This window comes from Paracoccus salsus (assembly GCF_021556615.1).
GTDB classification, from domain to species: domain Bacteria; phylum Pseudomonadota; class Alphaproteobacteria; order Rhodobacterales; family Rhodobacteraceae; genus Paracoccus; species Paracoccus salsus.
The window spans coordinates 227,092-326,221 of record NZ_JAKGGD010000004.1 but is presented as its reverse complement, the minus strand read 5'-3'; the positions used below and the strand labels follow the sequence as shown (position 1 = coordinate 326,221).

89 protein-coding genes and 1 pseudogene are annotated in these 99,130 nt (G+C 66.0%); 39 read left to right on the top strand and 51 right to left on the bottom strand.

Features of this window, described 5'->3' with window-relative positions; all coding sequences use genetic code 11:
* Positions 1-377 precede the first annotated feature (377 nt).
* From L1965_RS10760 to L1965_RS10740, 5 genes are all read right to left on the bottom strand, one after another.
* Positions 378-1,025, bottom strand: a complete 648-nt coding sequence (locus tag L1965_RS10760; protein WP_235756431.1) for a class I SAM-dependent methyltransferase — start codon at positions 1,023-1,025, stop codon at positions 378-380.
* 374 nt (positions 1,026-1,399) lie between these two features.
* Complete coding sequence (modC, locus tag L1965_RS10755) at positions 1,400-2,512, bottom strand: molybdenum ABC transporter ATP-binding protein (protein WP_235756430.1); 1,113 nt, start codon at positions 2,510-2,512, stop codon at positions 1,400-1,402.
* Positions 2,512-3,180 carry a molybdate ABC transporter permease subunit gene (modB, locus tag L1965_RS10750; RefSeq protein WP_235756429.1) on the bottom strand — a complete coding sequence of 223 codons (669 nt, stop codon included), beginning with the start codon at positions 3,178-3,180 and terminating at the stop codon, positions 2,512-2,514. Before modB ends, modC begins: the two co-directional genes overlap by 1 nt.
* 4 nt (positions 3,181-3,184) lie before the next feature.
* A complete protein-coding gene (gene modA, locus L1965_RS10745; RefSeq protein ID WP_235756428.1) occupies positions 3,185-3,976 on the bottom strand; it encodes a molybdate ABC transporter substrate-binding protein in 792 nt (263 codons plus the stop codon).
* Positions 3,977-4,042: 66 nt separating this feature from the next.
* Complete coding sequence (locus L1965_RS10740) at positions 4,043-4,423, bottom strand: winged helix-turn-helix domain-containing protein (protein ID WP_235756427.1); 381 nt, start codon at positions 4,421-4,423, stop codon at positions 4,043-4,045.
* A gap of 702 nt (positions 4,424-5,125) precedes the next feature.
* On the opposite strand from L1965_RS10740, the gene L1965_RS10735 reads away from it, so the two are divergent.
* Positions 5,126-7,798: a cation-translocating P-type ATPase gene (locus L1965_RS10735; RefSeq protein WP_235756426.1), complete on the top strand. Its 2,673-nt coding sequence runs from the start codon at positions 5,126-5,128 to the stop codon at positions 7,796-7,798.
* 35 nt (positions 7,799-7,833) lie between these two features.
* Here the strand turns inward: L1965_RS10735 and L1965_RS10730 are convergent, their stop codons facing one another.
* From L1965_RS10730 to L1965_RS10705, 7 genes are all read right to left on the bottom strand, one after another.
* Complete coding sequence (locus L1965_RS10730; RefSeq protein WP_235756425.1) at positions 7,834-8,775, bottom strand: hypothetical protein; 942 nt, start codon at positions 8,773-8,775, stop codon at positions 7,834-7,836.
* 254 nt (positions 8,776-9,029) lie between these two features.
* On the bottom strand, positions 9,030-9,548 hold the full coding sequence (locus tag L1965_RS10725) for a GNAT family N-acetyltransferase (RefSeq protein WP_235756424.1): 519 nt from the start codon (positions 9,546-9,548) through the stop codon (positions 9,030-9,032).
* 490 nt (positions 9,549-10,038) lie between these two features.
* Entirely contained in the window at positions 10,039-10,467 is a 429-nt protein-coding gene (locus tag L1965_RS10720) for a thioredoxin domain-containing protein (protein WP_235756423.1), read from the bottom strand.
* A gap of 95 nt (positions 10,468-10,562) precedes the next feature.
* A complete protein-coding gene (locus L1965_RS10715) occupies positions 10,563-13,784 on the bottom strand; it encodes an efflux RND transporter permease subunit (RefSeq protein WP_235756422.1) in 3,222 nt (1,073 codons plus the stop codon).
* Positions 13,777-14,751: an efflux RND transporter periplasmic adaptor subunit gene (locus L1965_RS10710; protein ID WP_439332081.1), complete on the bottom strand. Its 975-nt coding sequence runs from the start codon at positions 14,749-14,751 to the stop codon at positions 13,777-13,779. Before L1965_RS10710 ends, L1965_RS10715 begins: the two co-directional genes overlap by 8 nt.
* A 63-nt stretch (positions 14,752-14,814) precedes the next feature.
* On the bottom strand, positions 14,815-14,940 hold the full coding sequence (locus tag L1965_RS16055; RefSeq protein ID WP_277882962.1) for a hypothetical protein: 126 nt from the start codon (positions 14,938-14,940) through the stop codon (positions 14,815-14,817).
* A gap of 72 nt (positions 14,941-15,012) precedes the next feature.
* Entirely contained in the window at positions 15,013-15,285 is a 273-nt protein-coding gene (locus L1965_RS10705; RefSeq protein ID WP_235756420.1) for a hypothetical protein, read from the bottom strand.
* 451 nt (positions 15,286-15,736) lie between these two features.
* Between L1965_RS10705 and L1965_RS10700 the strand changes: the two are divergent.
* Positions 15,737-16,268 (top strand): annotated as a pseudogene (locus L1965_RS10700) (transposase); the annotation flags it as partial.
* A gap of 298 nt (positions 16,269-16,566) precedes the next feature.
* Here L1965_RS10700 and L1965_RS10695 read toward each other — a convergent pair.
* From L1965_RS10695 to rplU, 3 genes are all read right to left on the bottom strand, one after another.
* Complete coding sequence (locus L1965_RS10695) at positions 16,567-17,118, bottom strand: GNAT family N-acetyltransferase (protein ID WP_439332076.1); 552 nt, start codon at positions 17,116-17,118, stop codon at positions 16,567-16,569.
* 125 nt (positions 17,119-17,243) lie between these two features.
* Complete coding sequence (gene rpmA, locus L1965_RS10690) at positions 17,244-17,516, bottom strand: 50S ribosomal protein L27 (protein ID WP_235756419.1); 273 nt, start codon at positions 17,514-17,516, stop codon at positions 17,244-17,246.
* A gap of 12 nt (positions 17,517-17,528) precedes the next feature.
* Positions 17,529-17,933 (bottom strand): 50S ribosomal protein L21, encoded by a 405-nt coding sequence (rplU, locus tag L1965_RS10685; RefSeq protein WP_235756418.1) that lies wholly within the window; start codon positions 17,931-17,933, stop codon positions 17,529-17,531.
* 281 nt (positions 17,934-18,214) lie between these two features.
* Here rplU and L1965_RS10680 point away from each other — a divergent pair, with 281 nt between their 5' ends.
* Complete coding sequence (locus tag L1965_RS10680) at positions 18,215-19,189, top strand: zinc-binding metallopeptidase family protein (protein WP_235756417.1); 975 nt, start codon at positions 18,215-18,217, stop codon at positions 19,187-19,189.
* A gap of 26 nt (positions 19,190-19,215) precedes the next feature.
* On the opposite strand, the gene L1965_RS10675 is transcribed toward L1965_RS10680, so the two are convergent.
* Positions 19,216-21,030, bottom strand: a complete 1,815-nt coding sequence (locus L1965_RS10675; protein ID WP_235756416.1) for an ABC-F family ATP-binding cassette domain-containing protein — start codon at positions 21,028-21,030, stop codon at positions 19,216-19,218.
* Between the two features lie 128 nt (positions 21,031-21,158).
* Between L1965_RS10675 and L1965_RS10670 the strand changes: the two genes are divergently transcribed.
* The gene (locus L1965_RS10670) at positions 21,159-22,157 is read left to right on the top strand and encodes an extracellular solute-binding protein (RefSeq protein ID WP_235756415.1); all 999 of its coding nucleotides are present in this window, start codon (positions 21,159-21,161) and stop codon (positions 22,155-22,157) included.
* Between the two features lie 151 nt (positions 22,158-22,308).
* Positions 22,309-23,247, top strand: a complete 939-nt coding sequence (locus L1965_RS10665; protein WP_235756414.1) for a nucleoside hydrolase — start codon at positions 22,309-22,311, stop codon at positions 23,245-23,247.
* On the opposite strand, the gene L1965_RS10660 is transcribed toward L1965_RS10665, so the two are convergent.
* The 7 genes from L1965_RS10660 to frr form a co-directional block, all read right to left on the bottom strand.
* The gene (locus L1965_RS10660; RefSeq protein WP_235756413.1) at positions 23,244-23,978 is read right to left on the bottom strand and encodes an OmpH/Skp family outer membrane protein; all 735 of its coding nucleotides are present in this window, start codon (positions 23,976-23,978) and stop codon (positions 23,244-23,246) included. The genes L1965_RS10665 and L1965_RS10660 overlap by 4 nt on opposite strands.
* Positions 23,978-26,278, bottom strand: coding sequence for an outer membrane protein assembly factor BamA (bamA, locus tag L1965_RS10655; protein WP_235756412.1), 2,301 nt, complete (start codon positions 26,276-26,278; stop codon positions 23,978-23,980). The genes L1965_RS10660 and bamA overlap by 1 nt, the downstream gene beginning before the upstream one ends.
* Before the next feature lie 101 nt (positions 26,279-26,379).
* Positions 26,380-27,711 carry an RIP metalloprotease RseP gene (gene rseP / locus L1965_RS10650; protein WP_235756411.1) on the bottom strand — a complete coding sequence of 444 codons (1,332 nt, stop codon included), beginning with the start codon at positions 27,709-27,711 and terminating at the stop codon, positions 26,380-26,382.
* The gene (gene dxr / locus L1965_RS10645; RefSeq protein ID WP_235756410.1) at positions 27,699-28,865 is read right to left on the bottom strand and encodes a 1-deoxy-D-xylulose-5-phosphate reductoisomerase; all 1,167 of its coding nucleotides are present in this window, start codon (positions 28,863-28,865) and stop codon (positions 27,699-27,701) included. Before dxr ends, rseP begins: the two co-directional genes overlap by 13 nt.
* Positions 28,866-28,868: 3 nt before the next feature.
* The gene (locus L1965_RS10640) at positions 28,869-29,720 is read right to left on the bottom strand and encodes a phosphatidate cytidylyltransferase (RefSeq protein ID WP_235756409.1); all 852 of its coding nucleotides are present in this window, start codon (positions 29,718-29,720) and stop codon (positions 28,869-28,871) included.
* Positions 29,717-30,451: a polyprenyl diphosphate synthase gene (uppS, locus tag L1965_RS10635; protein ID WP_235756408.1), complete on the bottom strand. Its 735-nt coding sequence runs from the start codon at positions 30,449-30,451 to the stop codon at positions 29,717-29,719. The genes L1965_RS10640 and uppS overlap by 4 nt, the downstream gene beginning before the upstream one ends.
* A gap of 8 nt (positions 30,452-30,459) precedes the next feature.
* Entirely contained in the window at positions 30,460-31,023 is a 564-nt protein-coding gene (gene frr, locus L1965_RS10630; RefSeq protein WP_235756407.1) for a ribosome recycling factor, read from the bottom strand.
* Positions 31,024-31,391: 368 nt separating this feature from the next.
* On the opposite strand from frr, the gene L1965_RS10625 reads away from it, so the two are divergent.
* Entirely contained in the window at positions 31,392-32,066 is a 675-nt protein-coding gene (locus L1965_RS10625; RefSeq protein ID WP_235756406.1) for a GNAT family N-acetyltransferase, read from the top strand.
* 47 nt (positions 32,067-32,113) lie between these two features.
* Here the strand turns inward: L1965_RS10625 and L1965_RS10620 are convergent, their stop codons facing one another.
* Both L1965_RS10620 and pyrH read right to left on the bottom strand, forming a co-directional pair.
* A complete protein-coding gene (locus L1965_RS10620; RefSeq protein ID WP_235756405.1) occupies positions 32,114-32,932 on the bottom strand; it encodes an ion transporter in 819 nt (272 codons plus the stop codon).
* Between the two features lie 7 nt (positions 32,933-32,939).
* The gene (pyrH, locus tag L1965_RS10615) at positions 32,940-33,674 is read right to left on the bottom strand and encodes a UMP kinase (protein ID WP_235756404.1); all 735 of its coding nucleotides are present in this window, start codon (positions 33,672-33,674) and stop codon (positions 32,940-32,942) included.
* Between the two features lie 89 nt (positions 33,675-33,763).
* Here pyrH and miaA point away from each other — a divergent pair, with 89 nt between their 5' ends.
* Together miaA and L1965_RS10605 are read left to right on the top strand one after the other, a co-directional pair.
* Positions 33,764-34,648, top strand: coding sequence for a tRNA (adenosine(37)-N6)-dimethylallyltransferase MiaA (miaA, locus tag L1965_RS10610; protein ID WP_235756403.1), 885 nt, complete (start codon positions 33,764-33,766; stop codon positions 34,646-34,648).
* A gap of 326 nt (positions 34,649-34,974) precedes the next feature.
* The gene (locus tag L1965_RS10605) at positions 34,975-35,775 is read left to right on the top strand and encodes a helix-turn-helix transcriptional regulator (protein WP_235756402.1); all 801 of its coding nucleotides are present in this window, start codon (positions 34,975-34,977) and stop codon (positions 35,773-35,775) included.
* Here the strand turns inward: L1965_RS10605 and L1965_RS10600 are convergent.
* Both L1965_RS10600 and L1965_RS10595 read right to left on the bottom strand, forming a co-directional pair.
* On the bottom strand, positions 35,763-36,518 hold the full coding sequence (locus tag L1965_RS10600; protein WP_235756401.1) for an RlmE family RNA methyltransferase: 756 nt from the start codon (positions 36,516-36,518) through the stop codon (positions 35,763-35,765). The two genes, L1965_RS10605 and L1965_RS10600, sit on opposite strands and share 13 nt — an antisense overlap.
* Before the next feature lies 1 nt (position 36,519).
* Complete coding sequence (locus L1965_RS10595; RefSeq protein ID WP_235756400.1) at positions 36,520-37,641, bottom strand: Ppx/GppA phosphatase family protein; 1,122 nt, start codon at positions 37,639-37,641, stop codon at positions 36,520-36,522.
* Positions 37,642-37,855: 214 nt separating this feature from the next.
* Here L1965_RS10595 and L1965_RS10590 point away from each other — a divergent pair, with 214 nt between their 5' ends.
* Complete coding sequence (locus L1965_RS10590; RefSeq protein WP_235756399.1) at positions 37,856-38,140, top strand: virulence factor; 285 nt, start codon at positions 37,856-37,858, stop codon at positions 38,138-38,140.
* Between the two features lie 222 nt (positions 38,141-38,362).
* A complete protein-coding gene (locus L1965_RS10585; RefSeq protein ID WP_235756398.1) occupies positions 38,363-39,328 on the top strand; it encodes a methyltetrahydrofolate cobalamin methyltransferase in 966 nt (321 codons plus the stop codon).
* A gap of 174 nt (positions 39,329-39,502) precedes the next feature.
* On the opposite strand, the gene L1965_RS10580 is transcribed toward L1965_RS10585, so the two are convergent.
* The 3 genes from L1965_RS10580 to L1965_RS10570 form a co-directional block, all read right to left on the bottom strand.
* Positions 39,503-41,260, bottom strand: a complete 1,758-nt coding sequence (locus L1965_RS10580) for a SulP family inorganic anion transporter (protein WP_235756397.1) — start codon at positions 41,258-41,260, stop codon at positions 39,503-39,505.
* A gap of 16 nt (positions 41,261-41,276) precedes the next feature.
* Positions 41,277-42,953: a bifunctional protein tyrosine phosphatase family protein/NAD(P)/FAD-dependent oxidoreductase gene (locus L1965_RS10575; RefSeq protein WP_235756396.1), complete on the bottom strand. Its 1,677-nt coding sequence runs from the start codon at positions 42,951-42,953 to the stop codon at positions 41,277-41,279.
* A gap of 86 nt (positions 42,954-43,039) precedes the next feature.
* Positions 43,040-43,924: an MBL fold metallo-hydrolase gene (locus L1965_RS10570; RefSeq protein WP_235756395.1), complete on the bottom strand. Its 885-nt coding sequence runs from the start codon at positions 43,922-43,924 to the stop codon at positions 43,040-43,042.
* A gap of 236 nt (positions 43,925-44,160) precedes the next feature.
* Between L1965_RS10570 and L1965_RS10565 the strand changes: the two genes are divergently transcribed.
* A complete protein-coding gene (locus L1965_RS10565) occupies positions 44,161-45,612 on the top strand; it encodes a TrkH family potassium uptake protein (protein ID WP_235756394.1) in 1,452 nt (483 codons plus the stop codon).
* A gap of 224 nt (positions 45,613-45,836) precedes the next feature.
* On the opposite strand, the gene L1965_RS10560 is transcribed toward L1965_RS10565, so the two are convergent.
* The gene (locus L1965_RS10560; RefSeq protein ID WP_235756393.1) at positions 45,837-47,204 is read right to left on the bottom strand and encodes a peptidoglycan-binding domain-containing protein; all 1,368 of its coding nucleotides are present in this window, start codon (positions 47,202-47,204) and stop codon (positions 45,837-45,839) included.
* 119 nt (positions 47,205-47,323) lie between these two features.
* On the opposite strand from L1965_RS10560, the gene L1965_RS10555 reads away from it, so the two are divergent.
* From L1965_RS10555 to glyS, 3 genes are read left to right on the top strand one after another with little or no spacing between them, the layout of a single operon-like run.
* Positions 47,324-48,247, top strand: a complete 924-nt coding sequence (locus L1965_RS10555) for a glycine--tRNA ligase subunit alpha (RefSeq protein ID WP_235756392.1) — start codon at positions 47,324-47,326, stop codon at positions 48,245-48,247.
* Entirely contained in the window at positions 48,244-48,723 is a 480-nt protein-coding gene (locus L1965_RS10550) for a DUF6446 family protein (RefSeq protein WP_235756391.1), read from the top strand. Before L1965_RS10555 ends, L1965_RS10550 begins: the two co-directional genes overlap by 4 nt.
* The gene (gene glyS, locus L1965_RS10545; protein WP_235756390.1) at positions 48,723-51,074 is read left to right on the top strand and encodes a glycine--tRNA ligase subunit beta; all 2,352 of its coding nucleotides are present in this window, start codon (positions 48,723-48,725) and stop codon (positions 51,072-51,074) included. The genes L1965_RS10550 and glyS overlap by 1 nt, the downstream gene beginning before the upstream one ends.
* A 106-nt stretch (positions 51,075-51,180) precedes the next feature.
* Here the strand turns inward: glyS and L1965_RS10540 are convergent, their stop codons facing one another.
* The 13 genes from L1965_RS10540 to L1965_RS10480 are packed head-to-tail and all read right to left on the bottom strand — an operon-like array spanning position 51,181 to position 59,679.
* Complete coding sequence (locus tag L1965_RS10540; protein ID WP_235756389.1) at positions 51,181-51,960, bottom strand: succinate dehydrogenase iron-sulfur subunit; 780 nt, start codon at positions 51,958-51,960, stop codon at positions 51,181-51,183.
* A 12-nt stretch (positions 51,961-51,972) separates the two neighbouring features.
* Positions 51,973-52,818: a hypothetical protein gene (locus tag L1965_RS10535; protein WP_235756388.1), complete on the bottom strand. Its 846-nt coding sequence runs from the start codon at positions 52,816-52,818 to the stop codon at positions 51,973-51,975.
* 5 nt (positions 52,819-52,823) lie between these two features.
* The gene (locus L1965_RS10530) at positions 52,824-53,144 is read right to left on the bottom strand and encodes a hypothetical protein (protein ID WP_235756387.1); all 321 of its coding nucleotides are present in this window, start codon (positions 53,142-53,144) and stop codon (positions 52,824-52,826) included.
* 4 nt (positions 53,145-53,148) lie between these two features.
* The gene (locus tag L1965_RS10525) at positions 53,149-53,523 is read right to left on the bottom strand and encodes a hypothetical protein (RefSeq protein WP_235756386.1); all 375 of its coding nucleotides are present in this window, start codon (positions 53,521-53,523) and stop codon (positions 53,149-53,151) included.
* Positions 53,523-55,325, bottom strand: a complete 1,803-nt coding sequence (sdhA, locus tag L1965_RS10520; RefSeq protein WP_235756385.1) for a succinate dehydrogenase flavoprotein subunit — start codon at positions 55,323-55,325, stop codon at positions 53,523-53,525. The genes L1965_RS10525 and sdhA overlap by 1 nt, the downstream gene beginning before the upstream one ends.
* Before the next feature lie 7 nt (positions 55,326-55,332).
* Positions 55,333-55,719 carry a succinate dehydrogenase, hydrophobic membrane anchor protein gene (locus L1965_RS10515; protein ID WP_235756384.1) on the bottom strand — a complete coding sequence of 129 codons (387 nt, stop codon included), beginning with the start codon at positions 55,717-55,719 and terminating at the stop codon, positions 55,333-55,335.
* 15 nt (positions 55,720-55,734) lie between these two features.
* Complete coding sequence (gene sdhC, locus L1965_RS10510; protein ID WP_235756383.1) at positions 55,735-56,127, bottom strand: succinate dehydrogenase, cytochrome b556 subunit; 393 nt, start codon at positions 56,125-56,127, stop codon at positions 55,735-55,737.
* Positions 56,128-56,149: 22 nt separating this feature from the next.
* Positions 56,150-56,416, bottom strand: coding sequence for a hypothetical protein (locus L1965_RS10505; RefSeq protein ID WP_235756382.1), 267 nt, complete (start codon positions 56,414-56,416; stop codon positions 56,150-56,152).
* Positions 56,413-56,976: a P-loop NTPase family protein gene (locus L1965_RS10500; protein WP_235756381.1), complete on the bottom strand. Its 564-nt coding sequence runs from the start codon at positions 56,974-56,976 to the stop codon at positions 56,413-56,415. Before L1965_RS10500 ends, L1965_RS10505 begins: the two co-directional genes overlap by 4 nt.
* Positions 56,977-56,980: 4 nt before the next feature.
* A complete protein-coding gene (locus L1965_RS10495) occupies positions 56,981-58,015 on the bottom strand; it encodes a MaoC family dehydratase (RefSeq protein ID WP_235756380.1) in 1,035 nt (344 codons plus the stop codon).
* A gap of 9 nt (positions 58,016-58,024) precedes the next feature.
* Positions 58,025-58,231 (bottom strand): DUF1737 domain-containing protein, encoded by a 207-nt coding sequence (locus L1965_RS10490; protein WP_235756379.1) that lies wholly within the window; start codon positions 58,229-58,231, stop codon positions 58,025-58,027.
* Between the two features lie 2 nt (positions 58,232-58,233).
* The gene (locus L1965_RS10485; protein WP_235756378.1) at positions 58,234-58,785 is read right to left on the bottom strand and encodes an NnrU family protein; all 552 of its coding nucleotides are present in this window, start codon (positions 58,783-58,785) and stop codon (positions 58,234-58,236) included.
* Between the two features lie 42 nt (positions 58,786-58,827).
* Positions 58,828-59,679 carry an HpcH/HpaI aldolase/citrate lyase family protein gene (locus tag L1965_RS10480; protein ID WP_235756377.1) on the bottom strand — a complete coding sequence of 284 codons (852 nt, stop codon included), beginning with the start codon at positions 59,677-59,679 and terminating at the stop codon, positions 58,828-58,830.
* Positions 59,680-59,961: 282 nt separating this feature from the next.
* Here L1965_RS10480 and mdh point away from each other — a divergent pair, with 282 nt between their 5' ends.
* The 11 genes from mdh (at position 59,962) to L1965_RS10425 (ending at position 72,264) form a co-directional block, all read left to right on the top strand.
* Entirely contained in the window at positions 59,962-60,924 is a 963-nt protein-coding gene (gene mdh / locus L1965_RS10475) for a malate dehydrogenase (RefSeq protein WP_235756376.1), read from the top strand.
* 338 nt (positions 60,925-61,262) lie between these two features.
* Positions 61,263-62,456: an ADP-forming succinate--CoA ligase subunit beta gene (gene sucC, locus L1965_RS10470; RefSeq protein ID WP_235756375.1), complete on the top strand. Its 1,194-nt coding sequence runs from the start codon at positions 61,263-61,265 to the stop codon at positions 62,454-62,456.
* Positions 62,457-62,460: 4 nt separating this feature from the next.
* A complete protein-coding gene (sucD, locus tag L1965_RS10465) occupies positions 62,461-63,345 on the top strand; it encodes a succinate--CoA ligase subunit alpha (protein WP_235756374.1) in 885 nt (294 codons plus the stop codon).
* Positions 63,346-63,466: 121 nt separating this feature from the next.
* Complete coding sequence (locus L1965_RS10460) at positions 63,467-63,814, top strand: hypothetical protein (RefSeq protein WP_235756373.1); 348 nt, start codon at positions 63,467-63,469, stop codon at positions 63,812-63,814.
* A 13-nt stretch (positions 63,815-63,827) separates the two neighbouring features.
* On the top strand, positions 63,828-64,331 hold the full coding sequence (locus L1965_RS10455; protein ID WP_235756372.1) for a hypothetical protein: 504 nt from the start codon (positions 63,828-63,830) through the stop codon (positions 64,329-64,331).
* A 116-nt stretch (positions 64,332-64,447) separates the two neighbouring features.
* Complete coding sequence (locus L1965_RS10450) at positions 64,448-67,414, top strand: 2-oxoglutarate dehydrogenase E1 component (RefSeq protein WP_235756371.1); 2,967 nt, start codon at positions 64,448-64,450, stop codon at positions 67,412-67,414.
* Between the two features lie 4 nt (positions 67,415-67,418).
* The gene (gene odhB / locus L1965_RS10445) at positions 67,419-69,044 is read left to right on the top strand and encodes a 2-oxoglutarate dehydrogenase complex dihydrolipoyllysine-residue succinyltransferase (RefSeq protein WP_235756370.1); all 1,626 of its coding nucleotides are present in this window, start codon (positions 67,419-67,421) and stop codon (positions 69,042-69,044) included.
* A gap of 554 nt (positions 69,045-69,598) precedes the next feature.
* A complete protein-coding gene (locus L1965_RS10440; RefSeq protein ID WP_235756369.1) occupies positions 69,599-69,853 on the top strand; it encodes a hypothetical protein in 255 nt (84 codons plus the stop codon).
* Between the two features lie 2 nt (positions 69,854-69,855).
* Positions 69,856-70,245 carry an MAPEG family protein gene (locus L1965_RS10435; RefSeq protein ID WP_235756368.1) on the top strand — a complete coding sequence of 130 codons (390 nt, stop codon included), beginning with the start codon at positions 69,856-69,858 and terminating at the stop codon, positions 70,243-70,245.
* Positions 70,246-70,328: 83 nt separating this feature from the next.
* A complete protein-coding gene (lpdA, locus tag L1965_RS10430) occupies positions 70,329-71,717 on the top strand; it encodes a dihydrolipoyl dehydrogenase (protein ID WP_235756367.1) in 1,389 nt (462 codons plus the stop codon).
* A gap of 73 nt (positions 71,718-71,790) precedes the next feature.
* Entirely contained in the window at positions 71,791-72,264 is a 474-nt protein-coding gene (locus tag L1965_RS10425) for a transglycosylase SLT domain-containing protein (protein WP_439332080.1), read from the top strand.
* On the opposite strand, the gene L1965_RS10420 is transcribed toward L1965_RS10425, so the two are convergent.
* Together L1965_RS10420 and L1965_RS10415 are read right to left on the bottom strand one after the other, a co-directional pair.
* The gene (locus L1965_RS10420; protein WP_235756365.1) at positions 72,261-74,288 is read right to left on the bottom strand and encodes an ASKHA domain-containing protein; all 2,028 of its coding nucleotides are present in this window, start codon (positions 74,286-74,288) and stop codon (positions 72,261-72,263) included. The two genes, L1965_RS10425 and L1965_RS10420, sit on opposite strands and share 4 nt — an antisense overlap.
* Positions 74,289-74,516: 228 nt before the next feature.
* Positions 74,517-75,443 carry a class I fructose-bisphosphate aldolase gene (locus L1965_RS10415; RefSeq protein ID WP_235756364.1) on the bottom strand — a complete coding sequence of 309 codons (927 nt, stop codon included), beginning with the start codon at positions 75,441-75,443 and terminating at the stop codon, positions 74,517-74,519.
* A 215-nt stretch (positions 75,444-75,658) separates the two neighbouring features.
* Here L1965_RS10415 and L1965_RS10410 point away from each other — a divergent pair, with 215 nt between their 5' ends.
* Positions 75,659-76,156, top strand: coding sequence for a hypothetical protein (locus tag L1965_RS10410; RefSeq protein WP_235756363.1), 498 nt, complete (start codon positions 75,659-75,661; stop codon positions 76,154-76,156).
* 72 nt (positions 76,157-76,228) lie between these two features.
* Here L1965_RS10410 and L1965_RS10405 read toward each other — a convergent pair whose 3' ends face one another.
* Positions 76,229-77,422: a phosphoglycerate kinase gene (locus L1965_RS10405; RefSeq protein ID WP_235756362.1), complete on the bottom strand. Its 1,194-nt coding sequence runs from the start codon at positions 77,420-77,422 to the stop codon at positions 76,229-76,231.
* A 178-nt stretch (positions 77,423-77,600) separates the two neighbouring features.
* Between L1965_RS10405 and L1965_RS10400 the strand changes: the two genes are divergently transcribed.
* The 7 genes from L1965_RS10400 to glmM all read left to right on the top strand — a co-directional run bounded on the left by L1965_RS10400 (position 77,601) and on the right by glmM (position 85,517).
* Positions 77,601-78,107, top strand: coding sequence for a peptidylprolyl isomerase (locus tag L1965_RS10400; protein WP_235756361.1), 507 nt, complete (start codon positions 77,601-77,603; stop codon positions 78,105-78,107).
* Positions 78,100-78,699, top strand: coding sequence for a peptidylprolyl isomerase (locus tag L1965_RS10395; protein ID WP_235756360.1), 600 nt, complete (start codon positions 78,100-78,102; stop codon positions 78,697-78,699). The genes L1965_RS10400 and L1965_RS10395 overlap by 8 nt, the downstream gene beginning before the upstream one ends.
* A gap of 100 nt (positions 78,700-78,799) precedes the next feature.
* The gene (locus L1965_RS10390) at positions 78,800-81,346 is read left to right on the top strand and encodes a putative PEP-binding protein (RefSeq protein ID WP_439332075.1); all 2,547 of its coding nucleotides are present in this window, start codon (positions 78,800-78,802) and stop codon (positions 81,344-81,346) included.
* A 299-nt stretch (positions 81,347-81,645) separates the two neighbouring features.
* On the top strand, positions 81,646-82,284 hold the full coding sequence (locus tag L1965_RS10385; protein ID WP_235756359.1) for a cell wall hydrolase: 639 nt from the start codon (positions 81,646-81,648) through the stop codon (positions 82,282-82,284).
* Positions 82,285-82,345: 61 nt separating this feature from the next.
* A complete protein-coding gene (locus L1965_RS10380) occupies positions 82,346-83,143 on the top strand; it encodes a dihydroneopterin aldolase (protein WP_235756358.1) in 798 nt (265 codons plus the stop codon).
* Between the two features lie 41 nt (positions 83,144-83,184).
* A complete protein-coding gene (folP, locus tag L1965_RS10375; RefSeq protein WP_235756357.1) occupies positions 83,185-84,177 on the top strand; it encodes a dihydropteroate synthase in 993 nt (330 codons plus the stop codon).
* Complete coding sequence (gene glmM / locus L1965_RS10370; protein ID WP_235756356.1) at positions 84,174-85,517, top strand: phosphoglucosamine mutase; 1,344 nt, start codon at positions 84,174-84,176, stop codon at positions 85,515-85,517. Before folP ends, glmM begins: the two co-directional genes overlap by 4 nt.
* 109 nt (positions 85,518-85,626) lie before the next feature.
* Here glmM and L1965_RS10365 read toward each other — a convergent pair whose 3' ends face one another.
* The gene (locus L1965_RS10365; RefSeq protein ID WP_235756355.1) at positions 85,627-86,760 is read right to left on the bottom strand and encodes an FAD-dependent monooxygenase; all 1,134 of its coding nucleotides are present in this window, start codon (positions 86,758-86,760) and stop codon (positions 85,627-85,629) included.
* Between the two features lie 165 nt (positions 86,761-86,925).
* The gene (gene dksA / locus L1965_RS10360) at positions 86,926-87,348 is read right to left on the bottom strand and encodes an RNA polymerase-binding protein DksA (protein ID WP_235756354.1); all 423 of its coding nucleotides are present in this window, start codon (positions 87,346-87,348) and stop codon (positions 86,926-86,928) included.
* A gap of 183 nt (positions 87,349-87,531) precedes the next feature.
* On the opposite strand from dksA, the gene L1965_RS10355 reads away from it, so the two are divergent.
* A complete protein-coding gene (locus L1965_RS10355; protein WP_235756353.1) occupies positions 87,532-88,374 on the top strand; it encodes an AAA family ATPase in 843 nt (280 codons plus the stop codon).
* A gap of 111 nt (positions 88,375-88,485) precedes the next feature.
* Positions 88,486-89,772 (top strand): O-acetylhomoserine aminocarboxypropyltransferase/cysteine synthase family protein, encoded by a 1,287-nt coding sequence (locus L1965_RS10350; protein ID WP_235756352.1) that lies wholly within the window; start codon positions 88,486-88,488, stop codon positions 89,770-89,772.
* 80 nt (positions 89,773-89,852) lie between these two features.
* Here the strand turns inward: L1965_RS10350 and L1965_RS10345 are convergent, their stop codons facing one another.
* On the bottom strand, positions 89,853-90,830 hold the full coding sequence (locus L1965_RS10345) for an SIMPL domain-containing protein (protein ID WP_235756351.1): 978 nt from the start codon (positions 90,828-90,830) through the stop codon (positions 89,853-89,855).
* Between the two features lie 191 nt (positions 90,831-91,021).
* On the opposite strand from L1965_RS10345, the gene L1965_RS10340 reads away from it, so the two are divergent.
* A complete protein-coding gene (locus L1965_RS10340) occupies positions 91,022-93,964 on the top strand; it encodes a hypothetical protein (protein ID WP_235756350.1) in 2,943 nt (980 codons plus the stop codon).
* On the top strand, positions 93,964-95,895 hold the full coding sequence (locus L1965_RS10335; protein WP_235756349.1) for a monovalent cation:proton antiporter-2 (CPA2) family protein: 1,932 nt from the start codon (positions 93,964-93,966) through the stop codon (positions 95,893-95,895). Before L1965_RS10340 ends, L1965_RS10335 begins: the two co-directional genes overlap by 1 nt.
* 20 nt (positions 95,896-95,915) lie before the next feature.
* Here L1965_RS10335 and L1965_RS10330 read toward each other — a convergent pair whose 3' ends face one another.
* On the bottom strand, positions 95,916-96,929 hold the full coding sequence (locus L1965_RS10330; protein WP_235756348.1) for a TraB/GumN family protein: 1,014 nt from the start codon (positions 96,927-96,929) through the stop codon (positions 95,916-95,918).
* Between the two features lie 192 nt (positions 96,930-97,121).
* Here L1965_RS10330 and groES point away from each other — a divergent pair, with 192 nt between their 5' ends.
* The gene (gene groES / locus L1965_RS10325; RefSeq protein WP_235756347.1) at positions 97,122-97,409 is read left to right on the top strand and encodes a co-chaperone GroES; all 288 of its coding nucleotides are present in this window, start codon (positions 97,122-97,124) and stop codon (positions 97,407-97,409) included.
* A gap of 44 nt (positions 97,410-97,453) precedes the next feature.
* Complete coding sequence (gene groL / locus L1965_RS10320) at positions 97,454-99,100, top strand: chaperonin GroEL (protein WP_235756346.1); 1,647 nt, start codon at positions 97,454-97,456, stop codon at positions 99,098-99,100.
* Positions 99,101-99,130: the final 30 nt, after the last annotated feature.

Below are 99,130 nucleotides of genomic sequence, written 5' to 3'. Positions count from 1 at the left end.
TGGCCACCCTTGGGGTTGAACAGGCTCTGGATGTCGTCGAGGGCGGCTTTGGTGTTCGGCTTGGCCATGGGAAATCTCCTTCCGGGGGATCATGTGTCGCGTTCGTTCTGACCCATCATATAATGCTGCACCGCAGCATTGCAACCGCCGCAGTGCAGAAAAATTACCGGAAGCCGATCGGGGCAAGATGGCGCCGCGGACGCGCCAGATCCGCGCGCGCGGCGAGCATCCTTGCTTTCAAGCGAACTTCCCCGTCCCGGCAGGAAATTCCGATCAGGCCGTGCGCCAGCGCGCCCCGGTTTCGCGGCCGCGTCACGGGATCGCTTGTCCGATTGTCGCGCAGCGCGCCTGGCCGGGGCGGCAGAGCCTGACGGGTTTCAGGAATGCGTTTCCAGCTTGCGAAAGACCGAGATCTGCAGATTCTGGATATGGCCGCCTGGGGTCTGGTGGGCGTGGCGCAGTGCATGAACGGGAACCAGCCGCCCGGGTATCAGCCGTTCCATCTTCGCGGCCAATGTTTCAGGCGAGTATCGCTGCACAGGCAGGTTCGAGCACCTGTCGGGCCCGGTAAGATCGAATGTGGCGATGACTGCCACCCCGCCGGGGCGCAGGCTTTTGTCCAGCCTGTCAAGATAGCGCTGCTGGTCGTCCGGATCGGTCAGAAAATGGAACACGGCCCGATCATGCCAGACGTCATAGGTCCTGTCGGGCGTCCACGCGCACAGGTCCGCGACAATGAAATCGACCTGTGACGCGCGCGCGCCAAGCCGCGCTTGCGTGATCGCCAGCGCTTCGGCCGAGAGGTCCAGCACGCTGATCGCACCCGGTTCTTCATCCAGGACAAGGTCGACCAGCCGCGACGCACCGCCGCCGACGTCGATCAAGGCGCCATGTGGCGGCAGATGCTGGCGCACGAGCGCCAGTGACATCTCGGGCATGTCTTCGAACCAGGTCAGTCTTGCCTCGTCCCGCGACGCGTAGACAGAGTTCCAGTGACGAGAGAGATCCATTGCGTCCTGTTTCACGGCCACAAGCCTAACAGAAAGCCGATGGCAAGCCTATCCGCGTTGATTCATGTCGGCGCGGTCGGGTCCGGAGGATGATCCGGCGGTGCCTTCGGCCAGTGCCCGACAAAGGCGATGACGCAAGACGCGTCGGACCAACCAGATCGGGATGCGCCCGAGGCCGGTCTTCGGGATCGGGGGCCTGCGGACCACAACCAACGCATCCCGGCGCGCCGACGGCGACGCAGCGCGGACCCAGCGGCAGGACCGTCGCGTGCCACACACACCTTGCACAAGCGCCAGCTCGCACGCGGGGCGGCCCAAATCGCGGCGGCCCGGGGTGCAGGATGATGGCGGCGCGGTCCGGGCCGATGGTGCCGTCGCGGTGCGGAGGGTCACGGCATGGACGGTGCCGTTCCGGGCGGATGAAGGCGGGCACGGGCGACATGGTCGCGCGCGACCGACATGGTCTTGAGGATCGCGTGAACCGAGTCGCCCGGTTGCAGGCTCAACTGCTCGGCGGCGCGGCGCGTGATGCGGGCGACGATCTCGTCGCGGCCCACCGCGACATGCACGATCACGCCCGGCCCCGCGCCCGGGACGATCCGAGCGACGCGACCTTCGAGGATGTTCTGCGCCGACAACCCCTCGGGCCGGGTGCGCGCCAGGATCACCTCATGCGCCATGATGCGGACCCGCACGCGGGTTCCCGGCGCAGCGTCGACCGTGGGCAGGAAAAGCGAGCCGGTCGCCACCTCCAGGCGGCTCAACCCGTCGGGAAGTTGCTCGGCCAGCGTCGCGGGCAACAGGGCCGCCAGCTCACGGACACCCATCGCGCGGAGCGCGTCGGGGTCCGCCATCACCTCGGCCGTCGTGCCCGAGCCGATCATCTGACCCTTCTCGATCACCACCATGCGGTCGGCCAGCAGTTGCGCCTCGTTCACGTCATGCGTGACCAGCACGACCGGCATGGAGAGATGCGCGCGCAGCGCGATGATCTCGGCATGAAGCCGCTCGCGCGTGGCGCGGTCCACCGCCGAGAACGGCTCGTCAAGCAAAAGCGCCTGCGGTCTGCGGGCCAGGGCGCGCGCCACCGCGACGCGCTGCTGCTGCCCGCCCGACAGCTGTGCGGGCTTGCGATCGGCAAGCCCGTGCAGGTTCACAAGATCCAGAAGGCGCGTGGCCTCGACACGGTCCGGTATGTCCATCGCCGCAATCACATTCCGTGCGGCGGTCATGTGCGGGAACAGCGCATAGTTCTGGAAGACGATGCCGACGCGGCGGCGGTGCGGAGGCAGGTTCACGCCGATGCTGGTGTCAAGCCAGGATGTGCCACCCACCGTCACCCGCGCCCGATCGGGACGCCAGAGCCCGGCGATGCTGCGCAAGATCGTGGTCTTGCCCGATCCCGAATGCCCGACCAGCGCCAGAAGCTCGCCTGCCTCGACCCGGAAGGCCACGTCGAGCGGGATCGGTTCGCGGGCCCGTGCCATCACCTCGAGCGCCATCAGGACAGCTTCCGACCGACGCGCGCCGACAACCAGAAGGTCAACGAGATGGTGAACAGCGATATCGCCACCAGCACCGCCGACATGATCGCCGCGGATCGACCGTCGAAGGCCTGCACGCGGTCATAGATCGCGATGGCGATGGTCCTGGTCTCGCCGGGAATCGAACCGCCGACCATCAGCACGATGCCGAACTCTCCCAGAGTATGCGCGAAGGTCAGCACCATGGCCGTCATCAGCCCCGGCCAGGCCAGTGGCAGTTCGACCTTCCACAAACTCGCCAGCGGCGACATCCCACAGCATGCTGCGGCGTCACGGATATCGGCGGCGACCGACTCGAAGCCGCGCTGCGCGGGCTGGATGGCGAAGGGCAGGTTGAAGATGACCGAGGCGACCACAAGGCCCTGGAAGCTGAACACCAGCTGCTGCCCGAAGAGGCCTTGCCACAGATCGCCGGCCGGCGAATTGCGACCGAAGGCCACCAGAAGATAGAAGCCGAACACCGTGGGCGGCAGCACCAATGGCAGCATCACCAGCGCCTCGACCAGCCCCTTGCCCCGGAACCGGCGGTAGGCGAGACATCGGCCCGCCAGCACCGAAACCGGCAGCAGGATGACGACCGTCCACCCCGCCAGCCGCAAAGACAGGAACAATGCCGTCCAGTCCATGCGGTTAATCTTCCTCGGGTAGGACGAAGCCGTAACGCTGCATGATCTCGCGCGCCGCCGGCGTCTTGACATAGGCATAGAAAGCCTGCGCGACCTTGCCCGCACCGCCCAGCAGCGCCATGCGCTGGCGCAGCGGTTCATGCCAGTCCTCGGGGATCAGTGCGAAGCTGCCCCGCGGCCCGACCGCAGGAGCCAGGGCCAGCGAATAGGCAATGATCCCGCCCTCGGCATTGTTCGACAGCGCGAATTGCGCGGCCTGACTGACGTTCTCGCCCTGCACCAGAAAGGGTTGCAGATCGTCCCAGATTCCCTTGGTGATCAGCGCCTCGCGCGCGCGCATCCCGTAGGGCGCATGATCCGGGTTGGCGATCGCAAATCGGGTGATTTGTCCTGCGGCGAGCATATCGGCCAGAGTGTCAAGCCTGGGGTCCGGCGTCAGGGTCGATCCGTCCGGCACCATGATGACGATCCGTCCTTCGGCGTAAGGATCGCCTTCGTCCAGCGTGAACCCATCGGCGTGCAGTTCGGCGATGAACTGTTCGTCGGCAGCCATGAAAATCTGGAACGGCGCGCCTTCGCGGATCTGGCGCGCAAAATTGCCGGTCGAGCCGAAGGTCAGCCGCAGTTCGTTCCCGGTTTCGGCCCTGAATGCCTCGGCGATCTCGGTCAGGGCGAACTGGAGGTCCGAGGCCGCGGCAACGATCGGGATGTCGTCCTGCGCGGATGCACAGCTCGTGCCAAGGGCGAAGGCTGCGACAAGGGCGAGAAGCGAACGCCGGGCGACGGAAACAGGCATGGGGACCCCCGCTATCTGATATGGTCCGCCGAACATATCGACGGAAACTCGCCGCGGGCACAAGCGTTATTTTCCTTGCGGGACATCCCTCAACAGATCGCACAGCGCGTCCAGTCGCGATTTTCCGGCCTCGACGGCCTCGCGCTCGAAGGCCCGGTACAGCGACAGCACCATGCGCCCGTTATCCGTCAGAACGGCCCCGCCCCCGCCCGGGCCTCCGCGCGTGCTTTCCACGAGCGGATCCCGGAACATGGCGTTCAACGTGCCGACCAGTTCCCATGCGCGCTTGTAGCTCATTCCCATTTCGCGGCCAGCCGCGGCGATGGAACCGGTCGCGGCAATCCGCTCCAGCAGTTCCGCCTTCCCCGGCCCGACCATCCGGCCTTCGCCAAAGACGATGCGGAAGCGCAAGCGGGGCTGTGGCGGCCGTTGTGGTCGTGATGTCATATCGCGTGATATGCAGGAAACCGTTGGACGATCAAGTCCCAGCCCGGATCGCCGGTTGCCAACCCGTTTCATGCGCGCACATGTTCATGCGCGCTGTTGTGTGACACGGATATCTGCAGGACACGCCATCCGTGCCGCCACGGGCCCCGGCCATCCACTGAAAACCCTGTAGTCGTTGGCTCCATCGCAGTTCTTCGCGGGTTGCCGCGGCTGTTCACGATGGTGGCCGCCACGCGGATCATGGACGGGGTGTGACGCGGGCAGAGCGCCGGGAGTGCAGCCTCATTGCCGGACCGAATACCTTCCAAGAGGGCCATTTCGTCTCTATGTTCCTGACGCATGAAGATCCCCGTGATCGTTGCTCGTTTCTGCAAGGGAAGGTCGATACGCGTCCGGTCTGCTGCGCGCCACGCGTTGATTCGAGCTGACTTGCGGATGGCCGTCGCGATTCCATTCTTCATGTCGGCCGTTTCGCCCGGCGGGAATCCTATCGGGGAGTTTCGGTGATTGAACAGCCGGCCGAAACGCTTCATCTTCCAGGCGTATCGGCATGACGGATGCCGTCCGGGGCTCGGCCTCGGGCTGGGCTCACCGGAATGCCATGCGCTGTGCCGAACCGGATAGGATCTTGAGCATTACCGACTGCGACGTCTCCCTTCACAAGGCGGTCTGCCGCGGCCGGGTCCACGCCGGAGGAGTTTCATGACCAAACAGCATGTCCGCAGCGTCGAGCAAACGCTCGACGATCTGTCCGTCGACCCCAAGCAGGGCCTTGATGAGGCAGAAGTCCGGCGGCGGCGCAGGGAACACGGACCCAATCGGCTTGGTGCGGCGGAACAGGCCAGTCCATGGAGGATCCTCGCCGACCAGTTCAGAAACCTCGTCATCTTCATCCTTGCCGCCGCAGCGATCCTGTCCTTCGCGATGGGCGAGATCGTGCAGATGGCTGCGATCCTGGCGGCCATCGTGATCAATGCCGCCATCGGCTTCGTTACGGAATGGAAGGCCGTCCGGTCAATGGAGGCGCTGCGCAGCCTCGGCACCGTGCAGGCGCGAGTGAAACGGGACGGGACGAGTGCGACCGTCGATTCCGAGAACCTCGTGCCCGGGGATGTGGTGCTGCTCGATGCCGGAGATGTCGTGACGGCCGATCTGCGGCTGATCGAGGCGAACGGGCTGACCTGCGACGAATCCTCGCTGACAGGCGAATCGGTGCCGGTGACCAAGACCACGGAGGCGGTAGAGGCCGACGCGCCGCTGGCCGAACGCAGCTCGATGGCCTTCAAGGGCACCGCGGTCACGGGCGGCAGCGCCGCCGGCGTGGTGGTGGCCACCGGCATGCGGACCGAACTTGGCGGCATCGCGCGCATGACCTCGGAGGCCAGCGAAGAGGTGACGCCGCTCGAGAAGCGGCTGGACCGACTGGCGCGCAATCTGATCGTGGTCACGCTGATCGTGGCGGCGGTGGTCGCGGCCCTCGGCTGGCTGGGCGGCAAGGACCTCGTGTTCATGCTCGAGACGGCGGTGGCGCTCGCGGTGGCCGCCGTCCCCGAGGGCCTGCCTATCGTGGCGACCGTGGCTCTGGCGCGTGGCATGTGGCGCATGGCGCACCGCAACGCGCTGGTCGAGCGGCTGGCCGCGGTCGAGACTCTGGGCTCGACCAGCGTGATCTTCGCCGACAAGACCGGAACGCTGACGCAGAACCGGATGCGCGTGGCGCGGCTGGCGCTGCCCGGGCAGGACCAAGAGGTGCCCTGGGACGAGGACAAGCGTCCGGAGAAGCCCTCGCCCCTGGCGTGCCGGCTGCTGGAGGTCGCCGCGCTGTGCAACAATGCCGCACTGGAGCAAAAGGATGGCGGCGACGGCGAGCACCCCGCCGGCACCGGCGACCCGATGGAGATCGCGCTTCTGCATGCCGCCGCGGGCGCCGGCCTCACCCGGGACCGCCTGCTCGACAAGCAGCCCGAAGAGCGCGAGGAAAGCTTCGACGCCGAGACCAAGATGATGGCAACGTTTCACCGCGCCGAAGGCGGTTGGCGCGTCGCGGTCAAGGGCGCGCCGGAGGCGGTGCTGGAGGTCGCCACGCAGGTCGCGACCGAAGAGGGTGCGGCCGAGGCGCTGTCCGACGCGGCCCGCAAGGACTGGGATGCGCGGGTCGAGACGCTGGCCGCCGAAGGCTACCGCGTGCTCGCATTCGCCGAACGGCAGGCCGACAGCACCGAGGCCGATCCCTACGAGGGCCTCACCCTGCTCGGCCTCGTGGGGCTGGAGGATCCGCCCCGCGACGACGTTGCCGATGCCATCGAACGGTGCCGCAGAGCCGGCATTCGCGTCATCATGGTCACGGGCGACCAGCCGGTGACGGCTGCCGCCATCGCCGCACAGGTCGGGCTTGCCAAGGAACCGAAGGCGACAGTGGGCCGCGATCTTCCGAAGCTGGGTGACGGGGCGGACGCGGATGTTCATGAAGGGCTTCGCGACAATGACGTCTTCGCTCGCGTCTCGCCGGAACAGAAGCTCGACCTGATCCGCCTCTGGCAGGAGGCCGGCGCGGTGGTCGCGATGACCGGTGACGGCGTGAACGACGCGCCGGCGCTGAAGAAGGCCGACGTGGGTATCGCCATGGGCCAGCGCGGCACTGACGTCGCCCGAGAGGCGGCGGACATCGTTCTGAAGGACGATGCCTTCCCCACGATCGTGATGGCGATCGAACAGGGACGCACGATATTCGAGAACATCCGGAGGTTCATCGTCTACCTGCTCTCCGGCAATCTTGGCCAGGTTCTGGCCGTCGGGCTTTGTGCCGTGATGGGCGCGCCCCTTCCGCTTCTGCCGCTTCAGATCCTCTATATCAATCTCGTGCTCGACGTGTTCCCGGCTCTGGCACTCGGCGTCGGCGAAAGCGCCGAGGGCATCATGGATCGCAAACCCCGCGACCCGAATGAGCCCGTTCTGACACGAGCACACTGGATCGCGACCGTCCTCTGGGGCGCGCTGATTGCGGCGTCGGTCACGACGGTATTCTTTGTCGCGCTGGCACAGGGCATGAGCCAGGACGCGGCGGTGACGATCGGCTTTCTGAGCTTCGCGCTGGCGCGGCTCTGGCATGTCTTCAACATGCGCGATGCGGGGACCGGGCTTTTCGCCAACGAGGTCACGCGCAACCGCTGGGTCTGGTATGCGATCGGCACGTGCCTTGCCTTGACCGCAGCCGCCGCATGGCTACCCGGCCTGAGCACTGTTCTCGACGTGGTTGCGCTGGATGCTTCCGGATGGTTGCTGGTTCTGAGCGGCAGTCTGGTGCCCCTGCTCGTCGGCCAGGCGGCGCTCAGCCTTTGGCACCTCTCGTCCCGACGCGAGCCCAAGGAGCCATGAGCCGTGCCATGGCTCTCGCTGCGCCTCATCCCGCGTCACGGCGCAGATGGGATGGGTGCCGCCCTCTCCAGACGGCCTTGCAGCCTGCCACGCTTCTCCGCGTTTATGGCGCATTCAAAAAGGTGAGACGTTTCAGACGAATAATAAAGCCACTCACCTCTGACGGCGATGACCTCGCCCTTGTCGCTAATCACGCGCGCCGTGTTACCGCCCAGGCGCAACAAATCTCCGATCTGCGTGAAGCCGCCGGTTCCATCGAGGAACAAGTGCCCCGGGGTTACGCAGAGTGGATCACGATTATCTGAAAAACTAAGGCAAATGAAACAGTCCGTCACGTTCTCATAGATGCGCGCTACTCGTCCAGAAACGAGAGGGGCGCGTCCATCGTCATAATCGCTCGCGAAACAGGAGACGATGGTGCCGATTGCGATATTTTCAATAGGCAAACGCAAACTGGTAGGCGTCTGAATTTCTGTTCCAGAAGCGAAACACACTGGATCGAAAAAGTCATCAACAACCGACTGATCTATCACCAAGTTCTTATTTGCGATAGCCTCTTTTATTACAGCAACCAGATCAGGCGTAGTGGTCAAACCAGAGTATTTTTGTTGTTCAGGATAAATTGCCTCCAAATCAGCGACCGCTTGCGCCAAGGCTGGAGAAACCCAATCCCCAGTAAGCGCCGCCTTTGAAAGCTCACTTTGGACTGCATCAATCGCATCCGCAATATCTGCTGCGTTCGTTCCGATTTGCGTCTGAGCCAGGTCAACCGCCTTCCCTGTGGCAGCGCCGGCGGCAAGAGTTTTAGCTATGGTAGCAAAACCGAGATAACCAGCGAAAGTGCCGAAAAGACCGGTAACCCCAATCGCTGCGTTCGTAACATTTTTCCCTGTTGATTCTATAGTTCTGTATTCAGACTCCTTGGCTTGCGCGAGATCTGTCACCGTTGAGATATCAGTATAATCTGTGAAGTTCATTTACTTCTTCCTGAAACAATCGTAAAAAATGGCCGCAAGAGCTGCCATAAAAACAGACAGAAACATCATCACATCGCTCAGGGCCTCATCATCTAAAAGTTCCGGCACTAGGGGCGCCAAAACTCTGGACGGCACTCCCCATAAGTACTCCGCAAAAAAAATAGAGGTGCCCACCAACAGAATGGTTCCTCTTATGAGATTCTCTTTTCTCAACATTTTCCTCAATCTCACGATATCTCACCGCGCCATGAAAGTTAGCTACGAGTATTTAAAATAAAAGCATAACTTCCACCAATTGTAGCGTATCCCAGTCGCTTAGCGAGCCGATGCGTTCTCTCCAATTTGATACCGGATGTTACGTGAAACAAAATCTCCGATGCGCCACGTGCGCGCGCCCAGCTCTTTACCCTGTTAAGGAGTCCCAAGGCCGCCCTTCCACCAGCAAGTCTTTGCCGTTCCTCACGGGAAACGTTGATATTGTGGATCGTTGCGATAAGCACATCCGTGCCGATGTGGTACTCACCCAAAGTGCAGTACGCAAAGCCAACCGGCACATAACCACGCGCTGCAATAAAGATCCCGTGTCTCTTGTCGTCTTTCAGCGCCAACCCGGCTATTTTCGCCACTTTGTCCGCGCTGAAAGGAATGTAGGAGAACCTGCTTTCCCTATGCGCCTCGCGCGCAAGCTCAAGAAAGGCCGGGATATCTGCGTGCTGGGTAACGACCCTGAAACTCAGAGTGCCTCGCGGAACGCGAGCATCGAACTCATTCACAAAGGTACTCCACACCGGCTACATTGTCGCCACGTATCCGTTCTGTAATCAAAGTCAAATGAAAGGTTTGCTCACCCGGAGTAGTATCCCCTCGCGACGCTGCGCTGGATTGTTTTTCTAACAATCTCAATGGGGTGAGCAGAGTGATCTTCTGTAGCGATGTTGACGCCCAGGTGCTGCGGCGTCTTGTGGATGTTCCATATGGGTACACCCGCAGGTTACGAACCGCTGTGACAGAAAAAGATGTCACAAATGAGTGGCCTAGCGATCATTGTGACAGTATCAGTATAGAAACCACCCTCGTGTTACAGATTGCCATGCCCCGGATAGGTTACGCTCGCCTCAGCTCTTCGAGCCAGGATCTTGAGATCCAGACGACCAGGCCGAAAGCGGCCGGCTGCGAGATTGTCCGCATGGCCTGACAGCAAAGGGGAAAGAGGGGCCATGCCTCAAGCGCGAGTTGTGCGGCAACGCCCCCTGGAGGCCAGGTTCAGCCCAGACCCGTGGCCCATTCGACGATTTGCGCCGATGAAATCGCGCCGGCCTGCCGTTTGATCTCCCGCCCGCCGCGAAAACCGATCAGCAATGGAATTCCGCGAATGCCGTATTGCGCGCCGGCCTGGGGAAAGGCCTCGGTGTCCAGCTTTGCAAAGCGGGCGCGGCCCTTGAGTTCCCTGGAGGCTTTGGCAAATTCGGGCGCCATCATCTTGCACGGTCCGCACCATGCCGCCCAGAAGTCCACCACCAGCGGGAGGTCGTCGATCCGCGCGGCTTTCTCGAGAATATCACAAGAGATTTCAGTGGGTGTGCCTGTAATCAAACCGGCTCCGCAGGTTCCGCATCTGGGGCTTGCGCCCAATTTTGCCTCCGGCACGCGGTTGCCCTGACCGCAGGTAAGGCAGGCAAGTTTCACGCTCATGTCATTCTCCTGACAGTCTGTCACAGTTGCCGATGACGTGGCACGGTCGGTTCCGTATCGGGATGTCCGCGTCACCGCCGGTCATTTCGCCACATTCAGGTCTTGAGCACCCGGTAGATCGCCGGGATCACCAGCACGGTGAGAAGCGTCGAGGAAAGCAATCCGAACAGCAACGAGATCGCGAGACCCTGGAAAATCGGGTCGGTCAAGATCACCACGGCTCCGATCATCGCGGCGATGGCTGTCAGCAGGATCGGCTTGAACCGGATGGCGCCCGCCTCGATCAGGATCTCGACCGGGGTCTTGCCAGTCGTGTCGGCATGGCGGATGAAATCGACCAGCAGGATCGAGTTGCGCACGATTATTCCGGCGAGGGCGATAAAGCCGATCATCGAAGTGGCCGAGAACGGCGCGCCGAACAGCCAGTGCCCCGCGACGATGCCGATAAAGGTCAGCGGGATCGGCGTCAGGATCACCAGGGGCAGCCGGAAGGATCCGAACTGTGCGACCACAAGGATGTAGATCGCAAGCAGCGCGACGCCAAAGGCCGCCCCCATGTCGCGGAACGTGACATAGGTGACCTCCCATTCGCCATCCCAGAGCAGCGTAATCACGGCTTCGTCCTCGGGCTGGCCGTGAAGGCTGATCACGGGTTTGGTGCCCGCCGCCCAGTCCATCGCGTCGAGCGCCCTGCCCACGGCGATCATGCCGTAGAGCGGTGCCTCGAAGGTCCCGGCCATCTCGCCCGTGACCATTTCGGCGTCGCGTCCATTGTGACGGAATACCGGGAACGACGCGCGCTCTTCCGCCACCCGGATCACATCGCCCAGTTCGACGACGCCGCGCGCGCCCGGCAGGACATTGGCGGGGATCGGAGTGGACAGGAACCGTTCGTCCAGCACCTGATCGCCCCTGTCCCGTGCGATGCGGATCGGGATCGGCGGGCGCCCTTCGCCGCGATGCGAATAGCCGACCGTCCGCCCGCCGTTCAGGATCGCGAGCGTGTCGAGGACATCGCTTTCCTCGACGCCGAAGAACTCTAGATCGTCGGTGCTGATCGTGGCGCGTAACCGGCGGGGCTGCGTGCCAAAGCTGTCATCCACATCGACGACAAAGGGCACCTGTTCGAACGCCTCGCGCACCTTCGTGGCTGCGGCGCGCCGGGCGTCGGCGTCGGGGCCGTAGATCTCGGCCAGCAAGGTGGCGAGCACCGGGGGACCGGGCGGTGGTTCGACGGTTTTCAGACTGGTGCCGGCGGGCAGAGGCAAGGCGGCCAGCCGGTTGCGGAGATCCAGAGCGATGTCGTGGCTGGGCCGGTCACGCTCGGCCTTTGGCGACAGGGTGACCTGCACCTCGCCCAGATTGGGCTGCCGGCGCAGATAGCTGTGCCGCACCAGCCCGTTGAAGTTGAACGGGGCGGCGGTGCCGGCATGGGTCTGGACCGACACGGCCTCGGGCAGTTGCAGGACCGTGCGGGCCACATCCTGCGCCACGCGGTCGGTGGTCTCGACCGCCGCACCCTCGGGCAGGTCGATGACCACCGAAAGCTCGGACTTGTTGTCGAAGGGCAGCAGCTTGACGGTTACATCCTGCGTGTAAAGCAGCCCGAGCGAGCCGAACGACAGCGCCGTCGTGACCAACAGGAACACCGCGCTGCGGGCCTTGCTGGCCAGCAGGGGCCGCGCGACGCGGGAGTAGATCCGGCCCAGGGCGCCGCCGGGATGGCCGTTGTCGGTCTCGTCATGAGCATGTGCGGACATCGATGCGCGGCCCGCCACCTTGACCATCAGCCATGGCGTGATGATCACGGCCACAAAGAAGGAAAAGATCATCGCCGCGCTGGCGTTCGCCGGGATCGGGCTCATGTAGGGGGCCATCAGCCCCGACACGAACAGCATCGGCAGCAGGGCCGCGACGACGGTCAGGGTCGCGATGATCGTGGGGTTGCCGACCTCTGCCACCGCCTCGACCGCGCCGGTCATGCGGCTGCGGCCATCCTTCATCGCCCAGTGGCGCGCGATGTTCTCGATCACCACAATCGCATCATCCACCAGAATGCCGATGGAAAAGATCAGCGCGAAGAGCGACACGCGGTTCAGCGTATATCCCATGATCCACGCGGCAAAGAGCGTCAGCAGGATCGTGACCGGGATGACGATCGCCACCACGATCGCCTCGCGCCAGCCGATGGAGAGCCAGACCAGCGCGACGATGGACAAGGTGGCAAGGCCGAGATGGAACAGCAGTTCGTTGGCCTTTTCGTTGGCGGTTTCGCCGTAGTCCCGCGTAACGATCACGGCGACGGTTTCGGGGATCAGGCTGCCTTCCAGTGCCTCGACCTTGTGCAGGATCGCCTCGGCGACGACCACCGCATTGGCACCGGCCCGCTTGGCCACGGCCAGGGTAACGGCGGGCGTGCGGGTGACCGTGCCATCTTCGGCGCGGCTGACATTGGCGACGATCACGTCCGAGCTGTCGGAGACAAAGCTGACATGCGCCACGTCGGCAACGTAGACCGGACGCCCGTCGCGGGTGGTCAGCAGCAGGTTGCCGATTTCGGCCGGGTCCACGAGGGTTTCGCCCACCACGAGGTCGATCTGATCGCCATCACTGCGCACCTGACCGGTGTTCTGCGACCGGTTGGCATTGGCCACCTTGGCCTCAAGCTGTTGCAGGGTGACACCATACAGCGCCAGTCGCTCGGGGTCGGGTGCGACGCGAATGCGTTCGGGAACCTCGCCCACCAGATAGGTCAGCCCGACATCCTCGGTCTTGGTCACCTGCGTGCGCAGTTCGCGGGCGATGCGGGTCAGATCATTGGCGCTGATCCCCGCCCCCTCCGGTTTGGGCGCCAGCGTCAGCGACACGATGGCCACATCGTCGATGCCATGCCCGACGATCAGCGGCTCGGGGATGCCGACCGGGATACGGTCCAGATTGCCACGAATCTTGTCATGCACCCGCAGGACGGCGGCGTCCGAGGATGTCCCGACCCTGAAGCGCACGGTGACCAGCACGCTGTCGTCACGGCTCGAGGAATAGACATGCTCGACCCCGGCGATCCCCTTGACGATCCCCTCCAGCGGTTCGGTGACCAGCTTGACCGCATCCTCGGCCCGCAGGCCCGGGGCCTGCACGTGGATATCCACAAGCGGGACCGAAATCTGCGGCTCTTCCTCGCGCGGCAGGGCACCGAGCGCGACCAGTCCCATCGCAAGGGCTGCAAGGATGAACAGCGGCGTGAGCGACGAGGCGATGAAGGCCCGCGTCAGGCGCCCGGCGATGCCGAGATTGCCGGTTTCCGGCGCCTTACTCATGATCGCCCACCACCTGGTCACCGGCGACGAGCCCCGAGAGCACCTCGATCATTGCAGCCCCGCCCACGGTCTGGCGCTGGCCCAGCAAGACCGTGCGCAGGACCGGACCGTCCGCCCCTGCAAGCTCGACAAAATCGAGCCCTGTTCGGGTCAGCACAGCCGTCTCCGGCACCATCAGCACCATGCGGGTGTCGACCGGCAGGCGCACCAGCACCCGCGCGTTGATAAAGCTTTCAGGCAGGTCCGACACCTCGACATCCGCGATCACCCGCCCGTTTTCGATCAGCGGATAGATCCGCGCCAACGTGCCCCTGGCCGGACCTGTGGCGGTTTCGATTTCGATCGCCGCGCCCTCCGTCAGGAACGCGGCATGGCGTTCCGGCACCGCGATCCGCAGGAAAATCCCGCCGCCGCCGATGGTCGCCACCGCCTCTCCGGGCAGGACGACGGCCCCCGCCGCGACCGGAACGGTCAGCACGCGGCCTGCGATGGGCGCCAGAACAGATCCCTCAAGCGCCTGCTGTTCCACAACCCTGCGGTCCGCGACGACCGCGGCGATCTGGCCCTTCAGCACATCAACCTGAGTGCGCAGCGCATCCAGTCTCTGCGCCGTGGTCACACCGCGCGACAGCAGATCCTCGCCCCGCGACAATTCGCTCTGGGCATTGTCGAGCTGGGCCGAAAGCGCCTGCGCCTGCGCGTCGATGGCGGCAAGCTGGTAGTCGATCTTGGCATCGACGACCTGCGCCAGAACCTGCCCCGCCTCCACCACATCACCTTCGCTGATGTCGAGCGACACGAGTGTGCCACCCAGCCTCGCGCGGGCCGGGATCTGGCTGCGCGCCTCGATCCGGCCATAGACCGCCTTCCATTCGGTGACCGGCACCGGGGCCAGTGTGAAGTCTTCGGCCAACGCAGTCCGCGGCAGGGAAATGGCCAGGGCGAGGAGGCACAGCAGGATGCGCATGATCATGTCACTCCGTGGAAAGCGAGAGGGGAAGCGTGGAAGCAGAGATGGCGCGCCGCGTGGTCAAAACGCGGGTCCGGGCCGGACCTCCAGCGCCTTGAACAGCATGGTCGCCGGGCAGAGCCCGGTAAAGGCCGCCTGGATCTGGTTCACGCTTGCGAAGACCGGCAGCCAGATGAAATGGGGCAAGACCCACAGCGTTGGCGCCAGAGGACAACAGCACCACGAAGCCTGCGACGGCCTTCATCATGCGATCACGTGTCATTTCAGCTCTCCTTGCCGATCCGGTCGCCCGTCGGCCGCGCGGTGCGCTTCCCTGCGGCGCCGTGGTGTCCCCGACCCCATCGCGTTCCGGATGCCCGGCAGAGGGTCCCGAGGTGAAAGGGTCATCGGCCCCAGGTCGCGAATCTTGGCATCGCGCAGCGCCTTGCCGACGATGAAGACGAATTCATAGGCCGGGCCAAGGCAGGACGCCCCCTGCACGGCGGCGATCAGCGCGTCCGCCGCCGGCTGTGCTTGCAGCGCATGATCCACATGGCAGACCCACTCGCTCAGCGGGATGGAGGTTGATGTTGCGCTTGGCAGGAACCGTTTCGGGGTCGCCTTCGACGTCTGCCCTGGTCCGCCAGCCCACGCCTGCCCGAGGGTTCGAGGGCACGAAACGAAACCCTGTGCGGTTCGTGACGACCGCAACGGCGTGATCCGCACCAGGCGCGCCACATATGGCACAGGCGAAGCTTGTGCCGCCGCATCCCGCGCCAGGTACCACCCCATACTCCATTTCACGTTCCTTCGACATATCGGCCCGGGCGAGAGCGAAGCGGCAGATCTCGCCCGCACGGCCGCGGCAGATTGACGAAAGATTAGCCGACCGTATGCGCGGCGACGTTGATTTGCGTCAATGTCGAAGCGTTGCTGTATCGACCGTATCGCATGGCACGCTCCGGGCCGACTTGATTGACGGGGCAGCGGTAGAAGCGGACAGCTGCCTCTGGCCGGCCCGGACGGGCCCGTGCCGGACTTCAGCAGCTTGAGCCGACGCCGAAAGACCTGGACGGTGAAGATCCCCAAGCGCGGCTCGAAGGGTCCCCTGCACCTTCTGATCCCTCTCGGGAGATTCTGGCGCAATGGCCTGCCGGGCCGTGGCCGGCACCGGCATCCAGGCCGAGGGCGAAGGCGAGTGGAACGCCCGCAAGCATGGCGGCACGAAGCGCCGACTGTGGCGCGAATTCCGCCTTGGCGTCAACGAACAGAGGCTGGAAATCCCGGCCGTCGCGATCACCGGAAGCCGCGTCGATGACGCGCCAATGCTGCCCGAAACACCGGACCCGATCCCCGCCGACGGGAAGACCGGATCGGTGACCGCGCACGGCGCCTCCGATACGCTCTGGCGGATTGATGCGGTGATGCGGCCGCGGACCGTGGCGCACACGCGTTCGGACATTCCTTCGGAGCCATGGCAGCCACGCAAGAACGCCAAACCATGGAAGCCATCGCACGCCGGGGCGATCGCCAGGTTGCGGAATGCCGTGTCCTGAAGGTGCGTGCCCCCGCAGAGGCCAGCGGTCGGCACTGGTTCATCCTGTCCGCAGAGCGCGGTCTGCTCGCACCCGACAACGCGATCAAGCCCGATGGGGGGGGCTGAATGACCTGTCAGTCCCTGACCGGCGAGGACGTCTTCGCCGCGCGGTGCAGGCCGTTCTCATCCTGCGCGACCCCTTGCCCGGACGATTTTGCGCGGGTCGAACGTGGAAAGCCAGAAAATCCTGCTTCCGGCGCAGACCCTCTCGGCCGACGGCACCCGCAACCGGGCAATCAGGCCATCTTGCGCAGATAGGTCCAGGTGGGCACGCGGGCACCACGCGCAACGCACCAGCTTTCGGCATCGCCAAGATAGGCAAACCCGCAATTGGTCAGGACGCGGGCAGAGCCGGGATTGTCCTGGAACGCTTCGGCGAAAAGCGTCCGCGACCGGTGCGGGTTGGCCGCCACCAGCGCCGCGACGGCTTCGGTCGCGAATCCGGTGTTCCAGAAGCCCGCTCCGATCCAGAAGCCCAATTCGGACTGGTCGCCCTCCATGTGCGTCAGGGATATCACGCCCAGCAGTTCTGCCAGCCTGTTGCCCGAGCCGTCGATGGCCCAGACATCCTCGGTCCTGTCTGGCGACATGGCACGCAGGACGAACCCCTCGGCCGCACCGGGTGGCAGAGGATGCGGGATCGCGCGCGTCCCTTCTGCAACGCGACGATCCGACGTGTAGTGGGCGATCATGCCCGCGTCAGAGGGGCGCAGGGGACGCAACACGAAGCGTTCCGTTTCGATGACAGGCTGGTTCGGGACGACGCCATCGGGTCTCAGGTCATCCAAACGCGTTCCCTCCCGCATCGGTGCAGACATCACCATTTTCCCTCCCCGGAAAACAGATCCTCGACATGATCCGGGGGACCGGCTTTCGCCGATCCCCCCACTAACATCGAAATGTTAATTCCAGGTTACTCGGCGGCTTCGAGGCTCGCAGGGGTCACCGAAATGAAGGTGCGCCCCTTCAGGCCCTTCCTGAAGCTCACATGACCGTCGGTCAGCGCGAACAGGGTATGATCCTTGCCCATGCCGACATTCAAGCCCGGCCACCATTTGGTGCCGCGCTGGCGCACGATGATGTTGCCGGCGACGGCTTCCTGCCCGCCGTAGAGTTTCACGCCGAGACGGCGGCCGGCCGAATCGCGACCGTTGCGGGACGAACCGCCTGCCTTCTTGTGTGCCATGGGTCAGTCTCCTTACGCTTCGACGGCGTCGTTCGCCGGTTTCTTGACCTTCGCCGCGGGCTCGTCCTTGGTGCGCGCACCAACAGCGGCCTTCACGCCTGTCTTGTCCGCACCCTTGTCAAGCACATCCGTGACACGCAGCAGGGTCAGTTGCTGGCGATGGCCGCGGGTCCGCTGCGAGCTGTGCTTGCGGCGGCGCTTGACATAGGTGATGACCTTGTCGGCCTTGATCTGGTCGATCACCTCGGCCTGCACGCAGGCGTCGGACACAAGAGGCGCGCCCAGAGTCGAGCCGACCATCAGAATCTCATTGAACTGGACCTTGTCGCCAGCCGCAGCATTCAGCTTTTCAACGCGCAGGACGTCACCCGCCTGCACCTTGTACTGCTTGCCGCCCGTCTTCAGAACCGCGAACATCGTTTCGTTTCCTTCATCTTCGCGTCCTGCGGCCCCGGCAAACCGGCGTTCACGGGAGGGGTACCCCCGCCTTCGGACAGCGCATCCCGACAATCGGGATGTCATTAAAATTAACGCACCGGCCAAGGGCAATTGCCCGGCCGGTCGCGTGCATATGGCGGATTCGCCCCTGCAAGTCAAGAACAGCTGTTGCATTCCGGCCCGTCCGCGCTAGTTGGGCGCTGGCGCGGAACCGTGCCCGCGACCGGAAATTCCCTGTCGCAACCGTCAAGGAACCTGTCATGCAGAGCTTTACCTGCCCCGCCTGCCATGCGCGCGTCTATTTCGACAATCTGTTCTGCGCCTGCGGCGCCCTGCTCTACTACGAACCCGAGGCACAGGCGATGTGGAATCAGGCCGCGCCCTGTTCGAACCGCGACAGCATCCAGTGCAACTGGGCCGCAGTCCCCGACGCGGCGCTGTGCCGATCCTGTCGGATGTCCGACATGCTGCCCGCGCTGAATGTCGGTGACAACCAGCGGCTTCTGGCGCGGGCCGAACGGGCCAAGCGCTGGGTGCTTGCGAATCTGGCGAACTGGCAGTGGTTCACCGACGCCGACCCCGGCGCCCGACCGCGCTTCCTGATGCTGTCCGAGCATACCGGCGGCCAGCGCGCGGCGCAGATCGTCATGGGCCATGCCGGCGGCCAGATCACCATCAACGTGACCGAGGCCGACCAGCTGATCCGCCTCCAGCGCCAGCACCAGCTTGGCGAACAATACCGGTCCATGGTCGGCCATTTCCGCCACGAACTGGCACATTTCCTGTTCGACCGTCTCACCCTGGCCGACGGGTTCTCGGACGCCTTCCGCGCATTGTTCGGCGACGAGCGCGCCGATTATGCAGCGGCTTTGCAGAGCCACTATGAAAATCCGGCCGCACCGGGCGAGGATCACATCACCGCGTACGCGACCGCGCACCCGCATGAGGACTGGGCCGAAACGGTCGCGCATCTGCTGCACATGGTCGATTTCACCGACAGTTTCGTCAGCGCCGGGCTGGACATGAAGACCCTGCCGGCGGATTACGCGCCCTATGCGGATGACGATGCCGACCATCTGCTGAGCATTGCGGCCGAAGTCGCCATCGCGATCAACGACATCAACCGGGCGCTGGACAACACCGATCTCTACCCTTTCGTGTTGACGCCGGCGATCCGGGAAAAGATGTGCTTTGCGCATGGCTGGCTGAAGCGTCACGCCGCCCGCGGCGCCTGACATGTGTCCCGGGCGCGCGCGCCGGGTCAGCCCGCCTTCTCTTCCAGCGTCAGCCACTCGTGTTCCGCGGCGTGCAGCGCGGCCTGGCGTTCGCTCAGTGCTTCGGTCGCCTTGCGGAACCTCGCTGGCGCCGTCTGGAAAAGTTCCGGATCCGACAGGAATTCCGACAGCTTCGCGATCTCGGCTTCCAGCCGGGCGATGATAGCGGGCAATTCCTGCAACCGGTGCCGCTGAGTGAAGCTCAGCCCGCCGCTGGCGTTTCCGGACGGTTCGGCCGCCCGCGGCACGGAAGCGGGTTTCGCCGGGGCGTTTGCGATGGCCGCTGGCCCGTCCGTGCCACGCTGCGCGCGATAATCGGACCATCCGCCGGCATAGATGACGGCATGGCCATCCCCCTCCATCGCCACGGTCGTGTCTGCGACCCGGTCGATGAAGTCGCGATCATGGCTGACAAGCAGCACGGTGCCGTCGTATTCGCCCAGGATATCCTGCAGCAGGTCCAGCGTTTCCACGTCCAGATCGTTGGTCGGTTCGTCCAGGACCAGCAGGTTCGAGGACCGCGCCATCAGCCGCGCAAGCAGCAGCCGGGCCTTCTCGCCGCCCGACAGGCTGCGAACCGGCGCGCGCGCCTGCGATTCGTCGAACAGGAAGTCCTTGAGATAGCCGACGACATGCTTTGGCTGTCCGCGAACCATCACCTGATCGGCCCGCCCCGACACCCGCATTTCGGGATCTGCGGTCAGCGAATCCCACAGCGTCTGATCGGGGCTCAGTGCCGCGCGAGCCTGGTCGAAGACGGCGATTTCCAGGTTTGTGCCCAAAGTCACCGTGCCCTCGTCCGGCGCCACCTCGCCCGTCAGCATCCTGATCAGCGTCGTCTTGCCGGCGCCGTTGGGGCCGACAAAGGCGATCCTGTCGCCGCGCTGGATCTGCAGATCGAACGGTTTCAGGATCGTGCGATCGCCGAAGGTCTTCGAGATGCCCTTGGCTTCGATCACCCGCTTGCCCGATTGCGGCGCCGATGCCAGCGCCATTGCCGCCGTGCCCTGGCGGCGGATCTGCGAGGCCCGTTCGGCCCGCAACGCCGCCAATGCGCGGACCCGGCCCTGGTTGCGCTTGCGGCGGGCGCTGATGCCTTCGACCGCCCACCGGCCTTCGGCCTTGATCTTGCGGTTCAGCTTGTGGCGGGCATCGTCTTCGGCCGACCAGACGGCTTCGCGCCAGTCCTCGAACGCCTCGAAGCCCTTTTCCTGCCGTCGGACCTGTCCCCGATCGATCCACAGCGTCGCACGGGTCAGGCGGCGCAGGAAGGCGCGGTCATGGCTGATCAGCACATACGCCGCGCGCGTCTGGTTCAGGTGATCTTCCAGCCAGCCGATCGCCTGAATGTCCAGATGGTTCGTCGGCTCGTCCAGCAGCATCAGTTCGGGCGCCTGGGCCAGAAGGCGTGCCAACGCAGCGCGCCGGCGTTCCCCGCCCGAGGCCGTCGCCACCGGGCAGTCGGGGTCGAATTTCAGCCCCTCTGCGGCCATTTCGACGCGGTAGAATTCGGCTTCGGGCAGCCCGTCGCGGGCGAATTCGCCCAGAGTTCGGAAATCCGACAGGTCCGGGTCCTGCTCCATGTAGCCGGCATGCGCGCCGGCCGTCAGCACCACCTCGCCGCGATCGGCCTCGACCAGGCCCGCCATGACCTTCATCAGCGTCGACTTGCCCGATCCGTTGCGACCGACCAGCGCCACGCGGTCGCCCTGCTGGACGGTCAGCGAAAGATCCTGGAAAATCGGATCGCCGCCGAAGGTCAGCGAGATATCGGTGAGTTGCAGAAGAGGTGCGCGTGCCATGTGGGCGCCCTATCGCGCCATTCGGTGGCGGTCAATCGCCCCCGGTACCCGATTTTTTCTGTCGGGTATTGACGCAGCCCTGGGACGCTGGCAAAACCTCCGGGCAATTCTGACAAAAGGAGTCAACGATGCGCAGCCTGATCCTTGCCGCACTGCTGGGCGGAACCGCCCTGCCGGCGCTTGCCGACGAAGTTAACATCTATTCGCACCGGCAGCCCGAGTTGCTGAAGCCGCTGACCGACGCCTTCACCGAGGCGACCGGCATCACCGTCAATACGGCCTTCGTGGACAAGGGCATGGTCGAGCGCCTGCGGGCCGAGGGCGATCGTTCTCCGGCCGATCTGGTGATGACGGTGGATGTCGCGCGGCTGGGCGAGGTCAAGGATGCGGGCGTGCTGCAGCCGGTCGAGGACGAGGCGCTGTCGGTCATCCCCCAGAACCTGCGCGACGCCGACAACCAATGGTTCGGCCTGACAACCCGCGCCAGGATCGTCTATGCCAGCAAGGATCGTGTCGGCGATGGCGAGGTGACGACATACGAGGATCTGGCCGACCCGAAATGGAAGGGTCGGATCTGCACCCGTCCGTTTACCAACGACTACAACGTCGCCCTGGCCGCCGCCTATCTGGCCCATCACGGTGCCGAGAAGACGCGCGCCTGGCTGGAGGGCGTGAAGGCCAACCTGGCCAAGCAGCCCGAGGGCAACGACCGTGGTCAGGTCAAGTCGATCTGGGCCGGGGAATGCGACATCAGTCTCGGCAACACCTATTACATGGGCCAGATGCTTGCCGATGAAGAGCAGAAGGCCTGGGCGGACGCCGTCCGGATCGAGTTCCCCAGCTTCGAGGACGGCGGCACGCATGTGAACGTGTCGGGTGTGGCGATGACCAGGGCCGCCCCGAACCGCGACGCGGCATTGCAGCTGATGCAGTTCCTCGTCAGCGACGAAGCCCAGCGCATCTACGCCGAGACCAATCACGAATTCCCGGTCCTGGACCATGTCGCGCGGTCCGAACTTGTTCAGGGCTGGGGCGCGTTCACGCCCGACGATGTGTCGCTCAACAAGATCTCGGAACTGCGCCCCGATGCGCTGACGCTGATCGAAGAGGTCGATTTCGACGGCTAACCGCACAGATCGCCGCGCCCGCGGCGGGGCGCGGCCTTCCGCACGGATGCGCGTGCCATGATGAGCCGGCACGAAAGGCGGCGCAGGTTTTGGACTTGCGCCGCTTTTCGTGCCGGATCAGAACGGGGCCGGACAACGGGGGGGGGGAGGCATGGCACGCAAGATCATCATCGACACCGACCCGGGACAGGACGACGCGGTGGCCATCCTGCTGGCGCTGGCCAGCCCGGAATTGCGGGTTCTGGGGATAACCGCGGTGGCGGGCAACGTGCCGCTGGCGCTGACGCAACTGAACGCGCGCAAGATCGTCGAACTGGCGGGCCGGACCGATGTGCCGGTCTTTGCGGGCTGCGACTCGCCGCTGGCGCGCGGCCTTGTGACGGCGGAACATGTCCACGGCAAGACCGGGCTTGACGGTATCGACCTGCCGGATCCGACGCTGGCGTTGCAGGCACGGCATGGCGTCGACTTCATCATCGACACGCTGCGTGGCGAACCTGCCGGGACGGTCACGCTGGTTCCCATCGGTCCGCTGACGAATATCGCATCCGCCTTCCGGCGTGCCCCCGATATCGTCGGACGCGTCGAGCGTATCGTGCTGATGGGCGGCGCCTATTTCGAGGTCGGCAACATCACGCCCGCCGCCGAGTTCAATATCCATGTCGATCCCGAGGCCGCGAAGATCGTCTTTGCCGCCGGCGTCCCGCTGGTGGTCCTGCCGCTGGACGCGACCCACAAGGCGCTGACCTCGCGAGGCTGGGTCGAGACGATGCGCGCCCTGCCCGGCCGCTGTGGTCAAGCGGTCGCCGGTTGGACCGATTCCTTCGAACGCTTTGACAAGGACAAGTATGGCAATCAGGGCGCGCCGCTGCACGATCCCTGCACGATCGCATGGCTCTTGCGTCCGGCCCTGTTCGTCGGGCGCGAGATCAATGTCGAGATCGAGACCCGGGGAGAGTTCACAACCGGCATGACGGTGGCCGACTGGTGGCGCGTCAGCGGGCGGCCGGCGAATGCGCTGTTCATCAATGATCTGGGCCGGGACGGTCTTTTCGATCTGCTGTCCGAGAGGATCGCCCGACTGCCCTAGTCCGCGACCGGCGCCGCGGCGTCGGAATCGGTCGTGGCGCCTGCGCCGTCGCCCACGGTCTCGTCCAGCCGCTCGATCAGGTCCGGCGTGATGTCGATGGCGTCCAGCGACACGAAGACCGTGCGCCGGTCAAGCACCGCAACGGCTCCGCGTTGCTGCATCATCTCGCCCATCACCGGAAGCGCGGCCTGATAGAAGGCGGCGCGGTCGGCGTCTGCCCGGGCGTTCAGATCCTGCACCGCCTTGGCGCGCTCGCGGCGGATCTCGGTCGCGCGGGCGTCGAACGCCTCGGCCAGGCGGCGGAACTCGGCCGGCTCCAGCGCGCTGCGCTGCTGGGTCAGCTGCGCCTCTTCGGCCGAAAGCTGCGCGGCCAGCCTATCGTTCTCGTCGGCAATGGCACGACCGGCCTCTTCCAGCTCGCCCTGCGCGCGCCGACCCCAGGCCGAATCCGTGAAGAGCCGTTCCTGATCGACGGTCAGGACCGGCGCGACCACATAGCGCGGCGCGTCGTCGGCCGTCTCGATCATGCGGTTCGGCATCGCCTCGGATCGCGCCCGTTGCTGCCGGTCGTTCTGGCGGAAGGGTGGCTGCTGCTGAGCATCGTCAGGCGTGACGGCACCCGGATCGGACCTGTCGGGCAGAACCTCCGCCTGCTGCGCCGCGGCCCCGCCGACCTGCCCCGCCAGAATCAGCAGGGCCAGCAGGGCAAGCCGCGCCGCGGACCGGGTCATCAGAACTGCGTCGATATGGTCAGGTCGAAGTTCTGCTCCTCGTCATAGTCTTCCTTGCGGATCGCCTTCGAGAAGTTGAAGCGCAGCGGCCCGATCGGCGTCGTCCAGAAGATCGAGGCCCCCAGCGAGGCGCGCACATACATGTCGTCATCGACCGCGCTGCCATCGCTGCCGATGGTGTTGTCCAGACCCCAGACCGAGCCGACATCGGCAAACAGGCCGCCGGTGATGCCGTATTCCTCGGGCAGGCCAAGCGGGAATTGCGCCTCGGCCCGCGCGGCCCAGAAGTAGTTGCCGCCCAACCCGTCCTGATTCACGGCGGAAAGATCCCGCGGACCGATCCCGTTCGGCTCGAACCCGCGGATCCTGTTCCCGCCGCGAAAACGGTCGAGGATCCAGCTGTCGTAGTCGTCATAGGCATAGACGGCACCGGCCTCGAGTTCCGCGCGCAACGTCACCTCCTCGCGCCAGGCATTGGTTTCGACGCCGGCAAGCGCCGTGGTGGTCACGCTTTTCACGTCGCCGCCCAGCCCTGCGATGTCCTGAGAAAAGCGCAGCTTGTAGCTGGTCAGGGGATCCAGACCCGTCAGCCTTGTGTCCCAGTTATAGCTGTAACCCAGGGCCGAGGTCAGGCGCTCGCCCTCTTCGTCCTGCAACAGGATCGAGCTGTCGGTCTGGACATTCGTCAGTCGTTCCTGCGACACCCGATAGCGCAGTTCCAGCCGGCCATTGGCCGAGATCGGAAATTCGATCGACGGGCGGACCCCGATCGAGCGTGTGTCATAGTCCGAATTCAGGCTTTCGGTCTCGTTGTAGTAGGCGTTGAAGCCGAATTTCAGGTCGCGGCCCAGAAAGAACGGCTCGATGAAATTGATCGACCCGGCGCGGTCGCCGCTGGCCGTCGAGATGGTCAGACCCAGCGTCTGCCCGCGGCCCAGAAAGTTCGTTTCCCGCAGCGAAGCGTTGAGCCCGACGCCGGTGTTGACACCGTAAGAGGCCCCGAACGACAGCGATCCAGTCGGCTGTTCCTCGACATTCACATCGACGATCACCTGCTCCTCGCTGCTGCCCTGGCGGCTGTTCACCTGGGCATCCGAGAAGTAGCCAAGCGCACGGATGCGTTCTGCCGCGTTGCGGATTTCGCGCGGGTTGAAGGGATCGCCCTCGACCGTCGTGAACTGGCGGCGGATGACCTGGTCCAGCGTCGTGGTGTTGCCTTCGATGTCGATGCGTTCCACGAAGATGCGCGGGCCGCGGGTCAGCGCGAAGGTCAGGTCCAGCGTCTGATTGCCCGGATTGCGGGTCACGCGCGGCTCGATGCTGACGAAGTTCAGGCCCTGCTGGATCGCGACCGTCTCCATCCGCCGGATGCTGTTGTCGATGGCGGCGGGGTTGTAGACGTCGCCCCGGTCCACGCGGTTCTGGGCCGCGAAGGGGGCGGCGTCCACGCCGGCTATTTCCGAGACCGTGTTGATGGTCCCGAACCGATAGCGCGGACCTTCCTGAATGTTGAAGGTGATGTAGAATGCGTCGCGCTCGCGCGCGATCTCGGGGGCCACGGCCTGGACGCGGAAATCGGCATAGCCGCGCGAGCGGTAGAAATCGGTCAGCAGCTGTTCGTCAAGCGGAATGCGTTCCGGCGCGAAGGTATCGGCGCGGATAAAGGTCCGCAGGATGCCGGCCTGCTTGGTTTCCAGCACCTGGCGCAGGCGGCGATCGCTGAAGGCGCGGTTGCCGGTAAAGCTGATCCGTTCGATTTCGGTCACGTCGCCTTCGCGGATCTCGAACACCAGATCAACGCGGTTGTCGCTGCGGCGGATGATCCTGGGGTCAACGCGGGCGGCCAGGCGGCCCTGGGCGGCATAGGCCTGGGCGATGTTCTGGGCGTCGCTGATCGCCTGGCTGGGCTGATAGACGCGGCGCGCCTGGCTTTGTGCGATGGTGGCCAGTTCCGCGTCCTTGATGCGGCGATTGCCCTCGAAGCTGATCTGGTTGATCGTCGGATACTCGCTGACCCGGATCACCAGCAGACCGCCCTGGGGAATGACCTCGACCGTCTCGAACAGGCCTGACCCCTGCAATCGCTGCAGCGCATCGTTCAGTTCGCCCGGCGAGATGTCCTGGCCCCGCGCGACATTGGCATAGGACAGGATCGTCGCCGGCTCGATGCGTTGCGCGCCCTCGATCCGCACGTCGTTGAAGACATAGGCCGCGGCGGGGACCGGCATCAGCCCCGCCGGCACCGAGATCGTCAGAGCCGCCATCAGCGCGACCGCGCTCTTGCCCAGTTTCCGTGTCATTGCCGCCCCTCTTTTCCAGCCTGCATGGCGCGCTGCCGGCGCCTTGTTTTGCTTGAAGCTTGTGCCTCAAACGCCGTGCGCTGTCAAAACCGCATCGCGGTTCAGGGGCAGAAAAGATCGTTGGTGAGCCCGAAAATCATCAGCGTCAGCACGGCCGCCATGCCGAACGCGGTCAGCAGGTTCAGCACCCGGTCGGACGGCGGACGGCCGGTCAGCGCCTCCCATGTGTAAAACATCAGATGCCCGCCATCCAGAACCGGGATCGGCAGAAGGTTGAGAAAGCCGATGGCAGCCGACAGCACCGCGATCCACCACAGGAAGCTGGCACCGCCCGCACTGGCCGCCTGACCGGTGCTTTCGGCGATGCTGATCGCGCCGCCCAGATTGCAGGCGCCGATCTGGCCGGTGATCATCGCCCACATGCCCGACAAGGACGCGGCGATGATGCCCCAGGTCTGAGTCGCGCCCAGCCACAGCGCCTCGACCGGCCCGGCCCGGCGGGTTGCGGGGGAAAAGAAGCTCTCGCCGCCGGTCACGCCGATCAGCCATCGCTTTTCAAAGCCGCCCTCCGCGCTTGGCAGATCCTGTTCCTTGGGCACCAGCGTGTAGCTGGCCATGCCCTGCCCCTCACGCCATACCTTCAACAACAGTGGTTTATCCTGGGTTTCCTCGACAAGATCGCGCATCTCGCTGAAGCGCGTGATCGGCCGATCATTGATTGCCATCACCACATCACCGGCCATCAGGCCGGCATCGGCCGCGGCTCCGCGAGGGGCAACGCCGGTGACCCGCGCCGGCATCGGGTCCGGGCCCTCGACCGTGATCGGGCTGCCGTCGCGCAGGACCAGCCAGTCCTGCCGGGGTGCGATCGGCAGCGATTGCGCCGCGCGACCGATATCGCCCCAGTTTTCAACGGGCTGGCCTCCGATCCCAAGAATCTGGTCGCCCGGTTGCAGGTTGTTGACAACGCCCGGCGGGCTGGGCGCGATGCGGCCCACCTCGACCCGGTCGGTGGGCAGGCCCTGCACCAGCGCGAAACCGCCGAAGATCAGGATCGACAGGATGAAGTTGAAGACCGGCCCGGCAAGCAGCGTCGAGAACCGCGCCCATAACGGGGCGCCGGGCAGTGTCTGTCGCTGCAGGGCCGGATCGACGGCGCGGCCGGGGCCCGCGCTGGCCGCGTTTGCGTCGCCCAGGAACCGGACATACCCCCCCAGAGGCACCGCCGCGATCTGCCAGACCGTGCCATGCCGATCCCGCCGCGCCGCCAGGCGCGGGCCGAACCCGACCGAGAATACCTCGGCCTTGATCCCCGACCATCGCCCGACGATGTAGTGGCCGAATTCGTGCACCGTGACGATGACGGCCAGGGCGATGACGAACGCCACCAGCGTCCACAGCGTGCCACCGAATTGCGGGATCAGTTCGCCCATGCGGCGGTCTCCTGTCTTGCGGCCCGGTCCCAGTGCAGGACGGTCTCCAGATCGGCGGGTTCGGCGGCAAAGCCCGACTGCCCCGCCAGACAGGCCAGGGTCGACTCGACCTGCGGCGACATCTGCGTGAACCTGATACGTCCGGCGATGAAATCGTCAAGCGCCTGTTCCTTGGCAGCATTGAAGACCGCGCCGGCCATCCCTCCTGCGGCCATGACCTCGCGCGCCAGACGCAAGGCCGGCCAGCGAATTTCGTCCGGCGCCCGGAACGAAAGACTGCCGATCCGCGCAAGATCCAGCGGCGAGACCGGCAACGGTGCGCGGGTGGGCCAGTTCAGCGCATAGCCGATGGCATGCCGCATGTCGGGTGCGCCAAGATGGGCGATACTGCCGCCATCGACGTGGTTGACCATCGCGTGGATGATCGATTCCGGATGCACGAGCACCTTGATCTGATCAGGCCTGAGGCCAAAGAATTCCTTGGCCTCAATGACTTCCATTGCCTTGTTGAACATGCTGGCACTGTCGATCGTGATCCGCTGCCCCATTGCCCAGTTCGGGTGGGTCGAGGCCTCGGCGACCGTCGCAGCCGCCAGCCGTTCCAGTGGCCAGTCGCGGAAGGCCCCGCCGGACGCGGTGATCGTCACATCCTGGACGCTATCGAGGTTTTCGGATCCAAGCGCCTGGAATATCGCGGAATGTTCGGAATCGACAGGCAGAATCCGGGCGCCGCTTCGCGAGGCTGCCGCATGGATCAGCGGCCCGGCGCAGACCAGCGATTCCTTGTTGGCCAGCGCCAGGACGCCACCCTGCGCCAGAGCCGTCAGCCCCGGGACCAGCCCGGCCGAGCCGACGATGGCGGACAGCACCCAGTCGACCGGACGCCCTGCCGCCTCGACCAGCGCCTGCGTGCCCGCGGCGGCACGGACATCGCTGCCCGCCAGCGCGGCGCGAAGATCGTCCAGCAGCTCGTCATGGGCGGTCACCGCGATCTCGGCCCGCAGGTCGCGTGCCATCCGTGCCAGCCGGGGAATGTTGCGACCGCCGGTCAGCGCCACGGTGTGATAGGCGTCAGGACCGCCCGCACGGCGGATCAGATCGACGCCGTTGCTGCCGACCGAACCGGTCGCTCCGAAGATCGATATTCTGCGCATGTCTCAGTTCACCGCCGGCAGGCTGGTCAGCAGCCCGATCAGCATGGCGGCAAGCACGGCCCCCGTCACCGCGTCAAAACGATCCATGAACCCGCCATGTCCCGGGATCAGGTTGGAACTGTCCTTGACCCCGGCCCGGCGCTTCAGCCAGCTTTCCGCGATGTCACCCAACTGGCCTGCAAGACAAACCAGCGGTGACACCCAGACAAGCGACGCGTCGCCATGGCCCGACAGCCACAGCAGCGCGCCCAACATGGCGGCCCCCACCCAGCCGGCGATGGTTCCGGACCAGGTCTTCTTGGGACTCAGCGCGGGCCAGAATTTTGGCCCGCCAAGAATGCGGCCAAAGAAATAGCCCGCCGTATCCGAGACGATCACGACACCCATCAGCCACAGCACGAAGCCAAGGCCGAACTCCTCGCGGAAACCGACCAGCCCGAAGGCGACCAGCAGGATCGCCGTGCCGAAGATCGCATAGGTCAGCCGGTCGCGCGATGCGGCGCCGGGCAGGCCCGCAAGGATCGGAAGCGCCAGTGCCAGCATCCCGAGCGGATGAAACGAAACCAGCGCGACGAATTGCGCCAGGCCGGCAACCAGCGCCAGCACCAGCGGCCGCCAGCGCCCGAAGGCCGTGAGATGCATCTCGGGGTGACGCCAGCCCGTCATCATCGCCAGTTCCCAGAACGTCACCGCCGCGATCACCGACATGCCCAGCCGCAGCCAGACACCCGACGCCAGGGCCAGCAGGACACCGATGCCCAGAAGCACGGCCGTCGAGGCCAGCCGCCGCGACAGGTCTGCCCATTTGCCGGACGGGCCGGGCGGTTTCGGAGGGATGGGCGGTTCTGCCCTCATACGCCCCCGAAGCGGCGTTCGCGCAGGCCGAAGCGGTCAAGAATCGCGGCCAGGTGCTGGGGCGTGAAATCCGGCCAGAGGGTCGGCGTGAATTCGTATTCCGCATAGGCGGCCTGCCAGGGCAGGAAGTTCGACGTTCGCGTCTCGCCCGAGGTTCGGACGACCAGGTCCGGATCGGGATGACCGGCGGTGTCGAGGCATGCCTCGAAATCGGCCTCGCCGGGATCGGTGATCTCGCCTCGCGCGACCTTCTGCGCCAGCCGCGCCGCCGCCCGCGCCAGTTCGTCGCGGCCGCCATAGTTGATCGCCACGGTCAGGTTCAGCAGCGAATTTCCGGCGGTGCGCGCCTCGATCGACGCCATCAGCGCCTGCAGTTTCGGGTCCAGCCTTTCCCGCCCGCCGATAAAGCGCAGCCGCACTCCCTGCGCGGACAGCCCCTCGGCCTCGCGCTCGATATAGCGGCGAAAGATCTTCATCAGACCCAGCACCTCTTCGGTCGAGCGCTTCCAGTTCTCGGTCGAGAACGCATAGACGGTCAGCCAGTTGACGCCCATGCCGGGACAGGCCCGCACGATCTGCTTGACGCGCTCGGCACCGCGCCTGTGCCCGACCAGCCGCGGCCAGCCGCGTTCGGTCGCCCAACGGCCATTGCCATCCATGATGATTGCGACATGGCGGGGCCGCTGGTCTGCGCCCCCCGTCGAAAGAGGCTGTGCGGTTTCGGCAAGCATGGACCCTCTCAGACCTGCATGATCTCGGCCTGCTTGGCCTCTAGCGCCTGATCGACGGCGGCGATCATCTTGTCGGTCAGGTCCTGCACCGCCTGTTCCCAGAATTTCTGATCGTCCTCGGGCATGCCGCCCGCCTTGCCCTTCTTGACCTGGTCCATGCCGTCGCGGCGCACGTTGCGGATCGCGACACGGGCGCTTTCGGCATATTGCGCGGCGACCTTGGTCAGCTCGCGGCGGCGTTCCTCGTTCAGTTCCGGAATCGGCAGCATGATGATCGTGCCGTTGGTCTGGGGATTGATGCCCAGCCCGCTTTCGCGGATCGCCTTTTCGGCCTTGCCGACCATCGCCTTGTCCCAGATATTGATGGTGACCATGCGCGGTTCGGGAACGTTGACGGTGCCCAGTTGGTTGATGGGCGTCATCTGGCCATAAGCCTCGACCTGCACCGGCTCGACCATCGAGGCCGATGCCCGGCCGGTCCGAAGCGATGCGAATTCGTGGCGCAGACTATCCATCGCGCCCTTCATCCGCCGTTCCAGATCGTCGATGTCTATTTCGATGTCCTCTGCCATGTGGAACCGCCTCTGCATTGAATTTTGTCCGCTTGTAACCGCAATGCAGAGGCTTGGCAAAGCCTTTGCCCGCCTCGCAGGCACAGTGTTGCAGGGTTGGCCAGAGCGGGGTGATTCTCGACCCCGCTCGCGCTCTGATCGACGACGCCCGGCCGGATTCTCGTGAAAGAAGAACGAACGGTTCAGTTCTTGCGCGATCTGATTCAGCATCTGCAACAACCCGCACACGAGCACGTGATCCTGTCCTGTCCGCGTTGTCGGTGAGAGCCGCAGCGATTATCGTGCCTTTGTCACCCTTGAACAGCAAACCGATCGCAGGTTCTTACAATGCAAGACATGACGTTTGCAGACATGCGCAGTCGCGCACGATGAGCCATGAAATCACCCGCCGGTGGGCCGGCCCGCTGACGCCGGCCGAGATCAGGATCGCGCGAGCGAATGGCACGCCCCTGGCTTATGACCCTGCCCAGCTTGGCTGGGTCTATTGCGACGCGCGTGACGCGGACGACGATCCGCCGCGGGCACCGTCCTTCCGTCAGCCGGGCGGCGACCTGACCCAGCTTGGCGGCATCCGCCTCAGACCCTGGCGGCTCGACGACCTGTCCGTGTTTCGCGCCCTTCTGGACGATCCGGAGGTGTGGCGGTTCATGTATGAACCCTATCCCGCGCCGCTGACCGAAGACATGGCGCGGCAACTGTTGCAGCTGTCAGGCGTCGAGCGGCACCACAAGGTGCGTGCGGCCGAGTTTGGCGGCGAGGTCATCGGCCAGACCCGGATCCTGTTCGACGGGCCCGACACCGGGCCGAACGAAGCCGAGATCAGCTTCTGGATGGGACGGCAGCACTGGCGGCGCGGCCTTGGCACCAACATGGTGCGCCTGGCCACCCTGCGGGGCTTTGCCCGCCATCCCAGCCTGAAGCGCCTTGTGGCCTATGTCCATCCCGACAACCGGGGATCGCTGCGCGTGCTGGAAAAGGCTGGCTATGTCCCGAACGGGACGCGCGCCGATCACTGGCACAGGCTGGTCCGCGCCCGGCCCTGAAGACAGGCCCCGGCGCGGCCGGGGTCCCGACCGGGCGCCGACCTCCCTCAGCCGTTCTTCCCGTCCTGCCTGCCGGCGTCCTCGTCGAGGGTGGCGCGCGTTTCGGCGAGCATGCGCTCGATCCCGTCCAGCCGCGCCAGAACCTCGTCGCGATAGGCGACCGTCACCTCGTTTTCCTCGGTCTGGTGGGCCTCCTGCATGGAATTCACGATCAGACCGACAACCAGGTTCATCACCGCGAATGTGGTCATGAGGATGAAGGGCACAAAGAACAGCCAGGCATTCGGGTAGACCTCCATCACCGGCCGGACGATGCCCATCGACCAGCTTTCCAGCGTCATGACCTGGAACAGCGAATAGGCCGATTCCCCCAAGGTGCCGAACCATTGCGGAAAGGATCGACCGAACAGCTTGGTCGCGATCACGGCTCCGATGTAGAAGATGATGCCCATCAGCAGGAACACGCTGGCCATGCCCGGCAGCGCGGCCAGAAACCCCTCGACCACGCGGCGCAGCCTGGGCGTGACCGACACGATCCGCAGCAGCCGCAGGATCCGCAGCGCGCGCAGTACCGAAAGCCCCTGCGTCGCGGGCAGCAGCGCGATCCCGATGACCAGGAAGTCGAAGATGTTCCAGCCGTCACGAAAGAACCGTGGTCCGCGCGCGAACAGCTTGGCTGCGATCTCGATGACGAACACCGCAAGGCACAGCCCGTCGAGGAACAGGATCAGCGGCCCGACCCGCGCCATCACCGTCGCCGAGGTTTCAAGCCCCAGAATGACGGCGTTGAAGAGAATGACCCCGGTAATGACAGTCTGCATGGTCCGTCCGTGAACCAGCAGGTCTATTCGTCCGCGCAGCGTCATGGCGGCCTCAGCAGTGAACGCGGGTATAGGTGCCGTTGCCTTCAAGGATGGTGCGGAATCCGCCCGGCTCGTCCAGCGAGAAGACGATGATCGGCAGACGGTTGTCGCGCGCCAGCGCGATCGCCGAGGCGTCCATCACCCCAAGATGCTTCTGCAAAACCTCGTCATAGCTGACATTCTGGTAGCGCTTGGCATCTGCGTGAAGCTTGGGGTCCTTGTCATAGACGCCATCGACCTTGGTGCCCTTGAAGATCGCCTCGCAATTCATCTCGTTGGCGCGCAGCGTGGCGGCGGTGTCGGTCGTGAAATATGGATTGCCGGTGCCGGCCGCGAAGATCACGATCCGTTTCTTTTCAAGATGGCGGATCGCGCGGCGGCGGATATAGGGCTCGCATACCTCGTCCATTCGGATCGCGCTGATGACCCGGCAATGCAGGCCCTTGGTTTCCAGCGCGGACTGCATGGCCAGCGCGTTCATCACGGTGGCCAGCATGCCCATGTAATCGGCAGTGGTCCGCTCCATCCCCTGGGCGCTGCCCTGAAGGCCGCGAAAGATGTTCCCGCCGCCGATCACCATGCAGACCTCGACACCCATCTCGGCCACTGATTCGACCTCGTCGGCGATGCGGGAGACGGTGGGCGGGTGCAGCCCGTAGCCCTGGTCGCCCATCAGCGCCTCACCCGAGATCTTCAGCATTACCCGGCCATACTGGGTGGGCGCGGCGCCCGTCTGTTCGGTCATGTCCTGTCCTTCCCTGGGGCGGCGCGCGGCTTTCATCGCGGCGCAAAATGTCGCAAAAGGCGGACAGATTCAACCTGCCGGAACTGCCTATGCGCGCCCATGACCTGTCACAGATCGATGCCTCGCGCCACCTGCTGATCGCGGGTCCGACGGCCAGTGGCAAGTCGGCTCTGGCGCTGGCGGTCGCGCGGGCGCAGGGCGGGCTGATCGTGAACGCGGACGCGTTGCAGGTCTGGTCCTGCTGGCGGGTGCTGACGGCCCGTCCGACCGCCGCAGACGAGGCGCAGGCGCCGCATGCGCTTTATGGTCATGTCGATCCCGACCGCGGCTATTCGGTCGGCGACTGGTTGCGCGACATCGGCACATTGCAGGACCAGCGGCTGATCGTGGTGGGCGGGACCGGGCTTTATCTGACCGCGCTGACCCGGGGTCTGGCCTATGTGCCGCCCACGCCGACCGAAATACGGGCCGAGGGCGATGCCCGGCTTGCCGACAGCGGCGGACTTGCGCGCATGGTCGCGGATCTCGATCCGCGCACCCGCGACCGGATCGACATCCAGAACCCGGCCCGCGTCCAGCGCGCGTGGGAGGTGTATCGTGCCACCGGGCGCGGCCTGTCGGACTGGCAGGCGGACACGCCGCCCCCGCTGATCGGCCAGGCGCACAGCCAGCGCCTTCTGGTCACCGCCGACAGGGACTGGCTGGCGGACCGGATCGAGCGGCGTTTCCGGACGATGATGGCCGAGGGCGCGCTTGAAGAAGCGCGCGCGATGCATCCGCGCTGGGACCCGGCCCGGCAATGGGCACGCGCGATCGGCGCGCCCGAACTGATGGCCTGTCTGGACGGCACGCTCGACCTGCGTGCGGCGATCGATCGCGCGATCATATCGACGCGCCAATATGCCAAATCCCAACGCATCTGGTTCCGTGGACGCATGCAAGAGTGGCAACCTTGGCGTGCCGACGAAAATTAGGCTCGCCTTAAGATTGATATGCGCTACTGTGGGTTGAGCAGGGATGAGGCTTTTGCTCATCCGTATCCGCAGGCGGTTTCTCGATGAGTTCGGCGTTCAAGAACAGGCATTTCGACATGGGCTTCCCGTTCAGCCCCAGCGCGCTGCGCGGCCCCGCTGGCGCGGCACGACCGCTCCCGCATCCGTTGAGCTGGGCCGGGATCAACGGGGCGGACATTCCCGATCCCCGCCCGCATGCGTCCCCGCGGGACGGGGCATCGTCCGTCGGGCCCGATGGCAGTCAGCCGGCCCGGCCCGGATCGCACGGTGAGGCGAGGCCGCCAGCCTTGGCGCCACGTCACGAAGGGCTGCGTCTTCTTCCACTGCCGGCCTTCATCCGGGGAGGGCAGACCCTGCCACCCCGGCCGCGCGCAAGATCCGACCACGTCATCATCTGGCTGACCCGGGGGCGGCTGAGACTGGACCTGCCCGCTGACTGCCAACTGATGGCGGCCGGCGATATCCGACATATACCCGCCGGCGTCACCTTCGCCGCCACGCCGATGCAGGATGCGCAGGGTCATGTCGCACTGATCTCAGCCCGTCTTGCCGACATCGCAAGCCCCTCCTTGCCAGAATACGGGCTGTCCGCACATGTCGGAACGCATGGTCCGCAACTGCTGGCAACGCTGAGCGAACTGTCGGCCGAGGCGATGGGGCCCGACCCCGCGACGACACAATGTCTGATGAATCTTCTGGCCTTGCGGCTGGGACAGCTGCCGAGTTCAGCCCCCGACCAAATGCACGGCATGGCCCGATCCGCGCCCGACCGCCCGCTGGTCGAGCGTTTCCTGGCATTGGCGCAGATGCGGCTTGGCGATTGCGGTTCGGTCGCCGATCTGGCCGGAGAGCTGGGCACCACCTCTGCGGCGCTGGATCGCGCCTGTATCGCTGCCCGCGGCCGGCGCGCGGTCGAACTGCTGCATGAGCTGCGGCTTGAACGCGCTGTCGATCTGCTGCGCCACGGCAAGCAGACGACGTCCAGGATCGCGCAAGAGCTTGGATATTCAAGCCACGGCCATTTCACCCGCGCCTTCGTCGCCGCCACCGGCCGCACCCCGGAGGCGTTTCGCGCTCAGTCCCGCTGAGGCGCATCGTCGGGGCCAGGCCGGCCGCGAAACCCTGTCGCTATCACGAATTTCTCGGACGAATCGCTGCGGCTCGCCGGCGGCTTGACGTTCGCGACCTTCTCGAAATTGCGCTTCAGTATCGTCTGCATCTCGGTTTCCGCCCCGCCCGCCAGCACCTTGGCGATGAACGTCCCGCCGACCTCCAGAACGTCAAGCGCCAGCGCCGCGGCCGCCTCGACCAGGGCCACGATGCGCAGATGATCGGTGCCCTTGTGACCCGAAGACGATGCGGCCATGTCCGACATCACGACATCGGCAGGCCCCCCAAGCCAGGCCTTGACCTTGTCATCGGCGCCGTCTTCCAGAAAATCCAGCTGGTGGATCTCGGCGCCCGCGATCGGGTCCACCTCCTGCAGGTCCACACCGACGACCCGACCGATCGGCTTGCCGGATGTTTCCCCCAGCGCATTGACACGCGCCACCGCGACCTGACACCACCCGCCCGGCGCGCAGCCCAGATCGACGACCCGGGCGCCTGGCACCAGAAAGCGGTACTTGTCGTCAAGCTCGAGGATCTTGAACGCCGCCCGGCCGCGAAACCCCTCGCGACGGGCGCGCACCACATAGGGATCGTTCAACTGTCGTTCCAGCCAAAGCTTGCTGGACAGCTTGCGCCCCTTGGCGGTCTTGACCCGCACCCTCAGGTCGCGCTGTCCACGGCCGCTGGACTTGCCCGCGCGGCTGCCCGGTCCGTTGCTCATGTCATGCCACTCCGTTCATGCCGTCCGGCGTCAGCACTCCATCGCGCACCATCTGGGAATAAAGCAACCCCTCGCGCAGTCCGCGATCGGCGACCGACAGACGGTCGGTCGGCCAGACCCGCATCAGCGTCTGCAGGATCGCCGCGCCCGACATGATCAGCGCGTGACGTTCGCGGCCGATACGCGGATCGGCGCGCCGACCCTCGGGGCCGAGAGCCAGATAGGAATGGATCACCCGGTCGATCTGCTCGCTGGTCATCGACAGCCCGTCGACCTTTGTCCGGTCATAGCGGCGCAGGCCCAGATGGCTGGCCGCCACCGTGGTGACCGTCCCGGAAGTGCCGATGATCTGGAAGCCCTCGTCGGGCGACCCGTCCGCGTAGGGGGCAAAGTCGGCAAGCATTTCCTCGAAATACCAGCTCATCAGGGCAAATCGGCCCTGATCGTCCTCGACATCCGCGAACTGGTCGCGCAGCGTCGCAACCCCCAGCGGAACGCTGATCCAGTCGACCACACGCGCGCCACCCGGGCGCGGATTCGAGAAACCCTCGGACAGCCGCATGATGGCCCGCGAACGATCCTTGGGTTCGACATCCTCGAGATCGATCCAGACCAGTTCGGTCGAGCCGCCGCCGATATCGACGACCATCAGCGTCTCGGTCATGCGGCTGACCAGCGGCGCACACGAGATCACCGCCAGCCGCGCCTCTTCCTCGGCATTGATGATCTCGACCGGCAACCCGGTCTCGCGGCGGATCGTGCGCAGGAAATCGCGGCTGTTGCGCGCCCGGCGGCAGGCCTCGGTCGCGACCAGCCGCATGTTGATGACGTGGTGCTGTTCCAGCTTGCGCCGACAGACCTGCAATGCGTGAACGGTGCGCGCCATCGAACTGCGGGACAGACGTCCCGAAGCTTCCAGTCCCTGACCAAGCTGAACGGGCTTGGAGAAACTGTCGATTACCTGAAACTGACTGTCGCGCGGTCGCGCAATCAGCATCCGGCACGAATTCGTGCCAAGGTCGAGGGCAGCGTATAAAGCCCCCTCCTCGGCTTGGCGGGTGACCGACGGCTCGACCGGCAATTTCGGGAACGCGTCCGCACCCGCGGGACGCCTGGGCGTCATGACACACGCCCTCCGATGACAAGTTGAACGAAAGGTAGCGTGCCGACCGTCTCCGATCAAGGGGCACACGGCCCGCCGCCCTGTCATCGCCGGCCATGACCGCGACGAAGCCGTGGCGCCAAAGGTCGCAAACGGGCTCTGGCATGGTCGCAACCGTGCGGCGCCCCATGGCGATCCGTGGCAGACACGTCCTCAAACGGAAAGGCAAGACGCGATGGCGGCATTGACGCTGGTCCTTTGGCGAGACATCCCGGCCCAGGTGCTGCATGGCACGGGCCGGACGGCGCAGCGCGTGGCGCTGTCGGAGCGTTTCGAACAGGCCATCGATCGCGCGGCGATGCAGGCCGGTCTTTCCGGCACCGATGACTATCTGGCCGAATGGCGGCGCGCACCGGCCGAGGCTGACGATGCCACCACGCTCGCCGCCCGGATAGAGGCGGAATACGACACCGACCGGTTGCGAAGCCTGATCGCCAATGGCGGTCGCGAGCCGCGATGAAAGGCTGGATCGCATGGCCCTGATGCAGTTTCGTTCCCCGCCGCGCGACACGGCCCGGCTGGGGAACCGTCTCTTGGACGCCTCGTCAGAGGTGATGCCGCGCCTCGCCGCCGGGATCGCGAGCCGCGCATCGGTTCCCGCCCGGGGCAATCACAGCCTCGACAGCCTCTCCGGGGCGCCAACGCGCCGAATGACCCCTCCACGCAGAGTGAAAGTGCCAGCATGACCCGCACCGTTCTTGAATCAGCCTCGAAAACCGTGACCATAGGGTTCGACGAACCGTTCTGCGTCATCGGCGAGCGCATCAACCCCACCGGCCGCAAGAAGCTGGCGGCCGAGCTTGAGGCGGGCGATTTCTCGACCGTCGAGCGGGACGCGCTGGAGCAGGTCGCCTGCGGGGCGATGGTGCTGGATGTGAATGCCGGCGTCGTCTACAACACGAATCCCGATCCCAACATCACCGAACCGCCGCTGATGCGCCGGATGATCGACCTGGTGCAGCAACTGGTCGATGTGCCGCTGTGCATCGACAGCTCGGTTCCCGGCGCCCTGCAGGCGGGGCTGGAGGCGGTGAGCGGGCGGCCGCTGGTCAACAGCGTGACCGGCGAGGAGGACCGGCTGGAACTGGTGCTGCCGCTGATCAAGAAATTCAATGTCCCGGTCGTGGCGATCAGCAATGACGACACCGGCATCAGCGAAGACCCCGACATTCGCTTTGATGTGGCCAGAAAGATCGTCGAGCGTGCGGCCGATTTCGGCATCCCGGCATGCGACATCGTGGTCGATCCGCTGGTGATGCCGGTTGGCGCGATGGCGACCGCGGGCCGTCAGGTCTTTGCGCTGGTGCGTCGCCTGCGCGACGAGCTGGGCGTGAACACCACCTGCGGGGCCAGCAATATCAGCTTCGGCCTGCCGCATCGCCACGGCGTCAACGCGGCGTTCCTGCCGATGGCCATCGGTGCTGGCATGACCAGTGCGATCATGAATCCCGTCCGTCTGGTCGAGATGGAGTCGATCCGTGCCGCCAACCTGCTGATGAACCACGATCCGAATGGCGGCGAATGGATCCGCTTCTCGCGCGTGCTCGAAGCGGTCGCACAGGGCGCAAGCTTCGCCGAGGCCGGCAAGGCCGCGATGGCGACGGGCATCAGCGGCGGCCGGCGCGGCGGGCGGCGATCGCGCAGCTAGAGCCGGCCTGCCCGCCAACCTCCCTGCCGCCCGCCGTCAAGGCCCGGCGATCCGCGTGGCTACGCTGACGGCAGGGACAGGGGCGCCATCGTCACGCCAGGCCGTCCGGCAGGAACGGCCCGCGCCACGGGCATCCAGGGCAGCGACGTGTGGCGCTGCCCGCTACGCCCGTCGTCAATGGTCCGCGCCGCGGACGGGCTGCCCGCTGCCATTGAGGCAGACGGCGGGCGTCAGGGCCTCGACGGCGTCCCACTGGGACAGAAAGACCTGCCCGGTCAGGTGATCCAGAAGGTGACTGCGGCGCAAGCGGTCCATGACCGGCCCCTTCACCTCGGAGAAATGCAGCTTGACGCCCATGTCATCCAGCCTCGCGTTCAGGGCCTCCAGTGTTTCCAGGGCCGACAGGTCCACCGCGTTGACGGCCGGGAACATCAGCACGACATGGCGGATCGCCTCGTCACCGGTCACCCGGTCCAGAATCTTGTCCTCAAGAAAGCGGGCATTGGCGAAATACAGGCTCTCATCGACGCGCATGGTCAGCAATTCGGGATCGGTATGGACGTCGTGGCGCCGGATGTTCCGGAAATGCTGCGTGCCAGGGACCAGCCCGACCTCGGCGATATGGGGCCGCGATGTGTGATAGAGATGCAGCAGGATCGACAGCACGACACCCGCGGAAACTCCGGTTTCCACCCCGAAGATCAGCGTCAGCAGGATTGTCCCGGCGACCGCCGCGAAATCCGCCCGGCTATAGGCCCAGGCGTGGCGGAGGATGCTGAAATCGACCAGCGACAGCACTGCCACGATGATCGTCGCGGCCAGCGTGGCGGTGGGCAGGTAATAGACCAGCGGGGTCAGGGCCACGGCGGCCAGGGCCAGCCCGATCGCCGTGAACGCGCCCGCGGCCGGCGTTTCGGCGCCGGCATCGAAATTCACCACCGATCGCGCAAAGCCGCCGGTGACCGGATACCCGCCGGTGAAACCCGCACCGATATTGGCCATGCCAAGCCCGATCAGTTCCTGGTTCGGATCGATGCGCTGGCGGCGCTTGGCTGCAAGGGTCTGCGCGACGCTGACCGATTCGACGAACCCGATGATCGAGATCAGGATCGCGGGAACCAGCAATTGCCGCAGCAGTTCGGGTGACAGGTCCGGCATGGTCAGCGGCGGCAGGCTTTGCGGCACGCTGCCGACGATGTTGACGCCGCGCGCGTCCAGCCCGAAGCCCCACACCGCCAGCGTCGTCGCCACCACGGCGGCCACGGGTCCCGCGCGCGTGGCGATCGTGGCCACCCCGTCGGACAGGCCAAGCTTCTTCAGCGCGGGCTTCAGCCCCTTGCGGACCCAGTACAGGAAGCCGGTGGCGCCGACACCCAGCACCACGGTGATGAGGTTCACCTGCCCCAGATGCTGAAACAGCGAGATCAGCATCTCGGGCAGGGTGGCACCACCGGCACTGACGCCCAGAACATGCTTGATCTGGCTGGTGGCGATCAGGATGCCCGAGGCGGTGATGAAGCCCGCGATCACCGGGTGTGACAGGAAATTCGCGATGAAGCCCAGGCGAAGCAGCCCGAGCATCAGCAGGAACAGCCCCGAGAGCAGCGCCAGCGTCAGCGCAGCGGCGACATAGCCCGCCGTGCCGGCTTGCGCGATCTGCCCGACCGCCGCAGCCGTCATCAGCGACACGACCGCGACCGGCCCGACCGCCAGCGCCTGCGACGTGCCGAAGATCGCATAAAGGATGATCGGCAGGATCGAGGCGTAGATGCCGGCCTCGGGCGGCAACCCCGCCAGCATCGCATAGGCCAGCGATTGCGGGATCAGCATGATGGTCACGATCACCGCCGCCATCATGTCGTTTTGCAACGCGCCGCGGGTGTATTGCCGGCCCCATGACAGAATCGGCAGGTATCTGGCTAGTCGTCTCATTGTCATGGCTTTCGTTTCAGGCTTCCACCGTCAGTCCTTCGGGTTTCGCCATCCATTCATGACCCTTCAGCATCGCCCGCCAATAGACCGGCGGCAGGATGCGCTCCTTCAGAAGCCACGCCATCCGCGAGGGGCGGGTGCCGTCCACCACCCGTTTCGGAAACGAGGGCAACAGCTTTCCGCCATAGCCGAACTCGGCCAGCACGATCTTGCCGCGTTCGACCGTCAGCGGGCAACTGCCATAACCGTCATATTGCGCGACCGCGGACCTGCCCGCAATGTCGGCGGCGATGTTCTCGGCCACCACCGGGGCCTGCTTGCGCGCCGCCGCCGCGGTCTTGGCGTTCGGGGCGTTCATCGCGTCGCCAAGCGCCCAGATATTGTCCCAGCTCTTGTGGCGCAGCGTGGCCTGATCGACATCGACCCAGCCCGAACCATCGGCCAGTGGCGAGACGCGGATGAAATCAGGCGCGGATTGCGGCGGGCAGACATGGATCATGTCGAACTCCATCTCGACCCGAGAGGGCTCGCGGTCGGGCGCCGTCACCTGGAACGTCGCCCGCTTGCCCGGCCCGTCGATCGAGACGAGATCATGGAAAAAATTCAGTCCGGCGTCGTATTTGCGGACATACTCCATCAGCGCCGGGACATATTCCCTGACCCCGAACAGCGCGCCGCCGGCCGTGCAGAAATTCACCTCGATATCCTTCAGCGCCCCTGCCCTGTGCCAGGCATCGCAAGACAGATACATCGCCTTCTGCGGCGCGCCCGCGCATTTGATCGGCATTGGCGGCTGGGTAAAGATCGCCCTTCCCCTGCGGGTCTTCTGGACCATTTCCCAGGTATAGCTCGCCAGGTCGTAGCGATAGTTCGAGGTGACGCCGTTCCGCCCCAGCGTCTCGACCAGCCCCTCGACCTTTTGCCAGTCCAGCTTGATGCCGGGACAGACAACCAGCCGTCGGTATTTCACCACCCGGCAGCCATCCAGCAGCACGGCATCGTCGGCCGGCTCGAAGGCCGCCACCGCCGCCTTGATCCAGCGCACTCCCCTGGGAACAAGGCTGCCCATCACCCTGGCGGTCTGCTGGGAATCGAATATCCCGCCGCCGACCATGGTCCAGCCGGGCTGGTAGTAGTGGACGTCCGCCGGTTCGATGATGGCGATGGACTGATCCTTGACCCGTCTCAGCAGGCTGGCTGCGACCGAGATGCCGGCCGCGCCGCCGCCCACGATCACGATATCGAAGCTGGCGTCGCCGGTATCGGTCGGCGTGCGCCCGCCATTGACGATGCGGCGGACGACGCCGCCCATGTCATAGCCCGCGTCCTGCGCTGCGGCGAGGATCCGGGATGGCTGGCTGCGCCCAGCCTGCGACAGGGCCCACAACGTGGCCGACCGGGTGCCCGACCGGCAATAAGCAAGCACCGGGCCGGGCAGTTCGTCCAGCACGGCGGCAAATTCGGCGGCCGAGTCATCGCTGACCTTGCCCGAGGTCACCGGCAGATAGCGGGCCTCGATGCCTTCGGCGCGGGCGGCGGCCTCGATCTCGTCGAAGCCGGGCTGGTCGGCCCCTTCGCCATCCGGGCGGTTGCAGATGACCGCGCGGATACCCTGCGCCTTCAGCGCGGGAATATCGGCGGCCGTGATCTGCGGGGCCACGAAGACCCCGTTGTCGATCTTGCGAATATCCATGGGCGTTCCATTCCTTCTGCGTGACGCGGCGGAGGTCACGCAGACCCGCAACCAGCGCGCGTCATTCCAGCACCGTCAGGGCGTGTTCAGAGACCGTTCACCGGCACTTTCAGCATCGGGCGGCCATCCTTGTCGGTCGGCACCTCGCCCGCGCGCATGTTCACCTGCAGCGACGGGATGATCAGTTTCGGCATGTCCAGCGATGCATCACGCTCGGTCCGGAACCGGACGAACTCTTCTCTGGTCTTGCCCTGGCCGACATGGATGTTGTGGGCCTTTTCCTCGCCCACCGTGGTTTCCCACTGGATGTCACGGCCGTTCGGCCCGTAATCGTGGCACATGAACAGGCGCATTTCGTCGGGCAGCGCCAGCACCTTCTGGATGCTGTCATACAACACGCCGGCGTCGCCGCCCGGGAAGTCCGCACGCGCCGAACCGCCATCCGGCATGAACAGCGTATCGCCGACGAAGGCCGCATCGCCCATGACATGGGTCATGCAGGCCGGGGTATGGCCCGGCGTGTGGATTGCAAGGCACTGCATCCGGCCAACCTGATAGCCGTCGCCATCCTTGAAAAGCCGGTCGAACTGGCTGCCGTCGCGCTGGAATTCGGTGCCCTCGTTGAAAATCTTGCCGAATGTGTCCTGAACGATCAGGATGTTCTCTCCGATCCCGATCTTGCCGCCCAGACGGTCCTGGATATAGGGCGCGGCGGACAGATGGTCGGCATGAACATGCGTCTCGATGATCCACTCCAGCTTCAGGCCGCGGCGCGTGACCTCGTCGATCAGCGCATCGGCATGTTCATAGGTGATTCTGCCGGCGGCATAGTCGATGTCCATCACCGAATCGACGATCGCGCAGGCATCCGAGGCAGGGTCCTTGACGATATAGCTGATGGTGTTGGTCGCGGGATCGAAATGCGCGCTGACCTCGGGCTTGACGGACATGTTGACAGGATAGTCGGTCATTGCTTTCTCCTCGGGGTCGTTTCCCCACGCTGGATCTGACAAAGGGCCGGACACCCGGCCGGCCCGCTTGACGCTTACATATTCAACATTAAATATATGTCAAGCGCCTTTGTCCGTCCGGACCCGTGCCGCAGCTTACCCCACACGCGCGCAAAGCGGCAACAGCGCGACGTGATGCGCCCCGCGCATGCGCGGGCCCGCTTGACGGTCCTGCGGGCGCGCGGCAAGCAGGCTGGATGATGGACCTGCGCCCGGTTGCCCACCCGATTGGAAAGATCATCGTCGCGTTGGGCGCAGCGATGGCGCTGCCGATGATGGTCGATTGGTGGCACGGCGACGCCCACTGGCAGGTGTTTCTCGAATGCGGGGCCATCACCGTCGTGATCGGCCTGATGATCGTCGTGGCAACCCGCGGCGCACCCGCCACGCTCAATATCCAGCAGGCCTTCCTGATCACATCCGGTCTTTGGGCGGTGCTGCCGATTTTCGGTGCCCTGCCGTTCATCTTGGGCGCACCGCGCGTCGGCATCACCGACGCGTTTTTCGAGGCGATGTCGGGCGTGACGACGACCGGCACGACCGCCTTTCCCGACCTCGACAGCCTGCCCAGGGGCACGCATCTGTGGCGGGCGATCCTGCAATGGTCGGGCGGGCTGGGCATCGTCGTCGTCGCGATGGTCTTTCTGCCGGTGATGAAGGTCGGCGGCATGCAGTTCTTCCGGTCCGAGGGTTTCGACACGCTTGGCAAGGTGCTGCCGCGCGCAGGCGAGATCGCCGCCGAGATGACCCGCATCTACCTGTTCATGACCGGCGCCTGCATTCTGACCTATATCATGCTGGGCATGAACGGGTTTGACGCCGTCGTGCATGCGTTGACGACCTGCTCGACCGGCGGTTTCTCGAATTACGACGCCAGCTTCGGGGCGTATCTGGGGGGACCGGAATGGGCGGCATCGGTCTTCATGGTTCTGGCCTCGATCCCGTTCATCCGCATGGTCCAGGCGATGCGCGGCAATTTCGTCCCGATCTGGCAGGACACCCAGATCCGCGCCTATCTGCGCTGGATCCTCTATGCCTGCGGGATCATCGTCATCTATCGGCTGCTCTACATGCATCAGGACGCCCATCCGCTCGAGGTGATCCGCGAGACGGTGTTCAACACCATCTCGACCTTCTCGGGCACCGGCTACGCATCGACCGACATGCTGGCATGGGGGCATCTGCCCTTCGCGGTGCTGATCGTCGCCGGGCTGATCGGCGGCTGCACCGGATCGACCGGTTGTTCGATCAAGGTGTTCCGTTATCTGGTGCTGTTCCAGGCCGTCAAGGCGCAGATCCGGCGGATGCATTCGCCGCACCGCGTCTATCCGCTGCGCTACGAGGGCCGCCCGCTCGACAAGGATGTGGTCGATTCGGTCATGGCCTTCTTCACGCTGTTCATGCTGACCTTCGGCCTGCTGATCGTGGGCCTGTCGCTGACCGGCCTGCATTCCAGGACCGCGCTGACGGCGGCATGGACCGCGATCGCCAATGTCGGCCCCGCCTGGGGTCCAGAGATCACAGCCAACGGCTCGATCGTCGAATTTCCGACCGCCGCAAAATGGATGATGATCGTCGGCATGTTCATGGGGCGGCTGGAGCTGGTGTCGGTCCTGGTCCTGCTGTTGCCGCGCTTCTGGCGCAGCTGAATGCCCGGCCAGGTCAGCGTTTCACGAGACACATCCGGCCAGGGATCGTCGTGGAAGCGCGCGATCCGGCGCCCGCCGGACGTGTCATGCGGCCTGACAGACCCGGGCAGCCCGGTGTTGATGTCCGGCAGCATCCGCGTGACGCCCGCGTGACGCCCTGCGCATTCCCCCGACCGGATCTTCTGAGATCCCGGTTTCCTGCGGCCAGGTCTGGCTGAGCAGGGTCAGCGCTGCACCGGATTGGCGGACGTGGCCGCAGCGGTGTCGTTCGCGGCGGGGCCAAAACGTCGGAAGCTGTCCGACAACTCGGCCGCAAGACGGGACTGGTTCTGCGCGTCCCCGGCCGGCCAGATCAGCACGAAGCCCTCGGCCCGACCGTCGCGGACCCAGCCTTCCGCCCGACTGCGATGGTGCTCGTTGGCGCCTTCCAGCAGGATATGGCCGGGCTCGATGGTCCGGTCCGGCTGCGGCACCCAGCCAAGCGCCGTCACCAGCCCCGACAGGTCCAGCAGCTCCTGCTGTCCACCCGGCTGGCTGAACAGGATCAGCGCCGCGCCAGACTCATCCTTGGGGCCATAAATCGACAGCGCGCGTTCGGCCCGATCGAATGCCAGCTTCTCCATCGGCGCATTGACCGAAAGCCCGGTCGCCTCGTCGCGAAGAGTGGTCAGGCCCATCTCGCCGCGCCAGTTCTGGCGCCGGTCGATCAATGCGCGCATCGCGGTGCCGGCGTCGGGCGAGATGCGCAGATCCGCAACCGCCCGCGCGATCGCCTCGCGGGTCCTGGGGCCAGCCTGGCCGTCCATCGCGCCGTCATAATGGCCCGCCCACCGCAACGCGCGCTGGACCTGATCCAGCGGCGGCATCTCGGCGCTCTCTTCGGGCGCCGGCAGGTCGGGGGTGCGGCCGGCATCGACGACCTGCCCCATCTCGGAGGCGTCCGAGGCAAACGCGTCGCCCGGCAGATCGCCGCCGGCCTTGAAGGCGGCCAGCCAGGCCTGGGCGGCGGCAGGCGTCAGCGGCCCCAGCGCCACGGACCACCAGCCGCCCGGCAGGGCCCAAAGCCCGGCCTCGGGGAAGGTTTCGCGCCACAGCGCCAGCGCCGCGTCGGCCTCGTCCGCGGATTGCACCGATTGCAGGCGGATATAGCTTCCGGGTGCGGCCATGTCGGGCTGGGCCGGGACCTCTTCGACTGGAACCACTTCGGGCACCTCTTCGGCCGGCACGTCTTCGACGAGTGCGTCCTGCGGCATCTCGGTCGCACCATCACCTGCCGATGCGGATCCGGCCGGGGACAGCGTGACCGATGCCGGCGGGACCGCGACAAAGCTGTCAGCCGGGATCCGGCCGGCCGCCTTCAACTCGGCAAGCCGCGCGGCGGCCTGCTCCGGCGTCAGCGGGCCCAGGGCCACGGCCACCCATCCCCGGGCCAGCGGAAAGGTGACGACGTTCTCGAATCGCTGCCCCCAGGCCGACGCGGCCTCTGCCGCCGCCTGTTCGCCACGCTTGGCCTCGATCCGGATCACCGCATCCTGCGCGAACCCCGCGACCGGCAGGACCGCTGCCAGAACCATCACCCCGAAACGCCGCATCGTTCACTCCTTGTCAGCCTTGCCCGGGTGCACCGTCGCCCGGCCCTTCATTGACCCTGTCCCACACCGCGCCTAGAAGGCGCCAAAGCTCTGCCTGATCTACGCAAAAGGATGGCCCGATGACCAGCCCCAACAGACCCCGCAGCTTTCAGGAGGTGATCCTGCGCCTGCAGACCTACTGGGCGCGACAGGGCTGCGTGATCCTGCAACCCTATGACATGGAGGTGGGTGCCGGCACGTTCCACCCGGCCACCACGCTGCGCGCGCTTGGCCGCAAAAGCTGGGCTGCGGCCTTTGTCCAGCCCTCGCGTCGCCCGACCGATGGCCGCTACGGCGAGAATCCCAACCGCCTTCAGCACTACTACCAGTATCAGGTCATCATCAAGCCCAGCCCCCCGGACCTTCAGGACCTGTATCTGGGCAGCCTGCGCGCCATCGGCCTCGATCCGATGGTCCACGACGTGCGCTTTGTCGAGGACGATTGGGAAAGCCCCACCCTCGGCGCCTGGGGCCTTGGGTGGGAGGTCTGGTGCGATGGCATGGAAGTCAGCCAGTTCACCTATTTCCAGCAGGTCGGCGGGCATGACTGCCGCCCCGTGTCGGGCGAGTTGACCTATGGGCTCGAACGGCTGGCGATGTATGTCCTTGGCGTCGAACATGTCATGGACATGCCCTTCAACGATCCCGACAGCCCCATCGCGCTCAGCTATGGCGACGTGTTTCGCCAGACCGAGCAGGAATACTCGCGCTGGAACTTCGATCAGGCCGACACCGACACCCTGTTCCGGCATTTCAAGGACGCCGAGGCCGAATGCGCCCGCATCCTGGGCGCCGACCGCACCGACAGCGCCGGACGCACCATCCCCATGGCCCACCCGGCCTATGACCAGGCGATCAAGGCCAGCCACCTCTTCAACCTGCTGGACGCGCGCGGCGTCATCAGCGTGACCGAACGCCAGGCCTATATCGGTCGGGTCCGGGCGCTGGCCAAGGGTTGCGCGGACCTTTTCCTGACCACGGACGCCGCAGGAGAATCCGCGTGAACAAGGGCAAGATCGCCGTCGCCTCGCTGCTGCTGGCGACCCTCGCGGCCGGTTTCGGGGTCTGGTACGCACAGGAGTACGGCTTCTACGACCGGATCGACGCCGCCGATCCGGCGGCGACCGTCGTGGTCCAGACCGAAACCGGCCCGCAACCGCTGACCAGCATCGGGTTCGAGGGGATCGACGCGGACAGTTCGCCCATCCGCTGGCGCGCCTGTTTCCGTCTCGAAGACCCGTTGCCGGACGATGCGCTGCCCTTCGAGGCCCCGACCCCGCTGATCGGGCCGGACTGGTTCGACTGCTTCGATGCCGTCCGGATCGGCGCCGATCTGGAACGCGGCGCGGCGCGCGCGTTTCTCAGCCAGGCCGAGATCCGCCCGGATGTGGACCGCGTGCTGGCCGTCTATCCCGACGGTCGCGTCTATGGCTGGCACCAATTCAACGACAAGACCCCGGAACGCGGAGTGATGGACTGATGCCCGATTTGCTGATCGAACTCTTTTCCGAGGAAATCCCCGCCCGCATGCAGGCGCGCGCGCGCGAGGACCTGAAGCGTCTGATGACCGAGGGCCTGGTTCAGTCCGGGCTGACCTATGCCAGCGCCGGCGCCTTCTCGACCCCTCGCCGCCTGACCCTGACGGTCGAAGGGCTGACCGCCCACAGCCCCACCACGCGCGAGGAACGCAAGGGCCCGCGCCTCGATGCCCCCGAAAAGGCGCTGGAGGGGTTCCTGCGCGCGACCGGCCTGACCCGCGACCGGCTCGAGGCCCGCGACGACCGGAAGGGGCAGGTCTGGTTCGCCACCATCGAGAAACCCGGACGCCCCGCCGCCGACATCGTGGCCGAGGTGCTGGACGGCGTGATCCGCGACTTCCCGTGGCCGAAATCCATGCGCTGGGGCACGCAAAGCAAAACGACGGGCAGCCTGCGCTGGGTCCGCCCGCTGCATGCCATCCTGTGCATCCTGACCGACGAGGCGGGCGCCGAGATCGTGCCCCTGACCGTTGACGGGATCACGGCGGGCAACACGACGCGCGGCCATCGCTTCATGGCCCCCGACGCCTTCACGGTAACCGGCTTCGAGGATTACGCCTCGAAACTGCGCCGCGCCCGCGTGATGCTGGACCCGGCCGAGCGCGAAGCCCAGATCCGCAGCCAGGCCGAGAACCTGGCCTTCGCGCGCGGCTGGCAGATCGTCCCCGACGATGCGCTGCTGACCGAGGTCGCGGGCCTCGTCGAATGGCCCGTCCCCCTGATGGGCGTGATCGAGGAACGTTTTCTGGACCTGCCGCCCGAAGTGCTGCAGACCTCGATGAAGGAACACCAGAAATTCTTCTCGGCCAGGAACCCGAAAACCGGCCGGATCGAGGGCTTCGTCACCGTCGCCAATATCGACACGGCCGATGACGGCGCGACGATCCTGGCGGGCAACCAGCGCGTCCTGGCCGCCCGCCTGTCCGACGCGGCCTTCTTCTGGGAAAACGACCTGCGCGAGGCGAAAGCGGGCATGAAGGCCTGGGCCGAGGGCCTGAAATCCGTGACCTTCCACAACAAGCTGGGCAGCCAGGCCGACCGCATCGCCCGCATCGCCGCCCTGGCCCGCGAGATCGCTCCCCTCGTCGGCGCGGACCCCGATCAGGCCGAACGCGCCGCCCGCATCGCCAAGCTGGACCTCCGCTCGGCCATGGTCGGCGAATTCCCCGAACTGCAAGGCATCATGGGCCGCTACTACGCGCTGGAGGCCGGAGAGCCCGAGGCCGTCGCCGACACCGCCCGCGACCACTATTCCCCGCTGGGTCCGTCCGATGCAGTCCCGACAGCGCCGGTCTCCGTCGCCGTTGCGCTGGCCGACAAGATCGACACGCTGACCGGGTTCTGGGTGATCGACGAGAAGCCGACCGGCTCGAAAGATCCCTTTGCGCTGCGGCGAGCGGCGTTGGGTGTTATTCGGTTGCTGCTGGAGGGCAAAATTAGCCTGGACTTACAGTCGCGCTTCAAAAGCGGCTTGACGAATGTGTTCTCGGATCGCGCATCGGCGAGCGAATTACTATACCTCGACTACTACGAAAGAGACGATGACGGGCAGCTTTTGACTGTCGAAAGCTGGAAAGAGTTCATTCGGTCACCGAGTTATGAGGAAGTAAGCGAAGGTCGCTATGATCCGCATGACCGGATCATTTTGAACCCGTCCGAATGTAAGCAGATCATTTCAGATCATCATATTGCTTGGGTTGAAGATGTAGATACGGTTGAAGGCTACGTGGTCAGTGAAGACAAAATCATCCGCCTTGACGATATAAGCTGGAACCTCCTCTCCTTCCTCCACGATCGCCTCAAGGTCCATCTCCGCGATCAGGGCATCCGCCATGACATCATCGACGCGGTGCTGGCGCAGGAGGGCAATGACGACCTCTTGCAAGTGGTGGCCCGCGCCACCGCGCTGAACGCCATGCTGGCCACCGAGGATGGAAGGAACCTCACCCAGGGCCTCAAGCGCGCCTCCAACATCCTGGCCCAGGCCGAGGAGAAGGACGGCGTCGAATACAGCTTCGGCGCGGACGTGAAATTCGCGGACACCGACGCGGAACGCGCCCTCTTCGCCGCGCTCGACACCGCCGAACCCGCCATCGGACAGGCCATCGCGACCGAGGATTTCCCTGCCGCCATGTCCGCCATCGCCGGTCTGCGCGGGCCCATCGACGCCTTCTTCGAGGCGGTGCAGGTCAACAGCGACAACCAGATCCTGCGCCGCAACCGCCTGAACCTGCTCAGCCGCATCCGCGACGCCGGCCGCCAGATCGCCGACTTCACCCGGATCGAGGGCTGACGGAAAAGGGGCAGGCCAACGGCCCGCCCCTGCTTTGGTCCTGACCTATCCCGGGGGTCCGGGGGCAGCGCCCCCGGCCGTCGCGGGACGCAAGGCCCGGTCGCGTTCAGACCATCCGATCGACCATCATGTGCTTGATCGAGGCGATCGCCTTCGCGGGGTTCAGCCCCTTCGGGCAGGTATTGGTGCAGTTCATGATCGTGTGGCAGCGATACAGCTTGAACGGGTCTTCCAACTCGTCCAGCCGCTCGCCGGTGGCCTCGTCGCGGCTGTCGATGATCCAGCGATAGGCATGCAGCAGCGCGGCCGGGCCAAGATAGCGGTCGCCGTTCCACCAGTAGGACGGGCAGGCCGTCGAGCAGCACGCGCACAGGATGCACTCATACAGCCCGTCCAGCTTCTTGCGGTCCTCGATCGACTGCTTCCACTCCTTGCCGGGCGTGGGCGACTTGGTGACCAGATAGGGGTTCACGCTGGCATGCTGTGCATAGAAATGCGTCAGGTCCGGGATCAGGTCCTTGACCACGGGCATATGCGGCAGCGGATAGATCGCGATGTCGCCCGGCACCTCGTCGATGCCATAGATGCAGGCCAGATGGTTGCCGCCGCCGATGACCATCGCGCAGGATCCGCAGATCCCCTCGCGGCACGAGCGGCGGAAGGAGAGCGTCGGGTCGATCTCGCTCTTGATCTTGATCAGCGCGTCCAGCACCATCGGACCGCATTTGTCCAGGTCCACGAAATACGTGTCGAGACGCGGGTTCTCGCCCGTGTCCGGGTCCCAGCGATAGATCTGGAATTTCTTCACATTGGTCGCGCCTTCCGGCTTGGGCCAGGTCTTGCCGACCCGGATCTGGCTGTTCTTGGGCAGGGTGAGCTGGACCATGGGTGGCTCCTTTCAGGAAGTGCCTTCGGACGGCGTGTCCGTCGTGAAAAGATGCTGCGCGCGGGCGACCATGTCGGACACCTTGCGCCGCGCATGCGGATGAATCGCCAGGCCGTTCAGCCGGCGCAGGAATTCGGTCGAGGACGGGCTTAGGCGCTCGTTCGCAGGACCGTCGAGCGGAAGAAGCCTGTCGATCTCGGCCCCGCTCAGCCCGGCATGGCGCAGCAGCTGCCGGCCCGGACGGGCATGATCGGCCTCGTCCTCGAGGCGAAAGCGCGTCACGCGCCCCGCGCCAAGAGCGGCCGTCATGCGGCCGTAGAGGTCGTCCCAGCCGGGAAGGTCCCCGGTCTCGGACAGGAAGGCGGCGTAGTCGCGCGGATAACCCTCGCTGCGGACCGCCTGCGCCCAGACACTGGCTCGCCAGATGTCCATGTCGCGCGTGTAATAGACGAACTCAACCTCGAAACCCTTCGCGGCCTTCAGCACCAGCCGCGCAATGTCCGGCAGCACCGGGTAAAGCCGCGTCTCTCCGTCCTTGCCGGGCATGGAACCGGCGACGTTCTCGTGGCTGAGAATGGCTGGCAGACCATTGGCCGGCAGCGTTTCCAGCACATCCTCAAGCGCGACCCGCAGCGCGATGGCGCCGTCTTCACAGGGGCTGCGGCTATAGGCCAGCGCCGCGCGCCCCAGAGGCCGCATCGGGGTGCCTTCCTGCGGCGTGCGCACGACAAGCCGATCGGCCAGGCCGGCGGCATTGCGCTGCAGGTGGCGCTGAATCGCGGTGCTGGCGGTCTTGTGCACCCCCAGGTGGACGATCAGCCTGCGCCCCTTGCGTCCTGCCGCCGCCTTTCCACCCATCGCGCTCACCCCCGCCAGCCAGGCTGGTCGTACAGCGCCCGTGTCGGGAACTGACCCGAGCGGCGGACGACGCAGCGGTTGAACACCTCCGAAGGATCACGCCCGGCCATGTAGTCCGACGAGATGGCGACATTGATCTGCCCGATCGAGCGCAGGTTGCCGTCACCGTCCGTGCCGATCCCGATGCGCGCGTCCCCGCGCGGGCGGCTGGCAAGCTCGGCGTCGCGCAGGCAGCTTGCCTCGGCCTGTGCGACCGGAACGGGTCCGCAGGCCGAGACGGCCGCAGCAAGCGACAGCAGGCTCAACAGGATGGCGCCCGCCCGCATGGGTTCAGGTCGACCGCGCGGCGCCGGCAATGCACTGCGTGGTCGCCGGACGCGAGACGATCGCCGCGACGCTGTCGGCCGTGCCGGTGGCGCCCGAGCGCGACATCTGCGCGATGTCGATCAGTTCGGCCGTCGTCGCATTGGACATGATGCAATCGGTATAGGCGGTCACGTTCGCGCCGGGCAGGCGCTTCTGCATCTCGGCGTTGATGACGGTCCGGGCCTGCGCGCGCGAGGCCGCGTCCAGCACGGTCGGTGCCGGGGCGGTCATGACGGGCGCGGTCGGCATCGGCATCGGGCCGGCGGTCGGCAGCGGGGCCACACAGCCCGCCAGTGTCAGGGCGGCGGCACCGAAGGCCGCGGTCAGTTTGAAACGCATCAGTATACCCTCTTTTTCGGAGCAATCTTGTTCAGGTCGATCCCGCCTTCCTCGGCCGTGGTCAGCGGCTTCAGGTGGACAGGGCGATAGGTCAGTTTAACCTCTTTCCCATCGACCCATGCAAGCGAGTGCTTGCGCCAGTTGGCGTCATCCCGCTCGGGCCAGTCCTCGTGGGCATGGGCGCCACGGCTTTCCTTGCGAGCCTCGGCGCCGACGATCGTCGCCAGCGCGTTCGGCATGAGGTTGGTCAGTTCCAGCGTCTCCATCAGGTCGGTGTTCCAGATCAGCCCACGGTCGGTGACGTTCAGATCGTCCAGCTTGGCGGCGATCGACTCCATCTTCTCGACGCCTTCGGCCAGCGTCTTGTCGGTGCGGAAGACCGCGGCATCCTGCTGCATCGTGCGCTGCATCTGGTCGCGCAGCGCCGCCGTCGGCGTGCCGCCGCTGGCATTGCGAAGACGGTCAAAGCGATCCAGCGCCTTGTCCACCTGCGCCGGATCGGCGGTCGGTATGGCGCCTTCGCGATCGACCACCTGCCCGGCGCGGATCGCCGCCGCGCGTCCGAACACCACAAGGTCGATCAGGCTGTTCGATCCCAGCCGGTTGGCGCCGTGCACGCTGGCGCAACCGGCCTCGCCGACCGCCATCAGGCCGGGGAAGATCGCGTCCGGGGCGTTCTCGGTCGGGTTCAGGACCTCGCCCCAGTAATTCGTCGGGATCCCGCCCATGTTGTAATGGACGGTCGGCAGGATCGGGATCGGTTCCTTCGTGACGTCGACCCCGGCGAAGATCTTCGCCGATTCGCTGATCCCCGGCAGCCGCTCATGCAGCGCCTCGGGCGGCAGATGCATCAGGTTCAGGAACATGTGGTCCTTCTGCTCGCCCACGCCCCGGCCCTCGCGAATCTCGATGGTGATGCAGCGGCTGACCACGTCGCGGCTGGCGAGGTCCTTGTAGGTCGGCGCGTAACGCTCCATGAAGCGCTCGCCCTCGCTGTTGGTCAGGTAGCCGCCCTCGCCGCGCGCGCCCTCGGTGATCAGGCAGCCTGATCCGTAGATGCCGGTCGGGTGGAACTGCACGAATTCCATGTCCTGCAACGGCAGGCCGGCGCGGGCCACCATCCCGCCGCCATCGCCGGTGCAGGTATGGGCGCTGGTCGCGCTGAAATAGGCGCGGCCATAGCCGCCTGTCGCCAGCACCACCATCTTGGCGTTGAAGACGTGCATCGTGCCGTCATCCAGCTTCCAGCAGACGACGCCGGTGCAGCGTCCGTCGGAGACGATCAGGTCAAGCGCGAAATACTCGATGAAGAATTCCGCGTTGTTCTTCAGCGACTGGCCATACAGCGTGTGCAGGATGGCGTGGCCGGTCCGGTCGGCCGCCGCGCAGGTGCGCTGCACCGGGGGGCCTTCGCCGAATTCGGTGGTGTGGCCGCCGAACGGGCGCTGATAGATCCTGCCATCCTCGGTGCGCGAGAAGGGAACGCCGTAATGTTCCAGCTCGTAGACCGCCTTGGGCGCCTCGCGGGCCAGGTATTCCATCGCGTCGGTATCGCCCAGCCAGTCCGAGCCCTTGACGGTGTCGTACATGTGCCACTGCCAGTTGTCGGGCCCCATGTTCGACAGCGAGGCGGCGATCCCGCCCTGCGCGGCGACGGTGTGCGACCGGGTCGGAAAGACCTTGGTCACGCAGGCCGTCCGCAGCCCCTGTTCCGCCATCCCCAGCGTCGCACGAAGCCCTGCGCCACCGGCGCCCACCACGACGACATCGTAATCATGCGTCTGAATTTCGTAAGAAGCCATGTTTCCCTCAGATCGCAATGTTGATGAAGCTCATCTTCGCCAGCGCGAAGACCGCGGCGGCGATCACCGCCCAGCCGAAGATCACCGAGATGATGATCGCGCCCTTGCGCGCGGTGCCCCGGAAATAGTCGTCGATCATGATCCGGGTGCCCTTGATGAAATGGATCATGCCCACGATCACGAACAGCGCGGTGATGATGCCCGGATAGGGCCGGCCGAAATAGCCGATGACGGCTTCGCGCGGCAGGCCGATGGCGGTTCCGATGACCAGCAGGAAGGCCGGTGTCAGCAGGATCAGCGCGCAGGAGCTGACGGTCATGGCCCAGTGATGTTCGGTCCCGCTATGGGCGGCGCCCAGACCTTCGGCGACCTTCCGTGGGGTGATATAGCGCATGTCTTTGCCCTCGCCTCAGCCGATGAAGAACAGGATCAGGGAAATCAGGGTCATCACGCCCGAGCCGATGATGATCGCCCAGGACGATTTCCGGGACTCGTCGATCTCGAGGCCGATCCCGGCGTCGTAAAACAGGTGCCGGATGCCGGCCAGCGCGTGATACCACAGCGCCCAGGCCGACGCGGTCAGGATCAGGAAGCCCAGCCAGGACCGCACCACCCAGTCGGCGGTCGCGAAGGCCCGCGGGCCGCTGACGGCACCGAGCAGCCACCAGACGATCAGCAGGATGCCCGCGACCAGCGCGTGCCCCGTGACGCGCGTCAGGATCGAGGTCACCGCCGCCACCGGCAGCTTGTAGACCTGAAGATGGGGGGAAAGCGGCCGGTTACCCCGGTTCACGTCGGCCATGGTGCGGCCCTCCTTTGTCGGTTCAAGCTCGACCCGTCGCAGGCTTTCGGCTGGCCTCGCGGGCTGGCGATTGGCGCATCTTCTGTCGGCTTTTGTATTGGCTGTCATCCGCATATACCAGACCCCCGGACGAAAAGTCGCGGAATCCGCACTTTGTGATCACGCCCACGCCGCGCGTGATCACAAGATGGCCGGCCGCGCGCCGGGCGAAGGCATACTTCGGCATGCCGAACCCCGGATCGAGCCGGAGGCCCGCAATCGCCGCGCGCGCTGACAGGGAAACGCTCATCGCGGCGGGATCAGTCCGGCGCCTTGCCCGGCCGGCCGGCAGCCCTGCACGAAGTCGCGGATCTCGGCGGCGCCTTGCAGATGCACGACGCGCAGATGCGCGGGCGGCGCGTCGGTCACGCGGCGCACCGCCTGCCGCCCCGTCTCGGCCGTGCGCCAGACGAAGCGCAGGAAGTTAAGCGTCTGGCGGCCCAGAATTTCGGGGCATCCCGCGGGAAGGTCGGGGCGCGTCCGGCCGTGAAAACGCAGCGATCGCCACAAGACCCGCCGCACCCTCAGGCCGACGGGCAGATCCAGCCACACAAGCATCTCGGCTCTGGCCGCGCGGGCCTGGTAGGTCCGCGAATGGCCACCCTCGAAAATCCACTGGTCGCGCGCGTGGATGTCTTTCGTCAGCATGTCCTTCTCCAGCGGATCGCGCGGCGTCCAGCCGGGCAGCCAGTGGATGTGGTCCATGTGGAAGACCGGCAATCCGCTGATCCGACCCAGCCGGCGCGCGATCCAGGACTTGCCCGCTCCGGGCCCGCCGACGATCATGATTCGCTGGACAGCCCGCGCCACCGACCTAGACCGGCATCAACGCCCAGCAATCGAGGTCCAGCAGGACCTCTGGCGCGTATCGTCCATCGGCGTCCTTCAGCGTGAAGGCCGCGCTGTCACCCTTGGTCGCGACCAGCCGCAGGCGGATTGCGCCGACGCCCGGCGCGTCCGTGTCGGCCTTGTCCAGCACCTCGGACCAGGCCCGGACGGTGTCGCCGGCGAAACAGGGATTGGCGTGCGCGCCGGCGTTCAGCGCGACGATCATCTGCGCGTTGGCGAGGCCGTTGAAGGACAGCGCACGCGCCATGCTGATGACATGGCCACCATAGATCAGACGCCTGCCGTCATCGCGGTTGGTGGCATCGAAATGCACCTTGGCGGTGTTCTGCCACAGCCGCGTGGCCAGCATATGCTCCGCCTCCTCGATGGTGACGCCGTCGACATGGTCGATCTTCTCGCCCACCGCGTAGTCGCCCCAGCGATGCGGTTCGCCAGCAAGGTCAAAGTCATAGTCCGAAAAGCTCAGCCCCTCGGGGATCACCAGATCGGCGGGCGCGACGCTGTTCGACAGGTCGGGAACCACCGTCTCGGGGGCGGGCGCTGCGGCATCGCGCTTGCGGACCATCACCCAGCGCACATAGTCCAGCACCGGTTCGTCCAGCTGGTTCAGCCCCCTTGTGCGGACCCAGACCACGCCGGACTTGCCGTTGCTGTTCTGCCTCAGCCCGATCACCTCGGATTCCGAACGCAACGTGTCACCCGGCCAGACCGGCCTGAGCCAGCGGCCCTCGGCATAGCCCAGATTGGCGATGGCGTTCAGGCTGACATCCGGCACCGTCTTGCCGAAAACGACGTGAAAGCCGATCAGGTCGTCCATCGGGCTGCCGTCCAGCCCGCAGGAGGCGGCGAACTCGTCGCTGGAATACAGCGCGTGGCGGGCCGGATACAGCGCGTGATACAGGGCGCGTTCCCCCTCGGCCACGGTGCGCGGGACGGCATGGCGGATCACCTGACCCAGCGCGTAGTCCTCGAAGAAGCGGCCCGGATTGGTCTTGGTCATCGTGACCCCTTATTGCTGGCCCAGTTTCATGTCGGGATGGTATTCGCCGTCGATCTCCTTGGTGACCGCCTGCGCCAGCCGCATCACGCCCTTGACCGGATCGAAGGCCATGGACGCTGCGCCATGCAGCGCCCAGCCCTGGGACAAGGCGGCACTGACCCGGTGGCAGAACCGTGGCGTGTCGTCCTCGGTGATGCAGCGATAGATCAGCGCCATGGCTAGCCGCCGAAGGGCCACGGCCCGATCCAGCCATGGATCAGCCCGACCACCAGCGTGACGATGACCGCGCCGGCGGCGGCCATCGCTTCCTTGCGGGCCGGGAACGGGCCGGCGGGCGGGGTCCAGCCGGGCACGGCGCGGTTGATGACGACGATCTCGACCTGCGCCCAGATCAGCAGGCCGCCGAACAGGATCAGGCCGGGCAGGTCGCCATTGACCATCAGATGCGCGAAGGCCCACAGGGAAAAGCCGATCAGTTGCGGATGCCGGGTCGTCGCCGTCACGCGGGTCTTCATGCCGCTGGCGGCGTAGAGATAGAAGCCGATCAGCACCAGCAGGTTGTTGATCCCCACCAGCGCCGGCGACGGCCCCCACCAGAACGGCCCGTCGGCGATCTTGTAGCCCCAGGTCATCAGGATGACCGACAGGATCAGCGCGGCGGCGACAAGCCCCTTGCCCCTGTCACCCATTTCAGCCCGCTTCGCGGGCGCGACGCGCTTGAAGAGATGCGCGGCCCACCACAGGGCGACGCCGAGGATCAGGATCAGCATCTGGATACCTTCCGCTGGATTTGAATTGCGCCCACCCTGCCCTTATCCGGCCATCGCCGCAATCGCCGCCGATCGGTCAAGCGTCTTCCGGGCGGTCTCGACATGCAGGTTCTCGACGATCTTGCCGTCCACCACCGCGACACCCTTGCCCTCGGCGGTCGCCTGCTCGAAGGCCTCGATCTGACGGCGGGCCAGGTCGACCTCGGCCTCGGTCGGGGCGAAGCACTCGTTGGCCACGGCAAGCTGCGCCGGATGGATCAGCGTCTTGCCGTCAAAGCCCATGTCGCGGCCCTGTTCGCATTCGGCGCGCAGGCCCTCGTCATCCTTGAAGGCGTTGAACACGCCATCCACGATCACCTTGCCATGCGCCTTCGCGGCCAGCAGGCACAGACCCAGGCCGGCCTGCATCGGCAGGCGGTCCGCGCGGAACCGGCTGTTCAGTTCCTTGGCCAGATCGTTGGTGCCCATCACCAGCCCCTCCAGCCGGGGATGCGCGGCGATGCCGGCGGCATTCAGCATCCCCAGCGGCGTCTCCATCATCGCCCAGAGCGGCGTGTCGGGGATCAACGTGGCCACCCGGTCCAGGTCGGCCGCGGCATCGACCTTGGGGATCAGCACCGCATCGGCACGGCGGCCCAGTGTCTCGGCGCAGAACCGCGCATCGTCGCGGCCCCAGTCGCTGGCCAGCCCGTTGATCCGCACGATCCGTGCCCGCTGGCCATAATCCGCGGCCAGCGCCGCCGTCAGGGCATCGCGCGCGGCGGCCTTTTCGCCCGGCGCGACCGCATCCTCGAGATCGAAGATGATCGCATCCGCGGCCAGTCCGCGCGCCTTCTCCATGGCACGCGTATTGGCGGCGGGAATATAGAGAACGGACCTGTAAGGACGGGCCATGACAACCTCCGGCAATTTTCTTGCGCGAAACTGCCCAACCGCGTCAGAAATGGCAAGGGACTTTATGCCGCGGCGCGGCATCTCTCCACCGCCTGCACCGGCGGCATCCCCTGCGACAGCCGCCGCGGCCCGCTTTTGCGCGACGCGATCTGCCGCGCCCGCTGCCGCCTTGCGGCAGGTGTTAGGGCCATCAGCGCCGCGTCGCGGCGCCAGAGGCTTGCGATTCGTTTCGCGACCCCTTAACCACCGCGCAACAATCATCCCTGTAATCGGAGGTTACCCATGGCCCGACCCAAAATCGCACTGATCGGTGCGGGGCAGATCGGCGGCACGCTGGCACATCTGGCCGCGATGAAGGAACTGGGCGACGTCGTCCTGTTCGACATCGCCGAAGGCACGCCGCAGGGCAAGGCGCTGGACATCGCCGAATCCGGCCCGGCCGAAGGCTTCGATGCGACGCTGAAGGGCACCAACGATTACGCGGGCATCGCGGGAGCGGATGTGTGCATCGTCACCGCCGGCGTCCCGCGCAAGCCGGGGATGAGCCGCGACGACCTGCTGGGCATCAACCTCAAGGTCATGAAATCCGTGGGCGAGGGCATCGCCCAGCACGCCCCCGACGCCTTCGTGATCTGCATCACCAACCCCCTGGACGCGATGGTCTGGGCGCTGCAGAAATTCTCGGGCCTGCCGGCCGGCAAGGTCTGCGGCATGGCAGGCGTGCTGGACTCGGCCCGGTTCCGCCATTTCCTGTCGCTGGAATTCGACGTGTCCATGAAGGACGTCACCGCCTTCGTGCTGGGCGGGCATGGCGACACGATGGTGCCGCTGACCCGCTATTCGACCGTCGCGGGCATCCCGCTGCCGGATCTGGTCAAGATGGGCTGGACCACGCAGGACCGGCTGGATGCCATCGTGCAGCGCACCCGTGACGGCGGCGCCGAGATCGTCGGCCTGCTGAAGACCGGCAGCGCCTTCTATGCGCCCGCCACCAGCGCCATCGAGATGGCCGAGGCCTATCTGAAGGATCAGAAGCGTGTCCTGCCCTGCGCGGCCCATGTGGACGGCGCATACGGGCTGAAGGGCATGTATGTCGGCGTGCCGACCGTGATCGGCGCCGGCGGGGTCGAGAAGGTCATCGAGATCACGCTGGACAAGGATGAGCAGGCGATGCTCGACAAGTCGATCGACTCGGTCAAGGGCCTGGTCGAGGCCTGCAAGGGTATCGACAGCAGCCTCGCCTGATCCGCGCAACTCGCGATCGTCCGGACGGCGCGCCCTGACTGGCGCGCCGTGTGTCGTTCGGCGTTCCCCGCGGCATGGCGCGATATGGCCTCGCCCGACTTTTCCATGGCAATGCCGGCGTTTGCATGATTCTCCTGAACCGGACGCCCGCCGCCCGGCAAACCGAATCGCCCTGCTGGCGTTAACAGCGGCGCGATTGTGATCACGGATTTTCGGACTGTGATCACATTATGCGTCTTCCTGCCGGTTTTCGGCTCTTTGCCGGGAAAACGTTTCTAGGCTAGGACAGTCTGTGCCAATACAACGGCAAATCTGTCGAACCGAACAAGGGGGTCGGGATGAACATCCACGAATATCAGGCCAAGGCGCTGCTGCGTCAGTATGGCGCGCCGGTCAGCGATGGCAGGGTTGTGGTAAAGGCCGACGAGGCCAAGGCAGCCGCGGGCGAGATGGACGGCCCGCTTTGGGTCGTCAAGGCGCAGATCCATGCCGGTGGCCGCGGCAAGGGCCATTTCAAGGAAGCCGCGGCCGGCGAGAAGGGCGGCGTGCGGCTGGCCAAGTCGGTGGCCGAGGCCGAAGAGATGTCCCGGCAGATGCTGGGCCGCACCCTCGTGACCCACCAGACCGGCCCGGCCGGCAAGCAGGTCAACCGCATCTATATCGAGGATGGCAGCGACATCGCGCGCGAACTGTACCTGGCCCTGCTGGTCGATCGCCAGACCAGCCGCGTCAGCTTCGTCGCCTCGACCGAAGGTGGCATGGACATCGAGGAAGTCGCCGCGAAGACCCCCGAGAAGATCGTCAGCTTCAGCGTCGATCCGGCCTCGGGCCTGTCGGATTTCCATGGCCGCCGCGTCGCCTTCGCGCTGGGTCTTACCGGCGGTCAGGTCAAGCAATGCGTGGCGCTGGTCCGGAATCTGTATCGCATGTTCATCGAGAAGGACATGGAGATGCTGGAGATCAACCCGCTGATCGTCACCCCCGAGGGGCAGATCAAATGCCTCGACGCCAAGATGGGCTTCGACAACAACGCCCTCTATCGCCAGTCCGACATCATGGCGCTGCGCGACGAGACCGAGGAAGACAGCAAGGAGCTGGCCGCCTCGAAATTCGACCTGAACTACATCGCGCTGGACGGCGAGATCGGCTGCATGGTCAACGGCGCCGGTCTGGCGATGGCGACCATGGACATCATCAAGCTGTATGGCGCGGAACCGGCCAACTTCCTCGACGTCGGCGGCGGCGCGACCAAGGACAAGGTCACCGAGGCGTTCAAGATCATCACCAGCGATCCGAACGTCAAAGGTATCCTGGTCAACATCTTCGGCGGCATCATGCGCTGCGACATCATCGCGGAAGGCATCGTCGCCGCCGTGAAGGAGGTCGGCCTGCAGGTTCCACTGGTCGTGCGTCTGGAAGGCACCAATGTCGAGAAGGGCAAGGAGATCATCGCGGGTAGCGGTCTCAACGTGACCTCGGCCGACGATCTGTCGGATGCGGCCGAGAAGATTGTCAAAGCGGTGAAAGGATAACCCGATGGCCATTCTCGTCGACAAGAACACCAAAGTCATCTGCCAGGGGATCACCGGGTCCCAGGGCACCTTCCACACCGAACAGGCGATCGCCTATGGCACGCAAATGGTCGGCGGCGTCACGCCTGGCAAGGGCGGGATCGAACATCTGGACATGCCCGTGTTCAACAGCGTCCATGAGGCCGTTGCCAAGACCGGCGCCACCGCGACCGCGATCTATGTCCCGCCCCCCTTCGCGGCGGACTCGATCCTGGAAGCCATCGACGCGCAGATCCCGCTGATCGTGGCGATCACCGAGGGCATCCCGGTTCTGGACATGATGCGCGTGAAGCGCGCGCTGGAAGGCAGCGCCTCGCGCCTGATCGGCCCGAACTGCCCCGGCATCATGACGCCGGACGAATGCAAGATCGGCATCATGCCCGGCAGCATCTTCAAGCGCGGCAGCGTCGGCGTGGTATCACGCTCGGGCACGCTGACCTACGAGGCGGTCAAGCAGACCTCGGATGTCGGACTGGGCCAGTCCAGCGCCGTCGGCATCGGCGGCGACCCGATCAAGGGGATGGAACATATCGACGTGCTGGCGATGTTCCTCGACGACGACGAGACCGAGTCGATCATCATGATCGGCGAGATCGGCGGCTCGGCCGAGGAGGAGGCCGCCGAATTCCTGGCCCAGCAGAAGAAGAAGGGCAAATGGAAGCCCACGGCGGGTTTCATCGCTGGCCGCACCGCGCCTCCGGGCCGCCGCATGGGCCATGCCGGCGCGATCGTGTCGGGTGGCAAGGGCGATGCTGAATCGAAGATCGAAGCCATGAAGAAGGCCGGAATCGTGGTCGCCGAAAGCCCCGCGGGGCTTGGCGAGGCGGTTCTGAAAGCCATAAAGGGCTGATGATTTGACAGCCCGCGCCCCCCATCTGACTATGGGGCGCGGGACCACCCACCGTGCGAGGCAGGAATTGAGCCAGCATCAGCCCCAGCCAGGACCGGCCATTGCCGCGGCGTCACGCCCGGTGCCTGTCCGTTTCACGGTCGGACCGCTGTCGCTGGCCGCCCTGCTGACGCTGGCCGCCTGCGGCCAGCGATCCACCGACCTGATCCTGCCCGGCGGCATCCCGGCCCGCACCGACCTGCATCAGGCCAGCACCCTGCCCCCGGAATCCGTGCGCACAGTCGCGCGCCGCGATTACGGCTGGCGGTTGATCTATCACCCTGACCGTGCGCCGCCGAATGCCGGACAGGGCGCTGCCCGCGCGCTGTGCGGGCTGGAACGGCGGCCGGTCGCGCGGATCGAGAACATCCCGCGGCTCGACCCCTATTCCGACCCCGGCGCCGTCATCATCGATGTCTATTGTGGTTGATCGGATTCCAGACATGACCTTCAAGAAGAACACCCTCATGCACAGTCTGGCGCGCGGTCGCGCGGCGGCGGTCCTGGCCGTGCTGTCGCTGGCCGGCTGCGCGGTCGTGCCCGCACATCTTCAGACACCGGCGGCGCGATCGTCGGCCCCGGCGCCGGCCGCACGCGCGGCCACCGCACCGGCCGCCGTCCCTGCCCCGCGGCCGATCGAGATGCCCTTGCCCGCGGCTGCGCCTGCGGCATCCCAGCCCGAGGAACCCAAGCCCGCCGCGCCCGGCTTCTCGGGCCCGGTCGATGCCCGCACCGGCATGCGCCAGAACGCCGTCGTCGCGGTCACCGGCAATGCCGACCGGGGCTTCAGCGTGCTCTTCCGGCCCGACCGCACCGAACCCGCCAGCGTCGAGGGCGTCGCCGGACGCCTGTGCGGCGATGCCGGTGTCGCCAGTGCGCGCACCAACACGTCGGGCGGGTCCAGCGCCATGCCGGGCGTGAAGGTCATGGTCGTCAAATGCGGCTAGGCGGCGCGTTCTCCGCGGCGGCGGCCGCCATGCCCGCCTCGGCCGCCTTCCCGGCTCCATCCGGCTCGATCCCCGGCTACCGCTTCATCCGCTTTTCCTGACCTGTGAGGTCCACCATGAACGACCAACCCAAGAACACCGATTTCCACGACTCCTCGTTCCTTCAGGGCCACAACGCCGCCTGGGTCGAACAGCTTTACGGCCAGTGGGCGAAAGACCCGGAAGCGGTCGATCAGGCCTGGGATGAATTCTTTCGTGGTCTGGGCGATGCCGAGGCCGACGCGGTCCGCGAGGCCGAGGGTGCAAGCTGGAAACGCGCCGACTGGCCGCCGGCGCCGGTCGATGACACCACCGCCGCGCTGACCGGCGAATGGCCGCAATCCAGCAAGTCCGACGCCGACGCCGCGATCCGGAAGATCGCGCAGAAGGCCACCGAAAAGGGCGTCGAGCTGACCACCCAGCAGATGCGCCAGGCGGTGCTGGACAGTATCCGCGCGCTGATGCTGATCCGCGCCTTCCGGATCCGCGGCCATCTGCACGCCAATCTGGACCCGCTGGGGCTGCGCAGCGTTCCCGACCATGGCGAATTGCGGCCCTCGACCTACGGTTTCGAATCCGGCGATCTGGACCGTCCGATCTTCATCGACAACGTGCTGGGCCTCGAGATCGCCACGATCCGCCAGATCACCGATCTGATGAAACGCACCTATTGCGGCACCTTCGCGCTGCAATACATGCACATCTCGAACCCCGAGGAAGCCGCATGGCTGAAGGAGCGGATCGAGGGTTACGGCAAGGAAATCCAGTTCACCAAGACCGGCCGCCGCGCCATCCTGAACAAGCTGGTCGAGGCCGAGGGCTTCGAGAAGTTCCTGCACGTCAAGTATATGGGCACCAAGCGCTTCGGTCTTGATGGCGCCGAGGCGCTGATCCCGGCGATGGAACAGATCATCAAGCGCGGCGGCGCGCTGGGTGTTCAGGAGATCGTCTTCGGCATGCCCCACCGGGGCCGGCTGTCGGTGCTGGCCAATGTGCTGTCAAAGCCCTACCGCGCAATCTTTCACGAATTCCAGGGTGGCAGCTTCAAGCCCGAGGACGTGGACGGGTCAGGCGACGTGAAATACCATCTCGGCGCCAGTTCGGACCGTGAGTTCGACGGCAACACCGTGCATCTGTCGCTGACTGCCAATCCCAGTCATCTCGAGGCGGTCAATCCCGTCGTGCTGGGAAAGGTGCGCGCAAAACAGGACCAGATGAACGACCGGAAGGAACGGACCGCCTCGCTGCCCATCCTGCTGCATGGCGATGCGGCCTTCGCCGGACAGGGCGTGGTCGCCGAATGCCTGCAGCTGTCGGGCATTCGCGGCCACCGCACCGGCGGCACGATCCATATCGTCGTGAACAACCAGATCGGTTTCACCACCGCCCCGCATTTCAGCCGCACCTCGCCCTACCCGACCGATATCGCGCTGATGGTCGAGGCGCCGATCTTCCACGTCAACGGCGACGATCCCGAGGCGGTGGTGCACGCGGCTCGCGTCGCGATCGAATTCCGCCAGAAATTCCACAAGGACGTGGTTCTGGACATCTTCTGCTATCGCCGCTTCGGTCACAACGAAGGCGACGAGCCGATGTTCACCAACCCGGCGATGTACAACAGCATCAAGTCGCACAAGACGACGCTGCAATTGTATACCGAACGGCTGGTCGCTGACGGGCTGATCCCCGAGGGCGAGATCGAGGACATGAAGGCCGCCTTCCAGGCACATCTGAACGAAGAGTTCGACATCGGCAAGAACTTCAAGCCGAACAAGGCCGACTGGCTGGACGGGAAATGGTCCGGCTTCGAACGCGAGGGCGCCGAATACGTCGCCGGCGAGACCGGCGTCAGCCCCGAGGCGATGACCCGGATCGGACGCGCGCTCAGCAGCGTGCCCGACGGGGTGAACGTGCACAAGACCGTCACCCGGCTTCTTGAAGCCAAGCGCAAGATGTTCGAATCCGGCGAGGGCTTCGACTGGGCCACCGGCGAGGCGCTGGCCTTCGGTTCGCTTCTGCTCGAGGGCCACGGCGTTCGTCTGGCCGGTCAGGACAGTACGCGAGGCACGTTCAGCCAGCGCCATTCGGCGGTGATCGACCAGAAGACCGAGGACCGCTACTACCCGCTCAACAATATCGAAGAGGGTCAGGCCCGCTACGAGGTCATCGACTCGATGCTGTCGGAATACGCGGTGCTTGGTTTCGAATACGGCTATTCGCTGGCCGAGCCGAACACCCTGACGCTGTGGGAGGCCCAGTTCGGCGACTTCGCCAATGGCGCCCAGATCATGTTCGACCAGTTCATCTCGTCGGGCGAAAAGAAATGGCTGCGGATGTCCGGCCTTGTCATGCTGCTGCCGCACGGCTTCGAAGGCCAGGGTCCGGAACATTCCTCGGCCCGCCTCGAACGCTTTCTGCAGATGTGCGCCGAGGACAACTGGATCATCGCGAACTGCACGACGCCCGCGAACTATTTCCACATCCTGCGCCGGCAGATCCATCGCGGGTTTCGCAAGCCGCTGGTGATGATGACCCCGAAATCGCTGCTGCGCCACCCGCTGGCGGTCAGCAAGGCCGAGGAATTCCAGACCGGCTCGACCTTCCACCGGCTTCTGTGGGACGACGCGCAGCGTGGCAGTTCGCCGACCAAGCTGGTCGCGGATGGCAAGATCAAGCGCATCGTGATCTGCTCGGGCAAGGTCTATTTCGACCTGCTGAAGGCCCGCGACGAGGCCGGCATCACCGATGTCTACCTGCTGCGACTGGAGCAGTTCTATCCGTTCCCGGCGCAGGCGATGGTCAAGGAGCTGGGCCGCTTCAAGCAGGCCGAGGTGATCTGGTGCCAGGAAGAGCCCAAGAACCAGGGCGGCTGGACCTTTGTCGAACCCTATCTGGAATGGGTTCTGGAACGGCTGGGGTCAAAACACACCCGCCCCCGCTATGTCGGCCGCAACGCGGCGGCCTCGCCCGCGACCGGCCTCGCCTCGCGCCACAAGGCAGAACAAGAGGCGCTGGTGAACGAAGCGCTGAATATCGAAGGATGATCTGATGCCCACCGAAGTCCGCGTGCCCACTCTGGGCGAATCCGTTACCGAGGCGACCGTCGCGACCTGGTTCAAGAAGCCGGGCGATGCGGTCGAGGTCGATGAAATGCTGTGCGAGCTGGAAACCGACAAGGTCACCGTCGAGGTCCCCAGCCCGGCCGCCGGCGTGCTGGCCGAGATCGTGGCCGCCGAGGGCGAGACCGTCGCCCCCGACGCGCTGCTGGCCCAGATCGACGAGGCCGGCGCGAAAGCCGGCGGCAGCGCGCAGAAATCCGCGCCCGACAGCAAGGCCGAGGCCAAGGCCGACGGCAAGGCAGACAAACCGAAGGCCGAGGCAAAGGCCGACAAGACGAAGGCCGAGGACAAGGCCCAGAGTGCCCCGGAGGAAAAGAAGAAGATGAGCGGCAAATCCGTTGACGTCATGGTGCCGGCGCTGGGTGAAAGCGTGACCGAGGCGACCGTGGCGACCTGGTTCAAGAAGGTCGGCGACCAGGTCAGCGCCGACGAGATGCTGTGCGAACTGGAAACCGACAAGGTGTCGGTCGAGGTTCCGGCTCCGGCCTCGGGCGTGTTGGCCGAGATCGTGGCCGAGGAGGGCGCGACCGTCGATGCGAAGGCCAGGCTGGCGGTGATCTCCGAAGGCGCGACCGCCGATGAGTCTGCCGACGAGTCCTCCGACAGCCCCGAACCCGCCGCCCCCGAGGAAAAGGCAAAGGACGCCGGACCCGAGGAGATGAGGCTGCGCGAGGATGTCGAGGACGCGCCATCGGCGAAGAAGGCGATGGCCGAGAAGGGCGTGGACCGGGATCAGGTCACCGGCACCGGTCGCGATGGCCGGGTGATGAAAGAGGACGTCGCCAAGGCCGGGTCGGCCCCGAAGCCTGCGGCGCCCGCCGAGGCCCCCCGCGCGCCCTCGGCGCCCCAGGATGCGCAGCGCGAGGAACGGGTCAAGATGACCCGCCTGCGCCAGACCATCGCGCGCCGCCTGAAGGACGCCCAGAACACGGCGGCGATGCTGACCACCTATAACGAGGCCGACATGTCGGCCATCATGCAGCTTCGCAACGAATACAAGGATGTGTTCGAAAAGAAGCACAAGGTGAAGCTGGGCTTCATGTCCTTCTTCGTGAAGGCCTGCTGCCATGCGCTGAAGGAAGTGCCCGAGGTCAATGCCGAGATCGACGGCACCGACATCGTCTACAAGAACTATGTCAACATGGGCGTTGCCGTCGGCACGCCCTCGGGACTGGTCGTCCCGGTGGTCCGTGACGCCGACCAGAAGGGCTTCGCCGCGATCGAGAAGGAGATCGGCGACCTGGGCACCAAGGGCCGGGACGGCAAGCTGTCGATGGCCGAGATGCAGGGCGGCACGTTCACCATCTCGAATGGCGGCGTCTACGGCTCGCTGATGTCCAGCCCGATCCTGAACCCGCCGCAATCGGGTATCCTGGGCATGCACAAGATCCAGGAACGCCCGATGGTCGTCGGCGGCCAGATCGTCATCCGCCCGATGATGTATCTGGCGCTCAGCTACGACCACCGGGTCGTGGACGGCAAGGGCGCCGTGACCTTCCTGGTGCGGGTCAAGGAGGCGCTGGAGGATCCGCGCCGCCTGCTGATGGATCTCTGAGAAGGGCGGGTGCACTGCGCGCGGATCGAGGCCTGACATGCATCCCGGACGGCGTGCCCATGCCCGGTCATCGCTGGCCCGCCGAGGCGACCGGGCGGTCCGTGGTCGCCGGTCGCGCGAGGGTCCCGCGCGACCGCACCGAATGGACGTCTTGCTCGGGGTCGCCGTGCAATCCTGCACAGCCCGCCACGCAACGCGCGCAAGCGGTGTACGTGCTGTGCACAGGCTGTGCTCGCCGGGTGGACGCCCGGTGCCACCCGAAACCCGGCATTTGCCGGCCCCGACGCGCCCGGTCCTGCGCGCCCCCTCCCGCGCAACGCTCGCGGGCGTTGCGCAACACCGCTCGAAACCGCATGATCCGGCTGCGCGACCCGACCGGATTTCGCGACAACCGCCGCCGCAAGGCAACCCGAAGGCAAGTCGCGCCGTTGGGCGACAGGCTGGAACCGACCCACGGCCTCGCCTGCCTGCCTGCCGGTCCGGCGCGGGCGTTACCCCCTTACCGGCGCGGATCTCCAGCCGTTCCGCGCCACAACCAGAGGAAAATGATCCAGATGCAGATGATCGCCCACTACAGCATCAGGAACTATGCCGACTTCAAATCCGCGTTCGACGCGGATGCCGAGGATCGGGGCAATAACGGCCTGTCGCTGCTGCAACTATGGCGCGAAGACGACCGCAGCGCCTGGGCGCTGTTCAATGTCGGCAATCCCACGGCCGCGCGCAACTATCTGGACGGGGCGGCGGGCGTCTTCAACGCGCAGGGCGGCGTCACCGCGACCAGCTTTCATTTCGTCGAGACGGCCTGATGATGACCGTCGAACTGACCGTCCTGGCTCTTGCGGGATTGCTGCAGGCAATTCAGTTCGCGGCCTTTTCCATCGCCGCCAATCGCCAGGTCGGGCCGAGTGTGGCGATGGGACCGCGCGACGATCCGCCCGCGCTCAGCGGTATCGCCGGCAGGCTGCAACGCGCGCTGAACAATCATTTCGAAGGGCTGATCCTCTTCACACTCGCGGTGGTGCTGGTCACGCTCGGCGGCGCGGCCTCCGGCCTGACAGCGGCCTGCGCGTGGATCTATCTCGTCGCGCGCACCGCCTACGTACCGGCCTATGTGCTCGGCTGGGTGCCGTGGCGCTCGGTCATCTGGACCGTGGGCTTTGCGGCGACACTGGTCATGATCCTGGCAAGCCTGTTCTGACTTGCCTTGGTCCACAAATATCCTGCGGGGGTCCGGGGGCGCAAAGCCGCCGGCCGTCGCCACCGAAAGAAGGGACATGAAACATGTATGATCTGATCGTGATCGGCGCCGGCCCCGGCGGTTATGTCTGCGCGATCCGCGCCGCGCAGCTTGGCCTGAAAGTGGCCTGCGTCGAGGGGCGCGAAACGCTTGGGGGCACCTGCCTGAATGTGGGCTGCATCCCCTCCAAGGCGCTTCTTCACGCCAGCCACATGCTGCACGAGGCGCACGAAAACTTCGGCCGGATGGGCCTGACCGGCGCCAAGGTGAAGGTCGACTGGACCAAGATGCAGAGCTACAAGGCCGAGACGGTCGCCGGCAACACCAAGGGCATCGAATTCCTGTTCAAGAAGAACAAGATCGACTGGCTCAAGGGCTGGGCCATCATCGAGGCTCCGGGAAAGGTCAAGGTCGGTGACGACGTCCACGAGACGAAGAACATCGTCGTCGCCACCGGGTCGGTCCCGGCCAGCCTGAAAGCGGTCGAGGTCGACAACGCCGGTGGCGTCATCGTCGATTCGACCGGTGCGCTGGCCTTGCCGAAAATCCCCAAATCGATGGTTGTGATCGGTGCCGGCGTGATCGGGCTGGAGCTTGGCTCGGTCTATGCCCGCCTTGGCGCCGATGTGACGGTGATCGAATATCTCGATGTCATCACTCCCGGCATGGATGCCGAGGTCCAGAAACAGTTCCAGAAGATCCTGACCAAGCAGGGCATCACGTTCGTCCTCGGCGCCGCCGTGAAGGGGGCCGAAATCGTCAAGGGCAAGGCCCGGGTCACCTATGCGCTGAAAAAGGATGACAGCGAAGAGACGGTCGAGGCGGATTGCGTGCTGGTCGCCACCGGACGGCGTCCGCAGGTCGAAGGGCTGGGGCTGGACGGTCTGGGCGTCGAGATGACCGATCGCGGCTTCGTCAAGGTCGACAAGCACTGGGCGACCAGCGTCAAGGGCGTCTACGCGCTTGGCGACTGCATCCCCGGCCCGATGCTGGCCCACAAGGCCGAGGACGAAGGCATGGCGGTCGCCGAGGTGATCGCCGGCAAGCATGGCCATGTGAACTACGACACCATCCCCGGCGTCATCTACACCACACCCGAGGTCGCCAATGTCGGCCTGACCGAAGAGGCCGCGAAGGAATCGGGGCGCAAGGTCAAGGTCGGCAAGTTCCCGTTCATGGGTAACGCCCGCGCCAAGGCGATGCTGCAATCCGATGGCTTCGTCAAGATGATCGCCGACGCCGAAACCGACCGCATCCTCGGCTGCCACATTGTTGGTCCGGGCGCCGGCGAAATGATCCACGAGGTCTGCGTGGCGATGGAATTCGGGGCTTCGGCCGAGGATCTGGCCCTGACCTGCCACGCCCACCCGACCACGTCCGAGGCCGTGCGGGAGGCCGCTCTGGCCTGCGGCGACGGGGCGATCCATGCCTGAGCATGCCAGGGGGGCGACCCTCTCGCCCTCGCGGCCGGGGGGCCTTGTCCGGCCGGGTGACGTCGCGCATGGCATGGGGCGACGCGGCCTGCTGGGCGGCCTTCTGCTTCTGGCCGCCTGTGGCAAGGCAGGCGGCCGCGGCGGGCCGCAAATGCCCGAAGGGCTGCAAGGCAACGGGCTTTATGCCAACGAGACACCCTATCTTCGATCGCGCATCAATTTCTGGGCGCGGCACTATGAGGTGCCCTCCGCGTTGGTCCAGCGCGTGGTGATCCGCGAATCGCGCCACCGCCCCGAGGCGCGCAACGGACCCTATTACGGATTGATGCAGATCCGGCCACAGACCGCCCGGACGATGGGCTATCGCGGTCCGGCTTCCGGTCTGCTTCATCCCGACGTCAATCTGCGCTACGGGGTGAAATACCTGCGCGGGGCCTGGCTCGTCGCCGAGGGCGATCCCGAGGACACGGTGACGTGGTATTCTCGTGGCTATTACTACGAGGCCAGGCGCAAGGGTCTGCTGAAACGGACCGGCCTGCGCGGCTAGCGGCGGCGCCGGCGCGGACGGTCCGCGTCGCCACCGGCGTTGAAGACCGGATTGGGCAAGGTGACCACCCCGGCGAGCGCGGGAAACGGGTCGGTGGCATGTGGGATCGCGTTGGACGCGACGAAATGTTCCTGAAAGCGCGGCGCGAGCGCGGTCTCGACACGTGTGATGCGGCGCACCTGCTCCTCGATCTCGGCCCGCGCGGCGCGCGAGCACAGCGCGATCCGGGCGCCGGTGCCGGCCGCATTGCCGGCACTGGTCACCCGTTCGGGCGGGCAGTCCGGGATCATTCCCAGGACCAGCGCATGCAGCGGCGAGATATGCGCCCCGAACGCCCCGGCCAGCACGATCCGGTCGGGTCGGTCGATGCCGAATTCATCCATCAGCAGTCGGGCACCCGCGTAAAGCGCCGATTTCGCCAGCTGGATCGCCCGGATATCGCCCTGCGTGACGGCGATCAGCGGCCCGCCCTGCGCGGTCCCGTCGTGAATGACATAGGCATGGGTGCGGCCCTGCGGCACGCAGCGCGGCGTGCCGGTCTGTGCGGCCGAACCGATCAGGCCGCTTGCATCGACGATCCCCGCCATCCGCATCTCGGCCACCGCCTCGATGATCCCCGAACCGCAGATCCCCGAGATGCCGGTCGCGCCGGCTGCCTCGGAAAAGCCGGGTTCGTCGGACCACGGATCGACGCCGATGATCCGGAAGCGCGGCTCGCCGGTCTGCGGGTCGATGCGGAGCCTCTCGATCGCGCCCGGCGCGGCGCGCTGGCCGCTGCTGATCTGCGCGCCCTCGAAAGCCGGCCCGGTCGGAGACGAGCAGGCCAGCACGCGGTCACGGTCGCCCAGGATGATCTCGGCATTGGTGCCGACATCGACGATCAGGACCGGCTTGTCCGATCTCTGCGGCCGTTCCGACAGGACCACCGCGGCCGCGTCGGCACCGACATGGCCCGCAATGATCGGCAACACATAGGCGCGCGCGGCCGGCGCGATCTGCAACCCGATCTCGCCCGCCCGGACAGTCATCGCGTCCGAGGTGGCGGGCGCGAACGGCGCCTGGCCCAGCTCCACCGGATCGATGCCCAGCACCAGATGGTGCATGACCGGGTTGCAGACGACAACGGCATCCACGATCCGCTCGGGAACGACACCCGCCTCGTCGGCCAGGCTGCGGGCCAGCTGGCCAAGCCCGGCGCGCACGGAGGCCGTCATGTCCGCCGCGCCGCCCTCGTTCATCATCGCATAGCTGACGCGGCTCATCAGATCCTCACCGAACCGGATCTGCGGGTTCATCAACCCCGATGACGCCAGCACCCGCCCGTCGTCCAGGGCCACCAGATGTCCGGCGATGGTGGTCGAGCCCAGATCGATCGCCAGCCCGCAAAGCGGCGTTTCCAGCAACCCCGGCACCAGATCGATCAGGATGGGGCGCTGCCCGCCATCATCGCCAACCAGCGCGGTCACCTTCCATTCGGCCTTGCGCAGGACCTGCTGGATCCGTGCCAGAACCGGCAGATCGGCGCGCAATCCCTCGATCCCCCATTGCTCGGCAAGGGTCCTCGACAGGCGCTGGAAATCGCCAGCCGGATCGTCAAGATCAGGCGCGACGACCTCGACATAGAAGGGCCGCACCGCAGGATCCATCGTCATCACCCGCTCGGCCGCGGATTTGCGGATCACCTGACGATGCAACTGGCTCTCGGGCGGGACGTCGATCACCGCGTCCGACAGGATCTGCGCCTGGCACCCCAGCCGGCGCCCCGGCCGCAGTCCCCGAACGCGGTCATAGCGCGCCTCGACCGCGTTGATGCCGCTCAGCGCATCCGCGGCCACCGTGACGCCATGTTTCGCGAACTCGCCCCTTCCCGGCTCGACCTGGCATTTCGAACAGATGCCGCGTCCGCCGCAGACCGAGTCCAGATCGACGCCCAGCAGACGGGCTGCGGCCAGCACCGTCGTGCCAGCCGGAACCCGACCCCGCTTGCCCGAGGGCGTGAAGATGACCAGCGGTTCGTCCGACATCAGATACCTCGCATTCCTCGGGCAGAGTTAACCCTGCCCTTCGCCGCGCGCAAACCCGCAAATCGCCGCGCGGGACATCAAATGCGACCATCTTCGCCGCCGCGTTGCGCGAGTCGGGGGTGAATTGCATCCGAACGGATGCAAGAGGGGGCGCATGCGCCCCCTCGCCCGCGCCGCCAGGCGCAGATCGCGTCGCGCCGCGTCAGCGGCGCGCCCGCAGGATCGGCTTCAGCCACCCTTGTAGATGTCGACAAGCTTCGACAGCATGTCCAGCGCATCCTCGCGGGACCGCTGGAAGCTGTTGCGACCGATGATGCTGCCATTGCCGCCGCCATCGCGGATTGCGCGGGCATCGTCATAGACCGCGTCGGCGCCCTTGGCCGCGCCGCCCGAGAACACCACGATGCGCCGACCGGCGAATGCCGCCTGCATGCAGTGCTCGACGCGCTTGGCCTGGGTCGAGACGTCGATCTGCCTGTCCTCGTAGACCTTCTTGGCCTCGGGCAGCATCAGGTGATCGGTGCTGAGCTTGATCTTGATGACATGCGCGCCGATCAGCGCCGCGATCTGGGCCGCATAGGCGGCGATGTCGATGGCGGTCTCGCCGTCCTTGGTGATCGCCTCGCCGCGCGGATAGGACCAGATCACCGTCGCCACGCCCTTGGCCGCGGCTTCGCGGCGCATCGCGACGATTTCCTCGAACATGTCCAGCGCCATGTCGCTGCCCGGATAGATCGTGAAGCCGATGGCCGCGCAGCCCAGTCGCAGCGCGTCATCGACGCTGGCGGTGATCGCCTGGTTCTTGCCGGCCGTGTCGGACATCAGGCTGTTGGCGCTGTTGACCTTGAGGATCGTCGGGATCTGGCCGGCGAAGCGGTCGGCCCCGGCCTCGATCATGCCAAGCGGCGCGGCAAAGGCGTTCAGCCCGGCATCGATCGCCAGTTGGTAGTGATAATGCGGATCATAACCTGCCGGGTTCGGCGCAAAGGACCGTGCGGGCCCGTGCTCGAACCCCTGATCGACGGGCAGGATGATCATCTTGCCGGTGCCCGCCAGCTTGCCGTTCATCAGCATCCGCGCCAGCTGCGCCTTCACGCCCGGCGTCTCGCCTTCATAATTGGCCAGGATCCGCCGCACCGTCTCGGTCATCTGCATGGAAAACTTCTCCTCTGTGATGGCGGTTCCATACCATGCGCAGACCCGGAGGCAACGCTGATGACGCTAACAAATACAGGCCGATGCCGATTGAAATACGGTCCTGCCTCCGAACGACGGAATGGCAGTTCGTAAAAGCTTAACCATTCGGGAATCGCCTCGGGCGCAAATAATGCGCATATCAGAATATGGGGGCCCTCAAGAAAGGAGACGGAATGTATACAAATATTTCCCTCGCGCATTACCAACTGCCGCTGTTCGGTCTTGGCACCAGCACATCCGCGACCGATTTCGGCCAGGATCACCGCAGCATCTTCGTCCGGCCCATTACCGCGGCCGGCGGGGTCACGGAACTGCCCGTGACCGAGGCGGTGCAATCCAAGACCTCCGTGCCGATGTCGTTTGAACAATGGCTCGACACGGTCATGATCTATCGGAACGCGGCGCTGCGAAATGACGCCGCCACGGCAGAAGCCGAAAGTCCCGCCGAGACTGGCGACGCCGCCGAAGCGGCTGCCGAAACCGGCGATTCGCCACAGCCCGAGGCCAGCAGCAGCGCGACTGAACCGGCCGAAGCTTCAGAGGCGGAAGAAGCTTCAGAGGCGGAAGTCGAACCGGCGCCTGACCAGCCCGACGCCGAGCCGACCGAAACCGGTGACGGGACGCAGGCGGGCTCGGGCAATGGCGGTCTGCTGGGCCGGTTGCTGGGCTGATGCCGTTGCGACCGGGGGCGGTCCTGACCGTCCCCGGGTCATCATCGGCGATCCACGCTGTCCGTTCGCCGGTCAGGCCTGCAGCGCGGCCACCCCGGGAAGTTCCTTGCCTTCCATCCATTCCAGGAAGGCCCCGCCGGCTGTCGAGATGAAGGTAAAGTCGGCCGCCGCCCCGGCCTTGTTCAACGCCGCCACGGTGTCGCCGCCACCGGCGACCGAAATCAGGCTGCCAGCGCGCGTCAGTTCCGCCGCGGCCCGCGCCGCTTCGTTGGTCGCCCGGTCGAACGGCTCGATCTCGAACGCCCCCAGCGGACCATTCCAGATCAGCGTCCGGCAGCCCTGCATCGCGGCTGTCAGCGCCTCGACGGTCTGCGGCCCCGCATCCAGGATCATCGCGTCCGGCGGACAGTCATCGACGCCAAGAACCTCGCTGTCGGCCCCGGCCCGGAACTCGCGGGCAACGACGATATCGACCGGCAGATGGATCGTGCAGCCGCCCTGATCGGCCTTCTGCATGATCGCGCGGGCGGTGTCGGCCATGTCGCGTTCGGCCAGCGACGTGCCGACCTCGACCCCCCGGGCCACCAGGAAGGTGTTTGCCATGCCGCCGCCGATGACCAGATGATCGACCTTCTCGATCAGGTTCATCAGCAGATCAAGCTTGCTCGAGACCTTGGCCCCGCCGACCACCGCCATCACCGGCCGTTGGGCATTGCCAAGCGCGGCGTCCAGCGCCTTCAGTTCGGCCTCCATCAGACGCCCCGCGCCCGCGTCCAGCAATCGCGCCAGCCCTTCGGTCGAGGCGTGGGCGCGATGCGCGGCGGAAAACGCGTCGTTGACATAGGCCCCACCCAGCGCGGCCAGCGAGGCGGCGAAGGTCGGATCGTTGCGCTCCTCGCCCTCGTGAAAACGGGTGTTCTCCAGCAGCCCGACATCGCCTGCCTGCAACCCGGCCACCACGCGCTTGGCCGGACCGCCGATGCAGTCTTCGGCGAAGGCCACCTCTTGCCCCAGGGCCGTCTCGAGCGCCGGCAGGATCTGCCTGAGGCTCATGCTGTCCACACGCTTGCCCTTGGGGCGATCGAAATGGGCCAGAAGCACCGGGATCCCGCCCCGGGCCTGGATGTCCTTGACGGTCGGCACGATCTTCTCGATCCTTGTGGCATCGGTAACCCGGCCATCCTCGACCGGCACGTTCAGATCCACGCGGGTCAGAACGACCTTACCGTCCAGATCCATGTCATCGATTGTCTTGAACTGGGCCATGTCGCGTCCCTCCGGGCTGTGAGGCTTCGGGATGGGTTGTCACGCATGGCGCGGACATCGTCAACTGCCGAAGCCCTCCGATCTGACGCGGGCGTGATCGCGCCGGGATCGGGTTGCGCGTTGCCCTTGGCGGCGCGAACCCCTAGACCTTGGGGCAAACATCGCAAAGGAGGGCCGCATGGCCGAGATCAAGGATCCCGAGAACACCATCATCATCGAGCTGAAGGACGGCTCCGTCGTGGTCGAGTTGCTGTCCGACGTGGCGCCGAAACATGCCGAGCGGATGAAGGAACTGGCCCGCGCCGGGAAATACGACAATGTCGCCTTCCACCGCGTCATCGAGGGTTTCATGGCCCAGACCGGGGACGTGGCGCATGCCAACATGGAAAAGGACTACAACCCCGGCCGTGCGGGCACCGGCGGCTCGGACCTGCCGGATCTGCCGGCCGAGTTCTCGAAGCTGCCGCATGACCGCGGAACGCTGGGGGCGGCCCGGTCGCAGAACCCCAACAGCGCCAACAGCCAGTTCTTCATCAACTTCAAGGACAACCACTTCCTGAACGGGCAATACACCGTCTATGGTCGTGTCGTCGACGGCATGGAGCATGTCGACAGGATCGCGCGCGGCGAACCGCCCGCAAGCCCGGACCGGATGATCTCGGTCAAGGTGGCTGCCGATGCGTAAGCTGATCCTGATCCCCGCCGCGCTGGGTCTGTCGGCCGGCGTCGCCTTCGCGCAGGTGCCGGCCCCGACCCATGAGGACGGGCCCGGCCCCAACATGGTGATCGAGATCGCCGATGCCGAGGGCAATCCCAAGGGCACCATCACGCTGGACCTGCTGGCCGACACGGCCCCCCAGCATGTCGAGCGCCTGGTCGAACTGGCGAAATCCGGCGCCTATGACGGGGTGGTGTTTCATCGCGTCATCGATGGCTTCATGGCGCAGACCGGCGATGTCCAACATGGCAACCAGGACGGCGATACCCAGATGGCCGGCATGGGCGGCTCGGACATGCCGGACCTGCCGGCCGAGTTCAGCGAGATCCCGTTCATGGCCGGCACCGTCGGCATGGCGCGTTCGCAGGACCCCAACAGCGCCAACAGCCAGTTCTTCATCGACCTGGCGCCGGCCACCTTCCTGGACGGCCAATATACCGTGGTCGGACAGCTGGTCGATGGCTGGGACGTGCTGAACGCCATCAAGAAGGGCGACAGCAGCGCGAACGGCGCGGTCGAGGCGCCGGACTACATGGCGAAGGTGACGATCGCCGAATAGTGCCGGACCACAACCGGCCAGGCTGGCATGAAAGGGGGCCTGGCGGCCCCTTTTTTTCGCACTTGCAGCAAGCCCGCATGCACGCCTATCCTGCGCCCCCATGGACATGCGCAATGCCGGCGACATCATCGAAATAACGCCCTCGGCGCAGGTTGATCCGCAGCGCCACGGGTGGCGGGCGAAATGTCTTCAGCGCCTGATCAGGATGGAACTGCCGGTTCCGCGCAGCTTTGCCATCTCGGCGGCCTCGGTGCAGGCCATCGCGGCAGGGCATCCGGTGGCGATGGCCGCCGTCCAAAGCCTGTTCGACAGCGGTGACGGGCTGGTCGGGGTCCGTCCCTCGGCGGCGACACCGGAATGGGGCGGGCCGGGCACGGTGCTGAATGTCGGCATCAACGACGCCGTGCACGCACGCCTGTCCGACCGCATCGGCCCCGAGAACGCCGATGCGATCTATCTCAACTTCGTGCAAAGCTATGCCATCCACATCGCCCGCCTCGATCCCGACATGTTCGCCCAGGAAGGCGCGGATGCGCTGAAGGATGCGCTGCGTTGCTATCGCGAGGAGATGGAAGAAGAGTTTCCGCAGGAGCCCAGTCGCCAGCTGGCCGAGGTGCTGCGCTCGATGGCAAGAGCCTGGGAAGGCCCGTCGGCGCGACTGCTGCGGCAGGCCAAGGGCGCGCCGGTCGATGCGCCGCTTGGACTGGTGGTGCAGAACATGGCCCTGGCGATGGGTCCGGGCCTGTCCGGATCCGGCAGCATCCAGTTCGTCGATTCGGTCACCGGTTCGCCGCGCGTGACCGGCCGTTTCCGCGGCCAGCATCACGGCGGTGCCGTCGGCAAGGGTGCTGAAAGCCTGTATCTGACCCGCGACAAACGCGGTCCCGCGCTGGAAGACGTGGCGCCGGACATCTTTGCCGACCTGGTGCGCTTCGGCGTCGCCGCGCGCGAGAGGCTGCGCGAAGAGATGCAGATCGAGTTCGTCGTGACCGATGGCAGGATCTCGATCATCGACGCGACCCGCGTGCAGCGCAGTTCGCGCGCCAGCGTGCGGATCGCGGTGGCGCTGGCCAATGACGGCGTGATCCCCAGGGACGAGGCGCTGATGCGGGTCGAACCCCGCGCGCTGGCGGACCTGCTGCATCATCAGGTCGATCCGCGCGCGACCCGCGACGTGATTGCGCGTGGCATCAACGCAAGCCCCGGCGCCGCCACCGGCAAGATCGTGTTCAACGCCGCGACCGCGCAGGCGTCGGCATCGCGCGACGAAGCTTGCGTGCTTGTGCGCCATGAAACCGTGCCCGAGGATATTCGCGGCATGCATGCCTCGGTCGCGGTGCTGACCGAACGCGGCGGCACGACCAGCCACGCGGCGGTGATCGCCCGCGGCCTCGGCCTGCCCTGCATCGTGGGCGTCTCGGGCCTTCGTATCGACAGCCGCAGCCGCACGCTGCGCGCGGGTGGCCGGACATTCCGCGAGGGCGAGGTCATCACCATCGACGGCAGCAATGGCGAGGTTCTGGCCGGCGCTGCCGCGCTGCTGGAGCCGGCGCTGGACGATACCTTCACGCAGCTTCTGGACTGGGCCGACGCCGTGGGGGGCATCGGCGTGCGTGCGAATGCCGATACACCCGAGGATGCCCGCACCGCACGCCGCTTCAAGGCACAGGGGATCGGGCTTTGCCGGACCGAACACATGTTCTTCGATTCCGATCGGCTGCCAGCCATGCGCGAGATGATCTTTGCCGACAAGCCCGAGGATCGGCGCCTGTCGCTGGACCGCATCCTGCCCATGCAGCGCGAGGACTTCATCGCCCTGTTCGAGATCATGGCCGGTTTGCCGGTCACCATCCGCCTGTTCGATCCGCCGCTGCATGAATTCCTGCCCCATGACCGTGAAGGCCTGCGCGAACTGGCCGAGTCGCTGGACCTGCCGCTGTCGGACGTGACCCGCCGGGTGGACGCGCTGTCCGAATTCAACCCGATGCTGGGAATGCGCGGGGTCAGGCTGGGGATCACGGTTCCCGAAATCTATGACATGCAGGCCCGCGCGATCTTCGAGGCAACGGTCGAGGCAAGCCGCAAGGGCGATGCCGTCGTTCCCGAGATCATGATCCCGCTGGTCAGCGCCATGCGCGAGGTCGAACTGGTCAAGAACCGCATCGACGCCGTCGCCGCCGCGGTCCGCAATGATCGCCGCGCCGAGTTCACCTATCGTCTGGGGGTGATGGTCGAAACCCCGCGCGCGGCCCTGCGCGCCGGCGACATCGCCGCGCATTCGGCCTTCCTGTCATTCGGCACCAACGACCTGACGCAGATGACCTATGGCCTGTCGCGCGACGATGCCGGGCGCTTCATGGGCATCTATGTCGGACAGGGCGTATACGTCGAAGACCCGTTCCACGTCCTGGACCGCGACGGGGTGGGTGAATTGCTGCTGACAGGCGCGCAGAGGGCGCGCGAGCAGCGCCCCGGCATCACCGTTTCGGTCTGCGGCGAACATGGCGGCAACCCGGAATCGATCGCCTTCTGCCACGAAGCCGGGTTCGACTATGTCTCTTGCTCGCCGTTCCGGGTGCCCGTCGCCCGGCTGGCGGCGGCGCAGGCCGCGATCCAGACCCGGCGGAACGCCGCGGCGGAAGGCTGAGCGATCACCGATTCGCGCGGCCCGGACGAGATCATCAACCGCAAGTTGTTGTTTTTTGATCCGAAACGGACCTTTCTTCGGCAGGTTTCGCCGTTTTTCGCCGGTTGCCGCCCGATCACTCGGCGACATCTTGCCGGAATTCTGGTTAACGCAGGGTCATTCGCGGAAACGGTATTTGTGTCGTAGCGAGGTCGGTCCGGAAAACTCTAGACACGCTGATGAACTTTGGTGCCACGCCAGCTGCTCGCGGCAGGGGCGCCTTTACCGCCTGTCAATGTTAGTGGCTTATAGGACCTGACATGAAATCGCTGCTTTTACGGCTTACGCCCATCTGCCTGGGCGCTGCCGCCGCCATGACCCTTGTCTCGAACAGCGCCGCCGCCGGGGGGAATGGCTCGCTGTTTTCGAACGACATCGCCTTGTTCGGGGCGGCATCGGATCCGATGGACCAGCCGAGGCCGAGACCGCTTCTATACACGGGTGCCGAACCTGTGAAGATCGAAAACGGTCCCGAGGAAATCTTTCTTGCCCGCTCGAACGCCCGCTACACCGCGGACGATCTGAACTGCATGGCCGAGGCGCTTTATCACGAGGCGCGGGGCGAGGGTAAGAAGGGTCAGGCCGCGGTCGCCGAGGTGATTCTGAACCGCGTGGACAGCCGCGCGTTCCCGCCTTCGGTCTGCGGGGTGGTCAACCAGCCCAGCCAGTTCAGCTATACGATCGGCGGCCCCAAGAGCATCCGCAACAAGGCCGCCTACACGCGCGCCCGCGCCATTGCCGAGGCCGCACTGACGGGGGCGCCGCGCGTTCTCACCGGCGGCGCGACGTATTTCCACACCCCCGCCGTACGGCCGTCCTGGTCGCAGCGCTTCCATCGGACCGTGCAGATCGGGCGTCACATCTTCTATCGGAAGGGCCAGCGCGTCGCCTCGAACTGACCGCTTGTCGGGGAACGCAGGGCGGGCTTGCCTGAGATGCGAATATGCTGTGAATGGGGGCATGGAACAGCCAGACCGCATTCACCTGCGTGATCACATCGTCACCGCCGAAATCGGCGCATTCCAGTCAGAGCGCGGTCGCACCCAGCGGCTGCGTTTCTCGCTGAGCGTGGATCTTCGCGATCCGGTCAGCGGCTCCGCCGATCATGTGGACCGGATCCTGTCTTATGACGTGTTGACCCAGGCGATCGAAACGGCTCTGGCCGACCAGCGGTACAATCTTGTCGAGACCCTGGCCGAGAAGATCGCGGCCGAGGTTCTGGCGCATCCCGCCGCCGCGCGGACCGGCGTGACGGTCGAGAAGCTGGATCGCGGTCCCGGTGCGCTTGGCGTCACCATCGTCCGGGATGCCGCGCGCGTGGACAGCACGGCGCAGGTCCTGCCGGTCAGCGTGCTGGTCTGGGACGCGCCGACGGCGACCCCGCAGGGGCCGGTCATCGTGATTGCGGGCACCACGCCCCCCGCGCGCGATCCCGACGCCTCCACGGCACGGCGCCGCATCGCCCTGCTTGCCGCCGACCAGGCCGCCTGGGCGCTTTCCGAGGGGCTGGCCCTCGAGATTGCCGAAACGCGCACCGAGCTTGAAGCAGCGATCCGCGACCGTCGCCCGGTCGTCTGGGCCCCTGCCCGGCTGGCGGCGGACGACGAGGCCGCCGGCACGACGCCCGCCTCGCTTGCCTTCTGGCTGGCGGCCAGGCTGGATGCCCTGCGCATCGACTTTGCCCTGCCCGATGACGCATCCCTGCCCACGCCGCCTGCGGGTCTGGCCGCACAGGTCGCGCGCGCGGCCGTGCTCTGACACAGGTCACTTTCTCGAACACCCGCAAGGCAGGAACAACGATGTCCCGATCCCGCGAATATTTTCGTCCGATCCCGTTGCCACAGGGAGGTCGGTGGCGTCTTGCGGGCGGGCAGATCGGATTCTCGGCCCTTGAACGCCTGCGGCGCGGGCAGCGACCCGAGATCGTGACCCAGGCGCCTGCCGAGGTGATCGAGGCATTGACGCTTGCGCGACAGCCGGTCCTGGGCATGGCGTTGGACCGGCCGGTTCTGATGGGCATCGTGAATGCCACGCCCGACAGTTTTTCGGATGGCGGCAGCTACGAGCCTCTGGCTCAGGCGAGGTCCCTGATCGCAGCGGGCGCGGATATCCTGGACATCGGCGGCGAATCGACCCGCCCCGGTGCCGACGAGGTGCCCGAACAGGAGGAAATCGACCGCATCCGCCCGGTCATCCGGGCCTTGGCGGACCGGATCGGGATCTCGGTCGATACGCGCAAGGCAACCGTGGCGCGCGCCGCGCTGGCGGACGGAGCCGCAATGGTCAATGACGTATCGGGTTTCGATTTCGACGCCGCGTTGGCGACGGTCGTCGCGGCCAGCGGCGTGCCGGTCTGCCTGATGCACGCCCAGGGACTGCCCGCCACGATGCAGGACGATCCGCGCTATGACGACGTGCTGCTGGATATCTATGACGCCCTGGAAGCCCGCATCGCCCGCGCCGAGGCGGCAGGGATCGGCCGCCCAAGGATCGTGATCGATCCGGGTATCGGCTTCGGCAAGTCGCTGGCGCATAATCTGACCATCCTGCGGCGGATTTCGCTGTATCATGGGCTTGGATGTCCGATCCTTCTGGGGGTTTCGCGCAAGCGTTTCATCGGCACGGTCGGCGGCGCCGAACGCCCCGCCGACCGTGTGCCCGGCAGTCTGGCGCTGACGCTGGCGGCCGTGGCGCAAGGGGTCCAGATCCACCGCGTCCATGACGTGGCAGAGATCGCGCAGGGATTGCGGCTGTGGCAGGCCGTCAACAAGAACGACGAGGCAGAAACATGAGCAGGAAGCTTTTCGGAACCGACGGCGTGCGCGGCCGCGCCAACACCTACCCCATGACCGCCGAGATGGCGTTGCATCTTGGCGCGGCCGCAGGCCGGTACTTCCGCCGGGACGGACGGAACCGGCACCGCGTGGTGATCGGCAAGGACACGCGGCTGTCGGGCTACATGCTGGAAAACGCGCTGACCGCAGGGCTGACCTCGACCGGCATGAACGTGCTTTTGCTGGGACCGGTGCCGACGCCGGCGGTCGGATATCTGACCCGCTCCATGCGGGCCGATCTGGGAATCATGATCTCGGCCAGCCACAATCCGGCCGAGGACAATGGCATCAAGTTCTTCGGCCCTGACGGATTCAAGCTGTCCGATGACGCCGAGACCGAGATCGAGGCCATCGTGGCGGGCCAGATCGAGCCGGCGCAACCCGGCAATATCGGTCGCGCCAAACGGATCGACGACGGCCGAGGGCGATACGTCGAATATGCCAAGACGACATTTCCGGCGGGGCAGCGGCTGGATGGCATGAAGGTGGTGATCGACTGCGCCAATGGCGCGGCCTATCGCGCAGCCCCCGAGGTGCTGTGGGAACTTGGCGCCGACGTCATCCCGCTGGGGGTCGAACCGGACGGATTCAACATCAATGACAGGGTCGGCTCGACCCATCCGGCGGCCTGCGCGGCGATGGTCCTGGACCAGAAAGCCCATCTGGGGATCAGCCTAGACGGCGATGCCGACCGGGTCGTCATCATCGACGAGCAGGGCCGGATCGCCGATGGCGACCAGATCATGGCGCTGTTGGCCAGGCGATGGGCGCAGCAGGGACGCCTGAAGGGCGAGGCTCTGGTCGCCACCGTCATGTCGAATCTGGGGCTTGAGCATTTTCTGCATCGCCAGGGCCTGCGGCTGGAACGCACCCGTGTCGGCGACCGCTATGTGGTCGAGCGGATGCGTGAAGGCGGGTTCAATCTTGGCGGCGAACAGTCGGGACATATCGTGATGACCGACTATGCGACCACCGGCGACGGCCTGATCGCCGCGATGCAGTTCCTTGCCGCGATGGCCGATACCGGTTTGCGGGCCAGCGAACTGGCCTGCCAGTTCGAACCCGTGCCGCAATTGCTGATGAATGTCCGCTACGCAGCCGGTGCCGATCCGCTGTCGGCGGATAGCGTGCGGGCGATGATCGCCCAGGCCGAGGCGCGGCTGGCCGGCTCGGGCCGGGTGCTGATCCGCAAATCGGGCACCGAGCCGCTGATCCGGGTGATGGCCGAAGCGGAGGACGAAACGGTGCTGCGCGAAGTCGTGGCGGGGATCGTGGCGGCCGTCGAGCGGGCAGCCTGAGGCAGCTGGTCCGCAGACCGAGGGCGCCGCGGGAAACCCGCGGCGCTTTCCGCGTCCCGCGGCGGCCGGGGGCGTTGCCCCCGGCGCAACCCAGATCCTCGCGGGCAGCCTAGCGAAGTTCCAGCGTGGGGTCGTGGTCGTAAAGCCAGTCGAATCGGGACAGCAGCTGACCCGGCGCAACCCGTTGAGCGGCGCGCAAGGCGGCATGGGCCAGGATACGTCTGGTGCCCGTCAGGTGATAATTGCGGGCATTGGCGTTCGCGGCTGCCACGATGCGCGTGACGCGGGGCGCGCGCATCGCCTGGTATCGGTCCAGCGCGACGGCCTGATCGGCCGAGGCGTCCAGACAGGCGGCAAGACTCCAGGCGTCCTCGATCGCCATGACAGCGCCCTGTGCCATGAACGGCAATGTGGGATGGGCCGCATCGCCGACCAGCGCATGGCGGCCGTCCTGCCAGCGGCGCGCGACCTCATGCCGGAACAGGCCCCAGACATGAACCTCGTTGACGGCAGAAAGCCAGCCCGGGACCGGCCCACCAAACGCTGAGAAGGTGGCGCGCAGATTGCCCGGATCGTCCGGAATGGCCCAGCCCTCGTCCTGCCATTCATGGCGTTCCTGTACCGCAACCAGGTTCCGCAGCCCGCCAGGCAAGGGATAGCTTACCAGATGGCGGCCCGGCCCCATGAAGATCCGCGCCTCAGGGACGGCGTCGGCGTCGGCGTCGGCAATCACCGCGCGCCACGCGACCTGATGGGTGAAGAAGGGCACCTCGCGGCCGTTCAGATGGCTGCGGATCACGCTGCGCAACCCGTCGGCGCCGATCACGAGGGGGGCTTCCGGCGGGGTGGTGACCGCCCGGTTCAGTTCGATCCGCGCGCCGGCATCCCGGGCCGCAGCCGCCAGAACCTCGATCAGGCGGGCACGATGGACAAGCCGGAATTCGTCCTGTGGACGATGCCGGATCAGATCAAGCCGCGCCACCGGCGCACCGGTGGCATCATGCAGCGCGACCGCATGGCTGCGCAGCGACGCTTGCGCGATCGGCCGCGAAAGCCCCAGCGCGTCGAGGACCCGCATGCCATTGGGCGAAAGCTGAAGGCCCGCGCCGACCTCGCGGATCGCGTCCGCGCGCTCCAGCACCGTCACCCGCGCACCCCGCCGACCCAGGGCAATGGCCGAGGTCAGCCCGGCCACTCCGGCCCCGACAATGACCACCGGACGGTCTTTCAGCGCGCCGCTCATCGGATCTGGATCCCGCGGATGCACATGTCGAAACCGCGCGCCGTTTGCAGGAAAAAATCTGCGGAACGCCGCGGGAAACGCGCGCCTGATCCCGCCATGGTGTCCGGCATGTCCGCCTTGCATCTCATCGTCACGCGGGCGCCATGACCACCCTGTCTTCCCGGCTCAGTCGTCCCGATGGACCCGTTCGCGGCGCTCGTGTCTTTCCTGGGCTTCAAGCGTCATGGTCGCGATCGGCCTTGCGTCCAGTCGCCTGAGGCTGATCGGTTCACCGGTTATCTCGCAATAGCCGTATTCCCCGGTCTCGATACGCCGCAGGGCCGAGTCGATCTTGCTGACCAGTTTGCGCTGGCGATCGCGCGTGCGCAGTTCCAGCGCACGGTCGGTTTCCTCGCTGGCGCGGTCGGCCAGATCGGGCACCGCGCGCGCGCTGTCCTGCAACCCCTCCAGCGTCTCGGCGGACAGGTCCAGCAGTTCCTGCTTCCAGGCTTCCAGCTTCCGGCGGAAATACTCAAGCTGCCGTTCGTTCATGAATGGCTCGTCCTCGGCAGGGCGGTAATCTTGGGGCAGGAAGGTCTGGGCTTTCATTTGTCCTCCGGCGGCGCCGGGCGGTGGTATGGGTTCCGACACCTGCGGCCCCATTAAAGTATGATGGGATGGTTGTCACTAGGCCAATACACGCTATTTGTACGATCGACCCACCACCATCGCGCGGCTGTTTCGCCGTGCAGGCTTATTCGGCCAAGCTTTTCACGGAAAAGGAGAGTTTTCATGCAATTCACCGGCACTGACCGCTATGTCGCGCCGCCCGAACTGGCCGTTGCGGTCAATGCCGCCGTCACGCTCGAGCGGCCTCTGCTGGTCAAGGGCGAGCCCGGCACCGGCAAGACCGAACTCGCCCGTCAGGTCGCCCGCAGTCTCGACCTGCCGATCATCGAATGGCACGTGAAATCAACCACGAAAGCCCAGCAGGGGCTTTACGAATACGATGCCGTCAGCCGGCTGCGCGACAGCCAGCTTGGTGACAAGCGCGTCCACGACGTCGCCAACTATATCCGCAGGGGCAAATTGTGGCAGGCCTTCGACGCCGATCGCAAGATGGTCCTGCTGATCGACGAGATCGACAAGGCGGATATCGAGTTCCCGAACGACCTGCTGCAGGAACTGGACCGGATGGAGTTTCACGTCTACGAGACCGGCGAAACCGTCCGGGCGAAGCACCGGCCCGTCGTCGTCATCACCTCGAACAACGAAAAGGAATTGCCCGACGCGTTTCTGCGGCGTTGCTTCTTTCACTATATCCGCTTTCCCGACGCGCCAACGCTGAAGGCGATCGTCGCGATGCATTATCCGGGGCTGAAGCCGCGCCTGCTGGACGAGGCGCTGACCCAGTTCCTGTCGCTGCGCGATGTTCCGGGGCTGAAGAAGAAACCCTCGACCAGCGAGTTGCTGGACTGGCTGAAGCTGATCCTGGCCGAGGATCTGGCACCCGAGGACCTGAAACGCGATCCGGGCGAGATGCTGCCGCGTCTGCATGGGGCGCTGCTGAAAAACGAACAGGATGTCGGCCTGTTCGAGAAACTGGCCTTCATGGCCCGCCGACAGGGTCGCTAGGCGCAGGCGGCCGCTGCCTTTCCGCCCGATGCCGGCGCCGCGCGGAAAACGGCATTGCCGCAGCCCCTGCCCGCCGCTTAGGGTGCCACCCATATTCACAGGAGGAACGAGATGGCCGACAAGCAAGGCTTTGATACAATGGCGATCCACGCCGGCGCGGCAGCAGATCCGGCGACCGGTGCCCGGCAGGTGCCGATCTACCAGACCACCGCCTACGCGTTCCGCGACGCCGAGCACGCGGCCCGGTTGTTCAACCTGCAAGAGGTCGGCTACATCTATTCCCGCCTGACGAACCCGACCGTGGCGGCACTGCAAAGCCGCGTCGCGGCGCTGGAGGGCGGGGCCGGCGCAATATGCTGTTCGTCGGGCCATGCGGCACAGATCCTGGCGCTGTTTCCGCTGATGGGTCCGGGCAGGAACATCGTCGCCTCGACACGACTCTATGGTGGAACCGTCACCCAGTTCAGCCACACGATCAAGCGGTTCGGCTGGTCGGCCAAATTCGTCGATCTCGACGATCCCGAGGCGCTGAAAGCGGCCATCGACGAAGACACCCGCGCAATCTTCTGTGAATCGATCAGCAATCCGGGCGGCTATGTCACCGACATCCCGGCGGTCGCCAAGCTTGCCGATGCCGCGGGCATTCCGCTGATCGTGGACAACACGCTGGCCACGCCCTATCTGTGCAGGCCGATCGAGATGGGCGCCTCTCTGGTCGTGCACAGCCTGACCAAGTTCATGACCGGCAACGGCACGGTGACCGGCGGCGCGGTGATCGACAGCGGCACGTTCGACTGGTCGGCAAGCGACAAGTTCCCCAGCCTTTCGGCGCCGGAACCCGCCTATCACGGGCTGAAATTCCACGAGACATTCGGTGCGCTGGCCTTCACCTTCCACGGCATCGCCATCGGGTTGCGCGATCTGGGCATGACCATGAACCCGCAAGGCGCTCATTACACGCTGATGGGGATCGAGACTCTGGGGCTGCGGATGCCGCGCCATGTCGACAACGCCCAGAAGGTCGCGGAATGGCTGGAACAGGACCCGCGCGTCGAAAGCGTGACCTATGCCGGGCTGGCCTCGTCGCCATGGAATGCGACGGCCAGGCGGCTTTATCCGAAGGGCGCGGGATCGCTGTTCACCTTCTCGATCAAGGGCGGCTACGAGGCTGCCGTGAAGCTGGTCGATGCGCTCGAGCTTTTCAGCCATGTCGCCAATCTGGGCGATGCAAGGTCGCTGGTGATCCATTCGGCCTCGACGACCCATCGCCAGCTGACCGAAGAGCAGCAACGTGCAGCCGGTGCTGCCCCCGAGGTGGTTCGGCTGTCCGTCGGAATCGAAACTGCAGAGGACCTTATCGCCGATCTGGATCAGGCGCTTGCGAAAGCGACTGCCTGAGGCCGCGATCGCACGAGAAAAGGGGGGGCAAGCCCCCTTTTCACCCTTCCTTCAAAGCCATGCGCCGATCAGTTCGATTTTTACGGCGCCGGCTCCATGGCTTCGCCCTCGACCGGAGGCGGCGGCATCTGGTCCCCTTCCCCAGGCGCGGGCGCCTGGGCTTCGGGCAGCGCTGCACCGTCCGCGGGCGGCATTTCGGTGGGCGCGGCCTTGCCTTGCTTCATGCCGCCCCGGTGATGCCTGCCCTCCATGCCCTGGCGGCAGGACTCCATGCCCCCGATCAGCGCGTATTCCATCTGGACCGAAGCCGACATCGACAATTCGCCCGCCTGGACCGGGACGCTTTCGGACGCCGCCGCGCCATCGGCCGCCATCCGCATCATCGGGCGAGGTCCGCCCGACACCTGGTTGTCGCGCAGCATCAGCACCGGGCCAAGCGTCAGCCCCGCGGCCTCGGCCAGCACGCCGGCCTTGTGGCGCGCATCCGCCACCGCCGCACGACGGGCCTCGTCCTCGACATCAGTGCCGTCATCGCGGCCGAAGTCGATGCCGTTGATCTCGTTCGCGCCGGCATCGACGATGGCATCCAGAACCGCGCCCAGATCGGCGATCTCGGTCACGCGCACCGCGACCATGTTGCTGGCCTGATAGCCGGTCACGCGCGGTGCCCGGTTTTCGCCGTAATCCATCACGGTGCCGAGGCTCAGCCCCGAGGTCTGGATGTTCCTTTCGTCGATACCGGCGCCCTTCAGCGCCTCGATGACCGCCGATTGCCGGGTCGAGTTCTGGCGCATCGCCTCGGCCGCGCTGTCAGCCTGGCTGGTGACCCCAAGCTGCACCGTCGCCATGTCGGGCGCGACGCGCGCCTCGCCCTCGCCGATGACCGTAAGGCGTCGATCGGCCATCGTGCCGCCGGAGCCTGGACAGTGATGCGCAGCCCTGTAGTGCCCGTGCCCACCCTTGCCTGACCCGGCATGTGCCGGGCTCGCCATCGCCAGCAGTGACGCTGTTGAAATCATCAGCGCCGTGCGCGCCAGAATACCGGGTTCATGCCTCATGTCGGGTCCTCTCCGCCTGAAAAACGCGACCGGAGTCGCAATGCCGGATCTTAGCGCCTCGTCTGGCCGATCGCGTTCACAGCTGCGCCAGATTCGCTTTTCTAAACCCACAATTTGGGGTAGACGAAAGGAAGCGCCACCAGATCGCGGCATACAGAACCGCGACGCCATTTTCGAGCAGTGACAGAACGATGAATCAGCACGTCCCCGAATTCGCCATGAGCTTCACCCACGAAGCCGTCCTGCTGGAACGACGCGACGGGCCGGGGTGGATTCCCGTCGGCCAGGCCCGGTTTGCCGGCCGCGACATGGCCGCGACGCTGAACGCGTTGCGGGTCGAGTCGGGCGGTCTCGTCGGGGCTGCCGATACCGTGCTGGTGATCCCCGACGACCAGATCCTCTATACCACGCTGACCGTGCCGCTTGGTTCGGACACGGCCGCCGTGCTGGGCCGCGCGCTGGAAGCCTTGACCCCATATCGTGCCGAGGACCTGGCGTTCGACTGGTGTCCATCGGACAATGGCGACATCGAGACTCTGCGCGTCGCCGCCGTTGCGCGCCGGACGCTGGATGAGGCCGAGGAGTTCGCTCGTGCCCAGGGATTCCGGCCGCTTGGGTTCGTCGCCAGACCCGGGGATGCGCGCTTTGACGGCCATCCGGATTTCGGCGCCAGCCGCCTGCTGGCCGCGGATGCGGTGCGGATGCCATTCAGCGAACCCGACCTCACCCAGGCCAGGATCACCGCACCGGTGATCGAGGCTGGACTGCCCCCCACCACCGGGCCGGATCCTGTCACGCCTGTCGTCTCGCGCATCACGCCGCATCATGTCACCGCGCCGCGACCGGCCCAGACCCAGACCCAGACCCAGACCCAGACGGCCGCACGACGCGATGTGGCGGCAAGATTGAGCGACAGTGCCGCCGAAGCAGAGCCTGCCGTCGCCGCGCCGGCCGTCATTCGGCACACCGATCGCCAGGCCGTCGCCGCACCCCGCCTGTCGGCGCGCGCCGCAGCCGTCCACAGCCGTGCCGCCGAGGCGCGCGCCCGCCGCGCGCAGCCCGACGAAGCCGATGCCGGTCGCGCCGCCGCGCTGATCAGCAGGTTGACCGCCTATCGGCCGGGCCGCTTGCCGGTCATGATGGGCAGTCTGCTGGTCGCCGTGCTGGCCGTGCTGGTGATCTTCGGTGGCGGCAAGGACGGCTCCGATCTGGCCAATACCGACCAAAGCCCGGCGACGGATTCCGCCCCCGCGGCAGAGCCGGCGCCCGCAACCGCAACGGCCGCAACCACAACGGCCGCGGGCACCGCGCCCGAGGCCGCGGCGGCGGCCGATCCCGCGGGCGACAATGCCGATGCGGATCAGACGGCCGACGCCGCCGAGGCGGCCCGCAGCGATGAGCAGGCAGCAGAGGCCGGAAAAGCCGGCGATGCCCCGGCCATGATTGCCGCCCCGCCCGCAACGCAACCGACCGGACCGGCGCAGGATGATCCCCTGACCCGTGCCCTGGCAGAGGCCATGACCCCGGCCGATCGTGACCGGAATGCGGACCGCAGCGCCCGGTCAGCGACGGTGCCTGCAACGAAACCTGCTGAGTCCCCGATCTCCGAAGCCGCGAACCCCGGCGATACAAGGCCGCGGGTCGCCCCGACATCGGGGCCGTCGGACGACGCCGCCGCGCGCGCTGCGATGGCGGCAAGCGCACCGCAATTGCGCAGTTCAGCCCGTCCGCAAGGCGCGCCGCCAGTCAGGGCAACGCCCCCCGCACCGCCCGATGTCAGCCCGGCGGTGCCCGCCAACCCGCAGCCCTTCCCGCAACGGACCCAGGTCCAACCGCCGCGCGTGACCGACATCCGCCCACCGGCGCGGCCCGCAACGCCCGTCAGCCAGCCGGCACCGCAGACCACCGCGACACAGCCGGCGGCGCTTTCCAGCGAGCCGACCGCCGCGCCACCGGCGCCCAGCCCGCGACCGCTGGGGTCTTCGGGCCGTCCGCCGGCACGCCCCGACAGCCTGACCTATCTGGAAGAAGGAAGCCGCGACGAGGCCGGCTCACCCACCCGCCTGAGTGCCGTCGAAGAGGCTTTCCTTCTGGATCTGCTGCGCGACCTGCGGACCGCCGAGGCCGGGCGGACCGGGCTGGGCGCGGATGAGCGCGGCCTGCTGATCCGGCTGGCCGACGCGCGGCCGCAGCGCAAGCCCGTCGAGGTCACCGGCCCCGCCGAATCCGCAGTCCGTGCCGCCCTCGCCGCCGCGGTGGCCGAAGCGGATCGCCCGCCCCCGCGCAGCGCTGCCGACATCGCCGCCGCTGCCCCTGCGGCAACCGCGTCAAGCACATTGCTGAACCGATCGTCACGCCCGGTCCTGCGCCCCGGATCGGCGGCAGGCGGCGCGCAAGGCAACGCCCCCCGGCCGGGCAATGCCAGCCTGTCCGGCAAGGCGGTCGAGGAAGCCATTGCCGCGGCGGTTGCAAACAGTTCCGCCCTGCCCGGCGCCGTGGCGCTGACGGCGCTGTCGGCATCCTCCTTGCCGCCCCGCCGCAGTCAGCGCGCCGCGGCCGAGGCCTCGTCGCTGGCACCGGCTGCGCCTGGGGCTGCGCCAAGCGCCCAGGACCTGCGGGCTGCGGCCGAAGAGCAGAACCGCGAGGCCGCCCTGGCCGAGCAGCGTCGCATGGACGCCGAACTGCAGGCACAGGCCGAAGCCCGCGCCCGCGCCCGCGCCGCCGCCGATGCCCAGGCCGAAGCCAATGCCCGCGCCCAGGCCGAGGCCCGCGCCCGCGCCCAGGCCCAGGCCGAGGCGCGCGCGGCCGCTGCGCGCAACCAAAGCTATACCCCTCCAGAAGCCGAGAAAGAGCCAGAGGTCGCAGCCGCCGTGCCGGTAGGACGTGGCCAGGGCGCGGCCGCCGCCACAGCGACGGTGAAGGACGGGATCACGCTGAACCGGACGCAGATCATCGGAACGATCGGCGCAGGCAAGGCCAGCCGCGCGCTGGTCAGACTGTCAAATGGCCGTGTCGTCACGCTTCGGCTGGGTGACAGGATCAATGGCGGAACGATCACCGAAATAGGCAACAGCCGGATCACCTATGTGAAGGGCGGTCGCCCACAGGAGTTGTCGGTCTTGAGCGGGAAGTAATGGAGAACTTCCTCCTTCTCGCCACGGTCTATCTGGTCACCATGGTGATCGCCGTGCCGATCTCGGCGCGGCTGGGTCTGGGTTCGGTGCTGGGCTATCTGATTTGCGGCATCCTGATCGGACCGGTGCTGAACCTGACCGGCAACCAGATGAGCGACCTTCAGCATTTCGCGGAATTCGGCGTTGTCATGATGCTGTTCCTGATCGGGCTGGAGCTGGAACCCCGCAATTTGTGGACCATGCGCCACCGCCTGATCGGGCTTGGCGGCGCGCAGGTTCTGATGTCGATGGCAGCGGTCGCGGGCGTGTCCCTGTATCTGGGGCTGGGCTGGCCAGCAGCGATCGCGATGGGGATGATCCTGTCTCTCAGCTCGACGGCGATCGTGCTGCAGACCCTGTCGGAAAAGGGGCTGATGCAGACCTCGGGGGGGCGCTCGGCCTTTTCCGTGCTGCTGACGCAGGACATCGCCGTGATCCCCATGATCGCCCTGATGCCGCTGCTGGCCAGCACCGGCGGACACGCCTCGGCAGCCCACGGCGACACCGAGCATATCGGTCAGGCCTTCATGGCGGACCTGCCCGGCTGGGGCGCAACGCTGGTGACCCTGGCGGCGGTCGCGGCGGTGATCCTGCTGGGGCAATATCTGATCCGACCGATCTTTCGCTTCGTGATCGCGTCCCGGCTGCCCGAGATGGAAACCGCGATGGCGCTGCTGATCGTGGTCGGCATCGCATCGCTGATGATCCTTGTCGGGCTGTCGCCCGCGCTGGGGACCTTCCTGGCCGGCGTGATGCTGGCAAGTTCAGAGTTCCGGCACGAGCTGGAATCGCAGATCGAGCCGTTCAAGGGGCTTCTCCTGGGGCTGTTCTTCATCACCGTCGGCGCGGGCATGGATTTCCGGATCCTGTTCGACCAGCCGGTGCCGATCCTGTCTGCGACCGCCGGCCTGATCGCCGCCAAGGCCGCGATCCTGTGGATGATCGCCCGATGGACCAGGATGACGCGCCGGGACCGGTCGCTTTTCACATTGTCGCTGGCCCAGGCGGGCGAATTCGGTTTCGTGCTGATTTCCTATGCCGTCTCGCTGGCGATCCTGCCGTCGGAACTGGCCAAGTCGGTCCTGCTGGTGATCGCGCTGACAATGCTGGCCACGCCGCTGCTGTTCATCCTGCATGCCCAGCTGCACCGGCGGCTGGCCGAAGGCGGCATCACGGCGGCGGCCGACGATATCGAGGAACAGCAGCCGATCATCATCGCGGGGATCGGGCGGTTCGGTCAGGTCATCAACCGCATGGTCACGTCGTCGGGCTTTCGAACCACCGTGCTTGACCACGACCTGAAGCTGATCCAGCTGATGCGGCAGTTCGGGTTCAAGGGCTATTTCGGGGACCCCACCCGACCCGAGATCCTGATGGCCGCAGGGCTGGAGAAGGCCCGGATCCTGGTCGCCGCACTGGACGAGCCCGAAGCCAACCTGAAATTGATCCGCTATGCGCGCGAGCGCCGGCCGGACCTGCATATCGTCGCGCGCGCCCGCGACCGGGTAAATGTCTACCAACTCTACAGCGCTGGCGCGAACGACATCGTCCGCGAGACCTTCGACAGCTCGCTGCGGGCCGGCCGATACGTGCTGGAAAACGCGGGACTCTCGGAATACGAGGCGGCCGAACTTGAGAATATCTTCTATCGCCTCGACCGCGCCTCGCTGCGCGAGCTGGCCGACGTCTGGAAGCCCGGCGTGCCGCTGGACCAGAACCCGGAATATGTCGCGCTGAGCCGAGAGCTGAACCGCAACCTGGAAACCGCGCTGATGGAACGCTTCTCGAATGGTGCTAACGCCCGACCGGACGACGGTGACGAGGAAGAGCCGGAGCACGGGCTTGGGCGACCGCGTGAACCGCGCGAACAGCGACCCGGCGGGCGTTTCTGAGACGCGGCCCGATCACGGTCTTATCCGTCGAGACGTTCGATGGTCCATCCCTGGGCCTCAAGCAGCTTCAGCACCCCCTGCTCGCCCGGCAGATGCAGCGCGCCGAAACCGGCGATGATCCTCTGGCCCTGACGCGCGGCCGCCTCGGCACCCTCGGTCAGCGTCCCGATCCAGTCGCGGTTGCGGCGGTCCATCAGCCGGGACTGGGCCAGATCCATCTGCTCGTCGACCACGTCCCGCGACAGGCCGGAACTTTCATAGGCCTCGAAGCGGCCGAATTCCCAGATCGTCCAGACATCCCCGGAAAAATACGCGTCGGTCAGCGTGACCGCATAGTCATCCGCGTAGGATGCCGCCGGGAGCGCCGCGCGAATCATGTCGATTTCCTGCGCCGGCGTCATGTCGGCGAACAGGCGGAACACCGTGTCCCAGGATTCCAGCGGCCGGACAGGGATCTGCAACGACTCGGCGCGGCTGACCAGCAGTTGATCCAGGCCGGCGGACTCGCCCTCACCCGCAAACCCCTCCATCATGCAGGGCGAGACGCCCAGCATCATCGCGACATACCAGGGCCGCAGCTTCGCGGTGATGACCGCTGGCGTACCGCGCAGGGCCATCGCCTCGGACAGGGCGGTCCACTCCTTTTCCGACAGCCTTTCCGGCAGCGTCGGCCCGCTGATGCTGACCATCAGCGAGGGGTCCTCGGTCAAGGCGCGGGTCAGCCGCGCCTCTTCCCGGGGTCCAGCCTCGACGAACAGCGTCGCGGCATCGGCGAAGGGTTCGGCAAGCCGGTCCAGCATGGCCTGGTGACGCGGATCGCCAAAATGATAGGTGCCGACCAGCGTCATCCGGGCGTCGCCTTTGCTCGCCTGCCACAGCAATCCCCGATGGAACGGCACCTCGCTGACCGCCTCCCGGATCATCGCGCGCCGATCCTCGGGCATGGCCTCGATCAGATTGGTGCCCACGCATTCCGTCGCGGCGGCGGACCCGACAATCCCCACCAGCATCGCTGCGACCAACCATTTCCGCATTCTCGCCCCCTTCGCGACACCGCACGAGCGCGAGGCTGGCATAATTTCCGGGACCCGGCCAGATGCAGTCGCGCTGTCCGCCGTGATTGCCGTTGACAGTGCGGACGCGTTTGCCTAGATGAGCGCCATTGGCACTCGCATCAGGTGAGTGCCAACAAAGACACTGGAACCTGAAACACGGAGTGTTCACAAATGGCATTCAAACCGCTGCATGACCGCGTGCTGGTCCGCCGCGTCGAGTCCGAAGAAAAGACCAAGGGCGGTCTTATCATCCCCGACAGCGCCAAGGAAAAGCCCGCGGAAGGCGAGATCATCTCGGTCGGCGAAGGCGCCCGCAAGGATTCGGGCGAGCTGATCGCCCCCGCGGTCAAGGCAGGCGACCGCGTATTGTTCGGCAAATGGTCGGGCACCGAGGTCACGATCGACGGCGAAGAGCTGCTGATCATGAAGGAAAGCGACATCCTGGGCGTGATCGGCTGATCCCCGGAACTTCGCATCCTTCCACGCTAAATTAGGAGATTCAAATGGCTGCTAAAGAAGTCAAGTTCAGCACCGACGCCCGCGACAGGCTGCTGAAAGGCGTCAACATCCTGGCCGACGCCGTCAAGGTGACACTGGGCCCCAAGGGCCGCAACGTGGTGATCGACAAATCCTTCGGTGCGCCGCGCATCACCAAGGACGGCGTCACCGTCGCCAAGGAAATCGAGCTGTCCGACAAGTTCGAGAACATGGGCGCCCAGATGGTCCGCGAAGTCGCTTCGCGCACCAATGACGAGGCCGGCGACGGCACCACAACCGCCACCGTGCTGGCGCAAGCCATCGTCAAGGAGGGCATGAAGGCCGTTGCGGCCGGCATGAACCCGATGGACCTCAAGCGCGGCATCGACCTTGCCACGCTGAAAGTCGTCGAGGCCATCAAGTCCGCCTCGCGTCCCGTCACCGACAGCGACGAAGTCGCCCAGGTCGGCACGATCTCGGCCAATGGCGAAACCTCGATCGGCCGCCAGATCGCCGATGCGATGCAGAAGGTCGGCAACGAGGGTGTCATCACCGTCGAAGAGAACAAGGGGATGGAGACCGAGGTCGAAGTCGTCGAAGGCATGCAGTTCGACCGCGGCTACCTGTCGCCCTATTTCGTGACCAACCCCGACAAGATGGTCGCCGATCTGGAAGACTGCTACATCCTGCTGCACGAAAAGAAACTGTCGTCGCTGCAGCCGATGGTTCCGCTGCTGGAATCGGTCATCCAGTCGGGCAAGCCGCTGCTGATCGTCGCCGAGGACGTCGAGGGCGAGGCGCTGGCCACGCTGGTCGTCAACAAGCTGCGCGGCGGCCTGAAGATCGCCGCCGTCAAGGCACCGGGCTTTGGTGATCGCCGCAAGTCGATGCTGCAGGACCTCGCGATCCTGACCGGCGGTCAGGTCATCAGCGAAGACCTGGGCATGAAGCTGGAAAACGTCACCATCGACATGCTGGGGACGGCCAAGAAGATCTCGATCAACAAGGACAACACCACCATCGTCGACGGCAATGGCGAGAAGTCCGAGATCGAGGCCCGCGTCAGCCAGATCCGCCAGCAGATCGAGGAAACCACCTCGGACTACGACAAGGAAAAGCTGCAGGAACGCGTGGCCAAGCTGGCCGGCGGTGTTGCCGTGATCCGCGTCGGCGGCATGAGCGAGATCGAAGTGAAAGAGCGCAAGGACCGTGTCGACGACGCGCTGAACGCGACCCGCGCGGCCGTTCAGGAAGGCGTTGTCGTGGGCGGCGGTGTCGCGCTGGTTCAGGCCGGCAAGGCGCTGGAAGGCCTGAAGGGCGAGAACTCGGATCAGGAAGCAGGCATCGCCATCGTGCGCCGCGCGCTTGAGTCTCCGATGCGCCAGATCGCCGAGAACGCCGGTGTCGACGGAGCCGTCGTCGCGGGCAAGATCCGGGAATCCAGCGACAAGACCTTTGGCTTCAACGCCCAGACCGAAGAATATGGCGACATGTTCAAGTTCGGCGTCATCGACCCGGCCAAGGTCGTCCGCACCGCGCTGGAAGACGCAGCCTCGGTCGCTGGCCTGCTGATCACCACCGAAGCCATGATCGCCGAGAAGCCCGAGCCGAAGGGCCAGGGCGGCGGCATGCCCGACATGGGCGGCATGGGCGGCATGGGCGGCATGATGTAATCATCCGCCTGGCCACCACGGTGGCAGGAT

Bases quoted from the DNA above. Each gene is read 5' to 3' on its own strand.
- L1965_RS10490 (WP_235756379.1), bottom strand. From the start codon at position 58,231: ATGGCGCTGATCTATCGCTGCATCACCGAGGACGACACGCCACGGTTC.
- L1965_RS10680 (WP_235756417.1), top strand. From the start codon at position 18,215: ATGCAGAGCTTTACCTGCCCCGCCTGCCATGCGCGCGTCTATTTCGAC.
- L1965_RS10720 (WP_235756423.1), bottom strand. From the start codon at position 10,467: ATGAGCGTGAAACTTGCCTGCCTTACCTGCGGTCAGGGCAACCGCGTG.
- L1965_RS10585 (WP_235756398.1), top strand. From the start codon at position 38,363: ATGACCCGCACCGTTCTTGAATCAGCCTCGAAAACCGTGACCATAGGG.
- rplU (WP_235756418.1), bottom strand. From the start codon at position 17,933: ATGTTCGCGGTTCTGAAGACGGGCGGCAAGCAGTACAAGGTGCAGGCG.
- L1965_RS10455 (WP_235756372.1), top strand. From the start codon at position 63,828: ATGACCTTCAAGAAGAACACCCTCATGCACAGTCTGGCGCGCGGTCGC.
- L1965_RS10400 (WP_235756361.1), top strand. From the start codon at position 77,601: ATGGCCGAGATCAAGGATCCCGAGAACACCATCATCATCGAGCTGAAG.
- L1965_RS10535 (WP_235756388.1), bottom strand. From the start codon at position 52,818: ATGGGTGGAAAGGCGGCGGCAGGACGCAAGGGGCGCAGGCTGATCGTC.
- L1965_RS10665 (WP_235756414.1), top strand. From the start codon at position 22,309: ATGGCACGCAAGATCATCATCGACACCGACCCGGGACAGGACGACGCG.
- folP (WP_235756357.1), top strand. From the start codon at position 83,185: ATGTCCCGATCCCGCGAATATTTTCGTCCGATCCCGTTGCCACAGGGA.
- groES (WP_235756347.1), top strand. From the start codon at position 97,122: ATGGCATTCAAACCGCTGCATGACCGCGTGCTGGTCCGCCGCGTCGAG.
- L1965_RS10595 (WP_235756400.1), bottom strand. From the start codon at position 37,641: ATGACGCCCAGGCGTCCCGCGGGTGCGGACGCGTTCCCGAAATTGCCG.
- L1965_RS10350 (WP_235756352.1), top strand. From the start codon at position 88,486: ATGGCCGACAAGCAAGGCTTTGATACAATGGCGATCCACGCCGGCGCG.
- L1965_RS10530 (WP_235756387.1), bottom strand. From the start codon at position 53,144: ATGCGGGCGGGCGCCATCCTGTTGAGCCTGCTGTCGCTTGCTGCGGCC.
- frr (WP_235756407.1), bottom strand. From the start codon at position 31,023: ATGGCAGAGGACATCGAAATAGACATCGACGATCTGGAACGGCGGATG.
- L1965_RS10735 (WP_235756426.1), top strand. From the start codon at position 5,126: ATGACCAAACAGCATGTCCGCAGCGTCGAGCAAACGCTCGACGATCTG.
- L1965_RS10565 (WP_235756394.1), top strand. From the start codon at position 44,161: ATGATGGACCTGCGCCCGGTTGCCCACCCGATTGGAAAGATCATCGTC.
- glmM (WP_235756356.1), top strand. From the start codon at position 84,174: ATGAGCAGGAAGCTTTTCGGAACCGACGGCGTGCGCGGCCGCGCCAAC.
- L1965_RS10450 (WP_235756371.1), top strand. From the start codon at position 64,448: ATGAACGACCAACCCAAGAACACCGATTTCCACGACTCCTCGTTCCTT.
- L1965_RS10390 (WP_439332075.1), top strand. From the start codon at position 78,800: ATGGACATGCGCAATGCCGGCGACATCATCGAAATAACGCCCTCGGCG.
- odhB (WP_235756370.1), top strand. From the start codon at position 67,419: ATGCCCACCGAAGTCCGCGTGCCCACTCTGGGCGAATCCGTTACCGAG.
- L1965_RS10670 (WP_235756415.1), top strand. From the start codon at position 21,159: ATGCGCAGCCTGATCCTTGCCGCACTGCTGGGCGGAACCGCCCTGCCG.
- L1965_RS10330 (WP_235756348.1), bottom strand. From the start codon at position 96,929: ATGCGGAAATGGTTGGTCGCAGCGATGCTGGTGGGGATTGTCGGGTCC.
- modB (WP_235756429.1), bottom strand. From the start codon at position 3,180: ATGGACTGGACGGCATTGTTCCTGTCTTTGCGGCTGGCGGGGTGGACG.
- L1965_RS10380 (WP_235756358.1), top strand. From the start codon at position 82,346: ATGGAACAGCCAGACCGCATTCACCTGCGTGATCACATCGTCACCGCC.
- L1965_RS10620 (WP_235756405.1), bottom strand. From the start codon at position 32,932: ATGACGCTGCGCGGACGAATAGACCTGCTGGTTCACGGACGGACCATG.
- mdh (WP_235756376.1), top strand. From the start codon at position 59,962: ATGGCCCGACCCAAAATCGCACTGATCGGTGCGGGGCAGATCGGCGGC.
- dxr (WP_235756410.1), bottom strand. From the start codon at position 28,865: ATGCGCAGAATATCGATCTTCGGAGCGACCGGTTCGGTCGGCAGCAAC.
- L1965_RS10425 (WP_439332080.1), top strand. From the start codon at position 71,791: ATGGGGCGACGCGGCCTGCTGGGCGGCCTTCTGCTTCTGGCCGCCTGT.
- L1965_RS10335 (WP_235756349.1), top strand. From the start codon at position 93,964: ATGGAGAACTTCCTCCTTCTCGCCACGGTCTATCTGGTCACCATGGTG.
- groL (WP_235756346.1), top strand. From the start codon at position 97,454: ATGGCTGCTAAAGAAGTCAAGTTCAGCACCGACGCCCGCGACAGGCTG.
- L1965_RS10505 (WP_235756382.1), bottom strand. From the start codon at position 56,416: ATGAGCGTTTCCCTGTCAGCGCGCGCGGCGATTGCGGGCCTCCGGCTC.
- uppS (WP_235756408.1), bottom strand. From the start codon at position 30,451: ATGCTTGCCGAAACCGCACAGCCTCTTTCGACGGGGGGCGCAGACCAG.
- L1965_RS10560 (WP_235756393.1), bottom strand. From the start codon at position 47,204: ATGCGGCGTTTCGGGGTGATGGTTCTGGCAGCGGTCCTGCCGGTCGCG.
- L1965_RS10575 (WP_235756396.1), bottom strand. From the start codon at position 42,953: ATGGATATTCGCAAGATCGACAACGGGGTCTTCGTGGCCCCGCAGATC.
- L1965_RS10495 (WP_235756380.1), bottom strand. From the start codon at position 58,015: ATGACCAAGACCAATCCGGGCCGCTTCTTCGAGGACTACGCGCTGGGT.
- L1965_RS10345 (WP_235756351.1), bottom strand. From the start codon at position 90,830: ATGAGGCATGAACCCGGTATTCTGGCGCGCACGGCGCTGATGATTTCA.
- L1965_RS10480 (WP_235756377.1), bottom strand. From the start codon at position 59,679: ATGGCCCGTCCTTACAGGTCCGTTCTCTATATTCCCGCCGCCAATACG.
- L1965_RS10415 (WP_235756364.1), bottom strand. From the start codon at position 75,443: ATGCAGATGACCGAGACGGTGCGGCGGATCCTGGCCAATTATGAAGGC.
- L1965_RS10405 (WP_235756362.1), bottom strand. From the start codon at position 77,422: ATGGCCCAGTTCAAGACAATCGATGACATGGATCTGGACGGTAAGGTC.
- bamA (WP_235756412.1), bottom strand. From the start codon at position 26,278: ATGACACGGAAACTGGGCAAGAGCGCGGTCGCGCTGATGGCGGCTCTG.
- rpmA (WP_235756419.1), bottom strand. From the start codon at position 17,516: ATGGCACACAAGAAGGCAGGCGGTTCGTCCCGCAACGGTCGCGATTCG.
- L1965_RS10555 (WP_235756392.1), top strand. From the start codon at position 47,324: ATGACCAGCCCCAACAGACCCCGCAGCTTTCAGGAGGTGATCCTGCGC.
- L1965_RS10675 (WP_235756416.1), bottom strand. From the start codon at position 21,030: ATGGCACGCGCACCTCTTCTGCAACTCACCGATATCTCGCTGACCTTC.
- sucD (WP_235756374.1), top strand. From the start codon at position 62,461: ATGGCCATTCTCGTCGACAAGAACACCAAAGTCATCTGCCAGGGGATC.
- L1965_RS10440 (WP_235756369.1), top strand. From the start codon at position 69,599: ATGCAGATGATCGCCCACTACAGCATCAGGAACTATGCCGACTTCAAA.
- lpdA (WP_235756367.1), top strand. From the start codon at position 70,329: ATGTATGATCTGATCGTGATCGGCGCCGGCCCCGGCGGTTATGTCTGC.
- L1965_RS10570 (WP_235756395.1), bottom strand. From the start codon at position 43,924: ATGACCGACTATCCTGTCAACATGTCCGTCAAGCCCGAGGTCAGCGCG.
- rseP (WP_235756411.1), bottom strand. From the start codon at position 27,711: ATGGGCGAACTGATCCCGCAATTCGGTGGCACGCTGTGGACGCTGGTG.
- L1965_RS10710 (WP_439332081.1), bottom strand. From the start codon at position 14,751: ATGCGCATCCTGCTGTGCCTCCTCGCCCTGGCCATTTCCCTGCCGCGG.
- L1965_RS10385 (WP_235756359.1), top strand. From the start codon at position 81,646: ATGAAATCGCTGCTTTTACGGCTTACGCCCATCTGCCTGGGCGCTGCC.
- pyrH (WP_235756404.1), bottom strand. From the start codon at position 33,674: ATGACCGAACAGACGGGCGCCGCGCCCACCCAGTATGGCCGGGTAATG.
- modC (WP_235756430.1), bottom strand. From the start codon at position 2,512: ATGGCGCTCGAGGTGATGGCACGGGCCCGCGAACCGATCCCGCTCGAC.
- L1965_RS10580 (WP_235756397.1), bottom strand. From the start codon at position 41,260: ATGAGACGACTAGCCAGATACCTGCCGATTCTGTCATGGGGCCGGCAA.
- sucC (WP_235756375.1), top strand. From the start codon at position 61,263: ATGAACATCCACGAATATCAGGCCAAGGCGCTGCTGCGTCAGTATGGC.
- L1965_RS10640 (WP_235756409.1), bottom strand. From the start codon at position 29,720: ATGAGGGCAGAACCGCCCATCCCTCCGAAACCGCCCGGCCCGTCCGGC.
- L1965_RS10365 (WP_235756355.1), bottom strand. From the start codon at position 86,760: ATGAGCGGCGCGCTGAAAGACCGTCCGGTGGTCATTGTCGGGGCCGGA.
- L1965_RS10730 (WP_235756425.1), bottom strand. From the start codon at position 8,775: ATGAACTTCACAGATTATACTGATATCTCAACGGTGACAGATCTCGCG.
- L1965_RS10355 (WP_235756353.1), top strand. From the start codon at position 87,532: ATGCAATTCACCGGCACTGACCGCTATGTCGCGCCGCCCGAACTGGCC.
- dksA (WP_235756354.1), bottom strand. From the start codon at position 87,348: ATGAAAGCCCAGACCTTCCTGCCCCAAGATTACCGCCCTGCCGAGGAC.
- L1965_RS10660 (WP_235756413.1), bottom strand. From the start codon at position 23,978: ATGACCCGGTCCGCGGCGCGGCTTGCCCTGCTGGCCCTGCTGATTCTG.
- L1965_RS10590 (WP_235756399.1), top strand. From the start codon at position 37,856: ATGGCGGCATTGACGCTGGTCCTTTGGCGAGACATCCCGGCCCAGGTG.
- sdhC (WP_235756383.1), bottom strand. From the start codon at position 56,127: ATGGCCGACGTGAACCGGGGTAACCGGCCGCTTTCCCCCCATCTTCAG.
- L1965_RS10625 (WP_235756406.1), top strand. From the start codon at position 31,392: ATGAGCCATGAAATCACCCGCCGGTGGGCCGGCCCGCTGACGCCGGCC.
- L1965_RS10420 (WP_235756365.1), bottom strand. From the start codon at position 74,288: ATGTCGGACGAACCGCTGGTCATCTTCACGCCCTCGGGCAAGCGGGGT.
- modA (WP_235756428.1), bottom strand. From the start codon at position 3,976: ATGCCTGTTTCCGTCGCCCGGCGTTCGCTTCTCGCCCTTGTCGCAGCC.
- miaA (WP_235756403.1), top strand. From the start codon at position 33,764: ATGCGCGCCCATGACCTGTCACAGATCGATGCCTCGCGCCACCTGCTG.
- L1965_RS10435 (WP_235756368.1), top strand. From the start codon at position 69,856: ATGACCGTCGAACTGACCGTCCTGGCTCTTGCGGGATTGCTGCAGGCA.
- L1965_RS10740 (WP_235756427.1), bottom strand. From the start codon at position 4,423: ATGACATCACGACCACAACGGCCGCCACAGCCCCGCTTGCGCTTCCGC.
- L1965_RS10485 (WP_235756378.1), bottom strand. From the start codon at position 58,785: ATGCTGATCCTGATCCTCGGCGTCGCCCTGTGGTGGGCCGCGCATCTC.
- L1965_RS10515 (WP_235756384.1), bottom strand. From the start codon at position 55,719: ATGCGCTATATCACCCCACGGAAGGTCGCCGAAGGTCTGGGCGCCGCC.
- L1965_RS10340 (WP_235756350.1), top strand. From the start codon at position 91,022: ATGAATCAGCACGTCCCCGAATTCGCCATGAGCTTCACCCACGAAGCC.
- sdhA (WP_235756385.1), bottom strand. From the start codon at position 55,325: ATGGCTTCTTACGAAATTCAGACGCATGATTACGATGTCGTCGTGGTG.
- L1965_RS10410 (WP_235756363.1), top strand. From the start codon at position 75,659: ATGTATACAAATATTTCCCTCGCGCATTACCAACTGCCGCTGTTCGGT.
- L1965_RS10525 (WP_235756386.1), bottom strand. From the start codon at position 53,523: ATGCGTTTCAAACTGACCGCGGCCTTCGGTGCCGCCGCCCTGACACTG.
- glyS (WP_235756390.1), top strand. From the start codon at position 48,723: ATGCCCGATTTGCTGATCGAACTCTTTTCCGAGGAAATCCCCGCCCGC.
- L1965_RS10715 (WP_235756422.1), bottom strand. From the start codon at position 13,784: ATGAGTAAGGCGCCGGAAACCGGCAATCTCGGCATCGCCGGGCGCCTG.
- L1965_RS10395 (WP_235756360.1), top strand. From the start codon at position 78,100: ATGCGTAAGCTGATCCTGATCCCCGCCGCGCTGGGTCTGTCGGCCGGC.
- L1965_RS10540 (WP_235756389.1), bottom strand. From the start codon at position 51,960: ATGGTCCAGCTCACCCTGCCCAAGAACAGCCAGATCCGGGTCGGCAAG.
- L1965_RS10600 (WP_235756401.1), bottom strand. From the start codon at position 36,518: ATGAGCAACGGACCGGGCAGCCGCGCGGGCAAGTCCAGCGGCCGTGGA.